We start from the raw sequence: 115343 nt of genomic DNA on the forward strand, positions 1-115343 counted from the left end.
GCGAAATACACCACCACGAACAACACCAGGGTGATCGTCATCTGCGCCAGGCTATGCCCCGATGAAGCATCCGCCGTGCGCATCAACCCGTAGACCACCCACGGCTGACGGCCGATTTCGGTGGTGAACCAACCGGCGAGAATCGCGATCAGGCCAGACGGGCCCATCCACAACGCCAGGTACAGGAACGGCTTGGACGTGTACATCTTGTCGCCCCGGCGCAGCCACAGGCTGAACAAACCGGTGAAGATCATCAGGAAGCCCAGGCCGACCATGACCCGGAACGACCAGAACACAATGGCGGAATTAGGACGATCCTCAGGCGGGAACTCCTTGAGCGCCGGCACCTGTTTATCCAGGGAGTGGGTCAGGATCAGGCTGCCCAGGTAGGGAATCTCCACCGCGTATTTGGTTTTTTCGGCCTTCATGTCAGGCCAGCCGAACAGGATCAGCGGCGTTGGTTCGTTACCGATGTTTTCCCAGTGGCCTTCAATCGCAGCGATTTTCGCCGGTTGGTGCTTGAGGGTATTGAGGCCGTGGAAGTCACCGATCACTGCCTGGATGGGCGCAACGATGAGCGCCATCCACATCGCCATCGAGAGCATCTTGCGGATCGCCGGGTTGTCCTTGCCGCGTAGCAAGTGCCAGGCCGCCGAAGAGCCGACAAAGAACGCGGTGGCCACGAAGGCCGCCGTGGCCATGTGCGCCAGGCGATACGGGAACGACGGGTTGAAGACCACTGCAAACCAGTCAGTCGGGATCACGCGCCCATCAATGATCTCGAAGCCCTGGGGCGTCTGCATCCAGCTGTTGGACGACAGGATCCAGAACGTCGAAATGAGCGTACCGACCGCAACCATCACGGTGGAGAAGAAGTGCAGGTTGCGCCCCACCTTGTTCCAGCCGAACAGCATCACCCCAAGAAAACCGGCTTCAAGGAAGAAGGCCGTGAGCACTTCGTACGTCAACAGCGGCCCGGTGACGGCGCCGGCGAAGTCCGAGAAGCGGCTCCAGTTGGTGCCGAACTGGTAGGCCATGACCAAACCGGAGACCACGCCCATACCAAAGTTGACGGCAAAGATCTTCGACCAGAAATGGTAGAGGTCACGGTAGGTGTCGTTGTGGGTCTTGAGCCACAGGCCTTCCAGTACCGCGAGGTAACTGGCCAGGCCGATGGTGATCGCCGGGAACAGGATGTGGAAAGAGATGGTGAATGCGAATTGAATTCGGGCGAGATCTAGCGCCTCCAAACCGAACATAAGTCTTCCTCTGTCAGGTAATACCGGCTGCTGGCTGGGAGCCTGCACCCACTGCCCCCACGGATATGGAGTGTGGCGAATTCAAATTCGTTTCTTTTTTAACCAACCACGTAGGGAATCTGGCCTTGCGGCCGCCAGAGCAATCCCCGCGTGGGTTTTGATCTGGATCAAGCATTGCTGAAAGAGTAGTCCTAATTTTGACGTAGGACGGCGTGGTCTTTTGCCGCGTGACAGACTGCCTCAGCTCAGTTGTTGCAACTATCTGTTACAACTTAATGATAACCTCGGCGCTCCCTCCGGCCCTGATCTGAACCTCCGATGCCTAGTGAACCCGCGTTGCTGTTGCGTCACCACCGCCCTTTCATCGCGTTCTGGCTGGCGCGCATCTTCACCGCCAGCGGCTTCCAGATGCTCACCGTGGCCATCGGCTGGAACCTCTACCAACTGACCGGCAATGTGTTGGACCTGGGGCTGGTCGGCCTGGTGGAATTTGTGCCACGCGTGCTGTTCATGCTGCACACCGGGCATGTGGCCGACCGCTACGAGCGGCGCAAGGTGGCGGCCATCTGCCAGACCGTGCAGGCGTTGATCGCCCTGAGCCTGGCCATTGGCGGCCTGACCGGCAACGTGACCCGCGAGATGATCTTCATCCTCGCCTTCCTGCTGGGCGCCGCACGCTCCTTTGAAATGCCCACCACCCAGGCGCTGCTGCCCAGCATCGTGCCGACCGCACTGTTTCCGCGTGCGGTGGCGTCGTCGCAATCGGCCCAGCAACTGGCGACCATCGTCGCACCGGCCCTCGGCGGCCTGCTCTATGCGTTCGGCAGCGTATGGGTCTACGGACCCACCGTGGCGCTGTACCTGATTGCCTGCGTGCTGACCCTGAACCTGCCTGCGCGCCAGACGCCGTTGAACAAAGCCAAGGCCACCCTGGACTCGCTGCTCGCCGGGATTCGCTTTATCCGCAGCCGCCCGGACATCCTCGGCGCCATCTCCCTGGACCTGTTCGCCGTGCTGCTGGGTGGCGCCACTGCGCTGCTGCCGGTGTTTGCCAAGGACATCCTGCTGACCGGCGCCTGGGGGCTGGGCCTGTTGCGCTCGGCGCCTGCGGTGGGGGCATTGTTGATGTCGCTGTGGCTGGCGCGGTTCTCGGTCGACCGCCAGGTGGGCCGTGTCATGTTCACGGCGGTGGGTGTGTTTGGCGTGGCAACCATCGCCTTCGGCCTGTCGACCTCGTTCTGGTTTTCCCTGGCCGTGCTGGTGGTACTGGGCGCAGCGGACATGATCAGCATGGTGATCCGCGCATCGTTCGTGCAATTGGAAACACCGGATGAAATGCGTGGGCGGGTCAGCGCGGTCAACGGCCTGTTTATCGGTGCATCCAACCAATTGGGCGAGTTCGAGTCGGGCATCACGGCCCACTGGTTCGGCACCGTGCCGGCTGTAGTGATGGGCGGGGTTGGGACGCTGCTGGTGACTGGGGTGTGGATCAAGCTGTTCCCGACACTGGCCAATCGCGACCGCATGCATGTGCCGAAGGGGGAGGAAAAAACTTAAACACCGTTTCACCAACGCCATGGCTACGCCCTATATCAAAAGATGAAAAGGCTGACAGTGGCACTGGAACCCTTCTTACTTCGCAACCACACAAAAGGAAACCTTTGCCGCCAAACACATCCGGATTACAGCCATGCACGTCAGATCCGGGGCTTTGCCCCCTCCCACCAACACTCATCTGCCACTGCCCACGCACACGCGCCTTAAACGCACTGTTGATGAGGCTCCAAGCGCCCAGAACACTGTCGGTGATAACCCCAGGCTCGATAAAAACATCGGCACGGGTCAAAAAGTGACAGTACCCGTCGATGTAGGCCCGAACCCCAGCGTTGACCCCGCCACGGTGGAAATCAACGAGTCATTCAAGTCGGTCTCGCAAGAAGCCTCCATTTTCCTGAAAAAGAAATTCGCCGAAATGGCAGCAAAGGCACAGACCCCTGCCGAAAAGGAAAAGTGGAATATTGACCCGGATAACACCTACCTGGTCACGTTCGACTACAACACCCAGGGCAAAGCCCCTTACCCGGCGAAAGTCCTCAAGAGGATCTCGCTCACCCAGGCGCTTATCACCAACGCACAAGATACGCCAACGGGAAAAGGCTACTTGGTGCCCTTCTACCCAGGGGGACCAGAAGTAATCGTCAAGCCTGAGATTAAAACCGAGAAACCTGGCGCGTTTGACTTCTCAAGCCGCTTCAACCCAAACAGTGAAAAATCTGACATCACCCATACCTATCAAGGGATTTACATTGAATCCCCTGAGTCAGTTGCCCCCGTCTACAACGGTGGCAACCAGAGTTTGATCACACCGGAGGAGTTCAAGAAACTGATTTGGAAGGCCGACTTTCAAACGCCCTACACGACGTTTCTGGACACTTTCTGGAACACTCACAAAGAAAAATACCCGACGTTAGCCAAAGCTTCCTTCGCCAAATCAGCCATGGCCCAGCACCAGGAGGGTAGCCTCACCGACGAAGGCCGGAAGTTGGTTCTGCGGGCTGTCGGTTTGCCAGACAGCCAGACATCCTGGCCGGATATCACAATTGAGCAACTGCAGAAAAACCCACCGAAGGACCCGAATATTGAAGTTGGCCTGCTCAAGATTGGCGACTATCAATCCACCGACCTGGTTTACATCACAGATACCAAAGTCAGACTGGATGCCAACGGAAACAAGATCCCACCGCTGACGCTGCTTTACATTCCAGGGAATTCATCGCCCATTCACACCTTCAGTAGCCAGGCTGAAATGAAGACATGGCTCGCCAGCCAACTGGCTGATCCGATGAAACGTGCAGCGCTGGCCGCGCATTTCCCCCTTAAGGACAAACCCAACGGCTACGCCCGGGCGGGGATAGACGAGACACTCGCTGGGCTCGGGACTTGGCCTGAAAAACGCGAGACACCCGGCGGTTTGCTTTCCTATGATCATCGGGCATTTTCCGGTTTCTGGAACCCGCAGGAGTTCATCACGACAGAGCCCAGCAACTTACCCTTCGAGGAAGTCGCAAAACGCCAAAAGGAGCGCTCCTACTCCGACGCAGCCACCGAAATAACCACTGATGCAGACGTCAATAAAGAACATGTCCTTGCCGGCGTCGACAAGGCAATGAAAGCGGCGCTATTTCTCGCGCCGCTGGCGTTGGTCATGCCCGAAGTCGAATCGGCGCTGAGCCTCTTCTATCTGGCTGTTGGGGCAACCGAAGGCGGTATAGGCGTCGACGATAAAATAAAAGGCAAACCAAAGGGCAATGAGCGAATCATATTCGGCGTATTCAATGCCGGCTTGGTAGTGCTCCCCCATATTGTGAAAGCGGGCAGCGCTGGCGAAGGTGTTGCCAATGAAATCAAACAGCCGAAAGTCACAACCGACACAGAGACCGTGCCGGAAAGCGGCGAGCAAACGCCACCTGCGCCCGAGCATAAAATTGAACCGAGTGTTAATCCTCAGCCAGGCATTGAGTCTAACGATATCAAGGACTACGCCGTGCAAGACGGTGAACTACTGATCTCCGGCGTTAAACCAAATGCCAAAGGTATCTATCAAGTCAAAGGTCCCCTTGGCGAAGACCGATGGTTGATCAAAGTGAGCCATGACGAAAAAACCACCCGAGTATTTGAGATCCAGAGCAGTTTTAAACTGGGAGGCGATACCGTCGAGATCATCGACCCCTTCACCCGAAAACCGGTGATGACCGCACGTAATATCGGTGATGAGACGTGGGAAGCCGTTCGCGGCCCGGGGGGAATAAAATTCCCTTGGCAAACGAAAGGCGCCGGGAACCAAGCATTTGACCCCGGCGCCTATGAGTACCCGGCCTCAGGCGAGCCTTCAACGTCGAAGGTCACGGACAAGATTGATAAAAAGCTGAAAGCGGATGCCAACGACTATCACAAAACCGCAAAAACCAAGCCGAGGCCTGCTCTTGCCGAGTTGCCTAGAAATGCCTCGCCCAAAGAGGTGATTGACACGGTTTACAAGAAATCTTCCGGGATGGTCCTTGGCGAGGATCATTCCCAGCCCTCCGGCTTGCAGTTTTTGATTGATAACGCAGGCGAGTTCAAGAAGAACCAAGTGACCACCTTGTATTCCGAAGGGTTCGATCACTCGCTTCAACCCGACCTGGACCACTTTTTCGAAACCGGTGAGTTCTCGCCTGCCCTGCGCAACAATCTGAAGCTCATTGACCGCGCTCATGCCGGCCACGGGCGCTACACCAACAGAGACCTGCTGTTGACGATGCGAAAGCATGGCATACGGGTCAAAGCTATCGATGTGCCCTCCGTGGAGCCCAAGACCACCCGCCTTAAAAACATGAACTATTACGCGAGCAGTGTCATTAATGCTGACCAGGCCAGCCAACCACAAGGCAAGTGGGTTGCAAGGGTTGGCAGTGATCATGTGTCCAGTTATGACGCAGAACCGCCTATACGAGGCATTTCAGAGCTCACAGGCGCAAGCGGTGTAAGCCTCGACGAGGCAGCCCCCAACCAGGGCACCTCGGTCACTCAGTCACGAGACAGAACAGAGCTTTTCATCGACCTGAAAAAACCTTGATAGCGGGTGGGAGTCACCCCCGATTCTGGCGAAGCCAGGCATTCGATACTTCCCTCCCGCCCCCCATCAGCACGACGTTTTCACAGCACCTTATCCAAGGTGATGGGAAAGTCCCGCACCCGCTTGCCAGTGGCGTGATACACCGCATTCGCCACTGCGGCTGCCACCCCGACAATGCCAATTTCGCCTACGCCCTTGGACCCAAGGGCGTTGACGATTTCGTCGTGTTCTTCGACAAAAACCACGTCTATGTCGCCGATATCGGCGTTCACCGGGATGTGGTACTCGGCCAGGCTGTGGTTCATATAGCGCCCGAGCTGATGATCGGTCTGGGTTTCTTCGTGCAGCGCCATGCCGATACCCCACACCACACCGCCGAGGATCTGGCTGCGCGCCATCTTCGGATTGACCACGCGCCCCGCCGCAATCGCGCTGACCACACGGCTCACCTTGATCGTGCCCAGGTCTTCATCCACACGCACCTCGACGAATACCGCCGAGTGAGTAGCGGTTGAATAACCTTCGCGCTTCTTGTCAGGTTCACTGTCGACCTGCACTTCCAGAGCGTCTTTGCCGCCGTCCTTGACCAACTGCGCCAACGACACACTCACGTCGCGGGTATGGAGCTGGCCGCCTTCAAAACGGACGGTCTCGGCATCCTTGAACACGGGATAAGTCTGCCGGGCGATTTCCAGCAACTTGACGTTAAGCGCTTCACACGCCTGCTGCACCGCGGTCCCGACCGACGAAACGGTAAACGAGCCGCCCTGCAAAGGCGCGGTGGGCAACGATGAGTCACCGAGCAAAAAGCGGATATCGTCCATTGCCACGCCGCTGGTTTGCGCCGCAATTTGGGTCATCACGGTGTAGGTGCCGGTGCCGATATCCGTGGTGGCGCTGCTGACCGTCAGTTTGCCGTTAGCGTCGAGCCTTGCCTTGGCACTGGCCTTCATCTGCATCGCTTCCCACACGCCGCCGGCCATGCCCCAGCCGATCAACTGGCGGCCGTCGCGCATGCTGCGTGGCTCCGGGTTGCGCTGGCTCCAGCCGAAACGCTCGGCGCCTTCGCGGTAACACTCGCGCAAGGCCTTGCTGGACCAAGGCTTATCTTCGTTCTGATTGCGTTCGGCATAGTTGATCAGGCGCAGTTGCACGGGGTCGATGCCCAGCGCGCAGGCCAGCTCATCCATCGCACACTCCAGGCCGATCACACCGAGGGCGGCGCCGGGCGCGCGCATGTCCAGCGGCGTGTACACGTCCAGTGGCACCAGCTTGTAGGTCAACTGCATGTTGTCGCAGTGGTAGAGCATGCCGCTCCACTCCACCACGTGTTCGCTGAAATCTTCGAAACGTGAGGTTTGGCCAATCGCGGTGTGCCCCAGTGCCATCAACCGACCGTTGGCCGCCGCGCCCATCTGCAAACGCTGCAAGGTGCGCGGGCGATAACCGAAGGTGAACATCTGTTGACGGGTCAGCGTCACGCGCACCGAACGCTTGAGCGCCAGGGCCGCCATCACGGCCAACGGCAACTGATATTGCGGGCGCAATCCTGATCCAAATGCCCCGCCGACAAACGCGGCAAAAACCCGCACCTGGGTTTTATCCAGGCCGAAGACTTTTTGCACATAGGCCTGACAGTTTTGCGGGCCTTGGGTTTTGTCGTGGATATGCAACGTGCCATCGGACTGATAAAGCACGGTACTGGCATGGGGTTCCATGGGGTTGTGGTGTTCGATGGGCGTGCTGTAGTGCACGTCCAGGTGGACAGCGGCTGCGCTCCATTCAGCCTGGAAATTTCCGCGTGGCGCAGGCGGAGTTTGTGGCGACGGGTGCGCTTGTTCCTGCACGGCCAGCAAGTCGGTTTCGAAGGCTTCGGTGGCATACTCGATTTCCACCAAGGAGCCCGCATGCCGCGCCAGTTCCAGGTTGTCAGCGATCACCAAGGCCAAGGGCTGGCCGCTGTACAACACGCGGTCGTTGTACAACGGACGAAACGCTGAGCCGTCGGCCGCATCGGCATCAGCAAACGCGTCATCGTAACTCGCAAGTTTCGGCCGGTTGAGGTGATCAAGCACCATGACCACGCCCGGCAATGCCAAGGCTTTGGCGGCATCGATGCGGGTCACTCGCCCTTTGGCAACGGTGCTGGACACTACGCTGCCATATAACAAGCCTTCTTCCGGGAACTCACCGGCATAACGCGCTTGGCCGGTAACCTTAAGCAGACCGTCCACCCGGTCCAACGGTTTGCCAATAGCAGTCATGGCCGTGCTCCAGCGAGAGCGGCATCACTCAGGGCGCGAATAATCCCGCGGCGTGCCAGCTTGATCTTGAACGCGTTGTGCGCCAACGGTTCGGCATCTTGCAGCAGGGCGTCGGCGGCCGCGCTGAAAGTCTCACGGCTGACGACCTGGCCGATCAACCCCGTCTCCACCGCGCGGTCACGCCAGGGTTTATGCGCCACACCGCCAAGCGCCAGACGGGCATCGACGATGGTCTCGCCGTCCAGCTCAAGGGCGGCGGCTACCGACACCAGCGCAAACGCATAAGAGGCGCGGTCGCGAATCTTCAAGTAATGGCTGTGTTGGGCCAGTTGATCGGCTGGCAGCTCGATGGCCGTGATCAGTTCGTCGTCGGCCAACTGGTTATCGCGTTGCGGCGCGTCGCCGGGCAGGCGGTGAAAGTCAGCAAACTCGATGACCCGCGTGCCGCCACGCCCTTCAACATGTACCCGCGCCTCCAGCGCCGCCAAGGCGACGCACATGTCTGAAGGGTGAGTGGCCACACACTGGGCGCTGGCGCCGAGGATGGCGTGGATGCGATTCAAGCCGGTGCGCGCCGGGCAACCGCTGCCGGGCTCGCGCTTGTTGCACGGCACAGCGGCGTCATAGAAGTAATAGCACCGCGTGCGCTGCAACAGGTTGCCTCCGGTACTGGCCATGTTGCGCAATTGCGGCGAGGCCCCGGCGAGGATGGCTTGAGACAACAGTGGGTAACGCTGTTCGATCAGCGGGTGCCAGGCCAGGTCGGCGTTGCTGACCAATGCACCGATCATCACCCCGCCGTCGGCGGTCGCCTCCACGCCTTGAAGCGGCAGGCCGGTGATATCGATCAGGTGTTCGGGGCGGCTGATGTTTTCTTTCATCAGGTCCAACAAGTTAGTGCCGCCGGCAATGAAGCGCGAGGCGGCGCTGCTCAGGTGAACGGCCTCCTGTATGTCCACCGGCTTGCTGTAATGAAAGGGATTCATTGCTCACCTCCCAGTACAACCTCTTCGATGGCATCGCGAATATTGCTGTAGGCGCCGCAGCGGCAGAGGTTGCCACTCATCAATTCCTGGATTTGCGCAGGGGTGTGCGCACGGCCTTCATTGGCCAGGCCGACGGCGGAACAGAGTTGACCGGGGGTGCAATAGCCACACTGAAAGGCATCGTGTTTGATAAAGGCCCGCTGAATCGGATGGAGCACGTCGCCGCTGGCCAAACCCTCGACCGTCGTCAGCTCGGCGCCGTCGCACATCACCGCCAGGGTCAGGCAGGCATTCACCCGTTTGCCATCGCGCAACACGGTGCAGGCACCGCATTGGCCGTGGTCGCAGCCCTTTTTACTGCCAATCAGGTCCAGTTGTTCGCGTAGCAGGTCCAGCAGAGTGGTCCAGGGCAACACATCCAATTGGCGATCTTGACCGTTGAGGATCAGGCGTATCGGGTGGCTGGCGAACGGTCGAGCCGACGCGCCGTTGGGGGTTGCGCTCATAAACACCTCACGGGTTGGTGTACATCCGCGGCGTTCAGGAAAGTCGCCGTCTCAGGGGTACGACTTCCCGGGGTAATGAGCGTTCAAGGGGATTGATCAGCGGATATTGAGCAGCGTCTTCAAGGTGTTCTGCGGGCCGTTGATCGACGAGTTGCTGTACTCGAACCAACCGGGCGCTTCGACATTCAGGCTGAACACGTAGATGTAGCCCATCAGGGTGCCTGCGCCGTTGCACGCCTGGCTGATGTTGCCGACCTGGCAGATGGGCGTGCGTGTGCCGTCCAGCTCGGCACCATCGAAACGGCCCATGGGGTTCTTGCCCAGGCCGACTTCCATCACCGAGACCCGGGTAGGCCCGCGGTGCGTGCACATCTGGGTGCTCTGTGCCCGTTCCGGGATGGTTTCAGTGCAAGCTGCCGACTCGACCTTGAACACGCGCACTTCGCTCAAGGCCGGTGCAGTCGCGCCCCACGCCGGTGCCGCACTTAGCCACAGGCTGATACTGGCGATCAGAGCTAGACTCCACGCGTTGGCTTTTTTCATGCTGGCAATGACCTTGAATTAAACGTCGGCGCAGTATGCCTCAAGGCCATGATCCGGAGCGATTGTTCAAGAGGCCCAGCCCATACACCATATGGCCTCGGCTGCTGGTATGATGCGCCGCTTTTTCCGATCCTCTCTGAAACCACAGGCGCTTGGCGCAGTTTGTGCTTTGACTTAGAGGTCAACAAATAACGACGCACAATAGCGTCACAGGGAGCCGGCATGCTGGAAAAGCTGTTTCAACTCAAGGCACACAACACCAACGTGCGCACCGAGATTCTCGCGGGGATCACGACATTTCTGGCCATGGCCTACATCCTGTTCGTGAACCCGAGCATCCTCGGCGAAACCGGCATGGACAAGGGCGCGGTGTTCGTCGCGACCTGCCTGGCTGCCGCCATCGGTTCGACCGTGATGGGCCTGATTGCCAACTACCCGATCGCCCTGGCGCCGGGCATGGGCCTCAACGCCTTCTTTACCTACACCGTGGTCCTGCACATGGGCCATACCTGGCAAGTGGCGCTGGGCGCGGTGTTCATTTCGGCGGTGCTGTTCTTCCTGCTGTCGATCTTCCGCATCCGTGAGTGGATCATCAACAGCATCCCCCTGCCCCTGCGTTCGGCGATTGCCGCCGGTATCGGCCTGTTCCTGGCGCTGATCGCCCTGCACAACGCCGGCATCGTGGTGAGCAACCCGGCCACCATGGTCGGCCTGGGCGACCTGAAGCAACCGGCGCCGATCCTGGCCACCCTCGGTTTCGCGCTGATCGTCGCGCTGGAAGCCCTGGCCGTGCGCGGTGCGGTGCTGATCGGCATTCTGGCAGTGACCATCGTCTCCATCGCTCTGGGCTTCACCCCGTTCGGCGGCGTGACCTCGATGCCACCGTCCCTGGCCCCGACCTTCCTGCAACTGGATATCAAAGGCGCGCTGGATATCGGCCTGGTCAGCGTGATCTTCGCCTTCCTGTTCGTCGACCTGTTTGATAACTCCGGCACCCTGATCGGCGTCGCCAAGCGCGCCGGCCTGATGGGCAAGGACGGCCACATGCCGAAAATGGGCCGTGCGCTGATCGCCGACAGCACCGCCGCCATGGCCGGTTCCCTGCTGGGCACCTCGACCACCACCAGCTACATTGAATCCGCCGCAGGCGTGAGCGCCGGTGGCCGTACTGGCCTGACCGCCATCGTGGTCGCGATCCTGTTCCTGCTGGCGCTGTTCTTCTCGCCACTGGCCGCCAGCGTGCCGGCCTTCGCCACTGCCCCGGCACTGCTGTTCGTGGCCGTGCTGATGACCTCCGGCCTGGCCGAAATCGACTGGGACGACATCACCGTTGCCGCGCCGGTGGTGATCACCGCCCTGGCAATGCCATTCACTTACTCCATCGCCAACGGCATCGCCTTCGGTTTCATCGCCTGGACCGCCATCAAGCTGCTTTCGGGCCGCTACCGTGAGCTGAACCCGGCACTGGTGATCCTGTCGATCCTGTTCGTGATCAAGCTGGGCTGGTTCAACGCATGACTTTTGACGCCGCAAGCTACACCGCTCAACTGCAAGACAAGGTCACGCGCTTGCGTGACCTGTTGGCACCGTTCGACGCACCCGAGCCGCAGGTATTCGACTCGCCACTGCAGCACTTCCGCCTGCGTGCGGAGTTCCGTCTGTGGCGCGAAGGCGGTGATCGCCACTACGCGATGTTTTCGCAAGACGACAAGCGCACGCCGATCCTGATCGAAGAATTCCCGATTGCCAGCCTGCGTATCAACCAGTTGATGCCGCAACTCAAGGCCGCCTGGCAAGCCAGCGCCGCCCTGAGCCACAAGCTGTTCCAGGTGGAGTTCCTCACCACCCTGGCCGGCGACGCGATGATCACCCTGTGCTACCACCGCCCGCTGGACGAGCACTGGCACACCGCCGCGAACCAGCTGGCGGCGGATTTGAACGTGAGCATCATTGGCCGCTCCAAGGGCAAACGCGATGTGATCGGCCACGACTACGTGGTGGAAAAACTCGACGTGGGCGGTCGCACCTTCAGCTATCGCCAACCCGAGGGCGCCTTCACCCAGCCCAACGGCACGGTGAACCAGAAGATGCTCAACTGGGCGTACGAAGCCTTGGGCGATCGCCCGGATGATTTGCTCGAGCTGTATTGCGGCAACGGCAACTTCACCCTGCCGCTGGCCACCCGCGTGCGCAAGGTACTGGCCACCGAGATCAGCAAGACCTCGGTCAACGCAGCCTTGAGCAACCTCGATGAGAACGCCGTGGATAACGTCACCCTGGTGCGCCTGTCTGCCGAAGAACTCACCGAGGCGCTCAATGAAGTGCGCCCGTTCCGTCGCCTGCACGGCATTGATCTGAAGAGCTACGAGTTCGGCAGTGTCTTCGTCGACCCGCCACGCGCCGGCATGGACCCGGACACCTGCGAACTGACCCGCCGCTTCGACAACATCCTGTACATCTCCTGCAACCCGGAGACGTTGGCGGCGAACATTGCGCAACTGCACGACACGCACAAGATCACCCAGTGCGCGATGTTTGACCAGTTCCCGTGGACGCACCACATGGAATCCGGCGTGCTGCTGACCCGCCGATAAACCTGTGAACACCACGGATTAAAAATGTGGGAGCGGGCTTGCTCGCGAATGCAGAGTGTCAGTCACTAGAGATATTGACAGAACCACCGCATTCGCGAGCAAGCCCGCTCCCACATTGGTTCTGTGCTCTGACAAAGATCGCAATCAGGCAGAGGGTTGGAAATACCCCGCCAACGCTCGCAAGTCCTGCTCGCTGAGCAACCCCGCGTAATACTTCAATTGAATCCTTGCCAGCAGGTACGCATGCCGCGCATCCGCCAGGTCGCGGCGGGCGGTGAAGAGCTGTTGCTCGGCGTCGAGCACATCAAGGTTCACCCGCTCACCGCCGCTGACGCTCTTCTTGGTCGCCGCAACCAGCGCCGTGGCCGAGCGGACGGCCATCTCATACGCCCGCACTTTCGCCGCGCCGCTGGTGTTGAGGTTGAACTGCTTGCGCAATTCGACCAGCGTGGAAGAGGTTTGCGCATCCAACTGGTATTGAGCCTGGGACAACTGGTTCGCCGCCTGGCGCGTGGACGCCGACACCGAACCACCGGCAAACAGCGGCAGGCTGACCTGAATGCCCACGCTGTTGGTGTCGTATTTCTGGTTGTAGCTGCTTTCTGAATCGGAGCTGGTCTGGCGGCTGCTGGCGTACAGGCTGACCTTGGGCAGATGGCCCGCGCGCTTGCGCTCCACTTCATAGGCCGCCACGTCCAGCGCATGGTGCTGGGATTTGAGCTCCGGGTTGTTGGCCATGGCCATTTCGCGCCAGGTTTCGAAACGGTTGGGCTCAAGCGGCGGGATATCGAACTGACGGGTCAGGGGCGCCAGCGCCTCGATCTGCAACGGCTGGCCGACGATGGCTTCCAGTTCGCGCAAGGCGCTGTCCTGGGCATCCATGGATTCGATCTCTTCGGCCTGGGCCAGGCTCAGGCGCGCTTGGGTTTCCAGCACATCCGTGCGCGTGCCTTCACCGCCCTTGAGCAAACGCTCATTGAGTTGCAGGCGCTCGGCAAACGCGCGTTTCTGTGCACGGCTCAACTCGATGCGTTCCTGCGCCAGCAACGCCTGGCTGTAGGCATTGAGCACGCGCACCGCCAGTTCCTGACTCTTGCCGCGAAAGCGCTCATCGGCCATCAACGCCTGGGCCGTGCCCTGGCGAAAACGCGCGTAGGCTTCGTAATCCAGCAACGGTTGCTGCAGGGTGAGGGTCGAGGCGTAGCTGCGGTAATCGCGGTCGCTGGTGGTGTTGCCCGCCGTCACTTCCGATTCATTGCGCGAATTGTTGTAGCTCCACGACAGGTTCGGCAGCAGCGCCGAACGGCCGATCACGCGGTTCTCTTCACCGGCTTCACGCTCCTGGATGGCCGCCTGAAAGGTCGGGTCATTGCGCAGCGCCAAATCGTAGGCGTCCAGCAAACCCAAGGCGTTTGCCGCCGAGGTGCAACCGAAACACAAAGTAAACAACAGCGCCTTCATTCTTCCACCAGGGCCATATGGGTGCGATCGAGCAAGGGTTTGAACAAGTAGTTGAGCATCGAGCGCTCACCGGTCTTGACGAAGGTTTCCACCGGCATGCCCGGGCGGATCTGCACGCCATCGAGCTGTTGCATACCGGCAGCGCTCACCTGGGCGCGCAGCGTGTAGTAAGGCTCATCGGTGCGTTCATCGACCTGGCGGTCCGCCGACACCAGCGTCACTTCGCCCGCGATCCGCGGCGTGGTGGCCTGGTTGAAGGCCGAGAACAGCAGCTCCACGGGTAAGCCCGGATGCACCTTGTCGATCATCTGCACCGGCACGCGCGCCTCCACCAGCAACGGTTCGCCTTGGGGCACGATGTCCATCAGCGCCTGGCCGGGCTTGATCACGCCGCCCTCGGTGTACACGTCCAGTCCCACCACCACGCCGGACGCAGGCGCCCGCACCAAACTGTTGGCCAGCTCGAACTCGGCCGACGCCAGGCGATTGCGCAGGTCATCACTGCGGGTGCGGGTGTCGGCCAGTTGGCTGCGCAGGTCTTTCTGGAAGTCTTCACCGAGCTGGCGAATGCGCAGGCGCAGTTCGAGCACCTGGCGCTGCAATTGGCCGATGCGGCCATAGTCCTCGGCGATGGTGCCGTCGATCTGCGCGTACAGGCGCTCGCTGTCGAGCAGGCGATTGCGCGGGATATAGCCATCCCGGGCCAGTTCGCGCAGGCCGTGCAGTTGCTCGTTCAGGGCGGCGCGCTGCTGGACTTTGCTGGCTTGGGAATCCCGTGTGCCGCGCAGCTGTGCCTCGGCACCGGCGATAGTTTCGCGCAGGCCTTGTTGCTCGGTGGCCAACGCCTGGGCGCGGCTGTTGAACAACTGCCGTTGCAGGCTCAAGGTGCCTGTGGCGTCGGGGTCGTTGAGCAACTCCGGACCGAAGTTAATGGCCGGCAAGCCCTCGCTTTCGGCACTTAACCGCGCCTCACTGGCCAGGGACGCCAGGTATTGGCTGCGCAGCGACTGCATCTGCCCGCGCAACGGCGTTTCCTTCAAGCGCAACAGCACCTGGCCGGCGCTGACGACGTCACCGTCGCGCACCTCGATACGCTCGACGATCCCACCGGCCGGGTGCTGCACGGTCTTGCGATGGCCCGAGACCATGACCTTGCCGGACACCGCCACACCCTTGTCCAACGGCGCCAGCGCGGCCCAGCCGATAAACCCGACGAACCCGCCCAGCACCAGCCACCAGCCCAGGCGCGCGTACTTTTTGTCGTCCAGCGCCAGCACGTTGTGGGGCTGGTCGCTCACCAGCATCGGTTTGCCCTGGCTCATGCCTGTTTTCCTTCACCGAGTCGGTAACTCATGCTCATGGTCGACACCGGTTTGGTCACCGGTGCGGCTTGTTTTTGACGTGCTTCCAGCACCCGTGCTGTCGGGCCGAAGGCTTGCAGCTGGCCGTCCTTGAGCATCAGCAGTTGGTCGGTGAGGGTCAGCACGTTGGCTTTGTGGGTGATCAACACCAGGGTGCGTCGCTGCTGCTTGAGCTGGGCGATGGCCTGGAGCAACGCTTGCTCGCCCGCTTCATCGAGGTTGGCGTTGGGCTCGTCCAGCACGATCAGCGCGGGCAGGCCGTACAGCGCCCGCGCCAGGGCCACGCGTTGTTTCTGGCCACCGGACAAGCCGGCACCGCCCTCCCCCAGCACGGTGTCGTAGCCCTGGGGCAACTGCAGGATCAGCTCGTGCACGCCGGCCATTTGCGCGGCGGCGAGGACGTTGTCCGCTTCAACCTCGGCAAACCGTGCGATGTTCTGCGCGATGCTGCCGGCGAACAACTGGATGTCCTGGGGCAGGTAGCCGATGTGCGGGCCCAGTTGCTGTTTGTCCCACAGGGTCAGGTCGGCGCCGTCCAGCCGCACCTTGCCGGCCAGAGGTGCCCAGGCGCCTACCAGCACCCGCGCCAGGGTGGACTTGCCACAGCCCGATGGGCCGATCACCCCGAGCACTTCGCCCGCCGGCAGGTTGAACCCCAAATTGTTCAAGGCAGGGCGGCGACTACCGGGGGCGGATGCGCTGAGCTGCTCTACCGTCAGTTGGCCCTTGGGCACTGGCAAGTGCATGCGCGCCGGGCGTGCAGGGTTGGCCGCCAGCATCTGCGACAAGCGCTCATAGGCCAGGCGCGCCGACCCCCATTGCTTCCACACGCCGATCAACTGGTCGATCGGGCTGAGCACCCGCCCCATCAGGATCGACCCGGCAATCATCATCCCCGGGGTGATATCGCCCTGTACCGCCAGCAACGCGCCCAACCCCAACACCAGCGACTGCAACGCCAGGCGCACGCCCTTGGACCAGGCGGTGACGGCAGCGGTCTTTTCGCTGGCCAGGTTCTGCTGGGCCAGAAACGCCTGGTGCTGGTCGAACCAACGGCCGCGCAACGTGGAGAGCATGCCCATGGCTTCGATGGTGTCGGCATTGCGCAGGTTGGCCGTGGCCTGCTGGCTGGCACTGATGGACAGCTGGCTGGCCTGTGCCATCGGTGCCTGGCTGACGTGGTGGTTGATCCAGGCGAGTGCGATCAGGATCACCGCGCCGCCCAGGGCCAGCACGCCCAGCCAGGGGTGGAACAGGAAAATCACCAGCAGGTACACGGGGAACCACGGCGCATCGAAAAACGCGAACAGCGCCTGGCCGGTGGCGAACTGGCGCAGCGTGGTCAGGTCATTCAGCGCCTGGCCTGCCGCCTGAGGGCTGCCCTTGAGTTGTGCTTCGAACGCGGCGTCGTAGACCCGCTGGTTCAAGCGCATGTCCATTTGCGTGCCCAAGCGGATCACCACCTGGCTGCGCACCCATTCCAACGCGCCCATCAGGCCGAACAGGCCGAGGATCATCAGCGTCAGCATCAACAGGGTCATCTGATTGCCCGACGCCAGCACCCGGTCGTACACCTGCAGCATGTACAGCGCCGGGGCGAGCATCAGCAGGTTGATCACCGCCGAGAACAGGCCGATGTTGAAGAAGCCACTTTTATAGGCCGTGAGGGCGGCCAGGGTTTCGTTGCCGGCGTGGCGCATCTGGGGAGTCTCGAAGGGTTGAGCGGGCAGCGTCGCCGCGTTGACAGGCGATACGACGCTGCGCAGAATTCGGCACCGCCGCCGCCGAAGAATTAGAAGGCTTGGCGACAGCGGTGTGTCATGCGGCGAATGGGCGAGCGATCCCCCATTCGCTTTTTTCATGCAGCAGGGGTTCAGGCCGCCAGGGCGAAGTCCTGAGGGACGTCTTGCACGCCGACCAGCGCGACGTCGGCAGTGGCCACCGAGGCGGCGTGGCTGGCCAAGGTGGAAGCGACGTGGTCGAAGGTGTCGGCGGTGGACAGGCCGTAGTCATCCAGCAGGTTGTTGAGCACGGTTTCCAGCGCAGTGGTGTTGCCCTGCATCAGGCCGTAGATCACGCTTTGAACTTCGTTGCCGGTGCGGCCCGCGCCTTCGGCGGCGAACAGGTCGAGACCGTTGAAGGCCACCTTGTAGGCGCTGAGGTCGAAATCACTGCCGTTGCCGCCGGTCAGGCCGGTGCCCAGCTCGACGTTATCCAGGTTGCCCCACAAGTAGTGGTTCTGGTTGCTGCTGGCAGGCAGCAGCGGGTTGAACACGTAGTGCAGGCCGTTGCTGGTGTTGCTGTCGGCGATAAACGCGTAGTCGGAGTTGTTGGCGCCATGAGTCGAATACTGATCGCCACTGAAGGTGCCGTTGCTGAAACCGCCCGTGTTACCGGTGCCATGGCCTGCCGTGGCAAAACCAAGAGCCCAGTCCGACAGGTAGTCAGACAGCGAAGTAGTGCCCAGGTACGACTCGTAGCTAACAGAAATAGTCATCACTAAACCTCGTTATAAACAGCGCTAGTATCAGTACGCAGATGCGCACTTTTTGCCCAACCCTGGGCAAAACCTTGGTTGATCCGGTGCCTCGGCCTCGGTATCAGAATTTGTATTCGAGCATCCCGCTCAACGTCCGCCCGCGCGCCAGGCTGAGGTTGTTGGCATCGCCCATGGCGACGAAGTAGGCCTCGTCGGTGGCGTTCTCCAGTGCCAGGGCGATGTTCAATTGATCAGTCATCCAGTAACTGGCGTAAAAGTCATAGACGGTGTATTTGGGCCACATGGCCTGGTCGATGAACTGATAGCCCTGGTTATTCAGGTTTTCCCCATTACCGGAGCTGTAGCGAACCCGCACACCGGTATCCAGGCGCTTGTCCAGAAAGCGCGCGCCCAGCGTCAGCGATCCACGGTCAGCCGGGGTGTAGGTGGCATTGCCCATGATGCGGCCGCAGCTTTCCTTGGCATTGGCGACGTCGTCGTCCAGCACTTCATACCGCGTGACCGGACGGAAGCCGATGGTGCCGTTCGGGCGCGTGAACTGCTCGATCACGGTGGTGGTAGGCCCGGCCTTCTTGGCACCGCCCATGTAGTAGTTCTTCGAACAGAACTCGTTGCTGCCGATCATGTGGGTGTAGCTGAGGTTGGTGTAGGCACGCCCCATGTCGTAGTTGAACTGGTATTCAAGGCCCCGGAACCGCGTGTCATTGAGGTTATTGGTGTAGGCCATGATCCCGTTGAACCCGCCGACGGAGGTTTCCGGCAGACTCACGCTGGTGTTGAGGAAGGTAAAGTTCTCAATCTTGGTATCGAAGTACGCCACTTTGATGCCCAACCGGTCGTCGTTGAAGAACAACGATTCCTTGAACACATTCATCCCCACTTCCCAATCACGGGACTCCTCAGGCTTGAGGTAAGGGTTGGGGAATACCCGCTCGCCCGAACCGCCACCGTGGGGGCGGCCGGTCATGAAGGTTTCGGTGACGGCCGGCGGACGCCAGCCCTTGCCCCAGCGGGTATAGAGTTGCAGCCAGTCGACCCCGGGCTTGATGCCGAGACCAAACGTTGGCGAAAAGCGCCCTTCCTCACGGTCGATGTCGAAAATGTCCTCGACGCGCCGGGCCGGCGTGCTGCTGGTGTAAAAACGATCACGCTTGTAGAGCGTCATCCCAGTAACGCCTTCCAGCCGGTAGCGGTCGTAACGCAGCCCCGCATCCACGGTCAGCCAATCGTCGTATTCGTATTGAAGGTTGTTGAACAGACTGGCAATGGTGCGCTTACCTTCCGGGTCGGCACTGGGGGTGTAGGGCAATGACCCGGTCGCGAGGACGTTGCTCGACTCGACTTTATTAGTACTGGGTTTGAAGGTGTCCTGATACATCTCCAGACCATAGTTCCAACTCAAGTGCCCGCCTCTGCCCAGGTCAAAGCGCGAGGTGTTTTCCCCTTGCAGGCCCCAGGTGTCGGTCTGGAAGTGGTCGGTGTAGGGCGCGAAGTAGTTGCCCGAACTCAGCGACGCCACATTGGGCGCATTGGCCCGGTCCAGTTGGGTGGTGACGTAATAGAGCTTGGCCTTCAGATCAATCAGCGGGTTATCCGGGCTGTAGCTGTAGTCCAACGCGACGTTTTTTGCGTTGAGGTTGTTTTTGCTGGTGCGCAGGTAATAGGTGCTCAGCAGGTCATCGGCGATGTAGCCCCATGAATCGTTGCTGTCAGTGTCACTTTCCAGGTAGCTCAGCTGCACGCGCTGGTCATTGGGCAGGTTCAGGCCGAACTTGACGATCTGCGAGCGGGTCACGCTGCCGGTGTCGCCGACTTCGCTGTTGAGCCAGTCATCAAAGGCTACGGGGGCATATTTACGGGCACGCATGTTGGTGCCGAGGTTTTGGTCGTTGTGCTTGCCGCCGTGGTAGTTGCCGAAGTGGCGCTCGCTGTAGCCGAGCATCACGTCGCCGCGCTCATCACCAAAGGCGAACACGCCGCTGCCGTTGAAGTCGGTGCCATTCCCCAATTTGCCGATGCCACTGCCCGCGCGCAAACGTCCGCCGTACTCCTTGCCATCCTTGAGAAACTCGCTGGCCTCCAGGGTCTTGAACGAGGCAATGCCGCCCAACACCGCCGCGCCGCCCTGCCCCGACTGGCTGCCCTTGTCGATCTGGACGCTGGAGATGAACTCCGGGTCGATCAGCAGGGTGCCGTTGCGTTGCTGGTGGCCGTTGACGTTGAAGTTCTGGCGCATGCCGTCGATGTTCATGTTCACGCGGCCGTAGTCCTGCACGCCACGGATGTTCACCGACAGGCCGGGGTCGCGCTGGTCGACGGCGGTGTACACGCCGGCCGTTTCTTCGAGCATGTCGGCGGCGTGACGGGGCGGGCGTTTATCGATCATGTCACGGCTGATCACCGCCACGGACTTTGGGCTCTGGTACACCCAATCGCTCGCCTGGCCATGGGTGCCGCCGGTGATGGTGGTGGTGCCTACGGTGATAGCGTTGTCATGGTCGGTGGCAACCCGGTTGAGGGTGACTTGGCGCTCGCCGGTGAAGCGGTACTCCACGGGTGCGCCACCCAGCAGGCGACCGAGGCCTTCCTGCACGCTGAAGTGGCCTTTGAGCGCGGTGCTGCTCAAGCCTTGCAGGCGCTGGCTGTCGAACAACACTTGCAGGCCGGCCTGGTCGGCGAACGCCAGCACGGCACTGCCCAGGGATTGCGCAGGAATATCGAACATCAGCACGGCGGGCTGTGCTGCACCTGCCGGAGGTTGCGCGGCATACACCGGGGCCGCTGTGGCGAGCACCCCCAAGTGAATGGCCAGGGCCAACCGGCTACCGGTGATGCGCCCCTTGGTGAATGCTGACATTTCTGGTTTTCCCTGCACTGAGCGTTTTTGTTTATGCGAATGCTTCTCACCTAGCAAGACGTACGAGGCGCAGGAACTCAGTAAGGTTTTTTTGAAAGTTTTTTAATCGAAGGGAATTTCAAGGAGCACAGCCCCTTTGTAGGAGCCGGCTTGCCGGCGATGGCGTCAGCGAGATCACCACCGCCCGCAGAGAAATCAATAAATCAGGCTAAAACCCGCCAGGTCCAAGCGTTGCACTTGAAGCTCCTGGGTCAAGGTCCCGAGGGCCGTATCGAGCATGTCGAGACGGAACACTCCGCTGACTTCCCGCTCGCCCAAGGCGGCGTCGGTCAACACCACCCGCCCGGGACGATAGCGATTGAGCTGCTCGACCACCTTGGCCAACGGCAGCCGGTCGAAAATCAGCACACCCCGCCGCCAACTGGTGGCACGTTCCACGTCGAACTGATCCAGCGGCGCCACGCCCTCCTGCGGGTTGTAACGCGCCGCTTGGCCTTCCTTGAGCACGCGTTCGGCCGGGCCTTGGCGAGGTGGTGCCTGCATCGACACTTCGACGCTGTGCTGCAACACCCCGACCCAGGCTTGCCGGTCATCCTCACGCGTCACCACAAACCGCGTGCCAAGCGCCCGGGTTTGCGCGCCGGCGCTTTGCACCACGAAGGGCCGTGTTTCCGGGCCCACCCTCGGTGCCACGTCAAAAATCGCCGAGCCCTGGATCAGGCTGACACGCCGTTGCACACCGTCGTAATCCAGGCGGATCGCGCTGTTGGAGTCCAGCTCCACCGTGCTGCCATCTGCCAGGTGCACGGTGCGCACTTCACCTTTTTGCGTCACGTAGTCTGCCTGCAGGCGCAGCAACGCATCCGGCCCGCGCACCCAGCCCACGCCCGCCACCACCACGACCAGCGCCACCGCGGCCGCACGCTGCCATGGCCTGCGCCGCTTGGACCGACGCACCGACAACGTTGCCGCCACCGGACGCTGACGGTGTACGGGCTCATCCTTGTAGACCTCACCCAACGCCGCCCAGGTCTGTTCGGCAAAGCGCAGCGCCGCTTCGTGGCGGCTGTCGCAGGCGATCCAATGTTGCAGCTCGGCCTGCTCCTGTTCGGTCAGGGCACCGGCGTGCAGGCGCACCGCCCATTCGGCCGCCGCCTCGGTAATGCTGTGCTGTTGCGGACCCTGGCTATTCACGTGTGCATCTCGAATTTTTCGTTATGTAACGCTGTGACGTCTGACCCAGTGCATTTCGGTAACTCATTCGTCGGATGGCGCCCCCTCGCCTTCCTGCAAACGCTGCATCACGTAGGCCAAGGCCTTGGCCAAGTGCTTCTGCACGGAGCTGTCGGAGATATCCAGGTGCCGGGCCACCTGGGCGTGGGTCATGCCTTCGATGCGGTTGAGACGGAAGATCTGCTGGGTGCGTTCCGGTAATTCCGCCAGTGCCTGCTTCAATGCCAGTCGCTGTTGCTGCGCCATTGCCTGAGCCTCCAACCCGGCCACTTCATCTTCAATCTCGGCCAGCGCCTCATGGGGCACGGAGTCTGTCTTGCGCCGCGCTTCCTGGCGAATATGGTCGATCAGCAGATTGCTCGCCGTTCGATAGAGATAGCCCTGGGAATTGTCGATACGCTCGCCGGCCGGTTTTTCCGCCAGGCGCAGGAAGCTCTCCTGCACCAGGTCTGCGGCCAACTGCGGGTCCCGTACCTTGCGCGCCAGATACCCGCGCAGGGTATCGGCATGCTTGAGAAACAGGCCTTTGAGATCCACGTCCGACAAACCGACTCCCTGGAATGTTAAGGAAACAGGCGGGCATAGTAAGCGTTGTCGAGAATGATTTTCAATTGATATCTAATCTGATTCTGGTGTGGGAACCCTCTGAATATCGGTTCGATAATCGAACACATCCGCCGCGATCAATTGACCAAATTAACCATTCAGTACATTTTATCTCCACAACTAACAAGAACAGTGGAGATCCCCTTATGCCGCCTATCGTGCTGGTGCTCAACGGCCCCAACCTCAACCTGCTCGGCACCCGCGAGCCCGCCACCTACGGCCATGAAACCCTGGCTGACATCGCCGCGCTGTGTGGGCGCAGTGCGGAAAAACTCGGGCTGAAGATCGAATTTCGCCAGACCAACCACGAAGGTGAACTACTCGACTGGATCCACAGCGCCCGCGCCCGTTGCGCCGGCATCGTGATCAACCCGGCCGCCTGGACCCACACCTCAGTGGCCATCCGCGACGCGCTGGTGGCCAGTGAAGTGCCGGTAATCGAAGTGCATTTATCCAACGTGCATGCGCGTGAAGCGTTCCGTCACCACTCCTTTGTTTCGCCGATCGCCAAGGCCGTGCTGGCCGGGTTCGGCAGCCATGGTTATCACCTGGCCCTGGAACATTTCAGCCACACCTTGAAAGGGTGAGCCCGATGAAACCGCGCATCCTCGCCGGCCTGATCGGCGCCGGTATCCAGGCCTCCCGCACGCCCGCGCTGCATGAACAGGAAGGTGACGCCCAGGGCATGCGCTACCTGTATCGCCTGATCGACCTGGAACCCCTGCACCTGAACATCAACGCCCTGCCCGACCTGCTCGACGCCGCCGAACTGATGCACTTCACCGGGTTGAACATTACCTACCCGTGCAAGCAGGCCATCCTGCCGCTGCTGGATGAACTGTCTGACGAGGCGCGCGGCATTGGCGCGGTCAATACGGTGGTGTTCAGGAAGGGCAAACGCATCGGCCACAACACCGACTGCCTGGGTTTCGCCGAGGGTTTTCGCAGAAACCTGAGTGATGTGGCACGCCAACGCGTGGTGCAGATGGGTGCTGGCGGTGCAGGTGCGGCGGTGGCCCATGCGCTGCTGGCCGAGGGTGTGGAACAGTTGAGTATTTTTGACGTGGACCCCAGCCGTGCCCGCGACCTTGTGGATAACCTCGCCCAGCGCTTCGGTGCCGGGCGTGCGCAGGTGGGCAGCCACCTGGAAAACGCCATGGCCGAGGCCGATGGTTTGGTGAACACCACGCCGATGGGCATGGCCAAACTGCCGGGCACGCCGGTGCCGTCGAGTCTGCTACGCGCCGAGTTGTGGGTGGCGGAGATTGTGTATTTCCCGCTGGAAACCGAGCTGCTGCGTGATGCCCGTGCCCTGGGTTGCCGCACGCTGGATGGCGGCAACATGGCGGTGTTTCAGGCGGTGAAGGCGTTTGAGTTGTTCAGTGGTGAAGTGCCGGATGCCGACAGGATGCTGGCGCACTTCCAAAGCATGAATAGCTAATTGGCAAAACGAAGATCCGAAATGTGGGAGCGGGCTTGCTCGCGAATGCGGTGTGTCAGTCAGCATATGCTGTGAATGACACACCGCATTCGCGAGCAAGCCCGCTCCCACATTACGATTGCATTTCAGCCTTAGGCACCGTGCGCTCTCACGCCTGCAGGTAACGCATCACCGACTCACAAATCATGTCCCGATGCCGCTGCTTGACCGCCTCATCCGACAATTCAATCTGAAAGATCTCACTGAACGTATGACGGTTGGACACCCGGTAAAAGCTGAATGAGTTGATCAGCAGGTGCACGTCCAGCGGCTCCAGCCCTGCGCGGAACACACCCATCTCGGCCCCGCGCTGCAAAGTTGCGCCCAACGCTTCAAGGATGTTGCTGTTCATCGCCTTGATCGCATCCGAACGCTTAACGTACTCGGCATTGTGGATATTTTCGATGCTCACGATGCGCACGAAATCCACGTTCTGGTCATGGTGATCAAAGGTGAACTCCACCAGCCGGCGAATCGCCTCGCGCGGCTCCAGCGCCGTGAGGTTCATGCGGGTTTCGGTGTTGCGGATATCGCCGTAGAGCTTCTCCAGCACCTCGACGTACAACTGCTCCTTGCTGCCGAAGTAGTAATAGATCATGCGCTTGGAGGTGTGGATACGTTCGGCGATCGCATCCACGCGAGCGCCAGACAAACCCTGCTGGACAAACTCGACAATGGCTTCCTGGAGAATGTTTTCGCGGGTCTTTTCCGGGTTGTTCTTACGACTCTTGCGCGGTGCGTCTGACACTGCGGGGAGTTCGGGACTCGAGGTCATGGTGCGCTCACGGCCATTGTTATGCAGGCGCTGATTATGGGCCGCGATGCTTCCCGAAGGAAGCACCTGGCCAGCCCTTATAAACGCGCTTGGCGCACCGCACCGCTGCGGGACTTGGCCATGGCCGCCAGGCGCACGGCCACGTTGGCCGCGCCGTAGCCGGCATAGCCGCCCTTGCGCTGGATGATCTCGAAGAAAAACCGCCCTTCGAACGGCTCGGTGTACACATGAAACAACTCGCCGCCCTGGGCGTCGCGGTCGTACAACACGTTGTAGTACGCCAGTTCGCTGAGGAATTCATCGTCAAAATCAAAGCGCGCCGCGAGGTCGTCGTAGTAATTGAGCGGGATATCCAGCAGAGGCACGCCCGACTCTTTGGCTCGGCGTACTTCGGCGAAAATGTCCGCGCAATCGAAGGCAATGTGATGCACGCCCGAGCCGCGATAGCTCGACAGCGCGTGGGAAATCGCCGTGTTGCGGTTCTCGGAAATATTCAGCGGCAAGCGAATCGAGCTGCAACGGCTGCGCAGCGCACGGCTTTTCACCAAACCGTACGGGTCGGGCAGCACCACTTCATCATCGGCCTCGAAATCCAGCAGGCTCTTGTAGAACAGCACCCAGCTGTCGAGGCTGTCAGCCGGCAGGGCCATGGCCATATGGTCGATGCGCAGCAGGCCGCCGCTGGAGGCCGTCGCCGGTTGCAGGTTGAAGTCGGTGTCGTACAGCGAACCTTCGGACGGGTCCACCAGATAAATCAGGCTGCCATCCGGCGCACGCACCGCTGCCAACTCCAGCTCGTTGGGCCCCACCAGCCCGCGATACGGCTGGCCTTTGTAGGCCACCGCGCGCGCCAGGGCCTTGGCGCTATCCTTGACCCGAATCGCCGTGGCGCACAACGACGGCCCGTGGGCCTCGAAAAAATTGTGGGCGAAGGAATACGGCTCGCAGTTGAGGATCAAGTTGATATCGCCCTGTCGCAACAAGCTCACGCTCTTGGAACGGTGCTGCCCGGCCTTGACGAAACCCAGGCGCTCCAGCCATTGCGTCAGCTTCGCACCCAGGCTTTCATCCACGGCAAATTCAAGGAACTCGATGCCGTCGTAGTCGCTGGCAGCCGGGGTTTCAAACAGGATGTCCGCCGGCGTGGCCGGTTGCTCCTGCGCCAGGCGTTCGCGGGTCTTTTCTTCCAGGTACAGCAGCGAGCGCAAACCATCCGCCGCATTCGCCCGCGTCGGTGCTGCGCGGAAGCCGTCGTTGAAAATCTCCAGGGACAACGGCCCGGTGTAGCCACTCTGGATGATCGGTGCGAGGAAGCCCGCCAGGTCGAATTCGCCCTGCCCGGGGAAGCAGCGGAAATGCCGGCTCCACTCCAGCACGTCCATGGCCAGGATCGGCGCGTCGGCCATTTGCACAAAGAAAATCTTGTCGCCGGGTATCTGGGCGATGCCACTCGGGTCGCCCTTGAGCGACAAGGTGTGGAAGCTGTCGAGCAACACCCCCAGGCTCGGGTGATCGACCTGGCGCACCAGGTTCCACACCTGCTGCCAGGTGTTCACGTGCTTGCCCCAGGCCAGCGCCTCATAGCCGATGCGCAAGCCTCGACGACCGGCGTGCTCGGCCAGCAGGCTGAGGTCATCGAGTAAAATGCGTTCGTCGCCCACCGAATCCGCCGAGGCATTGCTGCACACCAGCACCAGGTCGGTGCCTAGCTCCTGCATCAGGTCGAACTTGCGTTCGGCGCGTTCCAGGTTGCGCGCCAGGCGGTCGCGGCGGCACCCTTCGAAGTCACGGAAGGGTTGGAACAAGGTGATGGCAATGCCCAGGTCAGCGCACATCTGCCTAACTTCCCGGGGGCTGCCGTCGTAATACAACAAGTCATTTTCGAAGATCTCGACGCCGTCAAACCCGGCGGCGGCAATGGCTTCGAGCTTTTCCGGCAGGGTGCCGCTCAAGGAAACGGTGGCAATGGAACGTTGCATGGGGCGACTCCCGGCAATTGTTATTTACGGCAAATTATTGGCCCCAGCTTTACACACAGCAATTAAAATGTACGAACCGGTTAGTTTTTGGTGCGATTATCGAACACTATGCCCCTTTGGCGAATTGACGATTTTTTAACCGCTGCGCACCATCGATTCAGCAACAAGACCCAGAACACACCATAAAAATTTCAAAAAACGGGTACGACCTCATGCCTTCGCAAAACTCCGTCCTGGCCGCGCGCCCGGGCAACCCGCACGCCGGCATCGGCGACAAGATCCGCGGCGCCCTGGCCGTGGGTAAAACTCGCTGGGGCATGCTGGCCCTGGTGTTCTTCGCCACCACCCTGAACTACATCGACCGCGCCGCCCTGGGCGTGATGCAACCGATCCTCGCCAAGGAAATGAGCTGGACGGCGATGGACTACGCCAACATCAACTTCTGGTTCCAGGTGGGCTACGCCATCGGTTTTGTGCTGCAAGGCCGCTTGATCGACCGGGTCGGCGTGAAACGCGTGTTCTTCTGCGCGGTGCTGCTGTGGAGCCTGGCCACCGGCGCCCACGGCCTGGCCACCTCGGCGGTGGGCTTTATGGTCTGCCGCTTTATCCTCGGGATCACCGAAGCGGCCAACTACCCGGCCTGCGTCAAGACCACGCGGTTGTGGTTCCCGGCCGGTGAACGCGCCGTGGCCACCGGCATCTTCAACGCCGGCACCAACGTCGGTGCGATGATGACGCCAATGCTGCTGCCGTTGATCCTGCACGTGTGGGGCTGGCAAGCGGCGTTCCTGTGCATGTCGGCACTGGGCGGGATCTGGCTGGTGTGCTGGGGCCTGAAGTACTACAACCCCGAAGAGCACCCCACCGTTAAACAATCCGAATTGGACTACGTGCAACAGGAAGTCGAGCCGGAACAACCCCGCGTCCCGTTCAGCCGCATCCTGCGCATGCGGGGCACCTGGGCCTTCGCCCTCGCCTACTCGATGACCGCGCCGGTGTTCTGGTTCTACCTGTACTGGTTGCCGCCATTCCTGAACCAGCAATACAACCTGGGCATCAACGTGACGCAGATGGGCATCCCGCTGATCATCATTTACCTGACGGCCGACTTCGGCAGCGTAGGTGGGGGGATTCTGTCGTCGTTCCTGATCGGCCGTGGCATGAACTCGATCAAGGCGCGCTTGCTGTCGATGCTGCTGTTCGCCTGCTGTATCGTCGGTGTGATCATGGCGGCGGGTTCCAGCCAACTATGGGTCGCGGTGTTTGCCATCTCCCTGGCCATCGGTGCGCACCAGGCCTGGACCGCCAACATCTGGAGCCTGGTGATGGACTACACGCCCAAGCACATGATGAGCACGGTGTTTGGGTTCGGCGGCATGTGCGCGGCCATCGGCGGCATGTTCATGACCCAGATCGTTGGCCATATCCTCACCGTGACGAACAACAACTACACCGTGTTGTTCACCCTGATCCCGGCGATGTATTTCATTGCACTGACCTGGATGTACTTCATGGCACCGCGCAAGATTCCTACCGTAGACGTTTGATCTACTTGCGCCGCTGCTGCCAGGCAGCGGCCAGCCCACTCATGCAGATCACCCCGATGCCGACCACCGTGGTCACATCGGGGGTGTGGTTGAACACCAGCCAGCCCAACAACCCCGCAAACACGATCTGGCAATAGCCGAACGGCGCCAGCAAGGCCGGCGCCGCAAAGCGGAACGCCTGGGTCAACATCAAGTGGGCGGTCATCCCGCAGGTGCCCAGCGCCAGCATCAGCGCACCGTGCCACAAGGTCGGGACCTGCCAGAAGAACGGCACCATCGCACTCATCACCAAGGTATTGCACAGCCCGGCGAAAAAGTTGCTGGTGGTGGGCGTGTCGTATTGGCTGAGGATGCGCGTGAGCAACTGGTAGAAGCAGAAGAACAGCGCCGAACACAGCGGCAGCAGCACCGCCGGGGTGAACAGCTCGCCACCGGGGTGGATGATGATCAGCACGCCGACAAAGCCGCAGATCACCGCCAGCCATTGGCCGCGTGTCACATGCTCGCCGAGCAGCGGCACGGAGAGCGCCGTCACCAGGATCGGCGCCAGGAAGTTCACCGCCGTGGCTTCTGCCAGCGGGATGTAATGCAGCGCCGCCGTGAAGAACAGGCTGGTGCCCAGCAGGCACAAGGCCCGTACCACCTGCATCCCCGGCCGCTTGCTGCGCAACACGCGCAGGCCCGATTGCGGCAGGAAGATCCCGGCCATCAACAGCGTGTGCACCAGGTAGCGTGCCCACACCACCATCACGATCGGGTAGAACCCGGCCAGGTACTTGGACAAGGCGTCGTGGCTGGAAAACAGAAACGTCGCCAGCACAATCAGCAAGATGCCTTTGAACGGATGGTTGACGCCGGAAAGCGGTGTGCTGACAGTCATTGAATTCTCTTGCATGGCAGGCTGAACGCTGAGCACTGAACGTGGCAGCACTCAACCCGGTAATCTAGCAGCCGCGCCTGTGTGCGCCCCAAGAGCATAACCAAACACCGGGCGAACAGCGCACTAAATCACGGGATTCGAGTCCAACGCTGCACGTTTGCCCCCGCATTGTGCACTTTTTAACCAAGGCCTTGCCGCTATGAAAAAAACACTCTTCGTTCTTTCAACCCTTGCCCTGCTCACCGCCTGTAACAAGGAGGAAGCCCCCGCCCCCAAACCGGCCCCTGCGTCGGTGCAAGCCACCCTGGTGCCGGCCAACCCGCCCACCGACAAATGGGTGGGCAAGTGGGTGGGCGTGGAAGGCCTGAACCTGACCATCGCCAAAGACGACAGCATCGGCCGGGGTCATTACATACTGACCATGCAATACGGCCTCGACGCCGATGACTCCGGCACCTTCAAAGGCGAAGCCAATGAAGATGGCATCGCCTTTACCCGTCCGGACGGCCCACAACAATTGACCGCCGGCGACGGTGAAGCCACCGGTTTGAAATGGCTGGCGGATAAAAAGGATTGCCTGGTCGTCGACACCGGCGAAGGTTACTGCCGCGACTGATCCAGCTGCAAAGCTGACACAACTTTCATCTGGCCCCTCTGCCGGCACGGACTGACAGCAGCGATACTACGCAGCTCTCGTACCTGTCGGACAGCCGGGCTGGCGCCATGCCCGCGCACCAACAACACTGTTTTTCAGGTTCATCGAGAGGATTGCCCCATGCTATGGAAAAAAGGCCGACGCAGCGACAACGTGGTGGATGCCCGTGACGACAGTGGCGGCGGGGGTGGCGGCATGCGCTTTGGCGGCGGCAAGGGCCTGAGCCTCACGGCCATCGTGCTGATCGTCGGCATTGGCTGGCTGACCGGCCAGGACCCGCTGCAGATCCTTGGCCAGTTGACCGGCCAGATGGAGCAGGCGCCCTCGGTGAGCACGCAGACCCGCCAGGCACCACCGGCCAACGATGAACAGGCTGACTTTGTACGCGCGGTGCTGGGTGACACCGAAGACACGTGGGGCCAGGTGTTCAAGGAGAACGGCCTGACCTACAAGAACCCGAAACTGATTCTGTTCCGTGGCCGGGTCAATTCCGCCTGCGGTGGCGCCACCTCGGCCAGCGGCCCGTTTTATTGCCCGGCCGACCAACAGGTGTACCTGGACCTGGACTTCTTCCGGGAGATGTCACAACGCTTCAAGGCTGCGGGCGACTTCGCCCAGGCTTATGTGATCGCCCATGAAGTGGGGCATCACGTGCAAACGCTGCTGGGCATTTCGGCCAAGATCCAGGCCGCACGCCAGCAAGGCCGGCAGATGCAAGGCGACGGCGGCCTACTGGTACGCCAGGAGCTGCAAGCCGACTGTTTTGCCGGCGTATGGGCCAACCGCGCGCAGAAGCGCCTGAACTGGCTGGAGCCCGGCGACATTGAAGAAGCACTGAATGCGGCCAACGCCATCGGCGATGACCGTTTGCAGCAACAGGGTCAAGGGCGCGTGGTGCCCGACTCGTTTACCCACGGCACCTCGGCACAGCGGGTTCGTTGGTTCAAGACCGGCTTTGCGGGTGGCCAGATCACTCAATGCGACACCTTTACGGCGAAGAGTCTTTAAATGAATAAACGATTGGGATTGCTGCTGGGTTTGATGTTGTCCTGCTCCACCGCCACCTGGGCCGCCGAGAAAGAACATGGGGTCAAGGTGGTCAGCCCCGATCGTTTTCACCTGGATGCCGGCGACCTCAGCCTGGGCTTGAGCCAGGACTGGAACCAACCGCTGCCGCAGGTCACCCGCGCCCTGATCATCGTGCACGGGCGCCTGCGCAATGCACAGACCTACCTGCAGAGCGGCGAAGACGCAGCTGAACACGCAGGTCAGGCCGCCAACACCCTGGTGATCGCACCGCAGTTCCTGAATGAGCTGGATATCAAGCGCAACCACCTGGACAACCAGGTACTGCGCTGGAACGGCAACGACTGGATGGCCGGCGAGCCGTCTACCGGCCCCGGCCAGATCAGTTCCTACGGCGCCCTCGACCAGATCATCAAGCACCTGGGCAACCGCAAGCTGTTCCCGGCGCTGAAAGAAATCGTGGTGGCCGGCCACTCCGGCGGCGGCCAGGTGGTGCAGCGTTTCGCCCTCACCGGCCACGACCACCCGATGCTGCAAACCGAAGGCATCAGCCTGCGGTATGTGGTGGCCAATCCGTCGTCGTACGCCTACTTCACGCCGCAGCGTCCGGTGAAGTTTGACGTTGCCAGCTGCCCAGGCTTCAACGACTGGAAATACGGCATGCAAAACCTGCCGGCCTACGCCAAGGGCCAGAGCGCCGAGCAGTTGGAACAGGCTTATGTGTCACGCAACATCACCTACCTGCTGGGCCAACAAGACACTGACCCGAACCACCCGGCACTGGACAAGAGCTGTGGGGCCGAAACCCAGGGCGCGTATCGCCTGATTCGCGGACACAACTACTTCGACTACCTCAAGCAGCGTCACCCGCAACTGACGCATAAGCTGGTGGAAGTGCCAGGCGTTGGGCACAACGGGGATGGGATGTTTACGTCGCCTGAAGGGCAGAAAGTGTTGTTTACCCAATAGTTACTGAAGAAATACGGTCAACCATGTGGGAGCGGGCTTGCTCGCGAAGGCGGTGGATCAGTCAACTTATTTGAATCTGACACACCGCATTCGCGAGCAAGCCCGCTCCCACATTTGATCTTCAGAGGCCGATCTAGATCATTCGGCGCAAGGCCAAGCAGTCGGCTGCATGCCAATCCACCAACTCCGGCCACGGGTTCTCCGGCAGGTTGACCAGGACCGTGTGTGTCCCCGCTGCCCGGCCGCAGTCCAGGTCAAAGCGGTAGTCGCCCACCATCACCATCGCGCTCGGCGAAACATCCCAGGCCGCGGCCAGTTTCAGCAAGCCATCCGGATCGGGCTTGGGTTGCGCATCATCACGCCCCAACACGTCCTCGACAGCAAAGCAGTCGGCCAGGCCAATCGCTTGCAGGGTCACGTGGGCCAATTCCCGCGCATTGCGCGTCAGGATGCCCAGGCGGTAACCGCGTCCCGCCAGCTCGCGCACCAGCTCCACCGCGCCTTCGGCGGCGACCGAACCCAGCGCCAGTTCACGTTCATGTTCCAGCAACCAGGCATGCTTGGCCGCAGCCACATCGGCAGGCAACGCCGCCAGGTGGGTGAGGATGTCGTCTTCGGGCGGAATCTCCAGGGCCACGCGAATGGCCGCAAAGTCATGCACGGCCACCGTGAGGGTGCCGTCCATGTCAAATACCCAGTGCTTAACGTCCGCCAGGCTCATGCCCAATCCTTGCGATGGCGAATCAAGCCTTCCTGGGTCACCGACGCCACCAGTTGCCCGGCACGGTTGTACACGCTGCCACGGGAGAATCCACGGGAATTGCCGGCCCAGGGGCTGTCCATGGCGTACAGCAACCAGTCATCGGCACGCAGGTCGGCGTGGAACCACAGCGCGTGATCGAGGCTGGCGACCTGCATGTCTTTCTGCCACACCGTCTTGCCGTGGGGCAGCAACGAGGTGGTCAGCAAACCGAAGTCCGAGGCGTAGGCCAGCAGGTATTTGTGCAGCGCCGGCGAATCGGCCAGCGCGCCATCGGCACGAAACCACACGTACTTCACCGGGTCCGACGGCTGAGGGTTGTACGGGTCTTTTTCGGTCACCGGGCGCACTTCGATCGGCTTGGGGCACAGCAGCTTGTCGCGCATGGGCTCGGGGATCAGGTGGGCGCGTTGCTTCGTCAGCTCAAGCTCCGACGGCAGGTTCTCCGGGCCGACCACCACGGGCATGGTGGTCTGGTGCTCGAAGCCCTGTTCGTCGTATTGGAACGAGGCGCTGCAAGTGAAAATCGGATGGCCCTTCTGGATCGCCGTGACGCGCCGCGTGCTGAAACTGCCGCCATCACGCACGCGGTCCACCGAATACACCACCGGCAAGGCGGCATCGCCAGGGCGCAGGAAATAGCCGTGCAGGGAATGCACGTGCCGCGCTTCTTCTACGGTCTGGCTGGCAGCCGACAGCGACTGGCCAAGCACCTGGCCGCCGAACAGTTGGCGAAAACCCAGGTCCTGGCTGCGGCCGCGAAAGAGGTTTTCCTCGATCGGCTCCAGGGTCAGCAAGTCCACTAGGTCTTCCAATACTTGGCTCATAGAGCAACTCCTAAAATCTACGGGGCATTCCGGGCTGCCTATCCGTGCAGCGTGTCCAACCATTGGGCGCGGGTGATGCGGTACAACACATGATGGCGCAGCGGGTCATCAGCTGCGACCTTGGGGTGTTCAAAATCTGCCTGGGGATCGTAATGCATACCGATGGCCTGCATGACTTTTTGTGATGGCAAATTGGACTCGGTGGTAAACGCGAGGATTTCATCCAGTTGCAACCGGTCGAAACCACAGCGCAAGGCCGTCCACGCCGCTTCGCTGGCATACCCCAGGCCCCAGTGTTCACGGGCCAGGCGCCAGCCGATCTCCACTGCCGGGGTGAAGCCCGCTTCGAAGCTGACATTCTGCAGCCCGGTCAGGCCGATAAACTCGCCCGTGTCCTTGCGCTGCAAGGCCCAGAACCCAAAGCCGTATTCCGCGAAGTGCCCACGTATGCGCCCGATCAATGCGGCGCTTTCCAGGTGGCTCAGCTTGGCCGGGAAATAGCGCATCACCTGCGGGTCAGCGCACATGCGCGCAAATTCCGGCAGGTCGCTGTCGCGCCATTGGCGCAGCACCAGACGTGCACTTTCCAATTCCAGTATCGGCTCCATGGGTCCCCTCCCTTGCCATGTGCGTGAGTGTACAACGCGGGTAAGATGCGTCGCAGGTTCCTGTCAGAAAATCCCATGCCCCTGCCCCTGATCTACCACGACGACTACAGCCCCGAGTTTCCGGCAGACCACCGGTTCCCCATGGACAAGTTTCGCCTGCTGCGCGATCACCTGGTGGACAGCGGCCTGACCGAAGACAGCCAATTGCTGCGCCCGCAGTTGTGCCCGGCAGAGATTCTGGCCCTGGCCCATGACCCTGGGTATATCGAACGCTACATGGGCGGCGAGTTGTCCCGCGAAGACCAACGGCGCCTCGGCCTGCCCTGGAACGAAGCCCTGGCCCGACGCACGGTGCGCGCCGTGGGCGGTTCCATCCTGGCAGCCGAAAAAGCCCTTGAACACGGCCTGGCCTGCCACTTGGCGGGCGGCACCCACCATGCCCACTACGATTACCCGGCCGGTTTTTGCATCTTCAATGACCTGGCGGTGATCAGCCATTACCTGCTGGCCAGCGGCCGGGTCAACCGCGTGCTGATCTTCGATTGCGACGTGCATCAGGGCGACGGCACCGCGCGCATCCTCCACAACACGCCGGACGCCATCACCGTATCGCTGCACTGCGAAAAAAACTTCCCGGCGCGCAAGGCCCAGAGCGACTGGGACATTCCCCTGCCCATGGGCATGGGCGATGCCGATTACCTCAAGGTGGTCGACGACGCCCTCAACTACCTGTTGCCGCTCTACCAGCCCGACCTGGTGCTGTATGACGCGGGCGTGGATGTGCACAAGGATGACGCCCTTGGTTACCTCAAGCTGACCGACGCAGGCGTCGCCGCCCGCGACGAAAGCGTGATGCGCCATTGCCTGGGCCGCGACATCCCGGTGATGGGCGTGATCGGCGGCGGCTACAGCAAGGACCGCCCAGCCCTGGCCCGCCGCCATGGCATCCTGCACCACAGCGCACACCGGGTGTGGACGTCATCAGGTTGTCACTGAACTGTGGGCGTTACCCACAATGCCTGTGGAACGGCCTGTGGATAACTTGAGCGTAACGGGCTGCAAGCGAGTTCCCGTATAGCCTGCAGGAAACTGTACGTTTTTTGACCACATACTTTTCCACAGCCGTGAAACGTTGTGGAACATTCGACCTGTTCCAGATTTGCAACAAAACTGCCGCAACCCATCGTCACCCTGAACACCTTCCCGTTTTCAGAGTACCCGGCGATGGCTACCTACAAGATCGGCACCGTGACAAACCCCGGCAATGACGACGCCCTGAAAAAGGTCGCGGCTACCTTCGAAACCGCCATGGCCCGCGCCGTGGCGGGTTTCAAGGACACCGCCAAGCCCGGCAATTTCAAAGTGCTGGCCAGCGGCGTGACCGACAACACCAAAGACCAGAAAATCGCCGCCGTCATGGCCACCGGCGACCAGGAGGCGATCAAGCGCCTCAATGACCCCAACCTCGCCGACATCAGCAACACCGGCGTACCCCTGGCGGACATCGCCAGCATCACCAAGATTTCCGACAACGTGCTGGACCTCAAGACCCGCGACGGCCAGGACATCGTCATCATCAAGCAGATGACGCCCTACCTGTTCGACGGCATGGCCGGCAAGGTCGACGCCGTCAACGCGCTCAATGCCAGCAAGGCCGATGGCTACCGCATCGCCCAGGCCGGCGATACCGCGCCGGGGTTGGGCGACTACAGGGGCATCGGCCCTGTGGATGAAATCGGCCCGGGTTTTATCCGCTACGAGACCGTCTCGGGTGACAAGGTGGTGGTCAGCCGCGAAGTGAACCCCGACCTGTACAACCAGGTGGCCGGCGACGGCCAGACCTGGGGCCTGATCAACGACAGCAAAAACGCCGGTTACACCCTCGCCGACGCCAGCGCAACCGGCAGCGTCAGCCTGGTGGGCACCCCGGAAGAACTCGGCCACGGCCTGATCCGTTATGAAACGGCGTCCGGCGACAAGGTCATCGTGTCCCAGGCGATCAGTCCCGACCTGTATGCCTCGGTGGTCAAGGAATCCAACGGCATCTTCAACGTCGGCGGAGCCGTCGACACCAACTGGATCGACAACTCCCAATACGCCAACCCCAAGGACTGGGACAAGATCGTCGGCAACACCAGCGGCACGCCTACCCAGGAAGAGCGCGACCTCGACCGCCCACGCGCCGCAGCCAAAATGCTCAGCGACAACTGGGACAAGTGGGGCATGCACGACCGCCCCATCGACTTCTCCAATCCACCGACCGACCTGCCGCCCGAAGCCCAGGCCTGCCTCAAATACCTGGCCGGCAGCCCGAGCCTCATGAATGCCCTGGACAGCGGCGGCCTGGGCGGCAGCGACGGCGTGATTACCCACAGCAACGTCGACAGTTTCGTCAGCCAGTCGAACAAGGATCTGTCGGCCGCCTCCAAGTCCTACAGCACCTTTCTCAGCAAAAACCCGGGTGCCAGCGACCTGGCCAAGGCGAACGCCAAGTCGGCCGCGCTGGTCATGGCCAATATCTCGTTGGTCAGCAGCGCCGGCCCCGCGATGGAAGGCCCCAACCAGCGCGCCAACAACGGCAGCCTGACCACCGACAACCTCAACGCCATCAAGAACGACAGCGGCCTGAGCCCCGAACTGACCGGCGCTGCCGGCTATTGGTCGACCCCAGGCATGATGCGCACCCTCGACATGGCCGGCGACCTGCCCGCCACCGCCACCGCCGACGGCATCACCCAGCAGAAGAACCTCGGTGCCTGGCTGGAAAATCAGGCGCCCACCGACGATCACGGCGTGTTGATGATGCTCAGCAACGCCTCGATCCGCAGCTCGGTGGCCGGTGTCGACACCTCGAAGCTGACCCAGGACGTGCTGCAAAACCCGCAAAACTATGACGGCAAGACCAAGGCCGCCGTGATGCTGGAAATCAGCGACGCCCGTGCGCGCCTGGCCTCCAGCGACAAGGTCGGCGACGGCGACCTGTATGCCGGGATCACTGCCGACAGCGAATATCACCTCAACCCGACCAAATCCAAAGTCGCCGACCAGTTGGACGCAGCCGTCAACCAGTTGGCCGGCGACCCGGACGTGAAGACCTTCATGGCCCAGAACCAGGCCGACGGCATGCGCGACATCGTCAACAGCGACCCGGCGATCAAGACCGAGATGCAGCACTACCAGGACAGCCAGATCAACAGCGGCAACGTGATCAACACCGCCCTGGCGACCAAGGACAGCAATGGCAACCCGGTGTCGCTGATCGACGGGCTGAGCCTGGCCGGCACCGACGCCACCCTCACCGACATGGCCCTGGGCGGTAATGGCACGGTGGACCTGGACGCCATGGCCGACAAGTCAGGCAAGTCGGCCGAGATCCAGCAGTACTTCCAGGACCACATCGTCAGCGGGCAAGACCTGCAGAACGGCCTCGCCGCGCCGAATGCCGACCCGATGACGGTCATCGGTCAGTACGCGGCCAACGCCTCATTGCTCAAGGAGTTCCTGGGCGACAAGGTCTCGGCGCAGGACTCCTCCACCGTGCAGCAATACGTCAACCAGGCGGTCTCCGACAGCCTGGTCAATGGCGCCAACGACGACGTGCTCAAAAGCACCTTCGGCGACGCCAACGGCAACTTCGACGAAGCCAAGACCACCGCCATCCTCAACCAGGCCATGGCCGACAACCCGGACATGTTCAAGGACGCCACCGGGGCGCAGATCAAGCCCCAGGATGTGATCTCGCTGATCCGCTCGATGTGGGACGTCAACCGCCAGACCCAGAAGATCAGCGACGTGCTGCCCAAGGCCGTGGATGGCCTGAACCTCAACGCCAGCGACTCCTACAAACAGGGCCTGTTGCACATCGGCAGCGCCCTGCTGGCGGGCGGCGTACTGGCGGCGCGCTCGGCCACCGGCGGTAACAGCCCGGCCGACAACGCCGGGCGCGTGGCCGCGGGCATGCAGTTCGCCGGGTTGATCACCGAAGGCGGCACCAAATACGCCAAGGAAGCCGGCTACGGCATGGCCTGGAAACCCACCCCAGTCGACCCGAGCAAGCCCCAGGGCATCGGCGACTTCCCCACCGGGAAAATGGTGCAGAACACCGACGGCCTCAACAAACTGGGAAACCTGGGCAAAATCGTCGGCGGCGCCGGCAGCTTTATCGGCGGCGTGTTCGGCCTGATCAGTGGGGTCAACAGTGCATTCTCCGGTGACAAGCTCAACGCCGGTTTCTCCCTGACCAGCGGCGCCCTCGGCACCGGCGCGGCGGTGGCGTCGATCATCGAAGGCGGCGCCGGCCTGTTTGGCGTGGCCGACGCGGCCGCCATCGCCGGCACCTTCGCCGGTGTATTGGGCTGGGCGGCGGCGGGCGTGGGCATCATCACCTCGTTCGTGTTCCCGATCATCGAAGTGGTCAAGCGTGAGAAACAACAGGACGCGTTCTTCGGCGCCCTGGTGCCGGTGCTGGACAAATACGGCCTCACCGGTGGCCCGATCACCGATGCCGACCGCTCCGACGAGTACCCGCCAAACACCAACACCGGCTTTGCCTGATCCCCGGGCACGCCGTTGCCTGTGGTGGGCGGGCTTGCTCCGCGTCGCGATTGACCAGGCGCTTCACGTTAGGCTGGTACACCGCGGCGCGGGTCAAGCCCGCTCACTACATAAGCACCACAATTGCTTACAATGGGCGCCCTTTTCTTTTGCCCAGGCCTGCTGATGTCCACCACCTCCTCCCACGTTGCCATTATCGGCGGCGGCCCTGCCGGGCTGATGGCCGCTGAAGTCTTGAGCCAGGCGGGTGTGCGGGTGGACCTGTACGACGGCATGCCGTCGGTGGGGCGCAAGTTCCTGCTGGCGGGGGTGGGCGGTATGAACATCACCCATTCCGAGGCCTACCCGGCGTTCCTGTCGCGCTACGCCGAGCGTGCACCGCACATGGCGCCGCTGCTGCGCGCGTTTGGCGCCGAGGCGTTGTGCGAGTGGATTCATGGCTTGGGCATCGAGACCTTTGTCGGCACCTCCGGCCGCGTATTTCCTACCGACATGAAAGCCGCGCCCCTGCTGCGCGCCTGGCTCAAGCGTCTGCGCGAGCAAGGCGTGGTTATCCACACCCGCCATCGCTGGATCGGCTGGAATGCCAGCGGTGAGTTACTTATCCACAGCCCGGACGGTGAAAAAGCTGTCCCCAGCGATGCGGTATTGCTGGCATTGGGCGGCGGCAGCTGGTCGCGGCTGGGCTCTGACGGCGCCTGGCTCAAGCTGCTGGAAGACAAAGGCGTGCCTTACGCCGCGCTGCAGCCGAGCAATTGCGGGTTTGAGGTGTCGTCCTGGAGCGAGTTGATGGTCAGCAAATTCGCCGGTGCGCCGTTGAAAAACGTCGCCATCGGTTTGGACGACGACAAGCCGCGCCTGGGTGAGTGTGTGGTCACGGCCACGGGCATCGAAGGCAGCCTGATCTACGCGCTGTCGGCACCGATTCGTGAGGCAATCAATCGTGACGGCGCGGCGACCGTACACATCGACCTGCTGCCCAGCAAACCGCTGGATAAGGTACAGGCCGCACTGGCCAAGCCCCGAGGTTCACGCTCGATGAGCAAGCATTTGCACAGCCAGTTGGGGCTGGATGGGGTGAAAGCCGCGTTGCTGCGGGAGCGGGCACCGGCTGAACACTTCAATGACCCGGCGCAGTTGGCCGTGGATATCAAGGCCCTGCCCCTGACCCTGGTGAAAACCCGGCCGATGGACGAAGCGATCAGCACCGCCGGCGGCGTGCCGTTTGAGGCGCTGGATGAGCGGTTGATGCTCAAGCAACTGCCGGGAGTGTTTTGTGCGGGGGAGATGCTGGATTGGGAAGCGCCGACGGGCGGGTATTTGCTGACGGGGTGTTTTGCCAGCGGGCGAGCGGCGGGGCGCGGCGTGTTGGAATGGCTTAACCGCTGAGACTGGCGGTGAATTCACAGCCGCCTTCGCGAGCAAGCCCGCTCCCACATTCGACCGAGTTCCAACATTGGAATGCATTCAAATGTGGGAGCGGGCTTGCTCGCGAAGAGGCCATCCGCAACACCTAAAAACTCACTTCTTCTTGCGCGGCCCAGTATTAAACACCGGCACTTTGCGCACCGGCTTGATCGACGGCTCAGCCGGCGCCACTTCGCCACTGTCCACCCACTTGCCCAGGTTGCGCTTGCCGCCACCACCGGACGCCTTTGGCTTCTTCGGTTTCTTCGGCTTCTTCACCACCTGACCACTGGCATCGGTCTCGGGCACGCGATGCTCCGGTTCGAACTCCGGCTCCATCTTGCGGGTCAGGGTCTGGCGGGTCAGCATCTCGATGGCCGACAGCATGTTCACTTCATCGGCACACACCAGGGAAATCGCCTCACCGGTGTTGCCCGCACGGCCGGTACGGCCGATACGGTGGATGTAGTCCTCGGCCACAATCGGCAGGTCAAAGTTGACCACCAGCGGCAGGTCTTCGATATCCAGGCCACGGGCCGCCACATCGGTGGCCACCAGGATCTGCACGTCACTGGTCTTGAAACGGTCCAGCGCACGCTGGCGAGTGGCCTGCGGTTTGTCGCCATGAATGCCGTCGGCGTTGATGCCCAGGCCTTGCAACTTGTCCACCAACGCATCCACGCCGTTGCGGGTCTTGGCGAACACCAGCACCTGCTTCCAGCGGCCTTTGCGCATCAGGTGCACAAACAGCTCCGGCTTGCGCTTCTTGTCCACCGGCACGATCCACTGCTTGACCGTGTTGGCGGCAACGTTGCGCGGGCTGACTTCGATGCTCAGCGGGTCGTTGAGCATCTGCCCAGCCAGCAGGCGGATGTCATCGGAGAAGGTCGCGGAGAACAGCAGGGTCTGGCGCTTTTTCGGCAGCATGCGGTAGATGTTCGCCAGCTCCTCGGAGAAGCCCAGGTCGAGCATACGGTCGGCTTCGTCCAGCACCAGGGTTTGCAGCTGGTTGAGTTTCAGCGCGTTCTGGCGGAACAGGTCGATCAGGCGGCCCGGGGTGGCCACCAGCACATCAACGCCTTTGCGCAGCTTCATCATCTGCGGGTTGATGCTCACGCCACCGTACACCGCGTAGGTGGTCAGCGGCAGGTTCTGGGCGTACTCGGCGACGCTGGCGTGAACCTGCTCGGCCAATTCGCGGGTCGGGCACAAGATCAGCGCACGCACCGAATTGGGGGCGACTTTCGGCCCTTCCATCGTCAGCAATTGCAGCAGCGGCACGGCGAAACCAGCGGTCTTGCCGGTGCCGGTCTGAGCCGCAGCCATCAGGTCGCGACCGGCCAGCACGGCCGGAATGGCCTGCGCCTGCACCGGCGTCGGGGTCTGGTAGCCAAGCGTCTCAAGGGCGCGCAGCAAGGGTTCGATCAGGCCAAGGGTGGCGAAAGTCATGTGTTTACCGTAGGAAAAATTCAGCGCAAGTCGCAATGGCGCGGAGTTTACCTTATTTCCGGCTTCGGCTTGCGCCACTGGGGCAAGCCGATCAGCACCACGGCGCTGATGATCACCAGCATCGCCAGGGCTTCTTCCTTGCCGATGGTTTCACCGACAAACACAATCCCGAGCAATACCGCCACCGCAGGGTTCACGTAGGCATAGCTGGTCGCCGCCGCAGGACGCACGTGTTTGAGCAGGTACATGTAGGCATTGAAGGCGATGATCGAGCCGAACACCGCGAGGTAAGCCAGGGCCAACCAGCCTTCCAGCGGGGGCACGGCGTGCAGCCGCTCACCGGTCAGCGCGCTGCCCACCAGCAGCAAGGCACCAGCGATGATCATTTCCGCCGCGCTGGCCATGGCGCCGGCCGGCAACGGCAGGTGTTTGCTCCACACCGAACCAAAGGCCCAGGAGGCGGCGGCAAACAGCAGCAACATCGCCCCGGTCGGGCTCGACTGCAGGTTGGAGCCCATGTTGAGCATGGCGATGCCGAGAATCCCCAGCACCACCCCGGCCCACTCCAGACGGGTGTTGCGTGCGCCCCAGAAGTACCCGCACAACAAGGTGAACAACGGCACCGTCGCCACCGCCAACGCGGCCACACCGGAAGCAACCCCCGTGTGCTCGGCCACGGTCACCGCACCATTACCGAAGGTCAGCAGCAACACGCCGATCTTGGCCGCCGCCTTCCACTGCACCCAAGTCGGCGTCGGCGCGCCACGCCAGCGCAAAAAGCCATACATCGCGATCCCGGCCACCAGAAAGCGAATCCCGCCCAGCATCAGCGGCGGCCAGTATTCCACGCCAATGCGGATCACCAGGTAGGTGGAACCCCAAATCACATACAACGCAAAAAAGGCAGCGATCAACGGTAACGGAAAGCGACGTGGGCCAGGCATTGGGCGGCTCTGCGGCAGGAACGGGAGGCTTATTCTAGAAAGGTCGGCCGATAAACATAAGTTACAAAACCTGTTTAAAGCGCCCATACACTTTTCAAAACACGGTTATGAAGGCTATAACCCAAGCTTTCGAAAGCCACGCGCTACTGGAGCCTTCTCATGGACAAATACGACCGCATGCTCCTCAGCGCCCTGCTTGAAGACGGCCGCGCGTCCTACGCACAACTGGCCCGCACAGTGAACCTCTCCGCCCCCGCCGTCGCCGAACGCGTGGCCAAGCTGGAAGCCAGCGGCGTGATCACCGGCTACCAGGCCAAGGTGGACCTGTCCAAGGTCGGCCTGCCGATTCAATGCGTGATGGAACTGCGCCTGACCAACCACGGCAACCAGAAGGTGTACGACGCCCTGGCCGAAATCCCCGAACTGACCGAATGCCACCGCGTGACGGGCGACCCGTGCGTGATCATGCAGGCGGCGGTGGGCTCGATGCCCGAGCTGGAGAACTTAATCAACCGGGTGGCGAAGTTCGGGTTCAGCAAGACCTCGATCATCTTGTCGAGCGCGATAGAGCGGCGGGTGCCGCTGGGGCAACTGGAGGGTAAGAACGGTGGCTGACTACAGCAATGTCGTGAGCCTCAGCCACCCGATCACGCCGCGTATCCCGCTGTGGCCGGGGGACCCACCGGTGCAATTCGCAGACGTTGCCTCATTGGAACAGGACGGCTATTTCCTGCGGCGTTTCAGCATGGGTGAGCACAGCGCCACCCACATGAATGCGCCGAACAGTTTCTATGCCGATGGAATGGGGATTGATGGCTACGTGCCGCAAGACCTGGTGCGGCCCGCAGTGGTGGTTGATGTGCGCGCCCGTTGCACGGCGGACTACGAAATCAGCGTGCAAGACATTGAAGACTGGGAGCGCCAGCACGGCCCCATCGAACCGGGCAGCGTGGTGCTGATGTACACCGGCTGGCAGCACCTGTGGAATGACCCGGCTGCGTTTTTCGGGCACGACGCCCGAGGCTCTCATTTTCCCGGGATTGGCGAGGCCGCGATTGTGTTTTTGCTTTCACAACGACAGGTCGCCGGGGTGGGCATCGACACCCATGGGGTCGATCCGGGGCAAAGCACCACCTTCGCGACGAACCATGCGGTGCTGGCGGGGAACGGGATTGTGTTGGAGTGCCTGACGAACCTTGATCGGTTGCCGGCCAAGGGCTCAACGGTGGTGATCGGCGTTTTGGCGCTGGAAGGCGGGTCGGGGTCGCCGGTTTCGGTCATGGCGTTTATTCCCTGAATACATCGCCGCTCGGACTGACGCCATCGCGGGCAAGCCCGGCTCCCACAGGAGATTGCATTCAGGCTTGGCAACTCGGTCAACTGTGGGAGCGGGCTTGCTCGCGAAAGCGGAGTGTCAGTCAATATATCCGGCGACTATCCACCGCTTTCGCGAGCAAGCCCGCTCCCACATTTGGGTCATCAGTGTGCTTGAAGTCGTGGCGGGTTCAGAACCCGCGATGTTTCTTCAGGTGTTCGGTGATCTTGGCGGCCGGCACTTTCTGCAAGCTGCACAGCAGGTCGTGGGACAGTTCGCGCAAGCCGTGTGTGCCGCGCAGTTCCTGGGCCAGGTGCGCCGTGAGGTTGGCGGCCATCTCCGCATCCGCCATCGCCCGGTGAGCCTTGCCGGTGTGGGGCAGTTGGGCGAATGAGGTCAGGGTGCCGAGCTTGTGGTTGGGCGCCGACGGCATCAGGCGCCGCGCCAGCAGCAAGGAGCAGGCAAACTTTTGCAGGCGGGTGCGGCGGATCAGGCCCAGCTCAAAGTCCCAGAACTTCTGGTCGAACGCGGCGTTGTGGGCCAGCAGTGGCGTGGTGCCGACAAACTCATTGACCTCGTTCATCACCCGCTCGGCCGGTGGTGCGCTGCGCAGCATGGCGTTGCTGATGCCGGTGAGTTGCTCGATGAACCCGGGCACGCGCACGCCGGCATTCATCAGGCTCTGATAGCGGTCCACGATCTGGCCACGTTCGAGGATGACCACCGCGATTTCCGTGGCCCGGCAGTGGCTGCTGGGGGTGATGCCGGTGGTTTCAAAGTCGATGACCGCTATCCGTTCCAAACCTGTTCCAACTCCGTCTAACTGTTTATTTGAGCAGCAACGCGCCTTCGATCGGCACGTAGCGGCTGGCGGCGCGTATCAATGAATTGGCGGTCAGCCCCGGCACACCGTAGGCCACGGCTTCGACGCCATGCTTGTGGATGATGCGGTCGAGCAGCATGTCGAAATCACCGTCACCGGAGGCCAGCACGATTTCGTCGACATGGTCGGCGGCGTCCATGATGTCGATGGTGATGCCCACGTCCCAGTCGCCCTTGGCCGAGCCGTCGCTGCGCTGGATGTAGGGCTTGAGCTTTACCGTGAAGCCCAGGTTGCGCAGGATCTGCTGGAATTGCTGCTGCTTGCTGTCGCCACGGTCGATGGCATACGCGTACGCCTCGACGATCTGCCCGCGCGCGCTGATGTCAGCCCACAGCGCCGCATAGTTGAAGTGGCAGCCATACGCCTGGCGCACGGTGTAATAGAGGTTTTGTACATCGGCGAACACTGCAATTTTCTTCACCGCACTTCCCCATGGCTGCCGCGTGGACCTCGAAAGCGAAGGTCCGCAAAGGCGCCAGTATGCCAGCCACGGGAAAGTTTCAGCGAAAAATCAGCCCGGGGCGACGAAGCGCACCGGGCGTGGGAGGGTCAGACGAAGGAATCGTCGTCGCCGAAGGAGGAAGAGTCGTCGGAGTAATCGTTGTCGGCGAAGCTGTCGCTGTTGTTGCCCCAACTGTCATTGCCACCGGCAAAGCGCTGGTCATCGTTACCCCAGCCGCCCTGATCGCTGGCCGGCGCCGGCTGTTCAATGATTTCTTCCACCACCTGGGGTTGCTGGTTGTGGTGGAACAGGCTGCTGATACCTTCGGCCAGCATTACACCACCGGCCACGCCTGCGGCGGTTTTCAATGCGCCACCCAGAAAACCGCTGCCAATCGGCGCGGCCGGGGCTTGTTGTGGCTGTTGGTAGTTCTGTTGCGGGGCGCCGTAGTTCTGCTGCGGCGCCGGCTGGCCAAACGAAGACCGTGCCGGTTCGCGCCAGCCGCCCCCCGAAGATGCCGGGGCGCTCTGGGCCGGTTGCGGGTCGCGGGAACCGCCGCCAAAGATGCTCGACAGGAAACCACCGCTGCTCGGCGCGGGTTGTGCGGCCTGGGAACGGGCCTGTTGCAGCTCATCCTGCAATTGCTGGATCTGTTGCGCCTGCTGCTTGTTCTGCGCGTCGAGGCTCTTGATCGCGTGTTCTTGCACCAGGATCGACTGGGTCATGTAGTACCCGGCCGCTGGTTGGCGAGTCATGTGCTCCTTGATCCGCGCTTCGGCCAGGGCGTCGCGGGGGGCTGAGTCCGTTTCGGCTTGCTGCAACCGTGAAAACAGTCCATCGATCAGGGTTTGCTCTTCGCTGTTCATGGCGACCTCGTTAGATTGCCGGTAGAAATCATGGGCCTGCCTGTGATCAGGCAAGCTACGCCTCTAGTTATGGGGCTGTTACCAGACGTTTCAATGGTCTTTACGCAAGGTTTACGTTTGCTTACCGCCAGCCCTGATCGGTTAAAGTGTGGGCCTTGCTTTCAGGCCTGTGATGAACCCGATGAATCCGTTAGACGTACTGCGCGACTCCTTTCGTTTCACCCAACGCAACCTGGGCGCCATCGTCCAGCTGTGCCTGCCGCTGGTGATCCTCGAAGCCCTGCTGCAACAGGTGCTCGATCACACGCTGGGCCCGGACGCCTTCCCCGGCTACAGCGTGGTGGTGGGGTTGCTCGTCTACCCGCTGTACACCGGCGCCTTGATCCTGTTTCTCGACGCCCGCACCCGTGGCGAGTCGCCGCGCACAAAGGACGTGTGGGCCATGGCCCTGACGCTGTGGCCACGTTTCGCCCTGCTCACGGCCATGAGCACCCTGCTGATCCTGCTGGGCCTGTCGTTGTATTTCCTGCCGGGCCTGTGGCTGATGGTGGTGCTGGCGTTTGCCGAATACCTGCTGGTGCTGCGCGGCATGCCGGCGCTGGCGGCAATGAAGGAAAGTTTTCGCCTGACCCGTGGGCATTTCTGGCGAATCCTGGTGTGCCTGCTGTGCGTGATGACGCCGTTGTGGCTGCTCAAGGGCGCAAGCGTGGCGGCCTATCCCGATCCCGCGCCAATGCTGGGCGTATTGATCGACAGCGCCCACAGCTTCCTGCAGCTGTTTACCAGCGTGGTGCTGTTCCGTTTATTCATGCTGATCGGTGGCGATGCCGACGCGCGGTGATATGCTCCGTGGCACTTTCCAAACGCTATAAGCCGAGCCGATGACCCGTTTATTGCGCATAACCTTGCTGGGCCTGGTGATTGTCGCCGGACTGCTCGCCGCCATGGTTTACAGCCTCACCTGGCGCCCCGAGCCCAAGCAAACCCTGCCCGTCAGTTGTGTGGCGCCCCGCGCGCCCACACTGTTGCCCGGGCAGGCGCTCAAGGTCATGACCTGGAACGTGCAATACCTGGCCGGCAAGAACTACGTGTTCTGGTACGACACCGCCGATGGCAGCGGCCCGGACGAGCGTCCCACCGTCGAAGACATGGCCGCCAGCCTCGACGAAGTGGCACGGGTGATCCGCGAAGAACAACCCGACATCCTGTTGTTGCAGGAACTCGACGAAAACGCCAAGCCCTCCCACTATCAGGACCAGGTCACGCTGCTCCAGGAGCGAGTGGCCGATCTCTACCCCTGCAGTACCCAAGCCTTCGACTGGAAAGCCGACTTTGTGCCCGACCGGCATATCTTCGGTAGCGTCGGCCGCAAGCTCGTGACCCTGAGCCGCTACCAGATCGAACACGCCGAGCGCCTGCAATTGCCAGTGCCTGAGGCGAACTTCATCGCCCGTCAGTTCCAACCCAAGCCTGCGCTGCTGCTGACTTATCTGCCGTTGAGCGACGGCGGCCAATTGGCGGTGCTCAATACCCGCTTCGACGGTGACGCCCCCGGCCGCAGCGCCGTGCAAGAGCAGGTGAACAGCACCGTCAAACTGTTGGACAAATTCGAAGGCCGGGGCACGCCCTGGCTGATTGGCGGGGATTTCAACTTGCTGCCGTTGGGGCAGTTCCTGCGCCTGGACGCGGGCAAGCGTGGGCAGTATTCGCCGGACAGCGAGCTGCATCTACTGTGGGAAAAATACCCGATGATCCCGAGCAACAGCCAATCAAGCGGCATCGACCGTGAGAAATGGCTGACGTACTTCCCCAACGACCCTCGTGTCACGGGCCCGGATCGCACCTTGGATTACCTGTTCTACAGCCCGCGCATCAAGCGGGTGGAGGCGAAGGTTCGCCAGGACGATACGTTGCGCATCTCCAACCACCTGCCGGTGATCGCGCGCTTCCTGCTGCCTGCTGCGCAGTAACCCACACCTCGAAACCCATGTGGGAGCGGGCTTGCTCGCGAATGCTTTGGGTCAGACACAGATGTGTTGTCTGATCCACCGCTTTCGCGAGCAAGCCCGCTCCCACATTTGGATCTTCATCGTTACGGCTTTCTCGGTTTGATCCTGGCGGTGGGCTCGGCAATCAGCGGGTCATCCGGCCAGTAGTGCTTCGGGTACCGCCCCTTCAGGTCCTTCTTCACCTCGGCATAGGTACTGCGCCAGAAGTTCGCCAGGTCCTGGGTCACCTGCACCGGCCGGCGTGCCGGTGAAAGCAGATGCAGCTTCACCGCCTGGCGCCCACCGGCAATGCGCGGAGTGTCGGCCAGCCCGAACAACTCCTGCAGGCGCACCGCCAGAATCGGCGGCTGTTCGCTGTAGTCCAGGCGCACCGAAGACCCGGATGGCACCTTCACATGTTGCGGCGCCAGTTCATCCAGGCGCTGGGGCAGCGGCCAAGGCAGCAGGTTGTGCAGGACACTGGAGATATCCAGGTTGGCGAAATGGCTCAGGCGCGAGACCTTGCCGAGGTACGGCATCAGCCAATGCTCCAGGCTGGCCAGCAAGGCGCTGTCACTGAGGTCGGGCCATTCGCTGGTTTTTCCGGCGTCCAGTTGCCGCAAGAGCATGACGCGGGCCTGCCATTGGCGCAGCTCGGGCGTCCACGGCAGCAGCTCCAGGCCTTTGCGGCGCACCAGGTTGACCAGCGCCTGGCTGCGCGCGGCTTCATCGAGCCCCGTGAGCGGCTCGCGACTAAGCACCAGTTCGCCGACTTTGCGCTGGCGCTCGGCACGCAGCACGCCTTCGCGCTCGTCCCAATCCAATTGGTCGACCGTGCGCACTTGCTCGGCAAGCACCGTGTCGAACAGCGCGGGGTCGAAATCCGCCGCCAGGTAGATGCGCTCTTCGCGCTGGCCCTGACGGCTGCCGAGGTCGGCGATCACCAGCCAGGCTTGTTTCATCAAACTGTCGGCCTCGGCGAACAGCGCAGCACGGCCATTGGCCAGGCGGTATTCGGCACCACCCGGGCGACGTTGTTGGGCGACGCGGTCCGGGTAAGCCAACGCCAGCAAGGCGCCGAGCCAACGCGGGTGGTCGGGGTCGGCCACGGCTTGCGTGGCCTGGCCTCTTAAATAGCCACGGTATTGCCGCGCCAGTTGCTTGGCGCGCTGCACGCCACCTTGAGCACCCCGCGCGCGTTCTTCGCCCGACAGCAGTGCCAGACGGCTGTGCAAATCCGCGCCACCACCGCGCAAGATATCGCGCTCACCCAACAAGGCCGCGACATCACAGGCCGTCGCCGCCAGCCCCAGGTCCTGCCCGCGCAGCAGCAGATGGGCGATGCGCGGATGGGCCGGCAGCTCGGCCATTTTTTGGCCGTGGGCGGTCAGCTTGTCTTCATTCAAGGCGCCGAGGCGCACCAGCAAGTCCTGGGCCTGGGCATAAGCCGCGGCCGGGGGCACATCCAGCCACACCAGTTGAGCGGGCGTGACGCCCCAACGCGCCAACTGCAAGGCCAAGCCGGCCAGGTCAGCGGCGAGGATTTCCGCGCTGCTGTAGGCGGCCAGACCTTCGTGCTGGTCCTCGGACCACAACCGGTAACACACCCCCGGCTCCAACCGCCCTGCCCGGCCGGCTCGCTGGGTGGCGCTGGCGCGGGAGATGCGCTGGGTGTCGAGGCGGGTCATGCCGCTGCCCGGGTCGAAGCGCGGCACCCGCGCCAGCCCGGCGTCGATCACCACGCGCACGCCGTTGATGGTGAGGCTGGTCTCGGCAATGTTGGTGGCCAGCACCACTTTGCGTTTGCCCGCAGGCGCCGGGTCGATGGCGGCGCGCTGGGCGTTGAGGTCGAGTTCACCGTGCAGTGGGCACAGGAGCACATCCGGGCGATCACCCAAAGCGTCGGCCAGTTGCTGATTGACCCGGCGAATCTCCGCCTGGCCCGGCAGGAACACCAGAATGCTGCCGGTCTCATCGTGCACAGCCTCAAGAATGGTCTGCACCACACGCGGCTCGATGAATTCACCCGCCTGGTACGGCCGCCCCCAGCGCATCTGCACCGGGAACATGCGCCCTTCGCTGCGCAGGATCGGCGCGTTGTCCAGCAGGCCAGCCAGGCGCTCGCCTTCGAGGGTGGCGGACATCAACAGGATTTTCAGCGGCTGCTCATCGCGAAACAGGTCGCGGCCGTTGAGGCTCAAGGCCAGCGCCAGGTCGGCGTCGAGGCTGCGCTCGTGGAATTCGTCGAAGATCAGCAACCCCACGCCCTCCAGCGCCGGGTCGTCCTGCAGGCGGCGGGTGAGGATGCCTTCGGTGACCACTTCGATGCGGGTGTGGGGGCCGACTTTGCTGTCCAGGCGAATGCGATAGCCGACAGTTTCGCCAACCTTTTCGCCCAGCTCACTGGCCAGGCGTTCGGCGGCAGCACGCGCAGCCAGGCGGCGGGGTTCGAGCATCAGGATGGTCTGCCCGGCCAGCCAGGGCTCGTTCAACAATGCCAAGGGCACGCGGGTGGTTTTACCGGCGCCGGGGGGCGCTTCCAGCACGGCCTCATGGCGATTCGCCAAGGCGTCACGCAGGGCGGGTAAAACATCATCGATCGGCAACGAATTCATACTGGCTCCAAAGCAGAGCGGCGAGTATAACGGCGAACTGCCGGATGCCGATGGTGGTCTCACACGCACCACCCGACTGACTTGGCAACACGGTTAAATGTGGGAGCGGGCTTGCTCGCGAATGCGGTGTATCAGTCGCATATTCATCAACTGACAGACCGCATTCGCGAGCAAGCCCGCTCCCACATTGGATCTTCGTCGCTTATAGTCCCGTATTAATTGTGTTCAGGAGATAGTCCATGCGTATCGCTTCCCGCATCATCGGCGGTGTCCTCACCGTCACCTTGCTGAGCCAGTTGACGGCCTGCGGCTCAATCTTCTTCCCCGACCGCCGTGGCCAGATCGACGGCAAGATCGACCCCACCGTGGCCGTGCTCGACGCCATTGGCTTGCTGTTCTATGTGATCCCGGGCCTGATCGCGTTTGGCGTGGACTTCGCCACCGGCGCCATCTATTTCGAGCCGGGCAAGACCGCCCAGGTGGCCCCGGAAAAACTCCACGAAGCCATCGGCGCCGACGGCAAGGTCGACAACGCCAAGCTGCAAACCATCATCCAGAAAGAAACCGGCCACCGCCTGCCGCTGGACGACCCGCGCATGATCCAGTTCAAGGGCAGCGTGCAACAACTCGCCTCCCTGGGCCTGAAACCCGCCGCCTAAGGATTCGACCCGCCTATGACCAGCAGCCCCGAACACGCCCGGCTTTTGCGCCTGGCGACGCGCGCCTCGGTGGGCGTGGCCTGTGCACTGATTATCACCAAGGCCATCGCCTGGTGGCTCAGCGGCTCGGTGAGCATGCTCGCCGGGTTGACCGACTCACTGCTGGACGGCGTAACTTCGCTGCTGAATTTGCTGGCGGTGCACTACGCACTACGCCCGGCCGATGACGATCACCGTTATGGGCACGGCAAGGCGGAATCGTTGTCGGGCATGGCCCAGGCGCTGTTTATCGCCGGCAGTGCGGTGCTGATCGCGTTCCAGGCTTATCAACGCCTGCAACACCCAGAACCGGTCGGTGCGCCGTGGTTGAGCATCGGGGTAATCGTGTTTTCCCTGGTGATGACCGTGGCGTTGCTGATGCTGCAACACCGGGTGATCCGCGAAACCGGCTCCAACGCGGTGCGGGCTGACTCGCTGCATTACCGCTCCGACCTGATGCTCAACGGTAGCATCCTGGTAGCGTTGGTACTGGCGGGGTTCGGGTTCAATCAGGTGGATGCCTGGTTCGGCCTCGGGATCGCGGCCTACATCTTGTGGAGTGCCATCCAGATCGCCCGGGAAAGCTTCGCGGTGCTGATGGATGAGGAGCTGCCGCCTGATGTGAGCCAGCATATGCTGGAACTGGCCCGTGGCGTTCCGGGGGTGTTGGGTGCGCATGATTTGCGCACGCGGATTTCCGGCAGCCATTGGTTTGTGCAGCTGCACCTGGAGTTGCCAGGGGAATTGACGCTATCAGTGGCCCATGGCATCAGCGACCAGGCCGCCGATGCCATTCACCAAGCCTACCCGCGCGCCGAAGTGCTGGTGCACGCCGACCCGCGGGAAGTGGTCACGGGCAACAAGGCCTAGTACTGCACCTGGTAACCACGACTGCTCAGGCAGTTGCCCTGGGCCTGGCGGTAGGTTTGCACCACCGCGGGGTCCGGGGCGTAGGTGACGGCCTGCGGGTCGAACCCACTTTGCTGCACCGCCCAGCGATAACAGTCGTAACCGTCCTGTTGTACCTGGGCCGGTGACTGGCCATTGGCGGGATAGGCGATCACGTCATAGCCATTGCCCTGGGGCGCCGGCGGCTGTGCAGGCGGTTGCACTACCACGTACTGCTGGGAGCTGGCTTCGTAGGTGTAATAAGCACCGGCGGCGACGAAGAACAGCGCACTGCCCACCCACACTTCCCGAGCGTAGTCCGGCAGGTATTGCACGCGAATGCCGTAAGGCGGCGTCACCACCACATAACGTGGGCCTTGGGGGCGATACCAGTAGCCGCCGGAGAAGAAGTAATCCTGGCCACGGTACGGCACGCGGTAGTTGCGGTCGGTAAAGCGGTCGACAGTGTACCCCGGGCGATACTGCGGCCCCGGGCCCCAGCCATTGCCGTGCCCATTCGGGCGGCCCGGCCAGCGAATGTCATTGGGGTGGCCATTGAAGCCGCCGCCCGGGCGCGGGCCTGGGGCGTTGCCGCCTTGCCAATGCGGGTTGCCGTCGTTGCGGCGCGGGATGTCCTGGTAGTAACCCTGGCGCGGCTCCTGGGTTTGGCGCACGGTATCCGGGCGTCCCTGGATCGGCAGGTTGTTGGCCGGCTGGGCCGGTTGCGGCGCAGGCCGAGGCTGATCAGCACCTTGTGGGCGCCCTTGCCATTGCCCGCCGCCACGCTGCTCGCCACGATCGAAGTGCTCGTTCTGCGGGCGTGGCGGGTTGTTTTCGAAATGTTGATTCTGCGGACGCGGCTGATTGTTTTCGGGCCGCTGTTGAGGGCTCTGAGGGCGCGGCTGATTATTTTCAGGTCGCGGTTGGTTGTTCTGCGGTCGCGGCTGTTCGTTGCCTTGCCGCCCGCCTTCGGGCCCTCGTTCATGCTGACCACCGCCTTCTGAGCGTGGGTCGTCGGCCATCACTTGCGTGCCGACGCTGATCATCAGCAAACCTACACCTGCCATACGCCAGATGCGCTTCATGCTATTCCTCACTGCGGATTAGGGCCTAGAGTGTCCGGCCTCATACCATGAGACTGGAAAAGCCTCACCCGGTTCTAAGACAGGTTATCAGTCACGAGAACAATTTTCTGAAGGCAAAGAAAAAGGGGTGACCCGTCGGCCACCCCTTGAGAATTTCGTCCTGGCTCAACGCTTTTGACGTTGGCTCACCTCACGCCGTCTTCTGGACAGTGTGCAGCCTGGAGGCCGGCTCAACCCTGCTGGGGTGGCGGCCGCAGCGGGCCTGATTGGGCGGGCTGCAGTGGACTGTTGTCCAGGCGGTGATTCTGTTGATAAAGATACCCGCGAGCGCCCGGCAGATGATTGCGAAGATTGCGTCAATAAACAGTGCTTGCGCAATTTTTAACCCTTCATAGATAATTCATCGCAATAGTTACGACAAAGGCCAACCCAATGAGCAAGCTTGACCGATACGACCTGAGTATTTTGGCGGAATTGCAGCGCGACGCGAGGATCTCCAACCAGGAGTTGGCCGAGCGTATCGGCCTGTCGCCATCGCCCTGCTCGCGCCGGGTCAAGCAGTTGGAAGACGACGGCTATATCGCCCGCCAGGTCGCGCTGCTCGACCGCAAGATGCTCGGCTTGAGCCTCACGGCCTATGTGCTGATCGGCATGGACCGGCATACACCGGAGCGTTTCGAGAACTTCGAAGCCGCCATCCGCACCCTGCCCCAGGTGCTGGAATGCAGTTTGGTCACCGGGATGGATGCCGACTACCAGTTGAAAGTGGTGGTGCCGGACATGGACCACTATCAAAAGCTGCTGCTGGGCCACCTGACCCGCATCGAAGGCGTGACCAGCGTGCGCTCCAGCTTTGTGCTGAACCAGGTGCTCAACAGCACCGAATTGCCGCTGACCCACCTGCGCACTTAATGTAAGAACAATGAAAATCCCTTGTGGGAGCGGGCTTGCTCGCGAAAGCGGCCGGTCAGTTGATGCATAGGTGACTGATACACCGCCTTCGCGAGCAAGCCCGCTCCCACAACTGGAACTCACTTCGATCCAGGTCAATGTTGTGCCTGTAACACTGCCGTATACTTTCCCGCCTGCCTCGTCGGAAAAATTCCCGCATGAACAACATCGATCCCGCCCTGTTTGAAGAATGGATGATGACCGGCCTGGTCACTATCCTGATCATTTTCATGGGCTTTATCGTCTGGGACCTGGCCAAGAAGTCCAAAGCCGGGCGCTTCGGCTCGTTCATTCTGTTCTTCGTGCTGGGGCTGGGCGTGGCCGCCTTCATCATCAAGAGCGTGGTGATCGGCCTGATCGAGTCCGGCGCTTTATAAGCGCGCCGGCACTTCCTTCCACTGGCCCTGGTCCAGGCCGTCGATCGACCAGTCGCCAATGCGCACACGCACCAGGCGCAACGTCGGCAAGCCCACGGCAGCGGTCATGCGCCGAACCTGGCGGTTGCGCCCTTCCCGAATCACCAGTTCCAACCAATGAGTGGGCACGCTCTTGCGAAAGCGCACCGGCGGGTTGCGCGGCCATAACTCGGGCTCATCCAGTTGCCGCGCTTCGGCGGGCAAGGTCATGCCGTCGTTGAGTTCCACACCGTCGCGCAGGCGTTGCAGGTGCTCTTGCGTCGGCTCGCCTTCCACCTGCACCCAGTAGGTTTTCGCCAGCTTGTGCTTGGGATCGGCAATGCGCGCCTGCAGTTGGCCATCGTTGGTCAGCAGCAGCAAGCCTTCGCTGTCGCGGTCCAGGCGACCGGCCGGGTAGATGCCGGGGATGTCGATGAAGTCCTTGAGTGTGGCGCGGCCGCCTTCGTCGCTGAACTGGGTCAGCACGTCGAACGGCTTGTTGAACAGGATCAATTTGGGCTCGGCCGGTGGCGCCTTGGCAACACGGCGTGCAGCGGAGTGCGGAGGTTTCACGCCAGGGCGGCGCGAATCGGGACGAGTGGGACGGGACATGGCTTCGGTACATCTAACGGTCAGGACCGACAATGCTAGTGGCCTGACCGTTAAATGACCATCCCAACTAGCGGAACGGCGGCTCGTCGAAGCTGCGCAGTTTGCGCGAGTGCAGCGAGTTGAGTTCGGTGCGCAGCAAATCCACCGCCTCGATGCCGATCTTCAAGTGCTGGCTCACCGCACGCTCATAGAACGCGTTGGCCGAACCCGGCAGCTTGATCTCGCTGTGCAGCGGCTTGTCCGACACGCACAACAACGTGCCGTACGGCACCCGCAGGCGATAGCCCTGGGCGGCGATGGTGCCGCTTTCCATGTCCACGGCCACAGCACGCGACAGGTTGATCAGCGGCCGCTCCTGGGCCCAGCGCAGCTCCCAGTTGCGGTCGTCATAGGTCAACACGGTGCCGGTGCGCAGGCGTTTTTTCAGCTCTTCGCCTTTTTCGCCGGTGACGTTGGCCGCCGCCTGCTGCAAGGCCAGTTGCACTTCGGCCAGGGCCGGGATCGGGATGTTCGGTGGCACCACGCGGTCGAGAATCCCGTCGCGGCGCATGTAGGCGTGGGCCAACACGTAGTCGCCGATGGTCTGGGATTGGCGCAGGCCGCCGCAGTGGCCGATCATCAGCCAGCAATGCGGACGCAGCACCGCCAGGTGGTCGGTGATGTTCTTGGCGTTGGACGGGCCAACGCCGATGTTCACCAGGGTCACACCATGGCCATCGCTGGCCTGCAGGTGGTAGGCCGGCATCTGGTAACGGTGCCAGACCACGCCCGCGGCGATGGCAGACGCTTCGCCATGGTCCATGGACTTGTCGATCACCACGTTGCCCGGCAGCACCATGCGGATAAAGCGCGGGTCACTGCGCAGTTGTTCCAGGCCATGCAGGATGAACTGGTCAACGTAGCGGTGGTAGTTGGTCAGCAGGATCCACGGCTGCACATGGCGCCAGTCGCTGCCGGTGTAGTGCACCAGGCGGCGCAGGGAGAAGTCCACGCGGGCCGCATCAAACAATGCCAGAGGCAGCGGGTCGGTATTTTCCCAATCGTAGAGGCCGTCGGCGATGCCATCGGTGGCCGCCGACAGGTCGGTGCTCGGGAATACCCGGGCCAGGGTCGCGGCGGTTACACCGGAACCGGCCAGCTCGTCGCCCTGCTCCACCACGTACGGGTAGGGAATGTTCTGCTGGCTGACGCCCACTTCCACCGTCACGGTGAAGTCGTGCATCAGCGGCACCAGTTGCTCCAGCAAGTATTTACGGAACGCGCCGGGATGGGTGACGGTGACGCTGTAGGTCCCCGGCAACTGGACCTTGGCATACGCCCGGGTCGTCTGTGGGACTTCGCCGTGGCAGTGGTAGGTCAGGCGCAGTTCGGGGTAGCGAAACAGCGCACGTTGTTCGGCGTCGGGCTCGACGCGGTCTTTGAGGTATCGCTTGAGGGCTTGGTTAAGCGCGCCGGTAGCACGCTCATGCAGAGCCGCCAGCCGATCCACGGCTTCCTCGGCGGTTTGAACGACAACAAAAGCTTCGGTCACGGTAAGCATCCTGTGTTCTGACGTGCAGGCCTTCATCTTGCCTGTATCCCAGCTTCACTGAAACACCGGGTTTGGAATGCGGTTAATAATGTGGGAGCGGGCTTGCTCGCGAATGCGGCCTGTCAGTTGATGAATAGGTGACTGACACAACGCATTCGCGAGCAAGCCCGCTCCCACATTTTAATCGAGTGTAGTCAGAGGGTTGGCGTCGAACGAGCAACAATAGCCCCCACATCCACACCACGCAGCAACGTACCGTATACCCGACCGGACGATTCGCCCAGGCGGCTGGCGATAAAGCCATCGCTGACTGCCGTATTCCCGGCCTCCAGCAGCAGCTTGGCCTGCAGCGCCATGGCGATGTCCTCGGTCAATTGCCGTGCGCGGTATTGAATGTCCTGGGTGTCCATGAAGGCCGCTTTCAACCGATCAATATGCCGCACCAATGATTTGTCGCCATGCCCATCCCCCAGCTCGACGAACAACGCTTCCAACACACCGGGTTCTTTCGACAGCGCGCGCAGTACATCCAGGCACTGCACGTTGCCCGAACCTTCCCAGGTCGAATTCACCGGTGCCTCACGGTAGAGGCGCGGCAGGATGCTGTCTTCCACATAGCCTGCTCCCCCCATGCATTCGGCTGCTTCGTTGATCATCGCCGGCGCCCGCTTGCAGATCCAATACTTGCCCACCGCCGTCACCAACCGGGCGAACTTGGCTTCCCTCTCATCGCCCAGATGATCCAGCGCGCGCCCCATGCGCATGCTCAAGGCCAGGGCGGCCTCGCTTTCCAGGGCCAGGTCGGCCAGCACGTTTTGCATCAGCGGTTGCTCGCTGAGCACACGGCCGCCGACCGAACGGTGGGCGCAATGATGGCTGGCCTGGGTGAGCGCCTGACGCATCAGGGCGCTGGAGCCGACCATGCAATCAAAGCGGGTCATGGCAACCATTTCGATGATGGTGGGCACGCCACGCCCCTCTTCGCCGACCATCCAGGCCAGGGCACCACGGAACTCCACTTCGCTGGAAGCATTGGAGCAGTTGCCCAGCTTGTTCTTCAGGCGCTGGATGTAAAACTCGTTGCGCGTGTCATCCGGGCGGTGCCGGGGCAGCAGGAAACAGGTCAGGCCTTTGTCGGTCTGGGCCAGGGTCAGGAAGGCATCGCACATCGGCGCCGAGCAAAACCACTTGTGGCCCACCAGTTCGTAGGCCTGCCCGGGGCCGCCCGCGCCCACGGGGTAAGCGCGGGTGGTGTTGGCACGCACATCGGTGCCGCCTTGTTTCTCGGTCATGGCCATGCCAATGGTGGCGCCGGCCTTGTGGGCAATGCCGACGTTGCGCGGGTCGTACTGGGTGTTGAGGATTTTCGGCAGCCAGGCCTGCGCCAGGTCCGGTTGCAGACGCAGAGCAGGGACACAGGCAAAGGTCATGGTCAGCGGGCAACCGGTGCCGGCTTCCGCCTGGCTGTGCAGGTAGGTCATGGCGGCGCGGGCCACATGGGCACCGGACTGCGGATGGGCCCACGGCAGCGACGGCAGGCCATGCTCCACCGCCGTGCGCATCAGTTCATGGTAAGCGGGATGAAACTCGACCAGATCGATCCGATGACCATATCGGTCATGGCTGTTGAACACCGGTTTGTTCTGGTTCGCCAGGAACCCGGCCTCCATCAGCGGCCCGCCGGCCAGCGCACCGTAGGCGTCTATACGCGCCTCGGCCCAGCCGGCGCCAAAGCGGCGCGACCATTCCTGCAGGGGCAAGTCGATGCGATACAGGTTGGTGCCGTCGAGCGACGGGGGCTGGTTGGTGACGTCGTGGGTTTCGGCAAATTGATGCAGGTTCATGACGGGCCTCCTGGAAAAAGGCCACGTGCAATTGAGGCCTGAATTTCAGTTAAGCACCGTCGCCCCGCTTAAAAAAGTGTCATATACGCCTAATGCCCGGCGCTTTCACCCTCTAAAGGGCACAGCAAACGGCGCTCCAGCACCGCCTGCAACGCCTCGAATCGTACCGGCTTGGCCAGTCGATCAGTCACGCCAATGCCATGGCAGCGCTCGCGTTCCGGGGCTTGTAACGAGGTGCTCAAGGCGATCACCGGCAGCTCGCCACAGCCCGGCAAGGCGCGGATCTGACAACACAGCGAGAACCCGCCTTCAGGCACATCCAGCAGCACTGCATCAAAGGTTTCACCCTGCAAAACCGCCAGCGCAGCCGGGCCGCTGTCCACGGTTTTGACCCGATAGCCCAGCTTGAGCAGCATGCCGCGCACGGCCAACTGGCCCACGCTGTTGTCATCCACCAGCAGTACCGCACACTCTTGGGGCGCACGCTGACCGAAAGGCTCCGGCCCGGTGGGCTTGGGCTCGGGCGCGACCTGCTCGACGCTCACTTCCAACTGGAACCGACTGCCCTTGCGCGGCTCGGAATGATGGGTCAGGCGCCCGCCCAACAGCTCGATCAACTGACGACAGATTGCCAAGCCGATCCCCAGGCCGCCGTATTCCCGGGTGGTCGAGCCGTCAAGCTGGAAGAAGCGCTGGTACAGGGTGGCTTCGTCGAGGAAAGCAAAGCCGATACCGGTATCGGTGACGATAAAGCTCAGGCGCAAGCTGCCATCACTGTGGGGCACGCCCACCACACGCAGGCGCACGACACCTTCATGGGTGAACTTGAAGGCGTTGTCCAGCAGGCAGTCCAGGCACTGGACCAATTTGTCGGCATCGCCCATCACGCGGTCGGGCAGCTCGTCGGCCACATCAATGGAAAACGCCAGGCCCTTGCTCTGGGCGCTGGCGTTGAACTGCTGGCGCAAGGTGTCGAGCACACCGCGCAGGCTGAACACTTGGGCCTGGGCGGTGAGGCGGCCGGCCTGCAGTTCGGTGAGGGTGAGGATGCCGTTGACCATGCGCATCATGTCCCGCGCCGAACCGGCAGCCGTTTGCTGATATTGCGCAAGGTCATCGCCCAGGGGCACGGTCTGCATCAGTTCGAGGGAGCCAATCACGCCGTTCATGGGCGTGCGCAGTTCGTGGGTCAGGGTGGCCAGGAATTCGTCCTTGAGCCGGTTGCTGCGGGCCAGTTCCTGGTTAAGCACTTCGAGCTTCTGGCTGGCATCGAAGAGGATCTGCGCCTGCTGCTCGCGCATGCCGTTGATGCGGTCGGCCAATGCCAGGGACAGCAGCGCCACTTCGATGGCCGAGCCGATCTGGCTGGCGTACATGGTGAGGAACACGTTGGGCAGGTAGCCCAACACCATCATCGTGTTAACCACGCCACCCAGCAGGAAGGCCGACCAGGCAATGATGAAGTAGCGCGCCATGCGCTGGCCACAGCACCAGGCCTTGATCGCGGCGACAAAGATGGTCACGGTGAACACCAGCGCCAAGCCGGTGGCCAGGCGCAGCGCCACGGCATAACTGGTCAGCAGCGCCAGGGCCATCACCAGCCCGCCACAGACGGCCAGCCCCAGCAGGATGCGATCCAGCCAACGGCTGTGCTGCGCGGTGTGCAGGAAGCTGCGCGCAAACAGGCTGCCAAACAGCGCCGCCGAACCGATCAGGAACGGCACCGCCGCGTTCGTCCACCACGGGTTGTTCGGCCAGAAGTACTCCACGGCCACGCCATTGACCGACAACTGGTACAGGCCGAACGACGCAATGTAGAAGATGTAATAAAGGTAGCTGGTGTCGCGCACGCTCAGGTAGATGAACAGGTTGTAGATCAACATGCCGAGCAGCACGCCATAGATCGCCCCCAGCACATACAGGCGCAGCGGCTGTTCTTCCAAGTAAGCGGTGCCGGCCCAGAGCGTCAACGGTGCCTGGATCGAGCCTTCGCTTTGCAGGCGCAGGTAGACCGTTTCCTGCTGGTCGGGCACGAAGTTGAGCTTGAACAGGTAATTGCTCTGACGCACTTCGCGGCTGGAGAACGGCAGCGCGCTGCCGGTGCGAGTGGTGAGGCGGTACTTGCCAGTGCCGTCGGCCTGGTACAGGTCCAGGCGATTGAGTGGCGGGTAGGCCAGCTCCAGGAACCAAGTGCGCGGGGCGCGGGCATCCTGGGCAACGTAATGCAGGTCGACCTTGAGCCAGAACACCGAGCGCGAATAGCCGGCGTTGAGAGTGGCTTTGTCGTGGGTCTTGAATTTCGAAGCGTAGGCAGGGGAACTGACGTCGGCGATGGTGAGGGCATCGGTAGGGTCTTCGAGCACTTGCATGACCCGGCCCAGCGGCAGGCTGCGAGTGGCCTGGTCGAACTCGATGGCGCTGGCGAGCATCGGCAGCCCGCACAAGATTAAGATCAGCAAATAGCGCATAGAGCCCCAGCGTGGCCTGTCCGGTTCTGTCAAAAGCCCCCATTCCTTTTGAGAAGACGTATACCGGCGATACAGTAAGTTGTTTGGATCCACTTTAGCATAGCCGGTAAAGGCCATTAGACACCATTGAAATAATTTTTTGAAAGGCTCTAGAACGGTACTTTCAGCGCATTTTCAACAACAAACCCTGGCTGGCAAACAGCCATAAACCCCGTCTGGCAGGCCGTGAAATTCACCCCTCGCCAGACAGCCACGCAAAAAGCGTTTGGTGGTAAGCTCGCGCACCATGAATATCTACAGCTCTCGCCCCGTTGTCCTCTGTCTCTCCGGCCACGACCCCAGTGGTGGCGCCGGCTTGCAGGCAGATATCGAAGCCCTGCTCGCCCAGGGTTGCCATGCGGCTCCGGCCGTCACCGCCCTGACCGTGCAGAACACCGTCAATGTCAGCGATTTCCGCGTGCTCGACCGCGAGTGGGTACTGGCCCAGGCCAATGCCGTGCTCAGCGATTCCGAAGTGGCGGCGGTCAAGCTGGGCATGCTCGGCTCCACGGCGATGGTCGACACCGTGGTCGAACTGCTGCAGGCGCACCCGCACCTGCCCGTGGTATGCGACCCGGTGCTGCGCGCCGGTGGCGGTGGCAGCCTGGGCAAGGACGAAGTCGGTTATGCAATGCGCGAGCGGCTGTTGCCCTTGTCGTTGATTGCCACGCCGAACCTGCCCGAAGCGCGCATCCTCGCCGAGCTGCCAGACGGCACGGCCGATGAATGCGCCGAGAAGCTGCTGCCGTATATCAAGCACCTGCTGATCACCGGCGGCCACGGCGACGAGCACGAAGTGCACAACCGCCTCTACAGCCGCGACGGCACGCACCAGACCTTTACCTGCCAGCGCCTGCCGGGCAGCTACCATGGTTCGGGCTGCACACTGGCCAGCGCATTGGCCGGGCGGATTGCCCAGGGCGAAGGCCTGGTGAGCGCCGTGCAATCGGCCCTCAACTACACTTGGCGCACCCTGCGTGATGCCGAACAACTCGGCCAGGGCCAGTTCGTGCCGCGCCGCTTGCCGCTGGATTTCTGCTCGTAAGACTTAAGAGGCCTGCCCGATGAAACTACGTGGCCTGTATGCCATTACCGACAGCCAACTGTTGGCCGGCAAATTCCTCGCCTACGTCGAAGCGGCGTTGGACGGCGGCGTGACCCTGTTGCAGTACCGCGACAAAAGCAACGACGAAGCCCGTCGCCTGCGTGAGGCGGAAAAACTGCGAGAGCTGTGCTCACGCTACAAGACCCAGCTGATCATCAACGACGACGCCGAACTGGCCGCGCGCCTGGGCGTCGGCGTACACCTGGGGCAAACCGACGGCCCGCTGACCCCGGCGCGCGCGCTGCTCGGCTCCAAGGCGATCATCGGCTCCACCTGCCACAGCCAGATCGAACTGGCCGAGCAGGCCGCCCGGGAAGGCGCCAGCTACGTCGCCTTTGGCCGCTTCTTCAATTCCAGTACCAAGCCCGGCGCACCTGCCGCTACCGTTGAAATGCTCGCCCAGGCCCGCGCCCGCGTGCAATTGCCGATCTGCGTGATCGGCGGCGTGACCCTGGAAAACGCCGAGCCGCTGGTGGCCCACGGTGCCGACCTGCTCGCCGTGGTGCACGGCCTGTTCGGTGCCGACAGCACTGCGGAAGTTACCCGCCGCGCCCGTGCGTTCAACGCCCTTCTTAAGATTTGATTTCAGAGAGCCCGATCATGTCCCGTTCCGAAACGCTGTTTGCCAATGCCCAGAAACACATCCCCGGCGGTGTGAACTCCCCCGTGCGTGCGTTCAAGAGCGTCGGCGGCACGCCGCTGTTCTTCAAGCATGCCGAAGGCGCCTACGTCACCGACGAAGACGACAAACGTTATGTGGACTACGTGGGCTCCTGGGGCCCGATGATTCTCGGCCACAGCCACCCGGACGTGCTCGACGCGGTGCGCAAGCAACTGGAACACGGCTTGTCCTACGGCGCACCGACCGCCATGGAAACCGAGATGGCTGACCTGGTCTGCTCGATCGTGCCGTCGATGGAAATGGTGCGCATGGTCAGCTCCGGCACCGAAGCCACCATGAGCGCCATCCGCCTGGCCCGTGGTTTTACCGGCCGCGACAGCATCATCAAGTTCGAAGGCTGCTACCACGGCCACTCCGACAGCCTGCTCGTCAAGGCCGGCTCGGGCCTGCTGACCCAGGGCGTGCCTAGCTCGGCCGGTGTGCCGGCCGCGTTTGCCAAACACACCCTGACCCTGCCGTTCAACGACATTGGCGCCGTCGAGCAGATGCTCAACGAAGTGGGCCAGGACGTGGCGTGCATCATCGTCGAGCCGGTCGCCGGCAACATGAACTGCGTGCCACCGGCACCGGGCTTCCTGGAAGGTTTGCGCGAGCAGTGCGACAAGCACGGCGTGGTGTTGATTTTCGATGAAGTGATGACCGGTTTCCGCGTGGCCCTCGGCGGCGCGCAGGCCTATTACGGCGTGACGCCCGACCTTAGCACCTTCGGCAAGATCATCGGTGGCGGCATGCCAGTGGGCTGCTTCGGCGGCAAACGCAACATCATGCAGCACATCGCGCCACTGGGCCCGGTGTACCAGGCGGGCACCCTGTCGGGTAACCCGCTGGCCATGGCCGCCGGCCTGACCACCTTGCGCCTGATCAGCCGCCCGGGCTTCCACGCCGAGCTGACCGACTACACCACCCGCCTGCTCGACGGCCTGCAACAGCGTGCCGACGCGGCGGGCATTCCGTTTGTCACCACCCAGGCGGGCGGCATGTTCGGCCTTTACTTCAGTGGCGCCGACGACATCGTCACCTTCGATGACGTGATGGGCAGCGATGCCGACCTGTTCAAGCGCTTCTTCCACCTGATGCTCGAAGGCGGCGTGTACCTGGCGCCGAGTGCCTTTGAGGCCGGGTTCACCTCCATCGCCCATGGCGAAGCCGAGTTGAAGTTGACCCTGGACGCTGCCGAGCGCGCCTTCGCGGCCCTGAAATAAGTGACGCAAAAACCTGGCGCTGCCCCTGGCGGCGTCAGATTTGCTACTTTGCTTACAGAGATTTCCTGCATTTTTCGAGAAATCACCTGCAATCCGGCAGATAACTTGCCCACGCAGCAGAAAAACGAGTAAAGACTTTGTAAGCAGGGGCCTGCTTATTTCATAATGCGCGCTTATTGGACCCCCGAGGGTCCGCGTGCCCCGTCAGAGGTAAGTCGATTCCCATGAAACGCACCGGCCGCACCCTGGTTCTGGGCTGCCTGTTGCTCCTTCAGCCGCTGCTGGCACATGCACAAGCAGGCGGCAACTCGTTGTTAATCCCAGCGATGGGTCGTTGCACCCTCAATACCCAGCCAGACAGCCAGGCCGAAGCCCTGAGCGCGTGCCAGAAACAGGCCGATGGCGGGGATGCGCAGGCGCAATACGAGTTGGGCGAGTACTACCACGACAGCAAGAACCCCGCCCGCGACCTCAACAAAGCCTTGAGCTATTTCGAGAAAGCCTCGTTGCAGGGCCATGCGCAGGCACAATTTGAGCTGGGCAACATGTTCTTCAAGGGCGAAGGCGTGCCAGCCAACAACGTCCAGGCCTATATCGTGCTGAAGATGGCCGCGGTCAACGGCGCTGAAGACGCGCTGGACACTGCCGACGAAGTCGCCGAGCACATGCAGCGCGATGAACTGGAAGTGGCCACCCAGGTGCTGGGCCAGATTTTCCGTAACTACCTGCAGGAATTGCAGAGTGCCGATGGGCGTTCGCCCTTCTCACCCCTTCCCTGATTTGAGCTAAACCCTTCTACCGCTATCGCGGGCAAGCCCGGCTCCCACATTGAACGCATTCCAAAAGTGAAACTCGGTCAAATGTGGGAGCTGGCTTGCCTGCGAAGGTCGCGCCGCGATTAAAAGCCTTACTTCTCGGGCATTGGCATCGGGAAAGGCATCACATTGCTGGTGCCCCGGGCCTCGCTGATCTTCGGCGTGCCCAGGCGCTCCACCTCATCGATGCGCACGATCGAATGCATCGGCACAAAGCTGCGCACCACGCCTTCAAACTGCGCCTTGAGCTTCTCTTCGCCCGGATCAACGACCAATTGGGTGCGCTCGCCAAAGACGAACTCTTCCACCTCCAGGAAACCCCACAGATCACTCTGATAGATCTGCTTGGCGTACATTTCGAACACCTGGCCCTGGTTGAGGAAAATCACCTTGTAGATTGGAGCTTCACGTTTGGTCATGGTGGGCGGATAACACATCGGGGATATAAAAGAGGGCGCGAACTATAGCATGGCACCCGATGCACAACGCTAGGAACCAATGGGCATGCCCCCTATAATGCGCGGTTCTTTACCACCAGTTGACGATTCCCATGGCCAAGAAGCTTTACATCGAAACCCACGGTTGCCAGATGAACGAGTACGACAGCTCGCGCATGGTCGATCTGCTGGGCGAACACCAGGCCCTGGAAGTCACCGCCCGCGCCGAAGATGCCGACGTGATCCTGCTCAATACCTGCTCGATCCGCGAACGGGCCCAGGACCGTGTGTACTCCCAGCTGGGCCGCTGGCGTGAATTGAAACTGGCCAACCCGGACATGGTGATCGCCGTCGGCGGTTGCGTGGCCAGCCAGGAAGGCGCCGCCATCCGCGACCGCGCGCCTTATGTCGACGTGGTCTTCGGCCCGCAGACCCTGCACCGCCTGCCGGAATTGATCGACGCCGCACGCATCAGCAAGTTGCCGCAGGTGGACGTGTCGTTCCCCGAAATCGAAAAATTCGACCATCTGCCCGAGCCGCGCATCGACGGCCCGAGCGCCTACGTGTCGGTGATGGAAGGTTGCAGCAAGTACTGCACCTTCTGCGTGGTGCCCTACACCCGTGGCGAAGAAGTCAGCCGTCCATTTGACGACGTGCTGTCGGAAATCATCCACTTGGCCGAAAACGGGGTGCGTGAAGTGACCCTGCTGGGCCAGAACGTCAACGGCTACCGCGGCCTGACCGACGACGGGCGCCTGGCCGACCTGGCGGAGCTGATCCGCGTGGTGGCGGCCGTGGACGGTATCGAGCGCATCCGCTACACCACTTCGCACCCGCTGGAGTTCTCCGACAGCCTGATCCAGGCCCACGCCGAAGTGCCAGAGCTGGTCAAACACCTGCATTTGCCGGTGCAATCGGGCTCGGACCGCATCCTGGCGGCGATGAAGCGCAACCACACGGCGCTGGAGTACAAATCCAAACTGCGCAAACTGCGCGCCGCCGTGCCGGGTATCTGCATCAGCTCGGACTTTATCGTCGGCTTCCCGGGTGAAACCGAGAAAGACTTCGAGCAGACCATGAAGCTGATCGAAGACGTCGGTTTCGACTTCTCCTATTCCTTTGTCTACAGCCAGCGCCCGGGCACGCCTGCGGCCGATTTGGTGGACGAGACCCCGGAAGCGCTGAAAAAAGAGCGCCTGAATGCGCTGCAGCACCGCCTGAACCAGCAAGGGTTCGAGATCAGCCGACAAATGGTCGGGTCGATCCAGCGCATCCTGGTCACCGACTATTCGAAAAAGGACCCGGGCGAGCTGCAAGGCCGCACCGAGAACAACCGAATCGTCAACTTCCGCTGCGACAATCCAACCTTGATCGGCCAGTTTGCGGATGTGCACATTGATGCGGCGCAACCGCACTCGTTGCGCGGCTCACTGATCAACTGACACAAACACTCTGACTACAAATGAAGATCAAATGTGGGAGCTGGCTTGTCGGGTCGCCGCATCGCTGCGATAGCGATGTAACAGCCAGCCTCTATTTTGGATGTGCTGGCCTCATCGCAGGCAAGCCAGCTCCCACAGGGGTTCTTCATTGTTACTGAGATCGAGGTCAGCCGATTTAAGTGCTTTCGCACACAAGCAGCTGGCGTTATTCTCTCTTTCACCTCAACAGCCAAAGGGCGGCTAAAAGCAACCTTGAACGCACCCATAGCAGAACCCCATCGTTTTCTCCTCGAGCCGTTTGAGGCTCGCCGTTTCGCCAATCTGTGCGGACAGTTCGACGAGCACCTGCGTCTGATCGAACAACGCCTGGGCATCGAGATCCGCAACCGCGGCAATCAGTTCGAGCTCATCGGCGAACCCCAGCCCACCCAATCGGCAGAAAACCTGCTGCGCCGTCTCTACCGCGAAACCAAGGGCAGTGAACTGTCGCCGGAAATCGTGCACCTGTACTTGCAGGAATCAGCTGTGGAAGACCTGGCCAACAACCCGGTGGCCGAAGCCAGCGTGGCCCTGCGAACCAAGAAAGGCATGATTCGCCCAAAGGGCTTGAATCAGCAGAAGTACGTCAAGGCAATCCTGGGCAACGACATCAATTTCGGCATCGGCCCCGCCGGTACCGGCAAGACCTACCTGGCCGTGGCCTGTGCAGTGGATGCCCTTGAGCGCGAGCAAGTGCGCCGCATCCTGCTGGTGCGTCCGGCGGTCGAAGCGGGCGAAAAGCTCGGTTTCCTGCCCGGCGACCTGGCCCAGAAGATCGACCCGTACCTGCGCCCGCTCTACGACGCGCTGTACGAGATGCTTGGCTTTGAATACGTGGCCAAGCTGATCGAGCGCCAGGTGATCGAGATCGCCCCGCTGGCCTATATGCGCGGCCGCACCTTGAGCAACAGTTTCATCATCCTCGACGAAAGCCAGAACACCACGGTCGAGCAGATGAAGATGTTCCTGACCCGCATCGGCTTCGGCTCCACGGCCATTATCACCGGCGACATTACCCAGGTTGACCTGCCCAGGGGCACCAAATCGGGCCTGGGCCATGTGATTGAAGTGCTCAAGGACGTACCGGGCATCAGTTTCACGCACTTCTCGCCCAAGGACGTCGTGCGCCACCCGCTGGTGCAGCGCATTGTCGAGGCCTACGAGCGCTTCGAGCACCGCGACGACGCCCCCGCCAAGGATGTGCGCCACGATGCTTGAGCTTGACCTGCAAGTCGCCACCGAAGCGCCCGCCCCCAGCGAAGAACAGTTCCGCCAGTGGTGCGCCCTGGCCTTGCGCCAGCGCACCGCCGACTCGGAACTGACCATTCGCCTGGTGGACGAGCCCGAAGGCCGTGAACTGAATCACACCTGGCGCCAGAAGGACTACGCGACCAACGTGCTGTCCTTCCCCGCCGACGTACCGGATGAGTTACTGGATATCCCGCTGCTGGGCGACCTGGTGATCTGCGTACCGGTGGTGGAGCGTGAAGCAAAGGAACAAGGCAAGGAACTTGAGGCCCACTGGGCCCACCTGGTCATCCACGGCTGCTTGCATCTCTTGGGTTACGACCATATAGACGATGACGAAGCCTTGGAAATGGAAACACTGGAACAAACGTTGCTTGCAGAATTGGGTCATCCGGACCCGTATGCGGACGACGAAGCTTAAAAAACACTCAACTGTAACAATAAAGGATTCAGAGTAATCGCTATGAGCGAAGACCGATCGAGCAACGGGCAGAAGTCATGGCTGGGTAAATTGACCCAGGCTTTTGCCCACGAGCCGAAAAACCGCCAGGAGCTGCTGGAGCTGCTGCGCGAGGCCCATCAGAACAAGTTGCTGGACAGCGAAGCGCTGGCCATCGTCGAGGGCGCCATCCAGGTGGCTGACCTGCAGGTTCGGGACATCATGGTCCCGCGCTCGCAGATGATCAGCATCAAGGCGAACCAGACCCCACGGGAATTCCTCCCGGCCGTGATCGACTCGGCGCACTCGCGCTACCCGGTGATCGGCGAAAGCCATGACGACGTCATGGGTGTCCTGCTGGCCAAGGACCTGTTGCCGCTGATCCTCAAGGAGAACGGCGACAACTTCAACATCAAGGACCTGCTGCGTCCGGCCACCTTCGTACCTGAATCCAAGCGCCTGAACGTGTTGCTGCGTGAGTTCCGCGCCAACCACAATCACATGGCCATTGTGATCGACGAATACGGCGGCGTAGCCGGCCTGGTCACCATCGAAGACGTGTTGGAACAGATCGTCGGCGACATCGAAGACGAGCACGACGTCGAAGAGGACAGCTACATCAAGCCGCTGCCCAGCGGTGATTTCCTGGTGAAGGCGCTGACGCCGATCGAGAACTTCAACGAATTCTTCGACAGCGAATTCTCCGACGATGAGTTCGACACCGTGGGCGGCCTGGTGATGAGTGCGTTCGGCCACCTGCCAAAACGTAACGAAACCACCGAGATCGGCGCGTATCGCTTCCGCATCCTGAATGCCGATAGCCGTCGTATCCACTTGATCCGATTGACCCCTATTGCCCGCTAAGGAATGACATGCAGCGCCTAACCCGCCCCGGCTGGCCCGGTAATTTGCTGGCCGTGGTGGCCGGCGCCATCACCACCCTGGCGCTGGCGCCGTTCGATCTATGGCCGTTTGCGCTGGTGGCGGTCGGCCTGTTCTATGTCGGATTGCGGGAGCTGAGCCCACGCCAGGCCCTGGGCCGTGGCTGGTGCTTCGGTTTCGGCCTGTTTGGCGCCGGCACCAGCTGGATCTACTACAGCATCCATCACTTCGGCGGCGCTTCGGTGTTGCTGGCCGGTTTCCTGATGCTGCTGTTTACCGCCGCGATCGCCTGGTTCTTCGCCCTGCCCGCCTGGCTGTGGGCGCGCTGGCTGCGTCGCAATGAGGCGCCGCTGGCCGATGCCTTGACCTTCGCCGCGCTGTGGGTGGGCCAGGAAGCGTTTCGCGGCTGGTTCCTCACCGGTTTCCCCTGGCTGTACTCCGGTTACAGCCAGCTCGATGGCCCTCTCACCGGCCTCGCGCCGCTGGGCGGGATGTGGCTGATCTCATTTGCGCTGGCACTGACCGCCGCCGTGCTGTGCAACCTGCCGCGCCTGCTGGCAAGCAAACGCAACGGTTTTATCGGCGCCGGCCTGGTGCTGTTGGTAGCGCCATGGGCCATTGGCCTAGCGCTCAAGCATCACGCCTGGACCACACCGTCCGGCGCGCCGCTGAGCGTTGCCGCTATCCAGGGCAACGTCGAACAAAGCATGAAGTGGGACCCGGAACAGCTCAACGCGCAGTTGGCGCTGTACCGCGACATGAGCTTCAGCTCCAAGCGTGCCGACCTGCTGGTGTGGCCGGAAACCGCCGTGCCAGTGCTCAAGGAATCGGTGGAAGGCTACCTGGGCATGATGGGCAAGTTTGCCGCCGACCGGCATAGTGCGCTGATCACCGGCGTGCCGATTCGCCAGGAAGTGCACCACCAGAAGCGCTACTTCAACGGCATTACCGTGGTGGGCGAAGGCGACGGCACCTACCTCAAACAGAAACTGGTGCCATTCGGTGAGTACGTCCCTCTGCAAGACATGCTGCGCGGCTTGATCGCCTTTTTTGACCTGCCGATGTCGGACTTCGCTCGCGGCCCGTCCGACCAGGCGATGCTGCAGGCCAAGGGCTATCAGATTGCGCCGTTCATTTGTTATGAAGTGGTGTACCCGGAATTCGCCGCCGGCCTCTCTGCCCAGAGCGACTTGCTGCTGACCATCAGCAACGACACCTGGTTCGGCCGCTCCATCGGCCCGTTGCAGCACCTGCAAATGGCGCAGATGCGCGCACTGGAAGCCGGGCGCTGGATGATCCGCGCCACCAACAACGGCGTGACAGGCCTGATCAACCCCTTCGGGCAGATTACCGCGCAGATCCCGCAGTTCGAACGCGGCATTCTGTATGGCGAAGTGGTGCCGATGCACAACCTCACGCCATACCTGCAATGGCGCTCGTGGCCGCTGATCATCCTGTGCCTGGGGCTGTTTGGCTGGGCGTTGCTGGCAAGCCGGATGTCAAAAACGGTTTAAAGCACAGCAAAAAACAATGTGGGAGCGGGCTTGCTCGCGAATGCGGTGGATCAGTCGACATCTGTAGAGACTGACACCCCGCATTCGCGAGCAAGCCCGCTCCCACATTTACCCTACGGTGTTACTTATAGAACAACCGGTACCCCACCTGCCCCACCGCCTCATTGATCAACTGCCCACTGCGCCACACCGACACGAACTCCGGCATCCAACCGCCCAGTGGACGGGCGTTGTCCACGCCCAGGAAACCTACCGGCGCTGGCACCACCGTGAAGCCCGCCTTTTCAAAGCTCCACACCGAACGCGGCATATGCCACGCCTGGGTCACCACCACCACGCGCTTGATGCCCTGGGGTAATAGAATCTCGGCGCTCATCTGCGCGTTTTCCCAGGTGGTGCGGCTGCGCTCTTCCTTCCAGCGCACGTCTACACCGAAATCATCCTTCATCGACACCGCCATCAATTCGGCCTCGCTCGGCGGCGTGCCGTAGTGCAAGCCACCGGTGGTCAGCACCGGCAACCCGGAAGCCTTGGCCAATCGCGCAGCATAACGCTGGCGCTCCAAGCCGATACCGGTGGGCTGGTCACTGCCCCACGCCGGGTCGCCACGCTCACGCCCCGACCCCAGCACCACAATCGCATCCGCTCGCTGGGCCAGCGTTGCCCACTCATCCCGGGCCAGCGGCGGCTCGGTCTCCAGCGCGTGCGCGCCCCATTGCACCACCACCGGCAGGCTCATCAACCACATTCCGCCAAACCCCACGGCAAAGCAGAATCCCGCCAGGCGCGGCCGGCGCTTTCTGCACCACCAGGCGAACGCCAGCAACAGCAAGAAAATGCCGGGCGGCAAGAGCAATTGTTTAATGAAATAACGAATAGGCATCGGGCATCTCCATAGATGCCCGAAGCCTAGATGCAACAGGGTTTAGCGACAATCTTTACCCACACACTTTCTGCGCCGGTACACACTGAGAAGGCTAACGGATGACGCCGTGTTTCACTTGCACCGAACGGCTCGACGCTTTTCCGGGCCGCGGCCGGCGGACAAGTCCTTCAGCCAGATCACCTTGGCCGAACGCGAGGGCTCTTGGGCAGGCGGGGAAGCCTGCGCAGGAGAGGCGCGGTGGTGATTCAATTCCAGGTAAACCTTGATCAGTTCAAGTTCTGCCTGGCTCAAGCCTCGCAACTCCAGCTCCAGAGGCCGCTCATCACGCAAACGGCCTGCGGTTCTTGCGGCATCCAATGCCCGACCCAAACGGTCGATCAGTCCTTCATACAACTGCGGTTTCGTTAAAGTTCGCTGCGATTCAACCATCCCCTCACCTCATTGAAGAAATACTTGCTCCCCACTCAACAGCGTAGTCCCCATGGCCGCGCATGCCTGGCGCCGCGACAGACGGCCCTGGCTGCGCAATCAGGGTTTCCCTCGATAGAGTGGGGTCATGTATGCTACGGCGCTTCCTGTAACTCCACTTCCCGCAGGGTTTGGGCACGGACGCGCCGCTTTTTGGTGTCGATGGACCTGAACGTTGCACCGAAGAGGATTAGGCCACCCCTATTCAGTTCAAAAGTAGCCATGCACGAACAATATCAGCCCCGTGAAATAGAAAATGCCGCCCAAACCTTCTGGGACGAGCAAAAGTCCTTTGAAGTCAGTGAACAGCCAGGCAAGGAGACTTACTACTGCCTATCGATGTTCCCTTACCCCAGCGGCAAGCTACACATGGGGCACGTGCGCAACTACACCATCGGTGACGTGATTTCCCGCTACCAGCGCATGCAAGGCAAGAACGTCCTGCAACCCATGGGTTGGGACGCCTTCGGCATGCCGGCGGAAAACGCCGCGATGAAAAACAACGTGGCCCCCGCCAAGTGGACCTACGAAAACATCGCCTACATGAAGACCCAGCTGCGCAGCCTGGGCCTGGCGGTGGACTGGTCCCGCGAAGTGACCACCTGCAAGCCGGATTACTACCGCTGGGAACAATGGCTGTTCACCCGCCTGTTCGAAAAAGGTGTGATCTACAAGAAAAGCGGTACCGTGAACTGGGACCCGCTGGACCAGACCGTACTGGCCAACGAGCAAGTGATCGACGGTCGCGGCTGGCGCTCCGGCGCGCTGATCGAAAAGCGCGAAATCCCGATGTACTACTTCAAGATCACCGCCTACGCGGATGAACTCTTGTCGAGCCTCGACGACCTGCCGGGCTGGCCGGAACAGGTCAAGACCATGCAGCGCAACTGGATCGGCAAATCCAAGGGCATGGAAGTGCAGTTCCCGTACAACGTCGACTCGATCGGCGAAGCGGGCGCACTCAAAGTCTTCACCACCCGCCCCGACACCCTGATGGGCGCGACCTACGTGGCCGTGGCCGCTGAACACCCGCTGGCCACCCAGGCCGCACAGAACAACCCTGAGCTGCAGGCGTTCATCGCCGAATGCAAAGGCGGCAGCGTGGCTGAAGCCGACGTCGCCACCCAGGAGAAAAAAGGCCTGCCAACCGGCCTGTTCGTCGAGCACCCACTGACTGGCGAGAAGCTGCCGGTATGGGTCGCCAACTACGTGCTGATGCACTACGGCGATGGCGCCGTAATGGCAGTGCCGGCCCACGACGAGCGCGATTTCGAGTTCGCCACCAAATACAGCCTGCCGATCAAATCCGTGGTGCGCACCAGCTCGGGCGACACCAACCCGGCCCCGTGGCAAGACGCCTATGGCGAGCACGGTGAGCTGATCAACTCCGGCGAATTCGATGGTCTGGATTTCCAAGGCGCTTTCGATGCGATCGAAGTTGCACTGATCAAGAAGAACCTGGGCGCCTCGCGCACCCAGTTCCGCCTGCGCGACTGGGGCATCAGCCGCCAGCGCTACTGGGGCTGCCCGATCCCGATCATCCACTGCGAAAGCTGTGGCGACGTGCCAGTACCGGAAGACCAACTGCCGGTCGTCCTGCCGGAAGACGTGGTGCCGGACGGCGCAGGCTCGCCACTGGCGCGCATGCCCGAGTTCTACGAATGCAGCTGCCCCAAATGCGGCCAGCCTGCCAAGCGTGAAACCGACACCATGGACACCTTCGTCGAGTCGTCGTGGTACTACGCCCGCTACGCCTCGCCGCACTATGAAGGTGGCCTGGTGGAGAAATCCGCGGCCGACCACTGGTTGCCGGTCGACCAGTACATCGGCGGTATCGAACACGCCATCCTTCACCTGCTGTACGCGCGTTTCTTCCACAAGCTGATGCGCGACGAAGGCCTGGTGAGCTCCGATGAGCCGTTCAAGAACCTGCTGACCCAGGGCATGGTGGTCGCCGAGACTTACTATCGCCGTGAAGCCAACGGTGCCTACACCTGGTACAACCCGGCCGACGTCGAGCTTGAGCGCGACAGCAAAGCCAAGGTCATCAGCGCCAAGCTGATCGCCGACGGCCTGCCGGTAGAGATCGGCGGCACCGAGAAGATGGCCAAGTCCAAGAACAACGGTGTCGACCCGCAGTCGATGATCGACCAGTTCGGTGCCGACACCTGCCGCCTGTTCATGATGTTCGCTTCGCCGCCGGACATGAGCGCCGAATGGTCCGACTCCGGCGTCGAAGGCTCGCACCGCTTCCTCAAGCGCGTCTGGCGCCTGGCGCACGCCCACATCAGCCAAGGCCTGCCGGGCAAGCTGGACGTGGCCGCCTTGAGCGACGAGCAGAAAGTCATTCGCCGCAGCACGCACCTGGCCATCAAGCAAGCCAGCCAGGACGTGGGTCAGAACCACAAGTTCAACACCGCCATCGCCCAGGTGATGACCCTGATGAACGTGCTGGAAAAAGCACCGCAAGCCACCGAGCAGGACCGTGCGCTGGTACAGGAGGGCCTGGAAACGGTGACTCTGCTGCTGGCACCGATCACGCCGCACATCAGCCACGACCTGTGGAACCGCCTGGGCCACAGCGACGCCGTCATCGACGCACGCTGGCCGGTACAGGATGACAGCGCCCTGGTGCAGGACACCCTGCAACTGGTTATCCAGGTCAACGGTAAACTGCGTGGCCAGATCGACATGCCTGCCAGCGCCAGCCGCGAAGACGTCGAGGCGGCTGCCCGCGTCAACGAAAACGTGCTGCGCTTCACTGAAGGCCTGACGATCCGCAAGGTGATCGTGGTGCCTGGCAAGCTGGTCAATATCGTCGCTAGCTAATCGGATCGGGCGCAGGGCCTGAGCCCTGCGCCGAACTAAACCTTTAGGGCCGCGATAAGGCCCGCATGGTTTCAAGGGGAGCAACAAAATGATCAAACGCAATTTGCTGGTGATGGGCCTCGCCGTTCTTCTGAGCGCTTGCGGCTTCCAGCTGCGCGGCACCGGTACCAATGACCTGACGATCAAGGAGCTGGACCTCAGCGCCCGCGACGCCTACGGCACCACCGTGGTCCAGTTGCGCCAGGTCCTGGAAAACAGCGGCGTGCATATCTACAACGGCGCGCCTTACAAGCTGTTCCTTGTCGACGAGAAAGAAACCCAGCGCAACCTGAGCTATGCCAGCGCCGGCCGCTCTTCGGAAGTCGAACTGAGCACCGAGCTGTTCTTCCAGATGCAGGGCCGCGATCACCTGCCACTGATGGGTGACAAGATCCAGGTACAGAAAATCGTCACCCACGATGGCAACAACCTGGTGGGCTCAGACTCGGAAATCATCCAGGTCCGCAAGGAAATGCGCCGTGAACTGGTGCAACGCATGGTCCTGCGCCTGTCGTTGTTCACCCCGCAACAGCTCGATGCTTTGCAGCAAACCGCCGACAACAAGGCCAAGGCCGATGCTGACGCGCTGAAAGCGGCACAAGAGTACGAAGACAACACGCCGAAACAGTCGCCTGTTGAAGTCCCTGTCGAGTAAGCCAAACGGGGCGCCCCTGGCGCCCCGTTCGCCCCGCCTATGAAACTCGCCCCCGCCCAACTCGCCAAACACCTGCAAGGTGGCCTCGCGCCTGTGTACATCGTCAGTGGCGATGACCCACTGCTGTGCCAGGAAGCCGCAGACGCCATTCGCAGTGCCGCACGCCTGCAAGGTTTCGACGAGCGCCAGGTGTTCAGCGCCGACGCCAGTTTCGACTGGGGGACGCTGCTGCAAGCCGGTGCGAGCATGTCGCTGTTTGCCGAAAAGCGCCTGCTGGAACTGCGCCTGCCCTCCGGCAAGCCCGGCGACAAAGGCGCGGCGGCCCTGATGGAATACTGCGCACGCCCCGCCGAAGACACGGTACTGCTGGTCAGCCTGCCCAAACTCGACGGCAGTGCGCAGAAAACCAAATGGGGCAAGGCCTTGGTGGAAGGTGCGCAGACCCAGTTCATTCAGATCTGGCCAGTGGACAGCAGCCAACTACCGCAGTGGATTCGTCAACGCTTGTCTCAATCGGGGCTTGCCGCTACCCAAGACGCTGTCGAGCTGATTGCCGCCCGGGTGGAAGGCAACCTGCTTGCCGCTGCCCAGGAGATCGAAAAGCTCAAGCTGATGGCTGAGGACGGCCAGATTACGGTCGAAACCGTGCAAGGCGCGGTTGCCGACAGTGCGCGCTTTGACGTGTTCGGGCTGGTGGATGCGATCCTCAATGGCGAACCGGCCCACGCCCTGCGCATGCTCGAAGGCTTGCGCGGAGAAGGCGTGGAGCCACCGGTGATTCTCTGGGCCCTGGCTCGGGAGCTGCGGGTGCTGGCCAATATTGCCTTGCAATACAGCCAGGGCACGCCGCTGGACAAAGCGTTCAGCCAGGCCAAGCCGCCTGTCTGGGACAAGCGCAAGCCCCTGATGAGCAAAGCCCTGCAACGGCACTCGGCGCAACGCTGGGCGCAACTGTTGCTGGAAGCCCAGCGCATCGATGCCCAGATCAAGGGCCAGGCGGCCGGTTCCCCATGGATGAGCCTGAGCCGTTTGTCGCTGCTGATGGCCGGCCAGCGCCTGACACTCCCCGCCGAATAAACACCCCCCGAACACCGCATACCCCTGTGGGAGCAGGCAAGCCAGCTCCCACATTTTGATCGCATTTACAATTTCTGAGAGGTGCCAGCCTTTACAGCCGCCCAACTTCGGCAGATGATTTGCACCGCTTTAACCCACCCTATGAGAGTACCGAGCATGAGCAAAAAGCCATCCAAGCATGGCCCGAACAAGGCCAAATCCATCATCGCCCAGCCACTGTTCCGCAGCCGTCAGGAACGCGCCGGCAAGGGCAAAGGCAGCTACCGCCGCGAAGCCTTCCAGTCTAATAGCTGGGAGGCTTCTTACTTTCTGGCTGCCTGAAGGCAAGCGCCCCTCCGGCATGATAAGGTCTGCACCTGATTTGTAATCCCTGGACCTGTGCATGCCCTCTAGCCTTTCCCGTCGTTGGCACCTTCGCCAATTGATCGCTGCCTCCAGCCTTATTCTGCTCGTCGCCTGCGCGGAAAAACCCACCGCCGCCGACGCTCAACCGCTGCCCAAGCTCCAGACCGCACCCGCTGTTGCGCCTGCTGTCGTGCCCCCCGTCGCCGTGGACAACCTCGACATCCAACCCACCCAGACCTTTGCTGAATGGCAGGCGGGTTTTCGCGTGCAAGCCCTGCAGGCCGGCATCACGGCTGCCGTGTTCGACACGGCGTTCGCCAACGTCACACCCGATATGGCGGTCATCCGTGCCGACCGCAGCCAACCTGAATTTTCTCGCCCGGTGTGGGAATACCTCGACGGCGCCCTGTCGCCGGTACGCGTGCGCAACGGCCAGGCCCTGCTGATCAAATATGCGGACATCCTGCAAAGCATCGAGCAGCGTTATGGCGTTGATCGCCAGGCGCTGGTGTCGGTGTGGGGCATGGAAAGCAACTTCGGCCAATTCCAGGGCAACAACTCGGTGATCCGCTCCCTGGCGACCCTGGCCTACGAAGGCCGTCGCCCGGCATTCGCCCAGGCGCAGTTGCTGGCCGCGCTGCAGATCATCCAGCACGGCGACATCCAGGCCGACCAGATGAAAGGCTCCTGGGCCGGTGCCATGGGCCAGACCCAATTTATCCCGACCACCTACAACACCCACGCCGTGGACTTCGATGGCGACGGTCGCCGCGATATCTGGAACAGCCCGGCCGACGCCCTCGCCTCCACCGCCCACTACCTGCAAAGCTCCGGCTGGCAGAAAGGCCAGCCGTGGGGTTTCGAGGTCAAGCAATTGCCAACGAACTTCGATTACGCACTGGCCGATGGCGGCGTGCGCAAGTCGGTCGCCGAATGGCTGAACCTGGGCATCCAGTTGCCGCCAGGCGCGAGCATCCCGCCAAACGTCAGCCAGCTCTCCGCTGCGCTGCTGCTGCCGGCAGGCTACCGTGGCCCAGCCTTCCTGGTACTGGATAACTTCCGCGCGATCCTCAAGTACAACAACTCGTCGTCCTACGCACTGGCAGTGGGCCTGCTGTCGGAACGGTTTGGCGGTGGCGGTGTGATTCGTGGCGATTGGCCGAAAGATGAATTGCCGCTGAGTCGCTCGCAGCGCATCGATTTGCAGACGGCACTCAGTGCCAAAGGCTATGACGCCGGGAACCCGGACGGGATCATTGGTGCGAATACGCGCAAGGCGATTCGTGCGGCGCAGCAAGCGTTGGGCTGGCCGGCGGATGGGTATCCGACGGTGAAGCTGCTGGAATCCCTGCAAACCCGGTAGAAGTGCTTATGGCGACTACCGTCTTCGCGAGCAAGCCCGCTCCCACATTTAACCGTGAGCATCCTTTGGAATACGGTCGAATGTGGGAGCTGGCTTGCCTGCGAAGACGGTGTCACAGGCGACGGTTATTTAAAGACCACATCCTGCTCCAACACCAACCGCTGCTCCCCCGCATCCAGGCGCACCAAAGCGCCCATCGGCAAGGTCAGGTTCGGATCGCAATGCCCACTGCGCCAGCCGGCCAGCACTGGAATGCGCAGCGGTCCGAAGGTCTGCTTGAGCAGTCGCTCCAGCACGGCATTGTCCACCCCTGCCACATCCCCCACCAGCACACCCGCCACCTGATCCAGCTTGCCCGCCAACCGCAAGTGGGTGAGCAGCCGGTCGATCCGGTAGATCGGCTCGTTGACGTCCTCAATCAGCAGGATGATGCCTTCTGCATCAATCTCAAAGGCAGTGCCCATCACTGCCGCGATCATCGACAGGTTGCCCCCCAGCAAGCGCCCACAGGCGATGCCAGGCTCGACAGTGGTCAACGGGTAGGCCACCGGATGTGCAAGCACACTGCCAGCGCCCAATTGGCCCCGCAGCATGCTGAACAGTGACGACTCGGTAGGTGGCTGCTTGTCGCCCAGCAGGTCGGCGTTGAGCATCGGCCCATGAAAGGTCACGAAGCCGGCGTAGCGGCTGATAGCCAGGTGCAACGCGGTGATGTCGCTGTAGCCTACGAATGGCTTGGGGTTGGCGCGCAGCAGGTCGAAATCCAGGCGATCGAGCAGGCGTGGCGTGCCGTAGCCGCCACGCAGGCAGAAGATCGCGTCGATATCGGGATCGGCGAAGGCGTCGTGCAGGTCACGCAGGCGAACGTCATCGCTGCCGGCGAGGTAGCCGTCGCGTTCATACACGCCAGGAAAAATTCGCAGATCGTAGCCACGGGAACGCATCCAGTGACCGGCTTTTTCGACGTCCAGTGCGGCAGGACCGGCGGGGGCGATCAGGGCGATGGTGCCTTCAGAGCGAAGGGCGGGTACGGCAACTGTTGATTTACTGGTCATCCATGGTCTCCCACTTAAACGCAGAACCCAATGTGGGAGCGGGCTTGCTCGCGAAAGCGGAGTATCAGTCGATTAATCAGGTGACTGAAACACCGTATTCGCGAGCAAGCCCGCTCCCACACAAGCCCGCATCCACATTCAATTGCGGAGCGGCTTACGAAACCAGGCTCGCCTTGACCAGCTTGGCCTGCTCGTCAGCGTGGTACGAGGAGCGCACCAGCGGGCCCGAGGCCACGTTCTTGAAGCCCATCTTGTAACCTTCCTCGGCGAACCAGGCGAAGGTGTCCGGGTGCACGAAACGCTGCACCGGCAAGTGGCTGCGGGACGGTTGCAGGTACTGGCCCAGGGTCAGCATGTCGATGTCGTGTTCGCGCATGCGCTTCATGACTTCGATCACTTCCTCGTCGGTCTCGCCCAGGCCCAGCATCAAGCCGGACTTGGTTGGAACGTGAGGCATCATCTGCTTGAATTTCTGCAGCAGGGTCAGCGACCACTGGTAGTCCGAACCCGGGCGCGCAGCCTTGTACAGGCGTGGCACGGTTTCCAGGTTGTGGTTGAACACATCCGGCGGCTCGGCGGCGGTGATTTCCAGCGCCACGTCCATGCGGCCACGGTAGTCCGGCACCAGGGTTTCGAGCATCACGTTCGGCGACAGCTTGCGGATCTCGCGGATGCAGTCGGCAAAGTGCTGGGCACCGCCGTCACGCAGGTCGTCGCGGTCTACCGAAGTGATCACCACGTACTTGAGGCGCAGGTCGGCGATGGCGATGGCCAGGCTTTCCGGCTCGTTGACGTCCAGTGGCTTCGGACGGCCGTGGCCGACGTCGCAGAACGGGCAACGACGGGTGCAGATGTCACCCATGATCATGAAGGTGGCGGTGCCGCCGGAGAAGCACTCGCCCAGGTTCGGGCAGGACGCTTCTTCGCACACGCTGTGCAGCTTGTGCTTGCGCAGCAAGGCCTTGATACGGTCGACTTCCGGCGAAACCGGGATGCGCACGCGGATCCAGTCGGGTTTCTTCGGCAGTTCGGTGGTCGGAATGATCTTCACCGGGATGCGTGCAACCTTCTCGGCGCCGCGCAGCTTGACGCCGGCTTCCACCTTGGCACGCGGGGCCGGGGCCGGACGGTCTGTAACGTCCACCGTCGGGATCATGGTTTGCACTGCATCAGTAGTCATAATCAGTCGATTCCGCCCGTAAGGGTCGTCTGCTCAGCATAGTCGAGGTGTTTGACGAGCTGCGCACGCAGCCGGGCACTAACCTCGGCAAATTTAATCGGTGTGGCGTGCTCGCTCAGTTGGGTCATGGCCAGTCCGGCATAGCCGCACGGGTTGATCCGTCGGAACGGCGCCAGGTCCATGTCCACGTTCAGGGCCAGGCCGTGAAAGGAACAGCCGTGGCGGATGCGCAACCCCAGGGAGGCGATTTTCGCGCCGTCCACATACACACCCGGGGCATCGGGCTTGGCCGCAGCGGTCACGCCGTAGCTGGCCAACAGCTCGATCAGGCAGGCCTCCATGCGGGTGACCAGGTCACGCACGCCAAACCCCAGCTTGCGCACATCCAGCAGCAGGTACGCCACCAGTTGGCCGGGCCCATGGTAAGTCACTTGGCCACCTCGGTCGACCTGCACCACCGGAATATCTCCCGGCAGCAGCAGGTGTTCGGCCTTGCCGGCCTGGCCCTGGGTGAACACCGGCGGGTGTTCCACCAGCCAGATCTCATCAGGGGCCGAGGTGCCGCGCTCGTTCGTGAACCGTTGCATGGCGTGCCAGACGGGCTCGTAGTCCATCCGGCCGAGCTCGCGAAAGCCCAGGACGTGAGACATCACAACACCATGTGCACGAAACCGGTGGCCCGCAGTTCGCTGTTGATGTTGTAGAGCTGGTCCTGATCCGTCGCAACGATGTGCAACTGGATCGTGGTGTATTTGCCGGTGGAGCTTTGACGCTCGTCCACGCGGTTGTCGTTGATCGTTGCGTATTTGCGGACGATCTCGAGAATCTTGTCCTTGCGGCCCACGCCGGTATCGCTGATCACCTTGACGGGATAGTCCGTCACTGGGAATTCGATCTTTGGCGCCTTTACTTCTACTTCTTTATCGGTCATGGCGTAACGGCCTCGTAAGCGTAAGCCGTGGCGACGGGCAAAGCCCCGTGTCGGATCAACACGGGGCTTTGCAGGTGCACACTATCAGTTGAACAAGCTGTAGAAGAATAGACGGATGCTATCCCACACGCGGCGGAAGATGCCACCTTCGTCGACAGCGTCCAGGGCGATCAGGTCGGCGCTGTGCACCACTTTGTCGTCCAGTTTGACTTCGACCTTGCCGATCACGTCGCCCTTGGCGATTGGCGCAACCAGTTGCGGGTTCATGGTCATGCTGGCAGCGAGCTTTTTCAGCTGGCCTTTAGGCATGGTCAGGGTCAGGTCTTCAGCCAGGCCGGCTTTGACCTGGTGGGTTGCGCCCTTCCAGACCGGCGCCTGCGCCAGTTCAGTGCCCTTCTGGTAGAAGGTCTGGGTTTCGAAGAAACGGAAACCGTAGGTCAGCAGTTTTTGCGTCTCGGCCGCACGGGCCTGCTCGCTGTTGGTGCCGAAGACCACGGCAATCAGGCGCTGGCCATCACGTACGGCGGACGACACCATGCAGTAGCCGGCTTCTTCGGTGTGACCGGTTTTCAGACCGTCGACGGTCTTGTCACGCCACAGCAACAGGTTGCGGTTAGGCTGCTTGATGTTGTTCCAGAAGAACTCCTTCTGGGAGTAGATGGCGTAGTGCACCGGGTCGACACGGATGATCGCGCGGGCCAGGATCGCCATGTCGTGAGCCGACGAGTAGTGCTCTGGGTTCGGCAGGCCGGTCGGGTTCATGAAGTGGCTGTTGGTCATGCCCAGGTCGGCCACGGTTTTGTTCATCATGTCGGCGAACGCGTCTTCGCTGCCGGCGATGTGCTCGGACAGGGCCACGCTGGCGTCGTTACCCGACTGGATGATGATGCCGTGCAGCAGGTCGCTCACCGTCACCTGCGAACCCACCTTGATGAACATCCGCGAACCGCCGGTGCGCCAGGCGTTTTCGCTGACGGTGACCGGGTCGTTCTCGCCGATCTGGCCGCGACGGATTTCCAGGGTCGCGATGTAGGCCGTCATCAGTTTGGTCAGGCTGGCAGGGGGCAGGCGCTGGTCACCGTTGTTCTCGACCAGCACGTTGCCGCTGGCGGCATCCATGAGGACCCAGGCCTTGGCGGCCAGTTGCGGGGAAGCCGGCACCATTTCAACCGCCCAGGCGGCCGGGGTGATGATCAGCGAAAGAAGCAGGCACGTGCGTTTGGCTAAGGTGGTGATGTTCATCCGTCTCTCGAAATTGCTTATGGAAACTTGCCCTCGCGGGCAAAACTATTCAGACAGCCCGCTTCCAGACTGTCACGTGTTCGGTTGCCCGCTCACCCCTTGCCCCCGGGTTTTTATTGTTCAACGAGCCAACAACCAAGGTCCGGGCCCGCATGCGCGCCCAAGCCATCAAGCCTTTTACTGCTTATTCTGCGGTGACCACGCTGGGCTGCCCCAGGTTGGCCAGGCGCACGCTGTTCTGTACTTGCGCAACCTCGCTTGGCGAACCGATTGGCCCCATGCGCACGCGGTGCAAGGTCTGCTGGTTACGCACGATGGAACTGATGAACACCGGCGCATTGACCATGCCGCTGAGCTTGGACCTTAACAGCTCTGCCGCGTCCGGGTTGGCGAAAGCGCCGACCTGCAGGTATTGCCCACCGGCCATGGAGGCGCCCGGCGCTGCCTGGGGCACGACCACCGTATCCGGCGCGTGCTGCGCTGGCGGCGGGGTCCACTGTTCGATCTTGCCCGCCGACGCCGTCACTTGCGGCTGCGGGGTTTGCGGCTCATTGAGCATCAACGGCGCCGGCTTGCCACGCTGGGCCCAGTACTGCGCCGGGTCGATACCTTCGACCTTCACCCGCGCCGTGCCGGTTTCGGCGTAACCGAGTTTCTTCGCGGCCGCGTAGGACAAGTCGATGATGCGGTCCGAATAGAACGGTCCACGGTCGTTGACTCGCAGGATCACCGTGCGGTTGTTGTCCAGGTTGGTCACGCGCACATAGCTGGGCAGTGGCAGGGTCTTGTGGGCCGCGCTCATGCCGTACAGGTCATACACTTCGCCGTTGGCGGTGTTCTGGCCATGGAACTTGGTACCGTACCAGGACGCCGTGCCCGACTGGACATAGGTCTTGGAGTCTTGCAGCGGGAAATAGGTCTTGCCCAGCACGGTGTACGGGTTGGCCTTGTAGGCGCCGGTGTGCAGGGTTGGCGTGGCGTCCGGGATCTTCGAGACATCCACGTCCCACCACGGCGCGCCGTCTTTGTGCGCGCGGTTGATGTCCAGGCCCGGCTGGGAACGGATGGCCGTACCACCGGACTTCTGCGCCGGACCACGGCTGGTGGAGCAACTGACGACCAGCAGGGACAACGCGGCGAACGCCACCAGCTTGAGCGGTTGTTTGATCGGCGATACCCGCATTACTTGTTGCCCCGTGCTTGGACCAGCATGTCTGACAGCTGATGCACGGCCATGGCGTACATCACACTGCGGTTATAACGCGTGATTGCGTAAAAATTCTTCAAGCCCATCCAGTATTCCGGGCCGTTTTCGCCTTCAAGGCGGAATGCCGTCACCGGCATGTCATCGCGTGGCGCATTCTGACTCGACCAGCCCAGCGCCCGCAACTCCCCGACTGTCTTGGCCGGCTCGATGCCCTGGGTCAGGCCTTCATCGGCACGCTCCCCGGAAACATCGGCACGGATCACCACCGGTTCGCCGGCCACCCAGCCATGGCGCTTGAAGTAGCTGGCCACACTGCCGATGGCGTCGTCGGGGTTGCTCCAGATATTGATGTGGCCATCACCGTCAAAGTCCACGGCATAGGCACGGAAGCTGCTCGGCATGAACTGCGGCAAGCCCATCGCCCCGGCGTAGGAGCCCTTGAGGGTCAACGGATCGACCTGCTCTTCGCGGGCCAGCAGCAGGAATTCGCGCAGTTCCTTGCGGAAGAATTCGGCACGCGGCGGGTAATCGAAGCCCAGGGTCGACAAGGCGTCGATCACCCGGTAGCTGCCGGTGTTGCGCCCGTAGAAGGTTTCGATGCCGATGATGGCCACGATCACCTGGGCCGGCACGCCGTATTCCTGCTCGGCGCGGGCCAGCACGGCTTCGTGCTGGCGCCAGAAGTCCACACCCCGCGCCACACGGGCGTCGGTGAGGAACATCGGGCGGTATTCCTTCCACTGTTTAACCCGCTCGGCGGGGCGCGAGATGGCGTCGAGAATCGCCTGCTTCTTCTGGGCTTCGCGGAACACGCCCATCAGCTGTTCACCGGCGAAACCGTAGTCGCGGGTCATTTCACCGACAAATTCGGCGACCTGAGGTGAGCCATCGTAGTCACCGGCCAGCGCCTCTTGCGTCGCGCCCAGCAGCCCGATCAGGCCCATCAGGGACGCATGCCGAGTCGCCCAGCCGCGCATTACTTGCATTGACATCTTCACCTTATTCAAACCTGTGCGATCCATTTGCGATGCGTATGAATCGACATCAAAACCCCAAACGCTGACAGCAATGTCACCAGCGAAGTTCCGCCGTAGCTAATGAATGGCAACGGCACCCCAACCACCGGCAACAGGCCACTGACCATACCGATGTTGACGAAAACATAAACAAAAAAGGTCATGGTCAGGCTGCCCGCCAGCAACTTGCCGAACAGCGTCTGCGCCTGGGCGGTAATCACCAGCCCGCGACCGATCAGCAGCAAATAAATCAACAGCAACGCGCAAATGCCTACCAGGCCGAACTCTTCGCCCATCACCGCAATGATGAAGTCGGTGTGGCTTTCCGGCAGGAAGTCCAGGTGCGACTGGGTACCCAGCAGCCAGCCTTTACCGAATACGCCGCCGGAACCGATCGCCGCCTTCGACTGGATGATGTTCCAGCCGGTGCCCAGCGGGTCGCTCTCCGGGTCGAGGAATGTGAGGATTCGCTGCTTCTGGTAGTCGTGCATAAAGAAGAACCACATCGCCACGGCCACTGGCACGGCGGCGGCCAGCACGCTGAGGATCCAGCGCCAGCGCAAACCGCCCATGAACAGCACGAAGGCGCCGCCCGCGAGGATCAGCAAAGAAGTCCCAAGGTCTGGTTGGCGCACAATCAGAATGAACGGCACGCCGATCAGGATCAGGCTGATGCCCACGTGCTTGAGCTGTGGCGGCAAGGTGCGCTTGGACAGGTACCAGGCGATAGTCGCCGGCATTAAAATCTTCATGAATTCCGACGGCTGGAAGCGAATCACCCCCGGGATGTTGATCCAGCGGGTCGCGCCCATGGCGTTGTGGCCCATCACGTCCACCACCACCAGCAACAACACGCCGGCCACATACCCCAGCGGCACCCAGCGCGCCATGAAACGCGGCTCCAGCTGGGCGATCACCACCATCGACAACAGGCCCAGGCCGAACGACGATGCTTGCTTGATCAGCAGGTCCCAGTTTTTGCCGCTGGCCGAATACAGCACGAACAGGCTGCCGGCCGCCAGGGTCAGCAGCAGGATCAGCAACGGGCCATCAATGTGCATGCGTTGCAGCAACGTCGCACGGCGACGCATCACGTCCTCGCTGGAGAGGATGCGGTCAAAATTACTCTTCACGGGCCGTAACCTCGGTGCTTGAAGGGGGGCCACCATATTCGGGCTTGAGCCTGCCGTCGTCGGCCAACAGCCAGGCGTCCATCACTTGGCGCACCACGGGCGCTGCGACGCCTGAGCCGGACTCGCCGTTCTCGACCATCACCGCCACCACGATCTTCGGGTCGTCGGCCGGCGCGAAGCCGACAAACAAGGCGTGGTCACGGTGGCGCTCCTGAACCTTGGAGCGGTCATATTTCTCGCCTTGCTTGATCGCGACCACCTGGGCGGTACCACTCTTGCCGGCAATGCGGTATTGCGCACCGACGGCCGCCTTGCGCGCGGTACCCCGGGCGCCGTGCATCACCTGCTGCATGCCGTGGTTGACCTTGGTCCAGTCGGACGGGTCGCGCAGCACGATATCGGCAATCGGGTTTTCATCCACCGGCTTCTCGCCTTCGATGGTCTTGGCCAGGTGTGGGCGGTTCCAGATGCCTTTGTTCGCCACCAGCGCCGTCGCCTGGGCCAGCTGCAACGGCGTGGCCTGCATGTAGCCCTGGCCGATCCCGAGGATCAAGGTTTCACCCGGGAACCACGCCTGGCGGCGGGTCGCGCGTTTCCACTCCCTCGATGGCATCAAGCCAGGGGACTCTTCGAACATGTCCAGAGAGACTTTCTGGCCGAGGCCGAACTTGCCCATATAGGCAGACAGGCGATCGATCCCGAGCTTATGGGCCAGATCGTAAAAATAGGTGTCGTTGGAGCGCATGATCGCGGTGTCCAGGTCGACAAAGCCATCACCGGTGCGGTTCCAGTTACGGTACTTGTGGTCGTAGTTGGGTAGCATGTAGTAGCCCGGGTCGAACACCCGGCTGGAGGCCGTGACCACGCCCGCATCGAGGCCGGCAATCGCCACCGCAGGCTTGATCGTCGAGCCGGGCGGGTACAGGCCGCGCAGCACGCGGTTGAACAGCGGCCGGTCGATGGAATCACGCAGCTCGGCGTACGCCTTGAAGCTGATGCCGGTCACGAACAGGTTGGGGTCGAAACTCGGTTGGCTGACCATGGCCAGCACTTCGCCCGTGGTCGGGTCCAGCGCCACCACCGCACCCCGCCGACCACCCAGGGCCATTTCCGCTGCTTCCTGCAGCTTGATGTCCAGGCTCAGCACGATGTCCTTGCCCGGCACCGGGTCGGTGCGCTTGAGCACCCGCAGCACGCGGCCACGGGCGTTGGTCTCGACTTCTTCGTAACCCACCTGGCCGTGCAGCTCGGGCTCGTAGAAGCGCTCGATGCCGGTCTTGCCGATATGGTGGGTGCCGCTGTAGTTGACCGGGTCAAGGGTCTTCAGCTCTTTCTCGTTGATCCGTCCCATGTAGCCGACGGAGTGGGCAAAGTGCGGCCCTTGCGGGTAATGCCGCACCAACTGCGCCACCACCTCAACACCGGGCAGACGGAACTGGTTCACCGCGATCCGGGCGATCTGCTCTTCGGTCAGCTCAAACAGGATCGGCACCGGCTCGAACGGCCGGCGCCCCTGCTTCATGCGCTTTTCGAAGATCACCCGGTCTTCCGGCGTCAGTTGCAGCACTTCGACGATCACATCGAGGATCTGCTGCCAGTCGCCGGAACGCTCGCGGGTCATGCTCAGGCTGAAGCTGGGTCGGTTGTCCGCGACCACCACGCCATTGCGGTCGAAGATCAGCCCACGCGTCGGCGGAATCGGCTGCACGTGCACCCGATTGTTCTCCGACAGCGTGGAGTGATAGTCGTACTGGATCACCTGCAGGAAATACAGACGCGCAATCAGCACGCCCAACAAGGCCACCACCAGGATTGCGCCAAACACCACGCGCGCGCGTACAAGACGTGCGTCTTTCTCGTGGTCCTTGATGCGGATCGGCTGGGTCATCGGGAGGGGCGCAGATTATTTGTGATAAGGGTGCCCGGACAGGACTGTCCAGGCGCGATACAGCTGTTCACCGATCAGGATGCGTACCAGCGGGTGCGGCAGCGTGAGCGCCGACAGCGACCAGCGCTGGTCCGCCCGCGCACAGACTTCCGGCGCCAGCCCTTCGGGGCCGCCGACCATGAAGTTGACCGTGCGCGAGTCCAGGCGCCAGCGGTCCAGTTCCACCGCCAACTGCTCGGTGCTCCAGGGTTTGCCGTGCACTTCAAGGGTGACGATGCGCTCGTTGGGGCCGACCTTGGCCAACATGGCTTCGCCTTCCTGACGGATAAAGCGCGCCACATCGGCATTCTTGCCCCGGGTATTGAGCGGTATCTCTACCAGTTCAAGAGACAGCTCAGCGGGCAGACGCTTGGCATACTCGTGCCAGCCTTCTTCCACCCACTTGGGCATGCGTGAACCGACAGCAATCAGACGCAGGCGCACAGCCGTTCCTTATTCCTGGTCTTTGTTCAGCTTGTCGAAGTGCGCGTGGCCCACTTCCGGGCTGTGGTGCTTGCCATCGGCGGCACGGCTCTGCTCGGCGCCTTTCCACAGACGCTCCAGGTCGTAGAACTGGCGAGCGTTGGAAGTCATCATGTGAACGATCACGTCGTCCATGTCCAGCAGCACCCAGTCGCTGTCGCCCTTGCCTTCTTCACCCAGCGGCTTGACGCCTTGGGCTTTGACGGCTTCGCGGACCTTGTCCAGCATCGCGCCGATCTGACGGTTCGAGGTACCGGTGGCGATGATCATGTAGTCGGTGATGCTTTGCTTGTCACGTACGTCCAGCACCTGGATGTCCTGGGCTTTCACGTCTTCCAGGGCGGCCACGGCCACTTTTACCAGCTCTTCGCCTGCCAGCTCAGGGCCGGTGTGGGCTTCTACTGGCAACGGAGCGCTTTTGAACGTGCCTTTGCGCTTAACTTTGCTTACGTCTTTGTTCGTCATATAAAACTCGTTTTGCTCGTATGTTCGGGCGCTCGCTGTACGACTGTGCGTACGCTCAAGCGCGCCTTTTCAGTTCGACGCACGGTAAAGCCCGTGCGCATCGATGTAGGCCAGGACCGCGTCAGGCACCAGGAAACGTACCGACTTACCGCTGGCCAGCAGTTGACGGATCTGGGTGGCGGACACCGCAAGCGGGGTCTGCCAGACGAATGCAATATTCCCGTTCGGCCCGGTCAGGGCCAAGGGGTCACTTACCGACCGCGCGGCCAGCAGGTTGCGCAAGGCATCCGGCGGTTCGCTGTCGGCATCCGGGCGTTGCAAAACCAGGATGTGGCAATGCTGGAGGAGTTCCTCCCAGCGATGCCAAGAGGGCAGGCCGCAAAATGCGTCCCAGCCCAAAAGCAGAAACAACTGGTCATCCGCGGCCATTTCAGCGCGCATCACTTCCAGGGTATCGACAGTGTAGGACGGTTTATCACGCTTGAGTTCGTGGTCGTCCACCACCAACGGCGCAATGCCGTCCACTGCCAGGCGCACCATTTCCAGGCGCTGTTGCGGTGACACCTGCGGGGTATCGCGGTGCGGCGGCCGAGCGTTGGGCATCACCCGCAACTCGTCCAGCGCGAGGGCATCCGCGACTTCCAGGGCACTGCGCAAATGGCCAATGTGCACGGGGTCGAAAGTACCGCCGAGCAGCCCGATGCGTTTACCCATCAAGTGCGCACATGACCGTCGCCGAACACCACGTACTTCTCGCTGGTCAGGCCTTCCAGGCCGACCGGGCCGCGGGCGTGCAGCTTGTCGGTGGAGATACCGATCTCCGCCCCCAGGCCGTACTCGAAACCGTCGGCAAAACGCGTCGAGGCGTTGATCATCACCGAGGCGGAATCCACTTCGTTGAGGAAACGCCGGGCATCGCTGAAATGCTCGGAAACAATGGCGTCGGTGTGCTTGGAGCCGTAGGTGTTGATGTGTTCGATGGCCTCGTCCAGGTCGTCGACAATCTTGATCGACAGGATCGGCGCCGTGTATTCGGTGTACCAGTCCAGCTCGGTGGCTTCGATCACGTCCGCGCCCAGCAGCGCACGGGTGCGTGAACAACCGCGCAGCTCCACGCCCTTGTCGCGGTAGATAGCCGCCAGTGGAGGCAACACGCGCTCGGCAATGCCCGCGTGCACCAGCAGGGTTTCCATGGTGTTGCACGGGGCGTAGCGGTGAGTCTTGGCGTTGTCGGCGATGCGGATGGCCTTGTCGATATCGGCCGCGATGTCGATATACACGTGGCACACGCCGTCCAGGTGTTTGATCACCGGCACCTTGGCATCACGGCTGACGCGCTCGATCAGGCTCTTGCCACCGCGCGGCACGATCACGTCGACGAATTCCGGCATGGTGATCAGTGCGCCAACGGCGGCACGGTCAGTGGTCTCGACCACTTGCACCACTTCGGCCGGCAATTCGGCCACGGCCAGGCCCTGCTGGATACAGGCGGCAATGGCACGGTTGGAATTAATGGCTTCGGAGCCGCCACGCAGGATGGTGGCGTTGCCGGACTTGAGGCACAGGCTCGCGGCGTCGATGGTCACGTTCGGGCGCGACTCATAGATGATGCCGATCACGCCCAGGGGCACGCGCATCTTGCCCACTTGGATGCCGGACGGCAGGTAGCGCATATCGCGGATTTCACCGATGGGGTCAGGCAGCTTGGCCACCTGACGCAGGCCTTCGATCATGTCGTCGATACGGGCCGGAGTCAGCGCCAGGCGGTCCAGCAGGGCTGGCTCAAGGCCATTGGCGCGGCCGTTGGCCAGGTCTTGCTCGTTGGCGGCGGAGAGCTCGGAGCGCGAAGCATCCAGAGCGTCGGCGGCCGCCAGCAGGGCGCGGTTCTTCTGCGCGGTGCTCGCACGGGCGATCAACCGCGAGGCCTGACGGGCAGCGCGACCCAGGCGGGTCATGTAGTCAAGAACGGACTCAGTCATGGTCAGGGAGTCTTGGCAGGGAGGAAAGCGGCAGATTATAGCTGTGACGCCGCTCGACTGACAGCGGTGAGGGGCGGATGGTCGAAATGAACTGTAAAAACCTGGGCTTCAGCGGTAATTAAGGTGGGAGTTGTTATGATTCCGTCACATTTAGCCGTATTAACCCCTGACTGCCATGTCCAGTTTTGCCACCCAAGTGCCCGCCAGCGCCCTACCCGACAGCTTCTTCGACCGCGACGCGCAATTGCTCGCCCGGGATCTGCTCGGAAAAATCGTCCGCCATCGCGTAGGCGATCTCTGGCTTTCGGCGCGAATTATTGAAACCGAAGCGTATTACCTGGCCGAAAAAGGCAGCCACGCCTCGCTCGGCTACACAGAAAAGCGTAAGGCTTTGTTTCTGGATGGCGGCCATATCTACATGTACTACGCCCGTGGCGGCGATTCGCTGAACTTCAGCGCCCAGGGCCCGGGCAACGCCGTGCTGATCAAATCGGCGTATCCGTGGGTCGATGAAACGTCCGGCCCGGCCAGTTTGGCGCAGATGCTGCTGAACAACCCCGGTGCCAACGGCAGCCCGCGCCCATCGCAAAAGCTGTGTGCCGGCCAAACCCTGCTGTGTAAGGCGCTGGGCTTGAAAGTGCCGATGTGGGACGCCAAGCGCTTCGACCAGGAATTGTTCTACGTGGACGACGTGGGCCAGACCCCGAGCCAGATCATCCAGACCACCCGCCTGGGCATTCCGAGCGGGCGCGATGAACAGCTGATGTACCGCTTTGTCGATGCGGGCTACGCGCCTTACTGCACCCGTAACCCGCTGCGCCGGGGCCAGGTCGAAGGCCGCGACTATTTTCTAATTTGAATTGAAACGACTGCGTTTGCTGGAAATCGATATCCGCAACACAGCAGCTCCCACAGTTGATTTACGCCGTATCAGATTTTGTATTGCAGACATGGAGACGTTTTATGGGCCAATGGCTCGATAGCATTACCGGCTGGCTGACCCTGAACCCCGAATGGCTGGCGGTGGCGGTCTTCATCGTGGCCTGTGTGGAATGCCTGGCCATCGCAGGGCTGATCGTGCCAGGCACGGTATTGCTGTTCGCCATTGCCGCCCTCGCCGGCAGCGGTGCGCTGTCCTTGAGCGAAACCCTGCTGCTGGGTTTTCTCGGCGGGCTGCTGGGTGATGCGGTGTCCTACTACCTGGGGCGACATTTCCATCAGAACATCCGGCGCCTGCCCGGCCTTCGTCACCACCCTGAATGGATGAACAGCGCCGAAACCTACTTCCACAAATACGGCATTGCCAGCCTGCTGGTCGGGCGCTTCATCGGCCCGCTACGGCCAATGCTGCCCATGGTGGCCGGCATGTGCGACATGCCCTTACCGCGCTTCGTGGCGGTGAGCATCGTCGCAGCGGCGGGCTGGTCGGTAGCCTATCTGCTGCCCGGCTGGGCGACCGGCGCCGCGTTCCGCCTGCCGTTGCCCGAGGGTTTCTGGCCGGAGGCTGGCGTCGTTGCGGCCTGTATCGCGGTAGTCGTGGGGTTGAGCCTGAACAGTAGCCTGCGCGGCCATCGTCGCGCCACCTTGTGGATTGGCTGCGCCAGCCTGACGATGTTGATCGCCCTGTTTATCGGCTACCCCCATCTCAATGACTTCGACCAGGGCCTCAGTGCCTTGGTGCAAGAACACCGCAGCCCCTGGCTGGACGAGGTGATGGTGCGCATCACCCAACTGGGTGAATTCAAGAAGATGTTCGTGGCCAGCGCCGTGTTCACCGGCCTGCTGCTACTGGCGCGGCAATGGCGGCATGCGCTGTTTGTCGGCGCGACCCTCGCCGGCGCGGCGGTGATCAACACGGGGACCAAGCTGTTTTTCGCCCGTGGCCGCCCGGAAATCCTCACCGACCCGCTGACCAGTTTCAGCATGCCCAGCGGTCACGCCTCCGGCGCGTTCGCGTTTTTCCTGGCACTGGCCGTACTGGCCGGTCGCGGGCAACCCATCCGGCTGCGCCTGACCTGGATGCTGCTGGGCTGTATTCCGGCGGCCTTCATCGCGCTGTCGCGGGTGTACCTCGGCGCCCACTGGCCCACGGACATCCTGGCCGGCACGCTGTTGGCGATGACGGTGTGCGCGTTCAGCCTGGGGGTGAGCCAGTATCGAAGCCCGCTGCCGGCCCTGTCGCAAAAAGCCTGGTGGCTGCTGTTGCCGGCGCTGGTCGCGGTGCTGGGGTTCATCGCGTTCACCGGCACGCCCCACGCCCTGCTACGGTATGCCTATTGAGTGAACAACTCGCCCTGCAACTCATCGAGCAGCATCTGGATCGCATCCAGGCGCTGCTGTGGGTCGTCGAGTTGCAGCAGGTCGATCTTGTCGGCCTCGGTGAAGGGCAATAAGTAGGCAAGCTGATTGCCCAAGGCTTGCTGCCCATCGGCATGGGCGTCCATGTCCAGCGAGGCCACCATCGGGTGCTCAGCCAGGGCCTGGAGCAACGCCAGCAGGTCGGCGTCCTCTTCTTCCAATGGCTGGTCCGGCAGCTCTTCGAGCCATTGCACCTCGGCCAGCAACAATTGGTCCTTCTGCACACCGGCGTCGCGTACACGAAAACGCCGCCCGCCTTCGACACGAATGCCCAGCAGGCCGTTGTCCTGTTGCTTGAAGTCGCGGATCAGCGCTTCGCAGCCGATCAACGCGTAGCCGTCCGGGGCCATGCCCACTTCGCTGCCGTCAAGGATGCACACCACGCCGAAGCTTTCGCCCTTTTTCATGCAGCGCGCGACCATGTCCAGGTAGCGCGCTTCGAACAGTTGCAGGTCGAGGGTGCAACCCGGGAACAGCACAGTGTTGAGCGGGAACAGCGCCAGACTCATAAAGGTTTCCTTCAAACCCGGATTAAACGATCACCGACACGGCCAGCGGCAAGAATACCGCCGTGGCCACGCCCATCAGACTCATCGCCAGCGCCGCAAAGGCGCCGCACTCTTCACTCTCTTGCAGGGCCACCGAGGTGCCGACCGCGTGAGCCGTCATGCCCAGCGCCATGCCGCGCGCCTCAGGGCTGTGAACACCCAGGCGCGACAGGTAGGCCGGGCCGATCATCGCACCGATCACGCCGGTGATCAGCACAAACACGGCCGCCAGCGCTGCCACGCCGCCGATCTGCTCGGCCACCAGCATGGCAATTGGCGAGGTCACCGACTTGGGCGCCATGGTCATCAACATCATGTGTTCGGCACCGAACCACCAGCCCAACAGCACACACAACCCGGTGGCCAATACCCCGCCTACCACCAGCGTAGTAAAAATCGGCCAGAACAATTGACGAATGCGCCGCAGGTTCAAGTAAAGCGGCACGGCCAGGGCCACGGTCGCGGGGCCCAGCAGGGTGCCCATGATCTCAGTGCTCTTGCGGTACTCGGCGTATGTAAGGCCACAGCTGACCAACACACCGATCACCAGCAGCATGGACACCAGCACCGGCTGCAGGAAAATCCAGCGGGTTTTCTCGAACGCCGCCAGCACCAGTTGATAAGCGCCCAGGGTGATGCCAATGCCGAACAAGGGGTGATGAATCACAGCAGTCCACGCGCCCTGCCAGTCGAAGATCATTGATCCTTCTCCTTGCGCTTGACCATCTGCTGCATCAGCACGCCGACAAAGCCCATGGCGATCACCAGCGACAGCACCAGCGCACCGACGATGGCCCAGAAGTCCGCCGCGATGTCCTTGGCGTACACCATCACCCCGACCGCAGGGGGCACCAGCAGCAGCGGCAGATAGCGCAGCAAGCTGCTGGCCGCCAGGCTCAAAGGCTCACCGACTTCGCCCTTCCAGATCAGAAAGCCCAGCATCAGCAGCAGCCCGATAATCGGCCCCGGCAAGATGGGCAACAGCAAATGGTTGATCGCCGTGCCGATCAATTGAAACAGCACCAGCCAGGTCAGGCCACGTAGCAGCATCCGTTCTTCCCCCTCGAAACGTCCCCGCATTATAAGCACGCCCGCCCTATGCTCAGGCATTCGCCAAAAGCATGGTGGGTTGACCGGGCGGGGTGCCCATGATGATCTAAGATGGATTTCGCACACCTATAAAAACCGATGAACCAAGGAGAGTCGCAATGCCCTATGTACCTGTAGCGCAGCTCAAAGATTATGTCGGCAAGGAACTGGGACGTTCCGAATGGCTCACCATCGACCAGGCCCGTATCAACCTGTTTGCAGAAGCCACCGGCGATCATCAGTTCATCCACGTCGACCCGATCAAGGCCGCGCAAACGCCGTTTGGCAGCACCATCGCCCACGGCTTCCTGTCGCTGTCGCTGATGCCCAAGCTGATGGAAGACATCCTCATCATGCCTGAAGGCCTGAAGATGGCGGTCAACTACGGCCTGGACAGCGTGCGTTTCATCCAGCCGGTGAAGGTCAATTCCAAGGTTCGCCTGAACGTCACGCTCACGGACGTCACCGAGAAAAAGCCTGGCCAATGGCTGTTCAAGGCCACCGCTACCCTGGAAATCGAAGGCCAGGAAAAACCGGCTTACATTGCGGAGTCGTTGTCACTCTGCTTCGTGTAACGCCCAGCCCCCTGTAGGAGCTGGCTTGCCAGCGAAAAACGCAGCGACGCTGCATCGCCGGCAAGCCGGCTCCTACAGGCGCGTGGCGGGGCAAAATCCTCGCCACAATGTATGTAAATTTATGTATGAATCTCGCAGCTGCGGCATACTCGGCGCTCAATTATCCGGATCCCGCTATGCGCCCACTCGCTCCTCTTGCCCTTGCCCTGTTGCTCACCGCTTGCGGAGACGGCGAATCGCTGTTGCCGCCCGATGCGCGCCTGCCCGACGGCGGCCGCTACCGGGGCGATGTGGTCAACGGCTTGCTGCAGGGCCAGGGCCGGGTGGACTACCCCAACGGCAGCTGGTACGCCGGCCAGTTCGACAAGGGCCAATGGCACGGCCAGGGCGAATGGCATGGCAGCAACGGCGAAGTCTATAAAGGCCAATTCCAGCAAGGCCTGTTCGACGGCCAGGGCAGCCTGAGCACTTCGGGCAGCAGCTATGTGGGCGGCTTCAAGAACGGTCGACGCAATGGCGAAGGCACCCTCAAAGAAGGGGCGATGACCTATCGCGGCGAGTTCAAGGACGACCAGTATTCCGGCCTCGGCCGCCTGGAACTGGCCGATGGCAGCCAGTACCAGGGCCAGTTCGCCCACGGCAAGCCCAATGGCGAAGGCCAGCGCAACGACGACAGCGGCAACCAGTTCAGCGGTCACTTCGTCGATGGCCAGCTTGAAGGCAACGGCACGTTCAACAGCGCCGATGGCGATATCTATGTCGGCCAGTTCAAACAGAACCAGCTCAACGGCAAGGGCCGCTATGAGAACGCCGACGGCGACGTGTGGATCGGTCAGTTCAAGGAAGGTGCCCTCAGCGGCAAAGGCGAGCTGATCGGTATCGACGGCAGCCACTATGTGGGCCAATTCAGCGATTGGCGCTTCACCGGCGAAGGCCGCCTGAACCTCACCGATGGCAGCTTCTATATCGGCGGTTTCGATAGCGACAGCTACCAAGGCAAGGGCACGCTGGTGCTCACCGATGGCACGGTGCAAGCGGGCACCTGGGTCAACGGCATGCGCGTGCGCGATGCCGACGGTAAGCTGCTGCCCGACCCACTGGAAACCGGAATACTGGCTCAAGGCCGCCTGCTGGAAGCCGCCCTCGCCGCCGTGCCCCCCTCCACCCCTGCTGTGGAACTGTACACCCTGGTGCTGGCCGGTGATGGCAAGCAAAGCGTGTTCCTGCGCGAAGCCGATTACGTCAGCAACATGCTCGCCAGCCGTTTTGGTGCCCGTGGGCAGATCCGCCTGGTCAACCACCGCGACCATATCGCCGACCGCCCCCTCGCTACCCGCGAAAGCCTGCGCCGCGCCGTGCAAACCCTGGCCGAACGTACCGGGCCGGAAGACCTGGTGTTCATCTACATGACCAGCCACGGCACCCACGAACACGAACTGGTGCTGGACCAGCCGCGCATGGAGCTGGCCGACCTGCCCGCCGATGAGCTGGCTGCCGTGCTCGCGCCGTTGAAGAACCGCGACAAGATCATCGTGATTTCCGCCTGCTACTCCGGCGGTTTCATCCCGGCGCTCAAAGACGAACGCACCCTGATCATGACCGCCTCCCGCGCCGACCGCGTGTCCTTCGGCTGCTCCGAAGAGGCCGACTTCACCTACTTTGGCGACGCCCTCTTCGCCCAAGCCTTCAACCAGACCGACGACTTGCAGCAAGCCTTCAAGCTGGCGCAGCAGCACGTGGCCGAACGCGAACAGGCGGACAACTTCGAAGCCTCCGAGCCGCAGATCTGGGCCCCCAAGGGCGTGATCGCCCACTGGCAACTTTTACGCAAACAGCAGGCACGAAAGGCGCTCGAAAGCGTCTCAATGAATAGCAAGGAAGCCAAAGGCAACTAAGCTGAACTGTGTAACAAGGGGGAAACACCATGTACCTGACACCTCAGCATATCCTGCTCGCTGGCGCCTCCGGCTTGACCGGCGAACACCTGCTCGACCGCCTGCTCAACGAACCTACGGTATCTCGCGTACTGGCACCTAGCCGCAAGCCACTGGCCGAACACCCGCACCTGGAAAACCCGGTGGGCGACCCGGCGGTGTTCCTGCCGCAACTGAGCGGTCGCGTAGACATCGCCTTCTGCTGCCTGGGCACCACCATCAAACAAGCAGGCTCCGAAGCAGCGTTTCGCGCCGTTGACCTGGACATGGTCGTGGCCTTTGCCAAGCGCGCGCGAGAAATGGGTGCACGGCACCTGATCGTGATCAGCGCGATTGGCGCCGATCCCAAGTCATCGATTTTCTACAACCGGGTCAAAGGCGAGATGGAGCAGGCGTTGAAGGCGCAAGACTGGCCGCAACTGACCATCGTTCGCCCTTCGCTGTTGCTTGGGGAACGTTTGGAGCCACGCCTGGCCGAGCAACTGGCCGGGCCGTTGTCCAAGCTGATCCCCGGTAAATACCGTGGCATCGAAGTGTGTGAACTGGCCCGGGCCATGTGGCGCCTGGCGCTGGAAGAGCAGGATGGGGTGCGGGTGGTGGAGTCGGATGAGTTGCGCAAGCTGGGCAAATGATTGTGCACCGGTTGGAATGGCCTCATCGCAGGCTTGCCCGCGATGAGACACACACAATGAAGCCAACTGTCAGCACCGACAGTGGCAGCAACACTCCTGGATAGCTTGGCGCCCTGTCAACATGCCGATTCTTGACGCAGCAGCCGCCATTCATGGCCTTGAAATCCAGACGCGTGCGGCTGATACCGCCGAGGCCTTTTTGCACAGTTACGCTTTAAGCAGGCGTGAGAATTTAAGCATTAGCGTCCAACTTAGCTCCCACGCTACGGAACAACGTAGTGATCACAGCAAGCCTGGAGTTAATTGCCTTCGCACGACTTTCAATGTCATCTCTCGGCGCCCCAGTAGACGCGAGCGTGAAGGGAATACCCAAATTTTTGGCTTCGCCCCCCATATCCCGCTCTATGATATCCATCATGTCTTCGAGGGTATCCATGCGCTCATCGTTGCTTTTCAATGCCCAGTCCAAGCCCGGAGCAACCTTTGCATTTCTTTTCAGATCATTCAACGCGTTTGCGGCCGTGAATACATCTTTCTGGCTCTGCTCGACAATCTGATTATCTTTGACGTCTTGCTTGGTAAGGCCCGAGCTAGCGCTAGCGTCTACATACGGTTTGAGAACTGCGTTGACAGTGCCTGCAATAATCAAACCGAGGGCGGAAAATGGTAGAGCAATTGCCGCGGTCCGAAGTAAGCTGGAATTTCTTACCGGCGCTGCCTTGTCAACTTTAGACTTGACGGAGGATGAAAGTGATGTCGCCTCATCCGATAGTTTTTCTGAAGAGAACGGCTCAACGTCTTTACCGTCTACGCGACCCGGCGTCGGCTGGCCAAACAACCTGTCTCGCGCTTCCGCGTCTTTTTGGGCCTGCCACTTTTTTTGTTGCGCCTCTTGGTACTTCTTTAAACCATCAGAGCCAGGAGCGTCGGTATTAGTGGAGTCGCCAGGCTGCCTAGTGCCCGTCGTATGTCCAGCCCCATTGGCGCCGTTCACTTGAGAATCCACATACTTTTGGTCAAATGACTCAGCACTTTTTTGTGAGCCATAACCGCTCGACGAGCTAGAACTTTGGCCACCTCTTGTATGGGGAGCACTCACATCTTTGGGCACCGAAGGAGGACTGTTTCTATTCCAGGCACCACTAAAAAACTCCCCAATCCTGGAGAAAGCCATCGACCGAGAGGTTGCATGTAAAAACATCATAATGAATTACCTAATGATTAGTTAGCATTAGAAAGTCATCCCTTACCCTCAACTGTTTTGTGTAAAAAAACACTCAACGAGTTCCACCCCCCACCATTTTATTCAATCTTGCGACATCCAGACAGTTTGCCGCCAAATCAGCAACCAACCAGAAACTACCTAAAGCGCACACACCAGAACGCGCACAAACTTTCCAACCTCAATAAGGTTAACTGTAGATGGCACACATAAATTCGCCTACAAAAGAAATTCAAGCACCGGCCAGTCTTAGCCTGGTCTCAGATCCATTTCCTGCCTCATGCTGCCCCTGCCCCATTGAACTCAGTGCGCCAAACTGTAATAACTGGGGACCAAACGGTGTGTTTGTGATACTGCTATATGCATACCACCCCCCCTTGTGGAAAATAGCCACCACAGGCTCCGCTACCCCTCCCGTATCAACGCGACCGACCCCTTTGACAATGTCACCATCTTTATAAGTCTTCGTCACATCATATTTCTTATAATTCCCTCTCAGCCGGGGCAATACTTCATCTGCGTGCTGATAAATTTTCTTCCCATCCTTAATGACAGTCCTTATCCCACGCTTGATATTTTTTGGAAGATTAATGGCATCGGTAATGCCGACAGAGGCGCCAACCCCCGCAAAAAAGGAACGTGCGAGAGCAGTACCTATTGACTTACCGCCCTTTAACGCTTTATTCGCTGCACCTACCCCAGGAAGAAGGAAGCCTAAAATATCAAACCCGATATTAAAAATTGCGCCTGCAACATTACCGTTGATAGCATCTTTAATACCGTCATAAAAAGGAATGAGCGAAAGCAAAAACTCATTTATCTCTTTAATCTCCCTTCGGGTTTTTTCAATTTCCGTAACGCCTGCAGCGCCTGCTTGAAAAGCATCATAATTTTTTGTGAAAAAATCACCTACCACGTTAGCCAGCGAACCAGTTCTGCCAGAAAAATAAGAGCCTTGTGCCTTACCGTCCAGACTCACTGGATCACGCTTTTTATTGGTTTCACCGTACTGCGTGTAGATATTCTGTGTGTTCCACACACGAGGTTTGGCGCCAGGGCCAAAATAAGCGCTATCGTCGTAATTCAGCTGTTCTGCCGGCACAGCTTTTTCCTTGACCATTTTCCCTAGCGCGGGGAAATAACTGTAATAGTCTGTCTTCCCATCGCGCCCTTCCACTTTCATCAGTAAGCCATGCTGCCCTTTTAAAGCGTCTAGCTCCTGCGCAGTCGGAGTACGTGGTACGGGCCAGGAATGCGCGGAGTGGCCATGTTCGTTGAACTGAAGCTTTGTACCCAAAAAGGGGCGAGACACTTCGAGGAAACTTACATCTGAATTTTCTATGCGTTCCCGCTCTGCTGGTGGCAACAAAGAAAGTTGGTATTTAAACTGAATAGCCCAAGCGTTTTTATGACTTTTCTTGTACTGACTAAATTCATCATCAAATTTTTTATTGATATCTTTAATAAGCTGCGGAAAGCGGGACTTCATCTGATCCCAGGGTAGCTTCTTTTCATCGCGCGAGACCCATACGCTCGGATCAAATGGATCAGTCATGTAAACATCAAGCGGCGACACAATATACCGGCTATCCAAAACGCCCCGTAGCGTATTCTCCGTAGGATCCTCTATTTCCGGAAAAACGCGCTTGAACTCTGCCAATGCCAATTCTTTCCGACTCGGCGGATCTTTCTGCAACTCAGCACGCGCCCACTCCAATTCCTTTTTCTGTTTTTTAAACACCGTGAGTGAGTGTTCGAGATCTTCGTCCTTATACTCCCCGTTAGGAGTGCTCGCGATCACACCATTCGCGAGGCCCCACTGAATATATGGATTGACCGACGCTATATTTATTCGGGCTTCGCCCTCGTGAACATTAAGCTGCGCCTCAGCGTACTCTATCACTTGACTAAAGGTCATGTTCGCGGATGCGCCGGGCGCGTCCTGTTCTACGAGTGCAACCGCAATAGAGAAGTCCGTCCACGTATGAGACCCATAAACAAGATTGGGCGGTATATTTTTCGACAGGAACTCAGGTGCGGCAGCCGACAATAATAAACGAGCAGCAATAGGTGCCGCTCCAACACCCACTTTCGCTTCAAGATGGGCTACGAAGCGCTTCACAATTTCGGCAGCAGGGGCCCCCGCATTGTCTTTGCTGTAGAGGTTATAGCCCGCCAGATTATAGGGTGACTTTCCTAAACCGGGATCAAGCTCTTGCACGAGCGCTGCATTCAATATTTCGATTACACCGGTCGGAGACTCAGCTGTATTGAGTTTACTTTGTAAGGCCTTACCCAGCTTCAAAGCCTCTGGCGAGCGAATCAGCTGATCCCATGCTAACGCAGGGTTGTCCGCAATCGCCTTGCGCGTAGACTCGGCAAGCGAGCCGATCAGACGGTGTAACGGACTGTCAGCCCCAACCCCGGCCTGAGGATTAGAAGCCTCACTGGCTGTTTGCGCCTTCCATTTGTTTACCTCCGCCTTCATCTTGCGTAACTGAGTGTTACCCAACGCCTTAACGATATTCCTGACCCCTCCAGCGTCCGCCCCTGGCACCCGAGGGAGAAGATCAAAGGATAATGAACGAGCCAGATACTGTGCTTCCTGACTATTGGCAGGCACGTTATATCCACGCGACTCAAGCATCTTCGCAACACTTATCTCCCGGCGCTGTTCGGTGAAAAATAGGCTTGAGCGCCTGTCAAGGGGCAGCATGACGGTGTTCAGATCAATCTTCCCTTCGGCATCGTTTGCCTGGGATCTCAGCGCTGCAAGAAGTGCATGATGATTGGCGTCATCCCCCAGCGCCTTACGCTGCTCCTCTAACGCCGCTACGGATCGCTGCACGCCGTAACCCGAAGGAGGAAATTCAGGTATTTCGCCTTTTTGCAGTTTTTTGCGGTGATCGGCGGCCTGTGCTGGCGAAAGGTCGATGGGCACTCCGTAAAATCGCCCCACCACGTACAACGGCACCTTGCCCTCCGGCCAAGGGTAACTAAAGGCCTGACCAGGCCGTGGTGCGATCACCCTGGCAATTGAAAGCAAGACTCGGGAAACATCCGGCCAGCCTGAATCGTCACTGAGGGAAAACGTTTTTGTCTTACCCTTTACAATGCCGGTCAACTCCCCGAGCAAGGGGTCCAGCTTCATACTCTTGGTATCAAGCCCTTGCTCCTTCGCCCACGTTAAAAATTCGCGGCTGTTGAACGCGTTGTCCAGTTCGGTGCACCAACGCCCCAATGTAGTATCCGCAGGAACAGAAAGATCAGGCGGTGCAATGGAAGTGTGATAGGACCGCGCCGCTAATGCCATCGCGAAAGGTTTCGATAACTTAGCGTCAGCAGCTGCGCGACTCTCAGGAGAGTCAGACATTTGCGTACTGCGGCGGCTCGCAGCGGCTTCACTATCGTTGTTCGGCTGGGAGCCTGAATACGTTTCGACGAGTGCGTTACCTGACCCAGCAGGCTCTACCTGAGAAGTAGGAATAGTTGTCATATTTGCCTCGCACATGAACAAAAATTAAATATTTCATGCACTGAGTGACACGAGCGACCGATCCCCCCCCACAACAGCCACTGTTTATAATGTTACGAAGTAAATCGATTGATACTTCGGGCTAGAGCCAGTTACGACTGCCGTTCGCACTCCCACTTATACGGTATGAACACGATCTGATGTGGATACGGGGTTGGCTACAATGAGGCGCGCTTGCACCCCCGCCCTAAAGACCGCCCGTGGCGTTGAAGCCAACCCCCAGCACCGTTAACACCGACAGCGGCAACAGCAGCGTGTCGAGCAGCGCGCTGGCTGGCAGGTCGACATGGGGATAGCTCGGCGCCTCGGCACCAAACCGATCCTTGGCGCAGCAGCCACCATTGATCGCATACAAGTCCAGCCGCGTACCGGCATACACCACCGGTGCACCGGATTGCGCGGCGTCCAAGGTGCGAGCGGTCGCGCAGCCGGCGAGTTGCAGCGCCAGCACTACCATCAAGAGTTTATTCATCGCTGCTCAAATGGTGTTCGCCCCAACGTGGCAGCATGTCCTGAGGGATGTTCAGCAGGTTGAGAATGCGCGCCACCACAAAGTCCACCAGGTCATCGATGGTCTGCGGCTGGTGATAGAAGCCCGGCGATGCCGGCAAAATGGTCACGCCCATGTTCGACAGCTTGAGCATGTGCTCCAGGTGAATGCTCGAATAAGGCGCTTCACGTGGCACCAGGATCAACTGGCGACGCTCCTTGAGGGTCACGTCCGCCGCGCGCTCGATCAGGTTGTTGCACGCACCGGTGGCAATCGCCGACAACGTGCCGGTGGAACACGGCACCACCACCATCGCCGCCGGTGCGCCAGAGCCCGAGGCCACCGGCGACATCCAGTCTTCCTTGCCGTAAACCCGGATCTGCCCCGCCGCCGCACCGGTGTACTCGGTGAGGAAGGCCTGCATCATCTGTACCTTGGCCGGCAGCGCGACGTCGGTCTCGGTGGCCAGCACCAATTGCGCGGCCTTGGAGATCAAGAAATGCACCTCGCGGTCTTCGCGCACCAGGCAATCGAGCAGGCGCAACCCATAAGGTGCGCCCGATGCGCCGGTCATCGCCAGGGTGACGCGTTCCGGCCCGCTCATTTCAGCGCCTCGGCCAACTTGCCATGCAGGCCGCCAAAGCCGCCGTTGCTCATGACCACTACGTGAGTGCCCGGCTTGGCCTGCTGCTTGACGTGTTCGATGATGCCTTCGATGGAATCGCACACCGTGGACGGCACCGTACACCGCGCGGCAATGCCCGGCAGGTCCCAGCCGAGGTTGGCCGGTGCGTACCAGACAGCCTCGTTGGCATCGTTGACGCTTTCCGGCAAACCATCGCGGTGCGCGCCCAGCTTCATGGAGTTGGAACGCGGCTCGATGATCGCAATGATCGGCGCATCGCCCACCTGCTTGCGCAGGCCATCCAGGGTGGTGGCAATCGCCGTCGGATGGTGGGCAAAGTCGTCGTAGATCGTAATGCCATTCACCTCGGCGACTTTTTCCATGCGGCGTTTCACGCTCTTGAAGGCGCTCAACGCGGCAATGCCAATGGACGGCACAACGCCCACATGCCGCGCGGCGGCAAGAGTCACCAGCGCGTTGGCCACGTTGTGCTGGCCGGTCATGCCCCACTCGACAATGCCCTGGGGCTCGCCCTCAAACAGCACTTCGAATCTGGAGCCGTCTTCGCTGAGCAGCTTGACCTGCCACTGCCCGCCCGCGCCGGTGGTTTGCACCGGGGTCCAGCAGCCCATCTCGATCACCCGCTGCAAGGCGGGCTCGGTGGTCGGATGGATCACCAGGCCTTCGCTGGGAATGGTGCGCACCAGGTGGTGGAACTGCCGCTCGATGGCCGGCAGATCGGGGAAGATGTCGGCGTGATCGAACTCCAGATTGTTCAGGATCGCGGTGCGTGGGCGGTAGTGAACGAACTTGGAACGTTTGTCGAAGAAGGCACTGTCGTATTCATCGGCTTCGATCACAAAAAACGGTGTGTCGCCCAAGCGCGCCGACACCGAGAAATTCTGCGGCACGCCGCCAATCAGGAAGCCCGGGCTCATGCCGGCATGCTCCAGCACCCAGGCCAGCATGCTGCTGGTAGTGGTCTTGCCATGGGTGCCGGCAACGGCGAGTACCCAACGGCCTTGCAGCACGTGATCGGCCAGCCACTGCGGGCCAGACACATAAGGCAAACCTTTGTTGAGCACATATTCGACCGCTGGGTTGCCCCGCGACATGGCATTGCCGATCACCACCAGGTCCGGCACCGGGTCGAACTGCGACGGGTCGTAGCCTTGGGTCAACTCAATGCCCTGGGCCTGCAACTGCGTGCTCATGGGCGGGTAGACGTTGGCATCGGAGCCGGTGACGTGATGGCCCAGTTCTTTGGCCAGAACCGCCATCGAGCCCATGAAAGTGCCGCAGATACCAAGAATATGAATGTGCATAGTCGACCTCGTAAAACATCGAGGCAGGTTAGCGCAGGGCGGGGGAAATCGCACTCTTTAGGTGTCGGGCGGCGGCCCCGGAAGGCCGCCTGGAACATCAGGCCGTCGAGGTTTCGCCGGGTGTTTCCTTGGGTAGTTCTGTCTCCTTCAATACGATCAACTTGCCGATGAACTTGTTCACCGCTTCAAAACGCTTGTCCAGGTGCGTCAGGCGAACCGCGTCAGTGAGAGGCGAGGTGCCCGCCGGCACCGCGAAGGGGCGGAAAATCATGTCATTGCCCTCTCCGATCAGTTTCAGCTTCTTTTCAGCCACCTCGTACAACGCCTCCAAGGTGTTCAGACGTTCGTTCGGAGTGGCAGAAACCTGCTCCATCATGCGCAGGGCAGGCGCATCCGTCCCCTGACGTATCGCCATGATGTTGTTCGCCACCACTTCGATCCGAAGCTCGGCCAATTTCAGGTGTGCCTCCACCTGAGCGGAATCCGGCACTGGCGCGCCCCCGCCCACTTGGGTACTCGGCGCCGGGCCGTGAATAGGTGGCAGTATGGGCGTTTGCGAGGCGAATTGACCCTTGATCGCCTCCCCGGTCCAGGCCGAGCCTGCGTACGTTGCAATGCTCAACGGTGCACTCACCAGGCCGTTGATACCCGCGTTGACAAAGGCATCCCGGGCCACCGTGCCCAGCTTGGGCTCGTTGGCGAACACGCCAGCCTTGTGCAGGCGGTCTGCAACGATCAGGTTCTGCGTGACATCCGCCAGGGTTTTCGGGGCCACGTGGCTCTGGGAGGGCAGCGTACGCGGACCGGGCGTACCGGTGAGGGTTGCCGAGATTTCCTTGAAGTTGTCCCGCGCGGTCCTTGCGGGAGGCTTGGGGCTCCCAGGCGCAACGGGCGGGCGAGTCGACACGACACTGGGCGTACGTAGCGGAGTCGACGGTGCGCGTCGGAATGGATTGGAAACAATCCCGCGCTTGCTGCGTGTGTGTCCACCCTGGGTTTCTTCATGGGCGAACGTTTCAGGCGCGGCGGGTTCTGTCTGCGGATGGGCGGGCGATGACTCAGAATGGTGGAGCGTCGACGGAGGCAGACCTGTGATACGCATAATCTTCACCTTGATGACTTCTGATACGGATAGGGAGTTAAAGCCGGTAATCCGAGGCCAGGCTGAATGCCGACCTCATCTACTGCGTCTTTGAAAACCGCTATCGGGTTCCAGAAAATCAGCGCCCCACGATAAACCCGAGTCATCGCACGGCAGGCAAAACTCGCCTCCTACTCACCCACCTGAATAAACGACAACCCGTTAACACTCCTGGCGCAATGGGCGGGCGATTCCATATTTGCGCAGCTTTCTATAAAGCGTGTTTCGACTGACACCCAGCGCGACGGCGGTCTGGCTCATATGCCAATGCTGCTGAGCCAAGGTGGCCAACAATGCCCCTCGCTCTGCGGCCCCCAGCGACGAGTCAGCCTGGGTTGTTGCAGTGCCGGCCGTCACGCTGGGTGAATGGCGAAGCGCCACCGGCAAGTCCTCACACCGCACGTAACCGTCCATGCACAACGCAGCCACGGTGCGCAGCACCATGCGCATCTGCCGCACATTGCCTGGCCAGGCAAACGCCAGCAGCGCTTGGCGCGCGGAGGGCTCAAGGGTGACTGCTTGATCGCCCGCCTCCTCGGCCAGCAGAAAATCCAGCAACTGGGGCTTGTCGGCACGGTCGCGCAAGGCCGGCAACGGAATTTCCAGGCCGTTGAGCCGGTAGTACAAGTCTTCGCGAAAGCTGCCGTCGCCCACGCGCTCCAGCAGATTACGGTGAGTCGCGCTGATGATCCTGACGTTGACGGCTTGCGGCTCGCCGCCAATGGGCACCACCAGCCGGTCCTCCAGTACCCTTAATAGGCGGGTCTGCAAGGCCAGGGGCATGTCGCCGATTTCATCGAGGAACAACGTGCCACCATCGGCCTGCTGCAACTTGCCTTGCATGCCTTCCTTGCGGGCACCGGTGAAACTGCCACCGCGATAGCCGAACAATTCGCTCTCGATCAGGCTTTCAGGGATGGCCGCGCAGTTGAGCGCCACAAAGGGCTTGTCGGCCCGTTGGCTGGCCTGGTGCACAGCCTTGGCGAAGGCCTCCTTGCCGGAACCGGTTTCGCCATTGATCAACAGCGGTACGTCGCGTTCGAATACCCGCAGCGCCTTGCTGAAACCCTGTTGCAAAGCGGGGTCACCCAGGCAGATGCCGGGCAGGCGTGGCCGCTCCACGGCAACCGGCTTGGCGATGGGCACGGGGGCTGGGAGCGCTTGCCCGCGCAATGCCGCAAACAAATGCCGGCCATCGCGGGTGCGCAGCGGCCAACTGGCCGTGGCATTGGCGCTGGCGCGGCCGAGCAATTGGTCCAGGGAACAGTCGAAAAACGCTTCCACCGGTTGCCCCAGCAAACCGCCGCGCAGTTGTCCCAGCAGGTTCAGTGCACTTTGGTTCACGGCGCAGATTCGCCCCTCACCGTCGAACGCCAGCAGCCCTTCGCTGAACAAGCCCACCGACTCGGCCTGCAAATGAAAACGCAGCAGCCAGTGGTGTTCGAAGTGACGCAGGAAGTAGCAGCTCTCGATCATCTTCGCCGACAGGTTGACCAGCGCCATGGTATGGAACTGGCTCTGGCGCGACACCGCCTCGCGGGCAGAGGACACGTCCAGCACAGCCAGCAGTTCGCCATGGGGATCGAACACCGGGCTGGCCGAACAGGTCAGCCCGGTATGCCGGCCACGAAAGTGTTCATCACGGTGAATGGTCAGGGACTGGCGCTCCACCAGGCAGGTGCCGATGCCGTTGGTGCCCTCGCACGCCTCGCTCCAATCGGCGCCCAGCCACAGCCCGGCGCGTTCGAAGATCTTGCGCTCGGACGGCGCGGTGACACAGTTGAGGATCACGCCCCGCGCATCGGTCAGCAACACCGCATGGCCGGCGCCCGAGAGTTGCTGGTGCAGGCTGTTCATCTCACTGCCGGCAATGTGCAGCACCTGTTGCAGGCGCTCGCGGCTTTCCAGCAGGCGGCCATGTTCAAGCACGGTGGGGGCAATGGTTTGCGCAGGGTCCAGGTGGTAGTCCTCCAGGCAACGCAGCCAGGAACGGGCGATGGAGGGATCGCTGGAAGGGTCGCGACCATGGGCCACGGTGAGGACTTGCTGGGCATGGCGACTGAAATGATCGTTGTGCATTTCTTATTATTCTCCCTGCGTGAGAACGCCCAGCATCCCCCAGGCCTCCAGCCATTGCAATCCCGGGCAGACTCACCGGTCACCGGCTGTACCAAAGGTGGCACAAACTGTCACACCGCCTGTACCACCCTTGGCACAGCAACGCCTTGCAACAAACCCTAAACCCTTGATTTACCTGGCCCGCAAAGCAGTGGCCCAACCTTTGCTCTACGCTTTATAACGCGCTCGTTGCGCTGCACTCCCAATAAACATAAGAGCCAGGAGATACCTACCATGCGTTACGCACACCCCGGTACTGAAGGCGCCATCGTTTCGTTCAAGGCCAAGTACGGCAACTACATCGGTGGCGAATTCGTTGCGCCGGTCGATGGCAACTATTTCACCAACACCTCGCCGGTCAACGGCAAGCCCATCGCAGAATTCCCTCGCTCCACGGCCAAAGACATCGACAAGGCGCTGGACGCCGCCCACGCCGCCGCCGACGCCTGGGGCAAGACCTCGGCCCAGGACCGCTCGCTGGTGCTGCTGAAAATCGCCGACCGCATTGAACAGAACCTCGAACTGCTGGCCATCACCGAAACCTGGGACAACGGCAAGGCCGTGCGTGAAACCCTTAACGCGGACATCCCGCTGGCCGCCGACCACTTCCGCTACTTCGCCGGTTGCATCCGCGCCCAGGAGGGCACCAGCGCCGAGATCAACGAACACACCGCCTCGTACCACTTCCACGAGCCGCTGGGTGTAGTGGGCCAGATCATCCCGTGGAACTTCCCGCTGCTGATGGCCGCCTGGAAACTCGCCCCGGCCCTGGCGGCCGGCAACTGCGTGGTGCTCAAGCCCGCCGAGCAAACCCCGCTGGGTATCAACGTGCTGCTGGAAGTAATCGGTGACCTGCTGCCACCGGGCGTGCTGAACGTGGTGCACGGTTTCGGCAAAGAAGCCGGCGAAGCCCTGGCTACCAGCAAGCGCATCGCCAAGATTGCCTTCACCGGCTCCACGCCAGTGGGCTCGCACATCATGCATGCGGCCGCCGAGAACATTATTCCGTCCACCGTTGAGCTGGGCGGCAAGTCGCCGAACATTTTCTTCGACGACATCATGAAGGCCGAGCCGTCCTTCATTGAGAAAGCCGCTGAAGGCCTGGTGCTGGCGTTCTTCAACCAGGGCGAAGTGTGCACCTGCCCGTCCCGTGCGCTGGTACAGGAGTCGATCTACCCCGAGTTCATGAAAGTGGTCATGAAGAAGATCGAGTCGATCAAACGCGGCGACCCGCTGGACACCGACACCATGGTCGGCGCCCAGGCGTCGGAGCAGCAATTCGACAAGATCCTGTCGTACCTGGAAATCGCCAAGGGCGAAGGCGCGCAACTGCTCACTGGTGGCAAGGTCGAGAAGCTCGAAGGCGACATGGCGGGCGGCTATTACATCCAGCCAACCCTGCTCAAGGGCACCAATGAAATGCGCGTGTTCCAGGAAGAAATCTTCGGCCCAGTGGTGAGCATCACCACCTTCAAGGACGAAGCCGAAGCCCTGGCGATTGCCAACGACACCGAGTTCGGCCTGGGCGCCGGCGTGTGGACGCGCGACATCAACCGCGCCTACCGCATGGGCCGGGCGATCAAGGCCGGCCGCGTGTGGACCAACTGCTACCACCTGTACCCGGCACATGCCGCGTTCGGGGGTTACAAGAAGTCCGGCGTGGGCCGTGAGACCCACAAGATGATGTTGGATCATTACCAGCAGACCAAGAACCTGCTGGTGAGCTACGACATTAATCCATTGGGCTTCTTCTAACTGACAACCCGCTCCCACATTTGAAATGCACTATCTAATGTGGGAGCGGGCTTGCTCGCGAAAGCGGTGGATCAGTAAGCACTGTATTGACTGACCCACCGCTTTCGCGAGCAAGCCCGCTCCCACAGTTAGATCTCTACAAGTACTTGCGAAATGCATTCGGCCCATAGATGCCGAATTAAAAACAATAACAACGGACGGTACTTTCCCATGCCTAGCGAACCGACTGGCTCTTCTGTCGACTTCGAAAAAGTTGACTCCCACTACTTCCAACAACGCGAACTTAAAAAAGGCGCCGCCGGCTGGGTGCTGCTGGTAGGCCTTGGCGTTGCCTACGTCATCTCCGGCGACTATGCCGGTTGGAACTTCGGCCTGGCCCAAGGCGGCTGGGGCGGGATGTTCCTCGCCACATTGCTGATGGCCACCATGTACCTGTGCATGTGTTTTTCCCTGGCCGAACTGTCTTCCATGATTCCTACCGCCGGTGGTGGCTACGGCTTTGCCCGCAGCGCCTTTGGCCCCTGGGGCGGGTTCCTCACGGGCACCGCCATCCTGATCGAATACGCCATCGCCCCCGCCGCCATCGCGGTGTTTATCGGCGCCTACTGTGAGTCGCTGTTCGGCATCGGCGGTTGGATGATCTACCTGGCGTTCTACATCATCTTTATCGGCATCCACATCTTCGGCGTCGGTGAAGCCTTGAAGCTGATGTTTGTGATTACCGCGATTGCAGCGATTGCCCTGGGCGTGTTCCTGGTGTCGATGGTGCCGCACTTCAACGTGGCCAACCTGCTGGACATTCCAGTGACCGAAGCCAAGGGCGCCAGCACCTTCCTGCCGTTCGGTTATGTCGGCGTGTGGGCAGCGATTCCCTACGCCATCTGGTTTTTCCTGGCGGTAGAAGGCGTGCCCCTGGCCGCCGAAGAAACCAAGAACCCCAAGCGCGACCTGCCCCGCGGCCTGATCGGCGCCATTGTGGTGCTGACCAGTTTTGCCCTGTTGATCCTGGTGATCGCACCGGGCGGCGCCGGCACCTATGCGCTGGTCAAATCCGGCAACCCGCTGGTGGAAGCGCTGGCCTTGTCCTACGGCGGTTCAACGTGGATGGGCGGCTTCGTCAACCTGGTGGGCCTGGCCGGCCTGATCGCGAGCTTTTTCTCGATCATCTACGCCTATTCGCGGCAGATCTTCGCCTTGTCCCGCGCGGGCTACCTGCCGCGCAAACTGTCCCAGACCAACAAGAGCAAGGCACCCGTACTGGCCCTGGTAATCCCCGGCATCATTGGCTTTGGCCTGTCGCTGACCGGCCAGGGCGACCTGCTGATTCTGGTGGCGGTGTTTGGCGCGACCATTTCCTACGTGCTGATGATGGCCGCGCACATCACCCTGCGTATCCGTCGCCCCAAAATGGAGCGTCCGTACCGCACGCCAGGCGGCATCTTCACTTCCGGCATCGCCTTGGTACTGGCCTGCGTGGCCGTGGTGGCGGGCTTTCTGGTGGACCCACGGGTGGTGATTGGCGCCGCGATCATCTATGGAGTATTAATTGCTTACTTTGCTTTCTACAGCCGGCATCACTTGGTAGCAGGCACGCCCGAAGAGGAATTCGCGGCGATCCAGGCCGCAGAGGCCGCCTTGCACTGACTGCCGTAAACCTCGACGCAGGCCGCTGCCTGCGTCGTCAAGGAGACACTGTATGGCAAGCTTTTCCCACGCGGTAGGCGCTCAAACCTACCGCTTCGACAGCCTCAAGGACGTGATGGCCAAGGCCAGCCCCGCACGTTCCGGGGACTTCCTGGCCGGCGTCGCCGCGCAGAACGACGGTGAGCGGGTGGCGGCGCAGATGGCGCTGGCGAATATCCCGCTCAAGCACTTCCTCGAAGAAGCGCTGATCCCCTATGAAAGCGATGAAGTCACTCGGCTGATCATCGATACCCACGATAAACAGGCGTTTGCAGTGGTCAGCCACCTGACCGTCGGCGGACTGCGCGACTGGCTACTCAGCGACGCGGCCGACGAACATTCCCTACGCGCCTTGGCGCCAGGGCTGACACCGGAAATGGCCGCCGCCGTGTCCAAGATCATGCGCGTGCAGGACCTGGTGCTGGTGGCGCAGAAGATCCGCGTGGTCACGCAGTTTCGCGGCACGATGGGCCTGCGCGGGCGTTTATCCACACGCCTGCAACCCAACCACCCCACGGACGAACCGGCCGGCATCGCCGCGAGCATTCTCGACGGCCTGCTGTACGGCAACGGCGACGCCATGATCGGCATCAACCCGGCCACCGACAGCATCGCCTCGATCTGCGCCATGCTGGAGATGCTCGACGCGATCATCCAGCGCTATGAGATCCCGACCCAGGCGTGCGTGCTGACCCACGTCACCACCTCGATCGAGGCGATCAACCGCGGCGTGCCGCTGGACCTGGTGTTCCAGTCGATTGCCGGCACTGAAGCGGCCAACGCCAGTTTCGGCATCAGCCTGAGTGTGCTGCAGGAAGGTTACGAGGCGGGCTTGAGCCTCAAGCGCGGCACGCTGGGCCAGAACCTGATGTATTTCGAAACCGGCCAGGGCAGCGCCTTGTCGGCCAACGCGCACTTTGGCGTCGACCAGCAAACCTGCGAAACCCGCGCCTACGCGGTAGCGCGGCATTTCAAGCCGTTTCTGGTGAATACGGTCGTAGGCTTTATCGGCCCCGAGTACCTGTACAACGGCAAGCAGATCATCCGCGCCGGCCTTGAAGACCACTTCTGCGGCAAGCTGCTGGGCGTGCCGATGGGCTGCGACATCTGCTACACCAACCATGCCGAGGCCGACCAGGACGACATGGACACCCTGCTGACCCTGCTGGGGGTGGCCGGGATCAACTTCATCATGGGCATCCCGGGCTCCGATGACATCATGCTCAACTACCAGACCACCTCGTTCCACGACGCTTTATACGCCCGCCAAACATTGGGTTTAAAGCCGGCGCCGGAGTTTGAACAGTGGCTGGCCAAAATGGGCATTTTCACGCAAGCCGACGGCAAGGTGCAGTTTGGCAACAGCCTGCCACCAGCCTTCCGCCAAGCCTTGGCGCAACTGGGATGAAGGAGCCGCCCGTGCAACTCGACCTGCCTGACAACCCGTGGCTGGAACTGCGCCGCCTGACCCCGGCGCGTATTGCCCTGGGGCGCACCGGCACCAGCATCCCCACCAGCGCACAGCTGGACTTCCAGTTTGCCCACGCCCAAGCGCGGGACGCCGTGCACCTGCCCTTCGACCATGCCGGCCTCAGCAGCCAGTTGGCCGAGCGCGGGCGCGACAGCCTGTTGCTGCACAGTGCCGCCACTGACCGTCACATGTACCTGCAACGCCCGGACCTGGGGCGGCGCTTGAGCGATGAGTCGGCCCAGTTGCTGCGTGATCATGCGTCGGCCAATCCGGGCGGCGTGGACTTGGCGGTGGTGGTCGCCGATGGCCTGTCGGCACTGGCGGTGCATAAACACACCTTGCCGTTTCTGACACGCCTGGAGGAACAGAGCAGCGCCGACGGTTGGTCCTTGTCGCCGGTTGTTTTGGTGGAACAGGGCCGCGTGGCGGTGGCGGATGAAGTGGGCCAGCTGCTGGGGGCCAAGATGACCGTCATTCTGATCGGCGAACGGCCGGGGCTCAGTTCGCCGGACAGCCTAGGCCTGTATTTCACCTACAACCCCAAGGTCGGCCTCACCGATGCCTACCGCAATTGCATCTCCAATGTGCGCCTGGAAGGCCTGAGCTACGGCATGGCCGCCCATCGCCTGCTTTACTTGATGCGAGAGGCGTGTCGTCGGCAGCTGTCGGGGGTCAATCTCAAGGACGAGGCGCAGGTTCAGACCATCGAATCGGATGATCCTGACCTGATGAAAGGCAATTTCCTGCTCAGTTCACCGGATGACTGATTGCTGCACGATTGCGCTTTTTCGCGCCATTAGGCAGCATCGAGTCACGGCCGCTTGTGTGGTCATCCCCCCTTTGGAAGTTGAGGCCTGGCATGCGGATTACTCAAGCGACCCTGGAACACCTGGACCTGTTGACCCCGCTGTTCGTCAAATACCGTGAGTTTTATGGTGCCCTGCCCTTCCCGGACTCGTCGCGGGCCTTTTTGGAAAAGCGCCTGCGCCGCAAGGAGTCGGTGATCTACCTGGCCCTGGCCGATGATGACGACAAGAAGCTGCTCGGCTTTTGCCAGCTGTACCCGAGCTTTTCGTCGCTGTCGCTCAAGCGTGTGTGGATCCTCAACGACATCTACGTGGCCGAGGACGCCCGCCGCCAACTGGTGGCAGACAACCTGATGCGCACGGCGAAGAAAATGGCCAAGGAAACCCACGCGGTACGGCTGCGGGTGTCGACCAGCAGTGACAACGAAGTGGCGCAGAAGACGTACGAGTCAATCGGGTTTCGCGAAGACACGGAGTTCAAGAACTACGTGTTGCCAATCAGCGAGGACTGAAGCCCATACCGCCTATCCTATGGGGAACGGGCTTGTGTGGGAGCTGGCTTGCCTGCGATGGCATCACCTCGGTCTCACTGATACACCGAGGTGCCCGCATCGCAGGCAAGCCAGCTCCCACAATTGAACACTCGATAACATTCAGACCTTAGCCCATCGTCTACACGACATCCC

100 protein-coding genes (1 of these 100 only partly in view) are annotated in these 115343 nt (G+C 61.5%); 45 read left to right on the forward strand and 55 right to left on the reverse strand.

Features of this window, described 5'->3' with window-relative positions:
• Window positions 1-1259: the 5' portion of a cytochrome ubiquinol oxidase subunit I gene (locus tag ACVWVP_RS19065; protein ID WP_457407578.1), read on the reverse strand. Its footprint begins 181 nt before the window's first position; the window shows 1259 of its 1440 coding nt (coding positions 1-1259); its start codon is at window positions 1257-1259; its stop codon lies beyond the left edge, outside the window.
• 318 nt (window positions 1260-1577) lie between these two features.
• On the opposite strand from ACVWVP_RS19065, the gene ACVWVP_RS19070 reads away from it, so the two are divergent.
• Both ACVWVP_RS19070 and ACVWVP_RS19075 read left to right on the forward strand, forming a co-directional pair.
• Complete coding sequence (locus ACVWVP_RS19070; protein ID WP_178919484.1) at window positions 1578-2816, forward strand: MFS transporter; 1239 nt, start codon at window positions 1578-1580, stop codon at window positions 2814-2816.
• Between the two features lie 133 nt (window positions 2817-2949).
• Complete coding sequence (locus ACVWVP_RS19075) at window positions 2950-5874, forward strand: membrane-targeted effector domain-containing toxin (protein ID WP_457407580.1); 2925 nt, start codon at window positions 2950-2952, stop codon at window positions 5872-5874.
• A gap of 80 nt (window positions 5875-5954) precedes the next feature.
• Here the strand turns inward: ACVWVP_RS19075 and ACVWVP_RS19080 are convergent, their stop codons facing one another.
• The 4 genes from ACVWVP_RS19080 to ACVWVP_RS19095 form a co-directional block, all read right to left on the reverse strand.
• Window positions 5955-8138, reverse strand: coding sequence for a xanthine dehydrogenase family protein molybdopterin-binding subunit (locus ACVWVP_RS19080; protein WP_457407581.1), 2184 nt, complete (start codon window positions 8136-8138; stop codon window positions 5955-5957).
• A complete protein-coding gene (locus ACVWVP_RS19085) occupies window positions 8135-9124 on the reverse strand; it encodes an FAD binding domain-containing protein (RefSeq protein ID WP_457407583.1) in 990 nt (329 codons plus the stop codon). Before ACVWVP_RS19085 ends, ACVWVP_RS19080 begins: the two co-directional genes overlap by 4 nt.
• Entirely contained in the window at window positions 9121-9630 is a 510-nt protein-coding gene (locus tag ACVWVP_RS19090; RefSeq protein WP_178919476.1) for a (2Fe-2S)-binding protein, read from the reverse strand. Before ACVWVP_RS19090 ends, ACVWVP_RS19085 begins: the two co-directional genes overlap by 4 nt.
• A 96-nt stretch (window positions 9631-9726) precedes the next feature.
• Window positions 9727-10173 (reverse strand): DUF4879 domain-containing protein, encoded by a 447-nt coding sequence (locus tag ACVWVP_RS19095; RefSeq protein WP_178919474.1) that lies wholly within the window; start codon window positions 10171-10173, stop codon window positions 9727-9729.
• A gap of 222 nt (window positions 10174-10395) precedes the next feature.
• On the opposite strand from ACVWVP_RS19095, the gene ACVWVP_RS19100 reads away from it, so the two are divergent.
• Together ACVWVP_RS19100 and trmA are read left to right on the forward strand one after the other, a co-directional pair.
• The gene (locus tag ACVWVP_RS19100) at window positions 10396-11691 is read left to right on the forward strand and encodes an NCS2 family permease (RefSeq protein WP_025858939.1); all 1296 of its coding nucleotides are present in this window, start codon (window positions 10396-10398) and stop codon (window positions 11689-11691) included.
• Window positions 11688-12767, forward strand: a complete 1080-nt coding sequence (gene trmA / locus ACVWVP_RS19105) for a tRNA (uridine(54)-C5)-methyltransferase TrmA (RefSeq protein WP_178919473.1) — start codon at window positions 11688-11690, stop codon at window positions 12765-12767. The genes ACVWVP_RS19100 and trmA overlap by 4 nt, the downstream gene beginning before the upstream one ends.
• 144 nt (window positions 12768-12911) lie before the next feature.
• On the opposite strand, the gene ACVWVP_RS19110 is transcribed toward trmA, so the two are convergent.
• The 7 genes from ACVWVP_RS19110 to ACVWVP_RS19140 all read right to left on the reverse strand — a co-directional run bounded on the left by ACVWVP_RS19110 (window position 12912) and on the right by ACVWVP_RS19140 (window position 22725).
• Window positions 12912-14228: a TolC family outer membrane protein gene (locus ACVWVP_RS19110; RefSeq protein ID WP_457407585.1), complete on the reverse strand. Its 1317-nt coding sequence runs from the start codon at window positions 14226-14228 to the stop codon at window positions 12912-12914.
• Window positions 14225-15550 carry an HlyD family type I secretion periplasmic adaptor subunit gene (locus ACVWVP_RS19115; RefSeq protein WP_178919471.1) on the reverse strand — a complete coding sequence of 442 codons (1326 nt, stop codon included), beginning with the start codon at window positions 15548-15550 and terminating at the stop codon, window positions 14225-14227. Before ACVWVP_RS19115 ends, ACVWVP_RS19110 begins: the two co-directional genes overlap by 4 nt.
• Window positions 15547-17289, reverse strand: a complete 1743-nt coding sequence (locus ACVWVP_RS19120; protein WP_457407586.1) for a type I secretion system permease/ATPase — start codon at window positions 17287-17289, stop codon at window positions 15547-15549. Before ACVWVP_RS19120 ends, ACVWVP_RS19115 begins: the two co-directional genes overlap by 4 nt.
• A 173-nt stretch (window positions 17290-17462) precedes the next feature.
• The gene (locus ACVWVP_RS19125) at window positions 17463-18086 is read right to left on the reverse strand and encodes a heme acquisition protein HasA (protein WP_178919469.1); all 624 of its coding nucleotides are present in this window, start codon (window positions 18084-18086) and stop codon (window positions 17463-17465) included.
• A gap of 103 nt (window positions 18087-18189) precedes the next feature.
• A complete protein-coding gene (locus tag ACVWVP_RS19130; RefSeq protein WP_178919468.1) occupies window positions 18190-20946 on the reverse strand; it encodes a TonB-dependent receptor in 2757 nt (918 codons plus the stop codon).
• A 195-nt stretch (window positions 20947-21141) separates the two neighbouring features.
• Window positions 21142-22140, reverse strand: a complete 999-nt coding sequence (locus ACVWVP_RS19135) for a FecR family protein (RefSeq protein WP_457407588.1) — start codon at window positions 22138-22140, stop codon at window positions 21142-21144.
• Window positions 22141-22203: 63 nt separating this feature from the next.
• Complete coding sequence (locus ACVWVP_RS19140) at window positions 22204-22725, reverse strand: RNA polymerase sigma factor (protein ID WP_178919466.1); 522 nt, start codon at window positions 22723-22725, stop codon at window positions 22204-22206.
• Window positions 22726-22931: 206 nt separating this feature from the next.
• Here ACVWVP_RS19140 and aroQ point away from each other — a divergent pair, with 206 nt between their 5' ends.
• Both aroQ and ACVWVP_RS19150 read left to right on the forward strand, forming a co-directional pair.
• Window positions 22932-23372, forward strand: coding sequence for a type II 3-dehydroquinate dehydratase (gene aroQ / locus ACVWVP_RS19145; protein WP_106579308.1), 441 nt, complete (start codon window positions 22932-22934; stop codon window positions 23370-23372).
• Between the two features lie 5 nt (window positions 23373-23377).
• A complete protein-coding gene (locus ACVWVP_RS19150) occupies window positions 23378-24226 on the forward strand; it encodes a shikimate dehydrogenase (RefSeq protein WP_457407589.1) in 849 nt (282 codons plus the stop codon).
• 148 nt (window positions 24227-24374) lie between these two features.
• Here ACVWVP_RS19150 and ACVWVP_RS19155 read toward each other — a convergent pair whose 3' ends face one another.
• Both ACVWVP_RS19155 and quiC read right to left on the reverse strand, forming a co-directional pair.
• Window positions 24375-25040 (reverse strand): TetR/AcrR family transcriptional regulator, encoded by a 666-nt coding sequence (locus ACVWVP_RS19155; RefSeq protein WP_178919462.1) that lies wholly within the window; start codon window positions 25038-25040, stop codon window positions 24375-24377.
• 77 nt (window positions 25041-25117) lie between these two features.
• The gene (gene quiC, locus ACVWVP_RS19160) at window positions 25118-27019 is read right to left on the reverse strand and encodes a 3-dehydroshikimate dehydratase QuiC (RefSeq protein ID WP_178919460.1); all 1902 of its coding nucleotides are present in this window, start codon (window positions 27017-27019) and stop codon (window positions 25118-25120) included.
• 212 nt (window positions 27020-27231) lie between these two features.
• Between quiC and ACVWVP_RS19165 the strand changes: the two genes are divergently transcribed.
• Window positions 27232-28566: an MFS transporter gene (locus ACVWVP_RS19165; RefSeq protein WP_259175127.1), complete on the forward strand. Its 1335-nt coding sequence runs from the start codon at window positions 27232-27234 to the stop codon at window positions 28564-28566.
• Between the two features lies 1 nt (window position 28567).
• On the opposite strand, the gene ACVWVP_RS19170 is transcribed toward ACVWVP_RS19165, so the two are convergent.
• Complete coding sequence (locus ACVWVP_RS19170; protein WP_457407591.1) at window positions 28568-29446, reverse strand: DMT family transporter; 879 nt, start codon at window positions 29444-29446, stop codon at window positions 28568-28570.
• Window positions 29447-29645: 199 nt separating this feature from the next.
• Between ACVWVP_RS19170 and ACVWVP_RS19175 the strand changes: the two genes are divergently transcribed.
• The 3 genes from ACVWVP_RS19175 to ACVWVP_RS19185 all read left to right on the forward strand — a co-directional run bounded on the left by ACVWVP_RS19175 (window position 29646) and on the right by ACVWVP_RS19185 (window position 32096).
• A complete protein-coding gene (locus ACVWVP_RS19175) occupies window positions 29646-30062 on the forward strand; it encodes a membrane lipoprotein lipid attachment site-containing protein (RefSeq protein ID WP_178919455.1) in 417 nt (138 codons plus the stop codon).
• 159 nt (window positions 30063-30221) lie between these two features.
• Complete coding sequence (gene ypfJ, locus ACVWVP_RS19180) at window positions 30222-31109, forward strand: KPN_02809 family neutral zinc metallopeptidase (protein ID WP_176998489.1); 888 nt, start codon at window positions 30222-30224, stop codon at window positions 31107-31109.
• Complete coding sequence (locus tag ACVWVP_RS19185) at window positions 31110-32096, forward strand: alpha/beta hydrolase (protein WP_178919453.1); 987 nt, start codon at window positions 31110-31112, stop codon at window positions 32094-32096.
• 133 nt (window positions 32097-32229) lie between these two features.
• On the opposite strand, the gene ACVWVP_RS19190 is transcribed toward ACVWVP_RS19185, so the two are convergent.
• The 3 genes from ACVWVP_RS19190 to ACVWVP_RS19200 are packed head-to-tail and all read right to left on the reverse strand — an operon-like array spanning window position 32230 to window position 34291.
• Entirely contained in the window at window positions 32230-32817 is a 588-nt protein-coding gene (locus ACVWVP_RS19190; protein ID WP_178919451.1) for an HAD family hydrolase, read from the reverse strand.
• The gene (gene tesB, locus ACVWVP_RS19195; protein ID WP_178919449.1) at window positions 32814-33683 is read right to left on the reverse strand and encodes an acyl-CoA thioesterase II; all 870 of its coding nucleotides are present in this window, start codon (window positions 33681-33683) and stop codon (window positions 32814-32816) included. The genes ACVWVP_RS19190 and tesB overlap by 4 nt, the downstream gene beginning before the upstream one ends.
• A 38-nt stretch (window positions 33684-33721) precedes the next feature.
• Window positions 33722-34291 carry a GNAT family N-acetyltransferase gene (locus ACVWVP_RS19200; RefSeq protein ID WP_176998493.1) on the reverse strand — a complete coding sequence of 190 codons (570 nt, stop codon included), beginning with the start codon at window positions 34289-34291 and terminating at the stop codon, window positions 33722-33724.
• A gap of 75 nt (window positions 34292-34366) precedes the next feature.
• Here ACVWVP_RS19200 and ACVWVP_RS19205 point away from each other — a divergent pair, with 75 nt between their 5' ends.
• The 3 genes from ACVWVP_RS19205 to ACVWVP_RS19215 all read left to right on the forward strand — a co-directional run bounded on the left by ACVWVP_RS19205 (window position 34367) and on the right by ACVWVP_RS19215 (window position 40234).
• Window positions 34367-35287, forward strand: coding sequence for a histone deacetylase family protein (locus ACVWVP_RS19205; protein ID WP_178919446.1), 921 nt, complete (start codon window positions 34367-34369; stop codon window positions 35285-35287).
• A gap of 228 nt (window positions 35288-35515) precedes the next feature.
• Window positions 35516-38845, forward strand: a complete 3330-nt coding sequence (locus tag ACVWVP_RS19210; protein WP_457407594.1) for a type III effector HrpK domain-containing protein — start codon at window positions 35516-35518, stop codon at window positions 38843-38845.
• Window positions 38846-39010: 165 nt separating this feature from the next.
• Window positions 39011-40234 (forward strand): TIGR03862 family flavoprotein, encoded by a 1224-nt coding sequence (locus tag ACVWVP_RS19215; protein WP_457407595.1) that lies wholly within the window; start codon window positions 39011-39013, stop codon window positions 40232-40234.
• A gap of 132 nt (window positions 40235-40366) precedes the next feature.
• Here ACVWVP_RS19215 and ACVWVP_RS19220 read toward each other — a convergent pair whose 3' ends face one another.
• Entirely contained in the window at window positions 40367-41701 is a 1335-nt protein-coding gene (locus ACVWVP_RS19220) for a DEAD/DEAH box helicase (protein ID WP_178919441.1), read from the reverse strand.
• A 47-nt stretch (window positions 41702-41748) separates the two neighbouring features.
• Window positions 41749-42645, reverse strand: a complete 897-nt coding sequence (gene yedA / locus ACVWVP_RS19225) for a drug/metabolite exporter YedA (protein WP_259175122.1) — start codon at window positions 42643-42645, stop codon at window positions 41749-41751.
• Window positions 42646-42804: 159 nt separating this feature from the next.
• On the opposite strand from yedA, the gene ACVWVP_RS19230 reads away from it, so the two are divergent.
• Window positions 42805-43260 (forward strand): Lrp/AsnC family transcriptional regulator, encoded by a 456-nt coding sequence (locus ACVWVP_RS19230; RefSeq protein WP_178919439.1) that lies wholly within the window; start codon window positions 42805-42807, stop codon window positions 43258-43260.
• Entirely contained in the window at window positions 43253-43942 is a 690-nt protein-coding gene (locus ACVWVP_RS19235; RefSeq protein WP_457407596.1) for a cyclase family protein, read from the forward strand. The genes ACVWVP_RS19230 and ACVWVP_RS19235 overlap by 8 nt, the downstream gene beginning before the upstream one ends.
• 208 nt (window positions 43943-44150) lie before the next feature.
• Here ACVWVP_RS19235 and ACVWVP_RS19240 read toward each other — a convergent pair whose 3' ends face one another.
• The 3 genes from ACVWVP_RS19240 to ACVWVP_RS19250 all read right to left on the reverse strand — a co-directional run bounded on the left by ACVWVP_RS19240 (window position 44151) and on the right by ACVWVP_RS19250 (window position 46151).
• Window positions 44151-44762: a 3'-5' exonuclease gene (locus tag ACVWVP_RS19240; protein WP_178919437.1), complete on the reverse strand. Its 612-nt coding sequence runs from the start codon at window positions 44760-44762 to the stop codon at window positions 44151-44153.
• Window positions 44763-44787: 25 nt separating this feature from the next.
• Complete coding sequence (locus ACVWVP_RS19245) at window positions 44788-45264, reverse strand: LabA-like NYN domain-containing protein (RefSeq protein WP_034117765.1); 477 nt, start codon at window positions 45262-45264, stop codon at window positions 44788-44790.
• Between the two features lie 128 nt (window positions 45265-45392).
• Complete coding sequence (locus ACVWVP_RS19250) at window positions 45393-46151, reverse strand: DUF2076 domain-containing protein (RefSeq protein ID WP_178919436.1); 759 nt, start codon at window positions 46149-46151, stop codon at window positions 45393-45395.
• Between the two features lie 181 nt (window positions 46152-46332).
• Between ACVWVP_RS19250 and ACVWVP_RS19255 the strand changes: the two genes are divergently transcribed.
• Together ACVWVP_RS19255 and ACVWVP_RS19260 are read left to right on the forward strand one after the other, a co-directional pair.
• Window positions 46333-46992, forward strand: coding sequence for a YciC family protein (locus ACVWVP_RS19255; protein ID WP_178919435.1), 660 nt, complete (start codon window positions 46333-46335; stop codon window positions 46990-46992).
• A 40-nt stretch (window positions 46993-47032) separates the two neighbouring features.
• Window positions 47033-48121 carry an endonuclease/exonuclease/phosphatase family protein gene (locus tag ACVWVP_RS19260; RefSeq protein ID WP_178919433.1) on the forward strand — a complete coding sequence of 363 codons (1089 nt, stop codon included), beginning with the start codon at window positions 47033-47035 and terminating at the stop codon, window positions 48119-48121.
• Between the two features lie 122 nt (window positions 48122-48243).
• Here the strand turns inward: ACVWVP_RS19260 and hrpB are convergent, their stop codons facing one another.
• Entirely contained in the window at window positions 48244-50754 is a 2511-nt protein-coding gene (hrpB, locus tag ACVWVP_RS19265; RefSeq protein ID WP_457407597.1) for an ATP-dependent helicase HrpB, read from the reverse strand.
• Between the two features lie 239 nt (window positions 50755-50993).
• Between hrpB and ACVWVP_RS19270 the strand changes: the two genes are divergently transcribed.
• On the forward strand, window positions 50994-51413 hold the full coding sequence (locus tag ACVWVP_RS19270; protein ID WP_176998507.1) for a polyribonucleotide nucleotidyltransferase: 420 nt from the start codon (window positions 50994-50996) through the stop codon (window positions 51411-51413).
• Window positions 51414-51428: 15 nt separating this feature from the next.
• Window positions 51429-52322 (forward strand): cation diffusion facilitator family transporter, encoded by an 894-nt coding sequence (locus ACVWVP_RS19275; protein ID WP_178919429.1) that lies wholly within the window; start codon window positions 51429-51431, stop codon window positions 52320-52322.
• Here the strand turns inward: ACVWVP_RS19275 and ACVWVP_RS19280 are convergent.
• Entirely contained in the window at window positions 52319-53425 is a 1107-nt protein-coding gene (locus ACVWVP_RS19280) for a DUF6515 family protein (protein ID WP_457407598.1), read from the reverse strand. The two genes, ACVWVP_RS19275 and ACVWVP_RS19280, sit on opposite strands and share 4 nt — an antisense overlap.
• Before the next feature lie 432 nt (window positions 53426-53857).
• On the opposite strand from ACVWVP_RS19280, the gene ACVWVP_RS19285 reads away from it, so the two are divergent.
• Together ACVWVP_RS19285 and ACVWVP_RS19290 are read left to right on the forward strand one after the other, a co-directional pair.
• Window positions 53858-54337, forward strand: coding sequence for an Lrp/AsnC family transcriptional regulator (locus tag ACVWVP_RS19285; RefSeq protein ID WP_003194418.1), 480 nt, complete (start codon window positions 53858-53860; stop codon window positions 54335-54337).
• Between the two features lie 206 nt (window positions 54338-54543).
• Window positions 54544-54753: a DUF2788 domain-containing protein gene (locus tag ACVWVP_RS19290; protein WP_025999909.1), complete on the forward strand. Its 210-nt coding sequence runs from the start codon at window positions 54544-54546 to the stop codon at window positions 54751-54753.
• Here the strand turns inward: ACVWVP_RS19290 and ACVWVP_RS19295 are convergent.
• The 4 genes from ACVWVP_RS19295 to ACVWVP_RS19310 form a co-directional block, all read right to left on the reverse strand.
• Window positions 54748-55383 carry a pseudouridine synthase gene (locus ACVWVP_RS19295; RefSeq protein ID WP_256732814.1) on the reverse strand — a complete coding sequence of 212 codons (636 nt, stop codon included), beginning with the start codon at window positions 55381-55383 and terminating at the stop codon, window positions 54748-54750. The genes ACVWVP_RS19290 and ACVWVP_RS19295 overlap by 6 nt on opposite strands.
• 67 nt (window positions 55384-55450) lie before the next feature.
• Window positions 55451-56950 (reverse strand): AMP nucleosidase, encoded by a 1500-nt coding sequence (gene amn / locus ACVWVP_RS19300; RefSeq protein ID WP_178919425.1) that lies wholly within the window; start codon window positions 56948-56950, stop codon window positions 55451-55453.
• Between the two features lie 158 nt (window positions 56951-57108).
• Window positions 57109-58758: an acyl-CoA dehydrogenase family protein gene (locus ACVWVP_RS19305; protein WP_457407600.1), complete on the reverse strand. Its 1650-nt coding sequence runs from the start codon at window positions 58756-58758 to the stop codon at window positions 57109-57111.
• Between the two features lie 89 nt (window positions 58759-58847).
• Complete coding sequence (locus tag ACVWVP_RS19310) at window positions 58848-61226, reverse strand: hybrid sensor histidine kinase/response regulator (RefSeq protein ID WP_457407602.1); 2379 nt, start codon at window positions 61224-61226, stop codon at window positions 58848-58850.
• Between the two features lie 286 nt (window positions 61227-61512).
• On the opposite strand from ACVWVP_RS19310, the gene ACVWVP_RS19315 reads away from it, so the two are divergent.
• The 4 genes from ACVWVP_RS19315 to ACVWVP_RS19330 all read left to right on the forward strand — a co-directional run bounded on the left by ACVWVP_RS19315 (window position 61513) and on the right by ACVWVP_RS19330 (window position 65033).
• On the forward strand, window positions 61513-62310 hold the full coding sequence (locus tag ACVWVP_RS19315; protein ID WP_178919419.1) for a hydroxymethylpyrimidine/phosphomethylpyrimidine kinase: 798 nt from the start codon (window positions 61513-61515) through the stop codon (window positions 62308-62310).
• 19 nt (window positions 62311-62329) lie between these two features.
• Window positions 62330-62953 carry a thiamine phosphate synthase gene (gene thiE / locus ACVWVP_RS19320; protein ID WP_178919417.1) on the forward strand — a complete coding sequence of 208 codons (624 nt, stop codon included), beginning with the start codon at window positions 62330-62332 and terminating at the stop codon, window positions 62951-62953.
• 17 nt (window positions 62954-62970) lie between these two features.
• A complete protein-coding gene (hemL, locus tag ACVWVP_RS19325; RefSeq protein WP_178919415.1) occupies window positions 62971-64254 on the forward strand; it encodes a glutamate-1-semialdehyde 2,1-aminomutase in 1284 nt (427 codons plus the stop codon).
• Between the two features lie 224 nt (window positions 64255-64478).
• The gene (locus tag ACVWVP_RS19330; protein ID WP_176998516.1) at window positions 64479-65033 is read left to right on the forward strand and encodes a tetratricopeptide repeat protein; all 555 of its coding nucleotides are present in this window, start codon (window positions 64479-64481) and stop codon (window positions 65031-65033) included.
• A gap of 128 nt (window positions 65034-65161) precedes the next feature.
• Here the strand turns inward: ACVWVP_RS19330 and ACVWVP_RS19335 are convergent, their stop codons facing one another.
• The gene (locus ACVWVP_RS19335; protein WP_003194436.1) at window positions 65162-65488 is read right to left on the reverse strand and encodes a DUF1820 family protein; all 327 of its coding nucleotides are present in this window, start codon (window positions 65486-65488) and stop codon (window positions 65162-65164) included.
• Window positions 65489-65619: 131 nt separating this feature from the next.
• Between ACVWVP_RS19335 and miaB the strand changes: the two genes are divergently transcribed.
• The 5 genes from miaB (at window position 65620) to lnt (ending at window position 71070) form a co-directional block, all read left to right on the forward strand.
• Window positions 65620-66948 carry a tRNA (N6-isopentenyl adenosine(37)-C2)-methylthiotransferase MiaB gene (gene miaB, locus ACVWVP_RS19340; protein ID WP_457407603.1) on the forward strand — a complete coding sequence of 443 codons (1329 nt, stop codon included), beginning with the start codon at window positions 65620-65622 and terminating at the stop codon, window positions 66946-66948.
• 252 nt (window positions 66949-67200) lie between these two features.
• Complete coding sequence (locus ACVWVP_RS19345) at window positions 67201-68205, forward strand: PhoH family protein (RefSeq protein WP_259175111.1); 1005 nt, start codon at window positions 67201-67203, stop codon at window positions 68203-68205.
• Entirely contained in the window at window positions 68198-68656 is a 459-nt protein-coding gene (gene ybeY, locus ACVWVP_RS19350) for an rRNA maturation RNase YbeY (protein WP_178919409.1), read from the forward strand. Before ACVWVP_RS19345 ends, ybeY begins: the two co-directional genes overlap by 8 nt.
• Before the next feature lie 42 nt (window positions 68657-68698).
• Window positions 68699-69538, forward strand: a complete 840-nt coding sequence (locus tag ACVWVP_RS19355; protein ID WP_176998520.1) for an HlyC/CorC family transporter — start codon at window positions 68699-68701, stop codon at window positions 69536-69538.
• Between the two features lie 8 nt (window positions 69539-69546).
• Complete coding sequence (lnt, locus tag ACVWVP_RS19360; protein WP_457407604.1) at window positions 69547-71070, forward strand: apolipoprotein N-acyltransferase; 1524 nt, start codon at window positions 69547-69549, stop codon at window positions 71068-71070.
• 121 nt (window positions 71071-71191) lie between these two features.
• Here lnt and ACVWVP_RS19365 read toward each other — a convergent pair whose 3' ends face one another.
• Together ACVWVP_RS19365 and ACVWVP_RS19370 are read right to left on the reverse strand one after the other, a co-directional pair.
• A complete protein-coding gene (locus ACVWVP_RS19365) occupies window positions 71192-71953 on the reverse strand; it encodes a YdcF family protein (RefSeq protein WP_259175107.1) in 762 nt (253 codons plus the stop codon).
• A 114-nt stretch (window positions 71954-72067) separates the two neighbouring features.
• On the reverse strand, window positions 72068-72385 hold the full coding sequence (locus tag ACVWVP_RS19370; RefSeq protein ID WP_178919404.1) for a hypothetical protein: 318 nt from the start codon (window positions 72383-72385) through the stop codon (window positions 72068-72070).
• 261 nt (window positions 72386-72646) lie between these two features.
• Here ACVWVP_RS19370 and leuS point away from each other — a divergent pair, with 261 nt between their 5' ends.
• From leuS to ACVWVP_RS19395, 5 genes are all read left to right on the forward strand, one after another.
• A complete protein-coding gene (gene leuS, locus ACVWVP_RS19375; RefSeq protein ID WP_259175106.1) occupies window positions 72647-75253 on the forward strand; it encodes a leucine--tRNA ligase in 2607 nt (868 codons plus the stop codon).
• Window positions 75254-75341: 88 nt separating this feature from the next.
• The gene (locus ACVWVP_RS19380) at window positions 75342-75947 is read left to right on the forward strand and encodes an LPS-assembly lipoprotein LptE (RefSeq protein WP_259175105.1); all 606 of its coding nucleotides are present in this window, start codon (window positions 75342-75344) and stop codon (window positions 75945-75947) included.
• A gap of 39 nt (window positions 75948-75986) precedes the next feature.
• Window positions 75987-77024: a DNA polymerase III subunit delta gene (gene holA, locus ACVWVP_RS19385; RefSeq protein ID WP_457407606.1), complete on the forward strand. Its 1038-nt coding sequence runs from the start codon at window positions 75987-75989 to the stop codon at window positions 77022-77024.
• Window positions 77025-77180: 156 nt separating this feature from the next.
• Window positions 77181-77345, forward strand: a complete 165-nt coding sequence (arfA, locus tag ACVWVP_RS19390; protein ID WP_003176285.1) for an alternative ribosome rescue factor ArfA — start codon at window positions 77181-77183, stop codon at window positions 77343-77345.
• Between the two features lie 61 nt (window positions 77346-77406).
• Window positions 77407-78732, forward strand: a complete 1326-nt coding sequence (locus tag ACVWVP_RS19395; protein ID WP_178919396.1) for a lytic murein transglycosylase — start codon at window positions 77407-77409, stop codon at window positions 78730-78732.
• Window positions 78733-78857: 125 nt separating this feature from the next.
• Here ACVWVP_RS19395 and ACVWVP_RS19400 read toward each other — a convergent pair whose 3' ends face one another.
• From ACVWVP_RS19400 to ACVWVP_RS19460, 13 genes are all read right to left on the reverse strand, one after another.
• Window positions 78858-79787, reverse strand: a complete 930-nt coding sequence (locus ACVWVP_RS19400) for a S66 peptidase family protein (protein WP_457407607.1) — start codon at window positions 79785-79787, stop codon at window positions 78858-78860.
• Window positions 79788-79941: 154 nt separating this feature from the next.
• Window positions 79942-80943, reverse strand: coding sequence for a lipoyl synthase (gene lipA / locus ACVWVP_RS19405; RefSeq protein WP_176998559.1), 1002 nt, complete (start codon window positions 80941-80943; stop codon window positions 79942-79944).
• Between the two features lie 26 nt (window positions 80944-80969).
• Complete coding sequence (gene lipB, locus ACVWVP_RS19410) at window positions 80970-81617, reverse strand: lipoyl(octanoyl) transferase LipB (protein ID WP_176998529.1); 648 nt, start codon at window positions 81615-81617, stop codon at window positions 80970-80972.
• Window positions 81617-81898 carry a DUF493 domain-containing protein gene (locus ACVWVP_RS19415; protein ID WP_025858241.1) on the reverse strand — a complete coding sequence of 94 codons (282 nt, stop codon included), beginning with the start codon at window positions 81896-81898 and terminating at the stop codon, window positions 81617-81619. Before ACVWVP_RS19415 ends, lipB begins: the two co-directional genes overlap by 1 nt.
• A gap of 84 nt (window positions 81899-81982) precedes the next feature.
• Window positions 81983-83140 carry a D-alanyl-D-alanine carboxypeptidase family protein gene (locus ACVWVP_RS19420; RefSeq protein ID WP_176998530.1) on the reverse strand — a complete coding sequence of 386 codons (1158 nt, stop codon included), beginning with the start codon at window positions 83138-83140 and terminating at the stop codon, window positions 81983-81985.
• Window positions 83141-83324: 184 nt separating this feature from the next.
• The gene (locus ACVWVP_RS19425; RefSeq protein WP_176998531.1) at window positions 83325-84323 is read right to left on the reverse strand and encodes a septal ring lytic transglycosylase RlpA family protein; all 999 of its coding nucleotides are present in this window, start codon (window positions 84321-84323) and stop codon (window positions 83325-83327) included.
• Complete coding sequence (gene mltB, locus ACVWVP_RS19430) at window positions 84323-85333, reverse strand: lytic murein transglycosylase B (protein ID WP_259175101.1); 1011 nt, start codon at window positions 85331-85333, stop codon at window positions 84323-84325. Before mltB ends, ACVWVP_RS19425 begins: the two co-directional genes overlap by 1 nt.
• 17 nt (window positions 85334-85350) lie before the next feature.
• Window positions 85351-86454, reverse strand: coding sequence for a rod shape-determining protein RodA (gene rodA / locus ACVWVP_RS19435; RefSeq protein WP_050442794.1), 1104 nt, complete (start codon window positions 86452-86454; stop codon window positions 85351-85353).
• Between the two features lie 31 nt (window positions 86455-86485).
• Complete coding sequence (gene mrdA / locus ACVWVP_RS19440; RefSeq protein WP_178919389.1) at window positions 86486-88384, reverse strand: penicillin-binding protein 2; 1899 nt, start codon at window positions 88382-88384, stop codon at window positions 86486-86488.
• 15 nt (window positions 88385-88399) lie between these two features.
• Window positions 88400-88867, reverse strand: a complete 468-nt coding sequence (gene rlmH / locus ACVWVP_RS19445; protein WP_003176297.1) for a 23S rRNA (pseudouridine(1915)-N(3))-methyltransferase RlmH — start codon at window positions 88865-88867, stop codon at window positions 88400-88402.
• 9 nt (window positions 88868-88876) lie between these two features.
• The gene (rsfS, locus tag ACVWVP_RS19450) at window positions 88877-89371 is read right to left on the reverse strand and encodes a ribosome silencing factor (RefSeq protein WP_010206793.1); all 495 of its coding nucleotides are present in this window, start codon (window positions 89369-89371) and stop codon (window positions 88877-88879) included.
• A gap of 69 nt (window positions 89372-89440) precedes the next feature.
• Window positions 89441-90085, reverse strand: a complete 645-nt coding sequence (gene nadD / locus ACVWVP_RS19455) for a nicotinate-nucleotide adenylyltransferase (RefSeq protein WP_176998534.1) — start codon at window positions 90083-90085, stop codon at window positions 89441-89443.
• Window positions 90085-91350: a glutamate-5-semialdehyde dehydrogenase gene (locus ACVWVP_RS19460; RefSeq protein WP_259175098.1), complete on the reverse strand. Its 1266-nt coding sequence runs from the start codon at window positions 91348-91350 to the stop codon at window positions 90085-90087. The genes nadD and ACVWVP_RS19460 overlap by 1 nt, the downstream gene beginning before the upstream one ends.
• Before the next feature lie 175 nt (window positions 91351-91525).
• Here ACVWVP_RS19460 and ACVWVP_RS19465 point away from each other — a divergent pair, with 175 nt between their 5' ends.
• Window positions 91526-92209 (forward strand): DNA-3-methyladenine glycosylase, encoded by a 684-nt coding sequence (locus ACVWVP_RS19465; protein WP_457407612.1) that lies wholly within the window; start codon window positions 91526-91528, stop codon window positions 92207-92209.
• Between the two features lie 104 nt (window positions 92210-92313).
• Window positions 92314-93630 (forward strand): bifunctional DedA family/phosphatase PAP2 family protein, encoded by a 1317-nt coding sequence (locus tag ACVWVP_RS19470; protein ID WP_178919385.1) that lies wholly within the window; start codon window positions 92314-92316, stop codon window positions 93628-93630.
• On the opposite strand, the gene ACVWVP_RS19475 is transcribed toward ACVWVP_RS19470, so the two are convergent.
• The 3 genes from ACVWVP_RS19475 to ACVWVP_RS19485 are packed head-to-tail and all read right to left on the reverse strand — an operon-like array spanning window position 93624 to window position 95306.
• The gene (locus tag ACVWVP_RS19475) at window positions 93624-94217 is read right to left on the reverse strand and encodes an LON peptidase substrate-binding domain-containing protein (RefSeq protein WP_178919384.1); all 594 of its coding nucleotides are present in this window, start codon (window positions 94215-94217) and stop codon (window positions 93624-93626) included. The genes ACVWVP_RS19470 and ACVWVP_RS19475 overlap by 7 nt on opposite strands.
• Before the next feature lie 22 nt (window positions 94218-94239).
• On the reverse strand, window positions 94240-94956 hold the full coding sequence (locus ACVWVP_RS19480) for an LrgB family protein (protein WP_457407613.1): 717 nt from the start codon (window positions 94954-94956) through the stop codon (window positions 94240-94242).
• Window positions 94953-95306 carry a CidA/LrgA family protein gene (locus ACVWVP_RS19485; RefSeq protein ID WP_178919383.1) on the reverse strand — a complete coding sequence of 118 codons (354 nt, stop codon included), beginning with the start codon at window positions 95304-95306 and terminating at the stop codon, window positions 94953-94955. Before ACVWVP_RS19485 ends, ACVWVP_RS19480 begins: the two co-directional genes overlap by 4 nt.
• A 158-nt stretch (window positions 95307-95464) precedes the next feature.
• Between ACVWVP_RS19485 and ACVWVP_RS19490 the strand changes: the two genes are divergently transcribed.
• The 3 genes from ACVWVP_RS19490 to ACVWVP_RS19500 all read left to right on the forward strand — a co-directional run bounded on the left by ACVWVP_RS19490 (window position 95465) and on the right by ACVWVP_RS19500 (window position 98486).
• A complete protein-coding gene (locus ACVWVP_RS19490) occupies window positions 95465-95920 on the forward strand; it encodes a MaoC family dehydratase (RefSeq protein WP_014720094.1) in 456 nt (151 codons plus the stop codon).
• A gap of 176 nt (window positions 95921-96096) precedes the next feature.
• Window positions 96097-97815 carry a C13 family peptidase gene (locus ACVWVP_RS19495; RefSeq protein ID WP_178919382.1) on the forward strand — a complete coding sequence of 573 codons (1719 nt, stop codon included), beginning with the start codon at window positions 96097-96099 and terminating at the stop codon, window positions 97813-97815.
• Window positions 97816-97844: 29 nt separating this feature from the next.
• Window positions 97845-98486, forward strand: coding sequence for an oxidoreductase (locus ACVWVP_RS19500; protein WP_178919381.1), 642 nt, complete (start codon window positions 97845-97847; stop codon window positions 98484-98486).
• 232 nt (window positions 98487-98718) lie between these two features.
• On the opposite strand, the gene ACVWVP_RS19505 is transcribed toward ACVWVP_RS19500, so the two are convergent.
• From ACVWVP_RS19505 to ACVWVP_RS19535, 7 genes are all read right to left on the reverse strand, one after another.
• Window positions 98719-99480, reverse strand: a complete 762-nt coding sequence (locus ACVWVP_RS19505; protein WP_457407615.1) for a hypothetical protein — start codon at window positions 99478-99480, stop codon at window positions 98719-98721.
• 460 nt (window positions 99481-99940) lie between these two features.
• Entirely contained in the window at window positions 99941-103081 is a 3141-nt protein-coding gene (locus tag ACVWVP_RS19510) for a hypothetical protein (protein ID WP_457407616.1), read from the reverse strand.
• A 349-nt stretch (window positions 103082-103430) separates the two neighbouring features.
• Entirely contained in the window at window positions 103431-103715 is a 285-nt protein-coding gene (locus ACVWVP_RS19515; RefSeq protein WP_178919377.1) for a YceK/YidQ family lipoprotein, read from the reverse strand.
• Window positions 103708-104337 (reverse strand): flavin prenyltransferase UbiX, encoded by a 630-nt coding sequence (gene ubiX / locus ACVWVP_RS19520; RefSeq protein WP_071485426.1) that lies wholly within the window; start codon window positions 104335-104337, stop codon window positions 103708-103710. Before ubiX ends, ACVWVP_RS19515 begins: the two co-directional genes overlap by 8 nt.
• Window positions 104334-105683, reverse strand: a complete 1350-nt coding sequence (gene mpl, locus ACVWVP_RS19525) for a UDP-N-acetylmuramate:L-alanyl-gamma-D-glutamyl-meso-diaminopimelate ligase (protein WP_457407618.1) — start codon at window positions 105681-105683, stop codon at window positions 104334-104336. Before mpl ends, ubiX begins: the two co-directional genes overlap by 4 nt.
• A gap of 97 nt (window positions 105684-105780) precedes the next feature.
• Window positions 105781-106590 carry a hypothetical protein gene (locus ACVWVP_RS19530; protein WP_457407619.1) on the reverse strand — a complete coding sequence of 270 codons (810 nt, stop codon included), beginning with the start codon at window positions 106588-106590 and terminating at the stop codon, window positions 105781-105783.
• A 396-nt stretch (window positions 106591-106986) separates the two neighbouring features.
• The gene (locus ACVWVP_RS19535; protein ID WP_457407620.1) at window positions 106987-108903 is read right to left on the reverse strand and encodes a sigma-54-dependent Fis family transcriptional regulator; all 1917 of its coding nucleotides are present in this window, start codon (window positions 108901-108903) and stop codon (window positions 106987-106989) included.
• Window positions 108904-109176: 273 nt separating this feature from the next.
• Between ACVWVP_RS19535 and exaC the strand changes: the two genes are divergently transcribed.
• The 5 genes from exaC (at window position 109177) to ACVWVP_RS19560 (ending at window position 115169) form a co-directional block, all read left to right on the forward strand.
• On the forward strand, window positions 109177-110697 hold the full coding sequence (gene exaC, locus ACVWVP_RS19540; protein WP_176998548.1) for an acetaldehyde dehydrogenase ExaC: 1521 nt from the start codon (window positions 109177-109179) through the stop codon (window positions 110695-110697).
• 210 nt (window positions 110698-110907) lie between these two features.
• Entirely contained in the window at window positions 110908-112341 is a 1434-nt protein-coding gene (eat, locus tag ACVWVP_RS19545; protein ID WP_176998549.1) for an ethanolamine permease, read from the forward strand.
• A 52-nt stretch (window positions 112342-112393) separates the two neighbouring features.
• Window positions 112394-113788: an ethanolamine ammonia-lyase subunit EutB gene (locus tag ACVWVP_RS19550; protein WP_178919371.1), complete on the forward strand. Its 1395-nt coding sequence runs from the start codon at window positions 112394-112396 to the stop codon at window positions 113786-113788.
• Window positions 113785-114618: an ethanolamine ammonia-lyase subunit EutC gene (eutC, locus tag ACVWVP_RS19555; RefSeq protein ID WP_178919369.1), complete on the forward strand. Its 834-nt coding sequence runs from the start codon at window positions 113785-113787 to the stop codon at window positions 114616-114618. The genes ACVWVP_RS19550 and eutC overlap by 4 nt, the downstream gene beginning before the upstream one ends.
• A gap of 92 nt (window positions 114619-114710) precedes the next feature.
• Window positions 114711-115169: a GNAT family N-acetyltransferase gene (locus ACVWVP_RS19560; protein ID WP_017735604.1), complete on the forward strand. Its 459-nt coding sequence runs from the start codon at window positions 114711-114713 to the stop codon at window positions 115167-115169.
• Window positions 115170-115343: the final 174 nt, after the last annotated feature.

The organism is Pseudomonas sp. TE24901, assembly GCF_054058375.1.

What these genes read in the sequence shown, in the direction of transcription:
- rsfS (WP_010206793.1), bottom strand. Translation starts at nt 89,371, where the DNA reads ATGACGAACAAAGACGTAAGCAAAGTTAAGCGCAAAGGCACGTTCAAA.
- ACVWVP_RS19400 (WP_457407607.1), bottom strand. Translation starts at nt 79,787, where the DNA reads ATGACCAGTAAATCAACAGTTGCCGTACCCGCCCTTCGCTCTGAAGGC.
- ACVWVP_RS19170 (WP_457407591.1), bottom strand. Translation starts at nt 29,446, where the DNA reads ATGACTGTCAGCACACCGCTTTCCGGCGTCAACCATCCGTTCAAAGGC.
- holA (WP_457407606.1), top strand. Translation starts at nt 75,987, where the DNA reads ATGAAACTCGCCCCCGCCCAACTCGCCAAACACCTGCAAGGTGGCCTC.
- ACVWVP_RS19460 (WP_259175098.1), bottom strand. Translation starts at nt 91,350, where the DNA reads ATGACTGAGTCCGTTCTTGACTACATGACCCGCCTGGGTCGCGCTGCC.
- ACVWVP_RS19150 (WP_457407589.1), top strand. Translation starts at nt 23,378, where the DNA reads ATGAAACCGCGCATCCTCGCCGGCCTGATCGGCGCCGGTATCCAGGCC.
- ypfJ (WP_176998489.1), top strand. Translation starts at nt 30,222, where the DNA reads ATGCTATGGAAAAAAGGCCGACGCAGCGACAACGTGGTGGATGCCCGT.
- ACVWVP_RS19205 (WP_178919446.1), top strand. Translation starts at nt 34,367, where the DNA reads ATGCCCCTGCCCCTGATCTACCACGACGACTACAGCCCCGAGTTTCCG.
- ACVWVP_RS19165 (WP_259175127.1), top strand. Translation starts at nt 27,232, where the DNA reads ATGCCTTCGCAAAACTCCGTCCTGGCCGCGCGCCCGGGCAACCCGCAC.
- ACVWVP_RS19100 (WP_025858939.1), top strand. Translation starts at nt 10,396, where the DNA reads ATGCTGGAAAAGCTGTTTCAACTCAAGGCACACAACACCAACGTGCGC.
- lnt (WP_457407604.1), top strand. Translation starts at nt 69,547, where the DNA reads ATGCAGCGCCTAACCCGCCCCGGCTGGCCCGGTAATTTGCTGGCCGTG.
- ACVWVP_RS19125 (WP_178919469.1), bottom strand. Translation starts at nt 18,086, where the DNA reads ATGACTATTTCTGTTAGCTACGAGTCGTACCTGGGCACTACTTCGCTG.
- ACVWVP_RS19120 (WP_457407586.1), bottom strand. Translation starts at nt 17,289, where the DNA reads ATGCGCCACGCCGGCAACGAAACCCTGGCCGCCCTCACGGCCTATAAA.
- ACVWVP_RS19485 (WP_178919383.1), bottom strand. Translation starts at nt 95,306, where the DNA reads ATGCTGCTACGTGGCCTGACCTGGCTGGTGCTGTTTCAATTGATCGGC.
- ubiX (WP_071485426.1), bottom strand. Translation starts at nt 104,337, where the DNA reads ATGAGCGGGCCGGAACGCGTCACCCTGGCGATGACCGGCGCATCGGGC.
- ACVWVP_RS19085 (WP_457407583.1), bottom strand. Translation starts at nt 9,124, where the DNA reads ATGAATCCCTTTCATTACAGCAAGCCGGTGGACATACAGGAGGCCGTT.
- ACVWVP_RS19420 (WP_176998530.1), bottom strand. Translation starts at nt 83,140, where the DNA reads ATGAACATCACCACCTTAGCCAAACGCACGTGCCTGCTTCTTTCGCTG.
- ACVWVP_RS19495 (WP_178919382.1), top strand. Translation starts at nt 96,097, where the DNA reads ATGCGCCCACTCGCTCCTCTTGCCCTTGCCCTGTTGCTCACCGCTTGC.
- ACVWVP_RS19370 (WP_178919404.1), bottom strand. Translation starts at nt 72,385, where the DNA reads ATGGTTGAATCGCAGCGAACTTTAACGAAACCGCAGTTGTATGAAGGA.
- ACVWVP_RS19095 (WP_178919474.1), bottom strand. Translation starts at nt 10,173, where the DNA reads ATGAAAAAAGCCAACGCGTGGAGTCTAGCTCTGATCGCCAGTATCAGC.
- ACVWVP_RS19295 (WP_256732814.1), bottom strand. Translation starts at nt 55,383, where the DNA reads ATGTCCCGTCCCACTCGTCCCGATTCGCGCCGCCCTGGCGTGAAACCT.
- ACVWVP_RS19535 (WP_457407620.1), bottom strand. Translation starts at nt 108,903, where the DNA reads ATGCACAACGATCATTTCAGTCGCCATGCCCAGCAAGTCCTCACCGTG.
- ACVWVP_RS19425 (WP_176998531.1), bottom strand. Translation starts at nt 84,323, where the DNA reads ATGCGGGTATCGCCGATCAAACAACCGCTCAAGCTGGTGGCGTTCGCC.
- ACVWVP_RS19365 (WP_259175107.1), bottom strand. Translation starts at nt 71,953, where the DNA reads ATGCCTATTCGTTATTTCATTAAACAATTGCTCTTGCCGCCCGGCATT.
- ACVWVP_RS19250 (WP_178919436.1), bottom strand. Translation starts at nt 46,151, where the DNA reads ATGAACAGCGAAGAGCAAACCCTGATCGATGGACTGTTTTCACGGTTG.
- ACVWVP_RS19075 (WP_457407580.1), top strand. Translation starts at nt 2,950, where the DNA reads ATGCACGTCAGATCCGGGGCTTTGCCCCCTCCCACCAACACTCATCTG.
- ACVWVP_RS19480 (WP_457407613.1), bottom strand. Translation starts at nt 94,956, where the DNA reads ATGATCTTCGACTGGCAGGGCGCGTGGACTGCTGTGATTCATCACCCC.
- ACVWVP_RS19315 (WP_178919419.1), top strand. Translation starts at nt 61,513, where the DNA reads ATGAATATCTACAGCTCTCGCCCCGTTGTCCTCTGTCTCTCCGGCCAC.
- ACVWVP_RS19490 (WP_014720094.1), top strand. Translation starts at nt 95,465, where the DNA reads ATGCCCTATGTACCTGTAGCGCAGCTCAAAGATTATGTCGGCAAGGAA.
- ACVWVP_RS19215 (WP_457407595.1), top strand. Translation starts at nt 39,011, where the DNA reads ATGTCCACCACCTCCTCCCACGTTGCCATTATCGGCGGCGGCCCTGCC.
- ybeY (WP_178919409.1), top strand. Translation starts at nt 68,198, where the DNA reads ATGCTTGAGCTTGACCTGCAAGTCGCCACCGAAGCGCCCGCCCCCAGC.
- ACVWVP_RS19560 (WP_017735604.1), top strand. Translation starts at nt 114,711, where the DNA reads ATGCGGATTACTCAAGCGACCCTGGAACACCTGGACCTGTTGACCCCG.
- ACVWVP_RS19335 (WP_003194436.1), bottom strand. Translation starts at nt 65,488, where the DNA reads ATGACCAAACGTGAAGCTCCAATCTACAAGGTGATTTTCCTCAACCAG.
- ACVWVP_RS19475 (WP_178919384.1), bottom strand. Translation starts at nt 94,217, where the DNA reads ATGAGTCTGGCGCTGTTCCCGCTCAACACTGTGCTGTTCCCGGGTTGC.
- ACVWVP_RS19185 (WP_178919453.1), top strand. Translation starts at nt 31,110, where the DNA reads ATGAATAAACGATTGGGATTGCTGCTGGGTTTGATGTTGTCCTGCTCC.
- exaC (WP_176998548.1), top strand. Translation starts at nt 109,177, where the DNA reads ATGCGTTACGCACACCCCGGTACTGAAGGCGCCATCGTTTCGTTCAAG.
- hrpB (WP_457407597.1), bottom strand. Translation starts at nt 50,754, where the DNA reads ATGAATTCGTTGCCGATCGATGATGTTTTACCCGCCCTGCGTGACGCC.
- ACVWVP_RS19210 (WP_457407594.1), top strand. Translation starts at nt 35,516, where the DNA reads ATGGCTACCTACAAGATCGGCACCGTGACAAACCCCGGCAATGACGAC.
- ACVWVP_RS19415 (WP_025858241.1), bottom strand. Translation starts at nt 81,898, where the DNA reads ATGACCGATAAAGAAGTAGAAGTAAAGGCGCCAAAGATCGAATTCCCA.
- ACVWVP_RS19510 (WP_457407616.1), bottom strand. Translation starts at nt 103,081, where the DNA reads ATGTCTGACTCTCCTGAGAGTCGCGCAGCTGCTGACGCTAAGTTATCG.
- ACVWVP_RS19470 (WP_178919385.1), top strand. Translation starts at nt 92,314, where the DNA reads ATGGGCCAATGGCTCGATAGCATTACCGGCTGGCTGACCCTGAACCCC.
- ACVWVP_RS19305 (WP_457407600.1), bottom strand. Translation starts at nt 58,758, where the DNA reads ATGAACCTGCATCAATTTGCCGAAACCCACGACGTCACCAACCAGCCC.
- trmA (WP_178919473.1), top strand. Translation starts at nt 11,688, where the DNA reads ATGACTTTTGACGCCGCAAGCTACACCGCTCAACTGCAAGACAAGGTC.
- ACVWVP_RS19080 (WP_457407581.1), bottom strand. Translation starts at nt 8,138, where the DNA reads ATGACTGCTATTGGCAAACCGTTGGACCGGGTGGACGGTCTGCTTAAG.
- quiC (WP_178919460.1), bottom strand. Translation starts at nt 27,019, where the DNA reads ATGCAACGTTCCATTGCCACCGTTTCCTTGAGCGGCACCCTGCCGGAA.
- leuS (WP_259175106.1), top strand. Translation starts at nt 72,647, where the DNA reads ATGCACGAACAATATCAGCCCCGTGAAATAGAAAATGCCGCCCAAACC.
- yedA (WP_259175122.1), bottom strand. Translation starts at nt 42,645, where the DNA reads ATGCCTGGCCCACGTCGCTTTCCGTTACCGTTGATCGCTGCCTTTTTT.
- ACVWVP_RS19550 (WP_178919371.1), top strand. Translation starts at nt 112,394, where the DNA reads ATGGCAAGCTTTTCCCACGCGGTAGGCGCTCAAACCTACCGCTTCGAC.
- ACVWVP_RS19230 (WP_178919439.1), top strand. Translation starts at nt 42,805, where the DNA reads ATGGACAAATACGACCGCATGCTCCTCAGCGCCCTGCTTGAAGACGGC.
- ACVWVP_RS19280 (WP_457407598.1), bottom strand. Translation starts at nt 53,425, where the DNA reads ATGAAGCGCATCTGGCGTATGGCAGGTGTAGGTTTGCTGATGATCAGC.
- ACVWVP_RS19115 (WP_178919471.1), bottom strand. Translation starts at nt 15,550, where the DNA reads ATGAGCCAGGGCAAACCGATGCTGGTGAGCGACCAGCCCCACAACGTG.
- ACVWVP_RS19255 (WP_178919435.1), top strand. Translation starts at nt 46,333, where the DNA reads ATGAATCCGTTAGACGTACTGCGCGACTCCTTTCGTTTCACCCAACGC.
- ACVWVP_RS19200 (WP_176998493.1), bottom strand. Translation starts at nt 34,291, where the DNA reads ATGGAGCCGATACTGGAATTGGAAAGTGCACGTCTGGTGCTGCGCCAA.
- arfA (WP_003176285.1), top strand. Translation starts at nt 77,181, where the DNA reads ATGAGCAAAAAGCCATCCAAGCATGGCCCGAACAAGGCCAAATCCATC.
- aroQ (WP_106579308.1), top strand. Translation starts at nt 22,932, where the DNA reads ATGCCGCCTATCGTGCTGGTGCTCAACGGCCCCAACCTCAACCTGCTC.
- ACVWVP_RS19270 (WP_176998507.1), top strand. Translation starts at nt 50,994, where the DNA reads ATGCGTATCGCTTCCCGCATCATCGGCGGTGTCCTCACCGTCACCTTG.
- ACVWVP_RS19155 (WP_178919462.1), bottom strand. Translation starts at nt 25,040, where the DNA reads ATGACCTCGAGTCCCGAACTCCCCGCAGTGTCAGACGCACCGCGCAAG.
- miaB (WP_457407603.1), top strand. Translation starts at nt 65,620, where the DNA reads ATGGCCAAGAAGCTTTACATCGAAACCCACGGTTGCCAGATGAACGAG.
- nadD (WP_176998534.1), bottom strand. Translation starts at nt 90,085, where the DNA reads ATGGGTAAACGCATCGGGCTGCTCGGCGGTACTTTCGACCCCGTGCAC.
- ACVWVP_RS19310 (WP_457407602.1), bottom strand. Translation starts at nt 61,226, where the DNA reads ATGCGCTATTTGCTGATCTTAATCTTGTGCGGGCTGCCGATGCTCGCC.
- ACVWVP_RS19260 (WP_178919433.1), top strand. Translation starts at nt 47,033, where the DNA reads ATGACCCGTTTATTGCGCATAACCTTGCTGGGCCTGGTGATTGTCGCC.
- ACVWVP_RS19090 (WP_178919476.1), bottom strand. Translation starts at nt 9,630, where the DNA reads ATGAGCGCAACCCCCAACGGCGCGTCGGCTCGACCGTTCGCCAGCCAC.
- ACVWVP_RS19175 (WP_178919455.1), top strand. Translation starts at nt 29,646, where the DNA reads ATGAAAAAAACACTCTTCGTTCTTTCAACCCTTGCCCTGCTCACCGCC.
- ACVWVP_RS19070 (WP_178919484.1), top strand. Translation starts at nt 1,578, where the DNA reads ATGCCTAGTGAACCCGCGTTGCTGTTGCGTCACCACCGCCCTTTCATC.
- mrdA (WP_178919389.1), bottom strand. Translation starts at nt 88,384, where the DNA reads ATGACCCAGCCGATCCGCATCAAGGACCACGAGAAAGACGCACGTCTT.
- rodA (WP_050442794.1), bottom strand. Translation starts at nt 86,454, where the DNA reads ATGCGTCGCCGTGCGACGTTGCTGCAACGCATGCACATTGATGGCCCG.
- ACVWVP_RS19220 (WP_178919441.1), bottom strand. Translation starts at nt 41,701, where the DNA reads ATGACTTTCGCCACCCTTGGCCTGATCGAACCCTTGCTGCGCGCCCTT.
- eat (WP_176998549.1), top strand. Translation starts at nt 110,908, where the DNA reads ATGCCTAGCGAACCGACTGGCTCTTCTGTCGACTTCGAAAAAGTTGAC.
- ACVWVP_RS19395 (WP_178919396.1), top strand. Translation starts at nt 77,407, where the DNA reads ATGCCCTCTAGCCTTTCCCGTCGTTGGCACCTTCGCCAATTGATCGCT.
- ACVWVP_RS19285 (WP_003194418.1), top strand. Translation starts at nt 53,858, where the DNA reads ATGAGCAAGCTTGACCGATACGACCTGAGTATTTTGGCGGAATTGCAG.
- tesB (WP_178919449.1), bottom strand. Translation starts at nt 33,683, where the DNA reads ATGAGCCAAGTATTGGAAGACCTAGTGGACTTGCTGACCCTGGAGCCG.
- ACVWVP_RS19190 (WP_178919451.1), bottom strand. Translation starts at nt 32,817, where the DNA reads ATGAGCCTGGCGGACGTTAAGCACTGGGTATTTGACATGGACGGCACC.
- lipA (WP_176998559.1), bottom strand. Translation starts at nt 80,943, where the DNA reads ATGATCCCGACGGTGGACGTTACAGACCGTCCGGCCCCGGCCCCGCGT.
- ACVWVP_RS19110 (WP_457407585.1), bottom strand. Translation starts at nt 14,228, where the DNA reads ATGAAGGCGCTGTTGTTTACTTTGTGTTTCGGTTGCACCTCGGCGGCA.
- ACVWVP_RS19465 (WP_457407612.1), top strand. Translation starts at nt 91,526, where the DNA reads ATGTCCAGTTTTGCCACCCAAGTGCCCGCCAGCGCCCTACCCGACAGC.
- mpl (WP_457407618.1), bottom strand. Translation starts at nt 105,683, where the DNA reads ATGCACATTCATATTCTTGGTATCTGCGGCACTTTCATGGGCTCGATG.
- ACVWVP_RS19380 (WP_259175105.1), top strand. Translation starts at nt 75,342, where the DNA reads ATGATCAAACGCAATTTGCTGGTGATGGGCCTCGCCGTTCTTCTGAGC.
- thiE (WP_178919417.1), top strand. Translation starts at nt 62,330, where the DNA reads ATGAAACTACGTGGCCTGTATGCCATTACCGACAGCCAACTGTTGGCC.
- ACVWVP_RS19355 (WP_176998520.1), top strand. Translation starts at nt 68,699, where the DNA reads ATGAGCGAAGACCGATCGAGCAACGGGCAGAAGTCATGGCTGGGTAAA.
- mltB (WP_259175101.1), bottom strand. Translation starts at nt 85,333, where the DNA reads ATGCAAGTAATGCGCGGCTGGGCGACTCGGCATGCGTCCCTGATGGGC.
- lipB (WP_176998529.1), bottom strand. Translation starts at nt 81,617, where the DNA reads ATGTCTCACGTCCTGGGCTTTCGCGAGCTCGGCCGGATGGACTACGAG.
- ACVWVP_RS19330 (WP_176998516.1), top strand. Translation starts at nt 64,479, where the DNA reads ATGAAACGCACCGGCCGCACCCTGGTTCTGGGCTGCCTGTTGCTCCTT.
- ACVWVP_RS19500 (WP_178919381.1), top strand. Translation starts at nt 97,845, where the DNA reads ATGTACCTGACACCTCAGCATATCCTGCTCGCTGGCGCCTCCGGCTTG.
- hemL (WP_178919415.1), top strand. Translation starts at nt 62,971, where the DNA reads ATGTCCCGTTCCGAAACGCTGTTTGCCAATGCCCAGAAACACATCCCC.
- ACVWVP_RS19275 (WP_178919429.1), top strand. Translation starts at nt 51,429, where the DNA reads ATGACCAGCAGCCCCGAACACGCCCGGCTTTTGCGCCTGGCGACGCGC.
- ACVWVP_RS19515 (WP_178919377.1), bottom strand. Translation starts at nt 103,715, where the DNA reads ATGAATAAACTCTTGATGGTAGTGCTGGCGCTGCAACTCGCCGGCTGC.
- eutC (WP_178919369.1), top strand. Translation starts at nt 113,785, where the DNA reads ATGAAGGAGCCGCCCGTGCAACTCGACCTGCCTGACAACCCGTGGCTG.
- amn (WP_178919425.1), bottom strand. Translation starts at nt 56,950, where the DNA reads ATGAAGGCCTGCACGTCAGAACACAGGATGCTTACCGTGACCGAAGCT.
- ACVWVP_RS19130 (WP_178919468.1), bottom strand. Translation starts at nt 20,946, where the DNA reads ATGTCAGCATTCACCAAGGGGCGCATCACCGGTAGCCGGTTGGCCCTG.